A 107,236-nucleotide genomic window follows, 5' to 3' on the forward strand; every position below is an offset into this window, starting at 1 on the left:
TCTTTTAAGTCACGGATTATGTCCATATACGATAGAGCCGGTTTGACCATAAGAAAATCCGCGCCCTCAGCAAGATCTGATTCTGCCTCACGAAGCGCTTCCATGCGGTTTGCAGGGTCCATCTGATATGTTTTGCGGTCGCCGAACTGCGGTGTGCTGTTCGCAGCGTCACGGAACGGTCCGTAGTAAGAAGAAGCATATTTAACCGCATAAGACATAATCGGAACGTCGACGTACCCTGATTCGTCGAGCCCCTGGCGGATCGCCGCAACAAATCCGTCCATCATGTTGGAAGGCGCAATAATATCTGCACCCGCTTTTGCCTGAGAGACGGCTGTCCGGGCAAGAAGCTCCAGCGTCTCATCGTTTTGCACTTCACCGTTTTTGATTACGCCGCAATGGCCGTGATCGGTAAATTGGCAAAGACATGTGTCGGCGATGAGTGTCAGGTGAGGGTGCCATTCTTTCATCTGCTGTAACGCGCGCTGTACGATTCCATTATCATCATAAGCTGATGAACCGCATTCGTCCTTCTCATCCGGCACGCCGAACACGATGACCGACTGCAATCCTAATGAGACGACTTCCTCCATCTCAAGCTTCAGCATGTCCATGGAAAGATGGTACACGCCTGGCATGGAAGGAATCTCGTGTTTAACCCCGTTGCCTTCCACAACAAACACAGGATAAATGAAATCATCTTTCGATAGTTTCGTTTCTCTGACAAGGGCTCTCATGGAATCTGATTTTCTAAGTCTTCTGTTTCTTTGAAACGTCATGTTTGATGTTCCTCCTTGTAATAACCGCAAAGCGTTTCAAAAATGCCTTGCTGTGTATGTTCATCGGCTGTGAATATCGATTGAAACCCGTCTTCTTTTGCCCGAAGTGCAGTTGAAGGGCCGATGCAAAACACCGGCTTGCCATGTAAGTAATGCGCGTGTTTTCTGAACGCGGATACGGCAGACGGACTCATGAATATGTAGGAATCCATCTGATCAGCGCCGTTGAGGTCAGGGTTCTCTTTTTCAATGGTGTGATAGACAATCACTTCATCCACTTCAGCAATACCCTTCAGCGCTCTTTTTATGGTTTGCGGTGCAAGATTGCCTTTTGGAAACAATATCTTTTTGTTTCTCGCTTTTTTTTTCAGCAGTTCCGCGACATCTTTTCCAGTATACGATTCAGGCATTGTGTCGGCTGTTATTCCATAGGCTGTCATCGCATCGGCGGTTTTTGGACCGACGGCAACAGTTTTGACCGATAATGGCAGGACGAGTGCACTATTTTCCAAACAGCGAAAAAAGTGCTCTACGCTGTTCGCGCTCGTAAACACAATCCAGTCATAATAAGCTATATTGCTGATCATCTGGCGTGTACTTTCATTGCCAGCAGGTTTGATCGAGAGCAGCGGGTAAAAAAAAGCCGTTCCCCCGCTATTCGTAATAAGAGAGGAAAGCAGTGTGCATTTCTCTGCCTCCCTCATGATGCCTACCTTCTTGTGTACCAGCACGTCTGATGCTGCCATCTAGCTGTTCAAGTCACGCTTCACGGCTGCTAAAATACCTGCCGCACCGCGCTGCTTCAGCTTTTCAGCGAGTGCGAGCCCTAATTCAGACGCGTCATTGCCTTGCATCGTTTCTTTAATGACTGTCTTTCCATCAGGCTCAGCCACAAGCGCCGTAAGTTCAATCTTTCCATCTGTCTTGGTGCCATATGCCGCAATAGGCACTTGGCAGCCTCCTTCAAGCGAGTGAAGCAGCGTTCGCTCAGCAAAAGTAGTCTCCCTGGTTTCCTTGTCATTCAATTTATCCAAAAGCGCTTTCACATCTGTATCATCGCTTCTGCATTCAATCGCAAGTGAACCTTGTCCTACTGCAGGCAAACATTCTTCAACGCTTAAAAATTCGGTCACCGTCTCACGGCTCCAGCCCATCCGTTCCAGACCGGCTGCCGCAAGAATGATCGCATCGAACTCACCCTCTTCAAGCTTGCCTAAACGGGTATCGATGTTTCCGCGGATCGATTTGATCTCAACGTCCGGCCGCACCGCCAAGATTTGAGCGGCGCGTCTCAGTGAACTTGTTCCGACGACAGCGCCTTCTGGCAGATGGCGCAGGCTGTTGTATTTTTTGGAGATGAAGGCATCTCTCGGATCTACCCGTTTAGGTGTGCAGCCGATTTCGAGTCCTTCTGGCAATTCAGACGGCATGTCTTTCATGGAATGCACTGCAATATCGATTTCTTTATCCAGCATAGCTTGTTCAATTTCTTTGACAAACAACCCTTTACCGCCGACTTTTGACAACGTGACATCAAGGATAACATCGCCTTTCGTGACGATTTCCTTCACCTCAAAGTCATATGGAAGCCCGAGTTCCCTCAGCTGATTGATAAACCAGTTTGTCTGTGTGAGAGCGAGCTTGCTGCGTCTAGAACCGACGATGATTTTCCTCATATCGTAAAACCTCCGATTAATTTATCTGTACCATAAATGAAATTCCGTAAAAGCAGAAGATAAAAAATAGTTGATCAAAACAACAAGAAATGCCGCAGCATTCCACTGGGCGAGTGCTTTACCCTGCAGGCCGCGTGCCGTTTTCTGATAAAGGAATGTGCTATAGATCGCGATTACGATAAACGAGGAAACGACCTTTGCATCTAGCAGAGAAAAATCAGGAACTTTAAGGTGTGCCCAAATGACGCCTAGTATAAGGCTGAGCAACAGCAGCGGCACTCCGACCATATTAAGCAAATATGGAAGCCGATCCAGCTGCGACAGACTGCCGAATCGCTGCAGCCGCTTATTCCATTTCTTCCGTTTCAGCATGCTGTGCTGGATCAAATACATTAACGAGAAGATAAAGGACAGCGAGAAGGCGCCATACGAGACAAACGCCATCGTAACGTGAATGATCAGCAATTCAGACACAAGCTGCTGAGAAAGCACCTCGCTAACCTGTTCACTCGGTGCGAACAAATGGATGGAAAGCAGCATAAACCCAAGCAGGTTCGTGAAAAAGACAAAAAAATCGACCCTGAAAAACCGGTTCATGATCAGTGAAAAAGTAATCAATATCCAGGCATAAAAAAACAGGCCTTCTGAAGGTGTTAAAATTGGGAATCGATTATACTCCACAATTCTCATCACAAAAAAGACCGATTGAAGCAGCCAGACTATAGAAAGCAACCAGAAGGCAAACTGGTTCGCCTTCCGGTTGTTTTGCAGAAAATCAATAAAATATCCAATGATGCTTAGTGCGTAAAGCACGACGGTAAAATCATAAATCCAATTCATCTCTCTATCAGCCCACCTATTGGGCATATCCGGCTGTCTATTTATGAACGGAGTGTTATCCCTTTTGCAGCAGAAACCGGACTGCCTAATGTTTCTTGAGAATCTTCCCGCTGCTCTTGCTTGATGTTTTCCGCCTGCCTATGCTTTGGAGCAAGCTCCTCAAGCGCGAATAATTTAACGAATAATTTCAAATTCTCTTCTGCTCCGGGCTCATCTGCGAGCTCTTTCACACGTGTGACCGGATCTCGTAAAAGCTGGTTAATGATACTTTTTGTATGTTTGTTCAACACTTTACGTTCTCTGTCCGTCAGATGAGGCAGCTTGCGTTCAATGCTCTCCATCGTTTCAGATTGAATCGTCAGCGCTTTTTCTCGAAGCGCAGAGATAAGGGGAACGACGCCAAGCATGTTCACCCATCTCTGAAACACAACGATCTCTTCTTCAATCATGAGACCAATTTTTTCTGCTTCTTTTTTGCGTTCTTCAAGGTTGGCGTCAACAATTCCTTGCAAGTCGTCAATATCATATAAGAAAAGACCGTCCAGGTCGTTGATTGCCGGATCAAGATCCCGCGGCACCGCGATATCAACCATGAATAGCGGCTTTCCTTTGCGCTTCTTTACCACAGGCTGCATCATCGCTTTTGTTACAACATAATCTGTTGCACCGGTTGATGTGATCACAATATCAGATTGTGCCAACAGTAGAGGAAGATCTTCCATCCTATGTGCAAACCCTTGAAACTTAGCGGCCAGCTCTTGTGCTTTTTCAAACGTCCTGTTCGCCACATGCACTTCATTCGTCCCGCTAGCATGCAAGTGTTTCGCTGCTAGCTCACCCATCTTGCCGGCACCAATTATCAGGATGCACTTATCATGCAACCCGCCAAATATTTTCTTTGCGAGTTCGACGGCGGCATAGCTGACTGAAACCGCATTTTCACCTATTTCAGTATCAGAATGGCATTTCTTCGCAAAGGTGACCGCCTGCTTCATCAAGCGGTTAAAGATCGTTCCCGTCGTCCCTTCCGCTTGCGCAGAAAGAAAGCTGTCTTTCAGCTGACCGAGAATCTGCGTTTCACCAAGGACCATTGAATCAAGGCCGGCTGCGACTCTGAACAAGTGCTCGATGGCAGCATCGCTCTCTTTGATTATCAAATAGGAAGACAGTTCTTCTTGAGGTATCCCAAACCATTCCGCAAGAAACGTTTTGATATAATAGCGGCCAGTGTGGACTTGATCCACCACTGCGTAAACTTCTGTCCTGTTGCATGTAGAGACAATCACACACTCGAGCATGCTTTTCTTTTGACGGAGCTGTTTCATCGCTTCGGGCAGATCCGAAGGCTGAAAAGACACCTTTTCACGGATTTCTACCGGAGCATTTTTATAATTTAAACCGATCATGATGATATGCATGCGTTCACCTCCTTTATGTATGAATTTTTCTTCTTATAGTATATCATGTGCCGAGTTAAGCACTCCTTTAGATTTGTGAACAGTCTATAAACGTTTATGTTATGATACGTTTGTCGGCCTACATAATAAGTTTCCCTAAATAAGAAAACCAACACTTAATAAAATACCAAATTTCGACCAGATTAGCAAAGTTTGAAGTTTGAGGATGGAGGAACTCATGAAACAGCAGTCCATTTTTTCAGGCATCGTATTACTCGGAACAGGATTATTCTTCCTTGGCACACAAATGCAGGTAGCCGAGCTTATGCCCTACTTATCTTGGCCGATGCTGCTCGCAATTATCGGAATTGCTTTTCTTGTACAGAGTACTTCAGGAAAAGACGGCTCCAGCGCCTTCAGCGGCATTCTACTAACCGGGTTAGGTATTCATTTCTTTGCTTCAGGAAAAGTGGAAGGATGGCCACAAGGAATCGGTGTGATACTGCTGATCATGGCCGCTGCCTTTTTCTATCAGTATAAAAAAACAAAAGACGGCCTGATCGCCGGCATCGTAATGGCCGCCATATCAGTGTGGCTTTTGTTCATTAAAACAAAAAACGCACCGGCGCAGGATTTATTCTCCGGCATCGAAGGATTCTGGCCGATCGCCGTCGCTGCAATCGGAGCATTCTTCCTTTTTAAAAGAAAAAAATAACCTGAACGGAAATTCCGTTCAGGTTATTTTTTTTCGAAAATCCCCTCAAAGATGTTACTTTTAAGGTGAGAAGTATAAAAGTTAACTGTTTTATAAAACACCCTGAATACATCCTTGATTTAGTTGATTGGAGTTAAGGCGCCGACTCCTCGAAAATAAAAATCACATTTTCTTCGTGCGATGTCTCGCTGCGTCGCCTTCCTTATCCTGCGGGACGAGTGGGAAGGTGAGACCTCTCAATGGCGCTTGCGACGAGAGGGCTCACCTCCCGCCCCGCGGAAAGCGTGCGCCTGTAACGGAGATCAACACTTCTATGAATCCTGAGTTTTTATGAAGACTGATTATTTTTTCTTAATGTAAGACATAATCGTGCCCCACGCTTCATCTTTACCGATTCCAAGCTCAGACGAGAACTTGATCAATGGATCATCAGGATGCTTTTTCAGCGTTTCTCTGACAACCTTCAGATGCTTCTCCCATTTCCCCTTTGGAATCTTGTCGCATTTCGTGGCAACAACAATAACAGGTATCTCATAATGCTTCAGCCATTCATACATCATAACATCATCTGCAGATGGAGCATGACGGATGTCTACTAAAAGGACAACGGCCTTCAGCTGCTCACGCTGCATAATGTAGCGTTCGATCATTTTCCCCCAAGCTTCACGCTCAGTCTTTGACACCTTCGCAAAACCGTAACCTGGCACATCAACGAAATACAATTCTTCGTTAATGATATAAAAGTTAAGCGTCTGCGTCTTACCTGGGCGCGAAGAGGTCCGCGCAAGGTTCTTTCGTGCGATCATCTTATTGATGAATGAAGATTTCCCGACATTCGACCGGCCTGCTAAGCCGATCTCCGGGAGGCCGCCTTCCGGGTATTGTTCCGGCTTGACGGCCGATATAACGATTTCTGCTTTTGTTACTTTCATAATTTATCTCCTGACAATGCATGCTTTAAGACTTCATCGAGATGTGACACAAGGATAAAGTTTAGGCCTTCTTTTACTGTATCCGGAATCTCATCAATGTCACGCTCGTTTTCTTGCGGAAGGATAACAGTGTGAATGCCTGCTCTGTGTGCACTTAATGACTTTTCCTTCAATCCTCCGATCGGAAGAACTCTCCCGCGAAGTGTAATCTCTCCGGTCATGCCCACGTCTCTGCGTACAGGACGTTTTGTGAGCGCCGATACGAGCGCTGTTGCAATCGTGATCCCTGCTGACGGTCCGTCTTTCGGTGTTGCGCCTTCCGGAACGTGTATATGAATATCGGTCTTCTCATAAAAATCAGGCTCAATGCCGAACGCATCCACTCTCGTCCTGACATAGCTCAGAGCTGCTTGAGCCGATTCTTTCATCACATCGCCAAGCTTTCCTGTCAAAATCAGCTTACCTTTTCCTGGGGACAGCGCCACTTCAATAGACAGTGTATCACCGCCGGCTGACGTATAAGCTAAGCCTGTCGCTGCGCCCACTTGATCCTCGAGCTCAGCCTGACCGTAACGGAACTTCGGCTTTCCGAGCATCGACTCGAGGGTTTTTACGGAAACCGTCACTTTTTTCTTTTGCTCGCCGACAATCTGCTTGGCTGCTTTACGGCAGATGCCCGCGATCTGCCGCTCAAGTCCACGAACTCCCGCTTCTCGCGTATAATTGCGAACGAGCTTCAAGACCGCCTCATCCTTCATCTGCAGCTGGCTCTTTTTAAGTCCATGCTCCTTCAACTGCTTGGGAAGAAGATGGTTTTTGGAGATGTGAAGCTTCTCCACTTCCGTATACCCCGCGATCGTGATGACTTCCATACGGTCAAGTAACGGACCAGGAATGGTAGAGAGCGAGTTAGCCGTCGTGATGAACATAACCTTAGAAAGGTCATACGGCTCTTCAATATAATGGTCACTGAACGTGTTGTTCTGCTCGGGATCAAGCACCTCCAGCAGGGCGGAGGATGGGTCTCCGCGGAAATCGCTGCTCATCTTGTCAATCTCATCGAGCAAGAAAACAGGGTTAACGGTGCCCGCTTTTTTCATGCCTTGAATAAGACGGCCAGGCATTGCGCCGACGTACGTTCTTCTATGGCCGCGGATTTCTGCTTCATCACGCACGCCGCCAAGCGAAATACGAACAAAACTGCGCCCGAGCGCACGTGCGATCGACCGCGCCAGCGATGTTTTCCCTACTCCTGGAGGTCCGGCAAGACAGAGGATCGGTCCTTTAAGAGAATCGGTCAGTTGCTGGACAGCGAGGTATTCCAAAACTCTCTCTTTCACCTTTTCCAATCCGTAATGATCTTCATCCAAAACGGTTTGGGCATTATGGATGTCGAGGTTGTCTTTCGTTTCGCTGCTCCACGGAATGTTCAGAAGCCAGTCGATGTAATTGCGAATCACTGAACTTTCAGCAGAAGATCCAGGCATCTTTTCGTACCGGTCCACTTCCTTCAAGGCGATAGCACGAATGTTTTCCGGCATGTCTGACGCTTCAATTTTCTCTTTCAGCGTCAGTGCTTCGCCAGTCTTGCCCTCTTTATCTCCAAGCTCTTTTTGGATGGCTTTCATTTGTTCACGCAAATAATATTCTTTCTGCGTCTTTTCCATTGCTTTTTTCACGCGCTGGCCGATTTTTTTCTCTAGGCCAAGCACTTCTTTTTCGTTGTTTAAAATGGAAATCAAGTGATTCAGCCGTTCTTTTACATCCGTCATTTCGAGAATCTTCTGTTTTTCTTTAATTTTTAAAGACAGATGAGAAGCGATGACATCAGCCAGCCTGCCTGGCTCTGAAATGTCCTGCACGGAAGCAAGCGTTTCAGGCGTCACTTTTTTCGAAAGATTTATGTATTGTTCAAACTGCGCAAGAACAGAACGCATCAGCGCTTCTGATTCAGCACCTGCTTCTTCCATTTCTTCAATAATTTCTACTTCTGCCTCAATATGACTGTCCTTATCCATGAACTGCCTGATTCTCCCGCGGCTGATTCCTTCCACAAGCACACGGATCGTTCCGTTTGGCAGCTTCAGCATCTGATTCACTCTTGAGAGCGTACCTGTTTCGTATATTTCATCTTGAGCCGGATCTTCAACCGAAACTTCCTTCTGTGTAGCCAGGAAGATTGTCTGGTCATCAAGCATCACTTTTTCTAAAGCCTGCACCGATTTTTCCCGACCCACATCAAGGTGAAGAACCATTGTCGGATAGACGAGCAATCCTCTTAAAGGAAGGAGCGGCAGGGTGCGAATTTCCCCCATTAATAACACCTCCGAACATACTAGTTGCAAAGTTTTTATAAGTGTGAGCCTTTGTACAATTCTACCGATAAAGCGCGATTTTGTCTAATGCCATTACTCTTTCCAAAGAAAATGCTTCCCACACCGCCGATAAAGCCCAATTCATAGTAAAACCCTCCTATTAAAGGGAAGCAGGAGGGTTCTTCAATATAGCCGAGGCTGGTATGGATAGATCGGTTTCTTCTTCCTCGAATGCGTAATGGAAGACCTGGCTTAATTTCGTGACAGGAAGTATTTCGATATCCTCAACAGATTCAAGGATCTTCTGATAATTTTCCTCAGGGATGATCACACGCTTCGCCCCCGCTTCTTTTGCTGCCTGCACTTTCGCGAGCACTCCTCCGACTGGCTTCACCTTCCCATGTATGCTCAGCTCTCCAGTCATCGCGACTTCATGGCAGATCTTAATGTTATGGATGGCTGAATATACAGACACAGCCATCGCGATACCAGCGGATGGACCGTCAACCGGACCGCCGCCCGGAAAGTTTACATGAATGTCAAAGCTCTCCGTATCAACCCCCATATGCTTGAGGACGGTAAGCACATTTTCCGTAGAACTTTTCGCCATGCTTTTGCGGCGGATTGATTTGGACTGGCTGCCTATACTCTCTTCTTCCGCGATGCCAGTAATGGTGATGGTACCTTTTTCTTTGGCAGGTAAAACGGTTGTCTCGATCTCAAGAAGAGCCCCGCTTGCCGGGCCATAGACGGCAAGACCGTTAACATGTCCCACTTTAGGTTTACTGCCGATTTTGCGCTCAGGGCGAGGTGACATGCGGCTCGAATGAACGACCCATTCTACGTCAGACTTCTCAATCTGTTCCCTGCTCTCCGTAATGGCATGACCCGCAGCGATTTGTACCATATTCACCGCTTCCCGCCCGTTTTTTGCATATTGAGAAATGAACTCTATGCTGTTATCTTCCATCTCCAGTTTAATTTTCTCTGAAGCACGCCTTGCAATCTGCTTCACTTCACCGGGCTTTAGCTCGCTGAAAAACACTTCCAGGCATCGTGAACGGATGGCAGGCGGTATTTCTTCCGGCATTCTTGTTGTTGCGCCGATCAGCCTGAAGTCGGCAGGCAGTCCGTTCTGAAAAATATCATGAATATGAGGAGGAATATTGACGTTCTCTTCATGATAATAAGCGCTCTCTAAAAATACCTTTCTGTCCTCTAATACCTTTAACAGCTTGTTCATTTGTATCGGATGCAGCTCTCCAATTTCATCGATAAAGAGGACACCGCCGTGCGCGTTCGTCACCGCACCTTGTTTAGGCTGAGGTATGCCCGCCTGCCCCATCGCTCCGGCTCCCTGATAAATTGGATCGTGTACAGAGCCAATGAGCGGGTCTGCGATTCCGCGTTCGTCAAAGCGTGCCGTGGTAGCATCCAGCTCCACAAATACAGCGGTTGAGCGAAATGGCGAATTTTTGTTTCGCTTCGCTTCTTCAAGCACTAACCGTGCCGCAGCTGTTTTACCGACTCCAGGCGGTCCGTAAACGATCACATGCTGAGGATTCGGTCCACAAATAGCCGCCTTGAGCGCTTTGATGCCGTCTTCTTGTCCAACAATATCGGAGAAATCTCCTGGCCTGACCTTTTCAGCCAAAGGTTCGGAAAGCGCGATAGAACGCAGCCTTCGTAATTGGTCCATCTCTTTTTTTGATTCTTTGTCTATACTGACTTTTTGTGTTCGCTGGCTTTTTAATAGATTCCAGAAATAAAGCCCAATAATCACCCCGAAAAAAAGCTGGATAATGAGCGCAATCGTCGTCCAGTTCATAAACATCCTCCCGTTATGCATCATCTTATGGGTCTAGTATCTCCCCCTCAGGTGTTTGCTAAACGGTCAAATCTTAATTGCTATGCCATGCATCGAAAAACAAACTGGTTTGTTGCCCTTTCATCATGGTATTTGAAAGCTATGGAGTGTATTGAATATGAATGCCTCTAGTCACAGATCGGACACCAACTTTTGGTAAGCTGGCCACTTCTTTAACAAGCTGAAGGTAAATCGCTGACGCCGTGGCTTTCGCAGAAGAAAAAAACCGGCCCTGTTATAGGACCGGTTTTAAATCACAGGTTATGCGCTTTCTTTAGGTGTTTCTTTTTTCTGTTCAACGACTGTGCCATCTTCGAGTTCGAGGATAGGCGGCACTTTGCTGGCGATGGTTTCTTTCGTGATGATGCATTTGACTACATCTTCACGTGATGGAAGCTCAAACATCACATCGAGCATGACGCCTTCAATAATGGAACGAAGTCCGCGTGCTCCCGTTTTGCGTTCGATAGCTTGCTTTGAAATTTCAAGCAGTGCTTCTTCGTTGAACTCCAGCTCAACACCGTCAATGTCAAGAAGCTTTTGGTATTGTTTAACAAGCGCATTTTTCGGCTTTGTTAAAATTTCAACAAGCGCTTCTTCATCAAGCGGCAGCAGGTTTGAGATGACCGGAAGACGTCCGATGAACTCTGGAATCAGACCGAAACGGAGCAAATCCTCAGGTAATACTTTTGACAAGTACTCTCCTGCTTTTAAGTCTGTCTGGCGCGACTCAGAACTGAATCCGATCACCTTTTTGCCTAGGCGGCGTTTGATGATCTGCTCAATGCCGTCGAATGCACCGCCGCAGATGAACAGGATGTTTGTTGTATCGATCTGAATGAACTCCTGGTGCGGGTGCTTACGGCCGCCTTGTGGCGGAACGCTCGCAACAGTGCCTTCAAGGATTTTTAGTAGAGCCTGCTGAACACCTTCACCAGATACATCTCGCGTAATCGATGGATTTTCAGACTTACGCGCGATCTTATCAATTTCATCAATATAGATAATACCTTTTTCAGCTTTTTCCACATCATAATCAGCAGCCTGGATCAGCTTGAGAAGAATGTTCTCCACGTCTTCTCCCACGTATCCTGCTTCTGTCAGCGATGTAGCATCAGCGATAGCGAATGGTACGTTCAAGATGCGTGCAAGTGTTTGTGCAAGCAACGTTTTACCGCTTCCTGTCGGTCCAATCATCGCGATGTTACTCTTAGAGAGTTCAACATCTTCGGATTTCTGAGAAGAGTTGATTCGCTTATAATGGTTGTAGACGGCAACAGAAAGCGATTTCTTTGCTTGCTCCTGTCCGATAACATATTCGTCAAGAATCTTGCGGATTTCCATCGGCTTTGGAACCTCTTTCAGTTCCACATCCTCTTCTGTGCCAAGCTCTTCTTCTACGATTTCCGTGCAAAGCTCGATACATTCGTCACAGATATATACACCTGGGCCTGCTACCAGTTTCCTTACTTGATCTTGTGTTTTTCCACAAAATGAACATTTAAGCTGTCCTTTTTCGTCATTGAACTTAAACAATGAGATCACCCCTAAAACATTAGTATGGATGAAACGCGCGCCTTTGCATGGGCCCTTAATATAACCATGCTCTTTTCGGGCAATCGTTAAAGTAACGAAACGTTTTCTCGTCCATTAAGACCGTTTTTGTATGTATGGATTTTAACACATTTTACCCTGTTAACGGAAATGAAAACCCTTAAGAGATGCTGTGTATTATATAAGTATGAACAAACACCGGTGTTTTAAAACCTGTTATTCGCAATATGTATATAGGTAGAAAACAAGGCACGATTACATCGCGCCTTGTTCTCTATAGAATTTATGCAGCTGTTTTGCTGTTCTCAACAAGAAAATCGATCGCTTTACGGACTTTAAGATCTGCCGCAACAGCTTCTTCTCCGCCTTGCATAGCAAGCATTTCTTTAATCTTGTCGATTTCAAGATTGTACATCTCAGCCATTTTTTGGAACTCAGCATTGATTTCTTCTTCTGTTGCTTCCAATTTTTCAGCTTCAGCGATTGCTTCAAGAACAAGATTCGTACGGACGCGTTTTTGTGCATCAGTCTTCATTTGGTCACGAAGTGCAGCTTCGTCAGTGCCTGAGAACTGGTAGTAGAGGTCAAGGTTCATGCCCTGCATTTGAAGACGCTGAGCAAACTCTTGCATCATGCGGTCAAGCTCTGTGTTAACCATCGCTTCAGGAATATCGATTTCAGCATTTTCTGCTGCTTTTTCGACTACTGTGTCACGAGTTGTATGTTCTGCTTCATGCTTTTTGCTTTCTTCAAGCTTTGTACGAAGCTTTGTTTTAAGAGCGTCAAGAGAATCGACTTCTTGATCAGCTTCTTTTGCGAAATCGTCGTTAAGCTCAGGAAGCTGCTTTGTTTTGATGTCATGGATCTTCACTTTGAATACTGCTGCTTTGCCTGCAAGCTCAGACGCATGGTACTCTTCTGGGAATGTTACGTTAACATCCTTTTCAGCTCCAGCTTTTTCGCCTACAAGCTGCTCTTCAAATCCTGGAATGAATGATCCAGATCCGATTTCAAGAGAATAGTTGTCGCCTTTTCCACCTTCGAAAGCTACGTCATCAACGAAACCTTCGAAATCGATAACCGCTGTATCGCCGTTTTCAACTGTGCCTTCTTCTTTTACAACAAGTTCAGCCTGCTGCTCTTGAAGACGCTTCAATTCGTTCTCCACATCTTCGTCTGTTACATTCGTGTCTACTGCAGGAACTTCAAGTCCTTTGTACTCGCCAAGCTTCACTTCTGGCTTCACTGTAACTTTAGCCGTGAATACAAGCGTGCTGCCTTTTTCCATTTTTTCAACGTCAACTTCTGGACGGTCAACCGGCTCGATGCCTGTTTCTTCAATCGCCTGTCCGTAAGCTTTCGGTAGGATGATATCCAATGCATCCTGATAAAGTGATTCTACACCAAAGCGCTGTTCGAAAAGCTTGCGCGGCATTTTCCCTTTACGGAAACCTGGTACGTTAACCTTTTGAACGACCTTCTTGAATGCCTGGTCTAGTGCTGTATCTACTTCAGCAGCCTCAACTTCGATCGTTAAGACTCCTTGGTTGCCTTCTAACTTCTCCCATTTTGCGCTCATTAATTTATTCCCTCCAACATCGGTATTTCTTGATATACCATATAAATTACAACCATTTCATTATAGCATACGAAACATGTATTTCAACAACTTACACTGACTTAACCGTTTTCTAAAAAAATGCGCTCCATTTCAAGCAAGGTATGTATACATATATCGAGTGAACTTGCATCCTTTTCATCCGGCAGTTCTTTCAGTCCAGATAATATTTCAGCAGCACCGACAGCCGCCTGAGCCCATAGCTCTTCCGTACCTTCCTCAGGTATCGCAGGATACGAGGAGAGCATATAGTCCCGCCACACTGCTTCAGCGAAATCGAGCAAGGAAGGATTCTCATTTTCAAGTATATTTTTTATTTCATTCTTTACTTTTAAATGAAAGGGATGGGCGTCCCATTGAAATAACTCTTGTATATCCACCTTAAACGCCTTGCCGTTCTTATGTACCTCGATCGTTTCACTGAGCCCCAGCTCTTTAAAATATTGCAGAATTAAGCTTTTAACTGCGGGGTGCTTTTTTTCATCGGATAAATAACGGGTGAAAACCCCGTATGTCTCATCAGGCGGCAGCTGTTTAAGCTGCTGGACTGCCATCCATTGATAAGAAGGTTTATCGCTGAACAGCATGTTCTCATATGTATGCCAATCGTTCACTTGTTCCGTTTTTCCTGGCTGTTCTGGGGCGTGCGACCAATTTTCCTGTTCCATCACCCTGCGGCTGAAATGAAGCAGCTGATAAATGGTCTCAGCCTTGTCGGCAGGCAGCTGATTTTCTTCTAATACTGCTTCGATCGTGCTCACAACCGTCTTATACTCAGACAGTTGAATCAGGATGCTCAAGTAAATCTGAAGAACATCAAAATAATCGCCGATATCCTGCTTTAGCATGCTTTCCGCCCGGCTTTTTGCCACAGTCAGCTCTCCAAGTTCTACTAGGCTAAGCACCGTACCTAAATGGCCTTGAGGATGGACAGGATCACTCTCAAGCAGCTGCTCAAAACAGCTCAGCGCTTCTCTGAATTTTTTATCCTTGAGCGATGACATCCCTTTTTCCACAAGCCTGGCATTCAAGTTAGGAAAACGGACAATTTTCTTCTTATTTTCGTTTTCTTTTGTCATGCATTTTTCTCCATGGGCAGTGTCGTTTGAATCAGTGTAACAGGTTGCCCTTTTGAACTCAAGAAATGCCTGTGCAACTAGAAAGAGGAAAACCGCCCGCACGAGTCACCGTTATAGGGTGCCTGGTTATGGACGGATACTGAGAAAATTTGATATGATGTTACACGTTTCTTCTATATCGCAGCTTTAAACAATCTTCTTGCTCCTTTTAAATGCTGCATTGAGCCTTCTGCATGCGAGCATAGTGTCGATATCTAAGTTACCTCCGCTGATGACTGCGCCGATTTTTTTGTGTTTTTGCAGGTGCGGTTTGTGCAGGACGGCGGCAAGACTGACTGCTCCTGCCCCCTCCGTGAGCATCTTTTCCCTTTCTGCCATAAACACGATCGCCGCCGCAATCTCTTCTTCTGTGACAGTCACCATATCATCCACAAATTTCTCGATGTGCGGATATGTCAGGCTTCCTGGTTCTTTGACCGCAATGCCATCCGCGATGGATGCTGCATTGACAAGAGAATATGGAAATTTATGTTTAAAGCGGTTGTATGATGCTGCAGCACCCGCAGCCTGAACACCGATGACTCTAATGCTTGGCTTCAATGCTTTGATGCATGCCGACATACCAGCGATCAAGCCTCCTCCACCTACTGGAATAACGACCACATCGAGTTCTGGCTGCTGCTGAATCATTTCTAATGCGACCGTCCCTTGTCCCGCTATCACGTCCACGTCGTCGAACGCGTGAATAAAGTATCTGCCGCTCTCTTTTTGATGTTCACAGGCAGCGAGAAAGGCCTCTTGATAAGTCTGGCCCGTGAGGACTACTTGAGCGCCATATGCTGCCACAGCCTCCACCTTTGCCTGCGGCGCTGTTTGCGGCATAAATATAACAGCCGAGATTCCTCTTTTGCTAGCCGAGTATGCCACGCCCTGCGCATGGTTTCCGGCTGATGCAGCAATCACTCCGCGCTCACCTTCAGCTCCGGTCAGACGATGCACCTTATTGGCAGCACCTCTAATCTTAAACGAGCCTGTCTTTTGCAGGTTTTCAAGCTTCAAATACACGTTCGCGCCACATAATGCGTTAAGTGTGGACGATTGTTTCAAGGGTGTCCGTTTAGCGCTTTTCATAACAATTCCTGCTGATTCTAGCACCATACTGCCCGTTACAATTGAATTCCCAACTTCTCCACTTCCTTTTCTTTTTCATAATTTGCAATCAAGTCTTCAGATTGAAGCGTATACGATATTTCGTCCCAGCCGTTCACAATCATCGATTTCCAGAAAGGATCGAACGCAAATTCATGGCTCTCTCCGCTGTCTTCGCTTACGGTCTGGCTGCTAAGGTCGACACGTAATGATAACCGTTCTTTTTCAGATCGTTTCATCCAGCCTGCAATCGTTTCTTCATTCAAACTAATCACGACAATGCCATTTTTCAAACAGTTACTATAGAAGATATCTGCGAAGCTTGGTGCAATAATCGCTCGGAATCCAAAGTCTTTAAGAGCCCACGGGGCATGCTCCCTTGATGAACCGCAGCCAAAGTTGGCCCCTGCAATCAATATTCCCGCTCCCTTTGCCTGCTCACTGTTCAAAGGAAAATCAGGATTCAAAGATCCGTCAGCCTTATAGCGCCAGTCATAAAACAAGAACTTTCCAAAGCCTGTCTTCTCAATCCGTTTTAAAAATTGTTTCGGAATGATCTGATCAGTATCCACATTCTCTTTCTTTAAAACAGCGCAGGTTTCTTGAATAACCTCAATTGATTGCATGAAGAGCCTCCTCCTCACTCGCCATGGTTCTGGCGTCAGTCAGTTTTCCCATGATGGCAGCAGCCGCCGCCATAACTGGGCTCATAAGATGGGTGCGCGCCCCTTTACCTTGACGGCCTTCAAAATTTCGGTTGGAGGTTGAAGCACAGCGCTCTCCTTCTGGAACAATGTCAGGATTCATGCCGAGGCACATGGAACATCCAGATTCTCTCCACTCAAATCCCGCATCGATGAATATTTGGTGCAGCCCTTCTTTTTCAGCCTGTTTTTTAACGTCCTGTGAACCTGGCACAACGAGGGCTCTAACACCTGAGAAGACTTTGCGGTCCTTGACAATTGCCGCTGCTTCTTGCAAGTCACTCAGCCGTGCGTTCGTGCAGGATCCGATAAATACATGCTGCACATTAACGCCCTCCAATCGTTCTCCAGGTGAGAGGCCCATATAAGTTGCAGCAGCCATGATTTCTGATTTTTGATTTGCAGAGATAGAATTTTCAATTGTCGGCACACACCCTGTGATCGGTACAGCCATACCTGGATTCGTGCCCCATGTTACCATCGGGGCAACCTCATCAGCAGAGATTTCAAGAGTTTTATCATAGGTGGCATTTTGATCTGACGCGAGCGCTCGCCACTTTTGAACAAAGCCATCAAATTCTTTGTCAGCAGGAGCATATTTTCTGCCTTTAATATAGTTAATGGTTTTATCATCTGGACTGATCAAGCCCGCTTTGGCACCTGCTTCAATTGACATGTTGCAAATGGTCATACGCTCTTCCATCGACATTTCTCTAATGGCTTCTCCTGTAAACTCCATTACATAACCTGTTCCTGCATCCGTTCCATATCGCGCTATAAAGTGCAGAATGATGTCTTTTGCTGTTACGCCGAATGACTTTTTACCCCTTATATGGACATTCATCACTTTAGGCCGAGTCTGGTAAAGCGTTTGGCTTGCCAGCACGTGCTCGACCTCGCTTGTTCCGATGCCAAATGCTAGGGCACCGAATGCTCCATGAGTGGAAGTATGACTATCTCCGCATACGATTGTTTTCCCAGGCCACGTAAGTCCCAGCTCAGGTCCTGTCACATGAACAATCCCTTGGTCCTCTGAATCGAGGCCAGCGAGCCTGATGCCGAACTGAAGGCAGTTTTTTTCAAGCGCCTCGAGCTGTTTTTTTGCTATATGGTCATGGATGACGCGACGGTTTTCGGTCGGAACGTTATGATCCATTACAGCAAAACACAGTTCAGGCCTCCTTACATACCGGTTTTTTCCCCTCAAACCGTCAAATGCCTGGGGAGAGGTCACTTCATGTAAAAGGTGCAAATCAATATACAGCAGATCCGGTCCGTTATCTCCTCGAGAGACAAGGTGATGCTCCCATATCTTCTCGACAATCGTTTTCCCCATACTCTAACCGCCTCCTCTCACACATAAAGTTCCAGCAGAGATGCAGAAACGGCATCTTCCTCAATGCGGTACACAACTTGATCGATCAGTTGGCTAGTCGAAACAGACTGGAACCTGCTCGTACGCATGTCGGCTGTTCTGTAACCCGCATTCAGCACTTCCCTGACAGCTCTCTCTACCGCCTCATACTCTTCATGCATGTGAAACGAAAGCTTCAGCATCATTGCTGCGGACATAATCATCCCTATTGGATTTGCACTGTCTGTACCGGAAATATCAGGTGCCGAACCGTGTACCGGCTCATACAATCCAAAATCATCGTCCCGGAGTGACGCACTCGGGAGAACCCCGATCGTCCCAAGCAAAACAGACGCTTCATCACTTAAAATATCGCCGAACATATTTTCAGTGACTATCACATCAAAGTGAGCAGGCTTTAATATAAGCTTCATCGCCGCATGGTCAACGAGCAGGTGTTCCGTTACTACATCTCTGTATTCGGTTGCAAGTTCACTGACTGTACTTCGCCATAGCTTGCTTGATTCAAGCACATTTGCTTTATCGACACTCGTCAATTTTCCCTTTCTTTTCCTCGCTTGCTCATACGCCCTTCGAACCGTCCTTTCTATTTCGAATTTATGATAGACAAGAGCGTCCTCCGCCCGATCGACATCTCTCTTTTTTTCACCAAAATAAATGCCGCCCGTCAGCTCTCTTACAATTAAGAGATCCGTGTCTTTGACGATCTCACTCTTTAATGGAGATCGTTCTAAGAGCGCTGACATGGATTGGACCGGACGAAGATTCACATAAACGCCAAGTTCTTTTCTTAGTTGAAGCAGCCCGTCTTCTGGTCTCATTTTTGAATGATCCCACCTTGGCCCGCCTACTGCCCCCAGCAGGACGGCATCGCTGTTTTGGCATGCCCTCAATGTGTCATTCGGGAGGGGCGACCCTGTTAAATCGATTGCTGTTCCGCCAATCGGAAATTCTTTTAGATCAAAGTCGTGACCGAACCTTTTTTCAATCGATCGCAGTACATGAACTGCTCCCCTCATCACTTCCTGTCCTACACCGTCGCCAGGCAATAACGCTATCGTTTTTTTCATGTCCACCCTCCTCGTTTTTTAAACACTTGCTCTTTTCTTCTCTTCTTCCGCTTCACTCATCCACACTTTATTAAAGGCATACACATATGCTTTTGCCGAAGCTTCCAGCACATCTTGAGCCGTGCCGCTGCCATTGTATTCTCGTGTGTCTTTTTCAAGCAAAACATGTACTTGAGCGAGAGCATCACGCCCTGCTCCAACAGACTGCAAGCGGTAATCTTTCAGACTGAAGGCAAGCGGCATCATCTTATCGAGAGTATGATAGATAGCATCCACACTGCCAGAGCCTGTTCCCGCTTCCTGTATAATGCGTCCATCAGGTGTTTCCAGCTTGACCGTCGCAGTAGGAATGTTGTTCGTTCCATACGACACTTGAACCTCGAGCAGCTCGTAAACGGGAACAGCCGGCCTCATATGATGATCGAGCAAGAGCGCGTATACATCTTCTTCTGTCAGTTCCTTTTTCTTGTCCGCAAGGCTTTTAAACTGCAAGAACAGTTCATTGATCTTGTCTTCTGCAGGGATAAAGCCAAGCCGTTTAATATGCTCCCTGAACGCGTGCCTTCCTGAATGCTTTCCGAGGACGAGCGAATTGGAAGATAGGCCGACCAGTTCGGGCGTGATGATTTCATATGTTGACCGTTCTTTTAAGACGCCGTCTTGATGTATGCCTGATTCATGCGCGAACGCGTTTTTTCCAACGACTGCTTTATTGGGCGGAACAGCCATCCCCGTCAATTGGCTGACGAGCTGGCTCGTTCGGCTGATTTCCTGAAGCGCCAGGTTCGTTTGTGCCTGGTAAAAATCGCTTCTTATTCTAAGGGCGACCGCCACCTCCTCAAGAGAAGCATTACCAGCCCGCTCCCCGATCCCGTTGATCGTACATTCGATCTGATCGGCACCATTTTCGACAGCAGCCAGTGAGTTGGCAACTGCCAGCCCAAGATCATCGTGGCAATGTGCAGACAGCTTGACTTGATGAATATTGCGTACGTTTTCTCGCAAATAGGTGAACAGCCGGCCATATTCTTCCGGGCTGATGTAGCCGACCGTATCCGGTATGTTAATGACTGATGCTCCTGCGTTTATCACGTTCTCCATTATTCTTGCTAAGAAAGCACGATCTGAACGGCATGCATCCTCTGCTGACCACTGCACGACCGGAAAGCGTTCCTTTGCATATCGCACCGAGCTTACCGCATCCTCGAGCACCTGCTCTGGTGTCTTCTTCAGCTTATAGGTCATATGAATGGGAGAGGTTGCGATAAAGAGGTGAATCCGTGGTTCGGCAGAGTATTTCAGTGCTTCCCATGCCGCATCAATGTCGCGCTTGGATGCTCGTGCCAGTCCTGTAACAGATGACGATTGTATGCTTTGCGCGATTCGCATCACTGCTTCCTGATCTCCTTTTGAAGCGGCGGGAAATCCCGCTTCAATCACATCCACTCCGAGCCGTTCAAGCTGTTTGGCGATTTCAAGCTTTTCCTGCGATGTAAGCATCACTCCAGCAGACTGTTCGCCGTCTCTTAATGTAGTGTCAAATATATCGATTTTACGCACCGCTTACCGCCTCCTTTTCTTTCCGGGCAGGCTTCACGAATGGCATCATCGCTCTGAGCTCCTTTCCTACCGCCTCGATCGGATGGCGTTTTTCGATCTCATTTACGGTATTGAAGACCGGCCTGTTAGCCTGGTTTTCCAAAATCCAGCTTTTCGCAAACTCACCTGACTGAATATCTCTCAAAATGCCTTGCATCGCCTTCTTTGTCTCTTCTGTCACGACGCGTTTTCCAGACTGAAAATCTCCCCATTGTGCTGTATCAGAAATCGAATGGCGCATTCCTTCAAGTCCTGATTCATACATCAAGTCGACAATCAGCTTCAGCTCGTGCAAGCATTCAAAATAGGCGACTTCCGGCTGATATCCGGCTTCCGTAAGCGTTTCGAAGCCGGCTTTAACGAGAGACGTCAGCCCTCCGCACAAAACGGCTTGTTCGCCGAACAAATCGGTTTCAGTTTCTTCCTTAAATGTCGTTTCTAAGACACCAGCCCGCGCAGACCCGATTCCTTTCGCGTAAGCGAGTGCCAAATCATCGGCTGTACCGGTTACATCCTGATAAACTGCAAACAGTGCGGGAACGCCGGCACCTGACTCATACGTTCTTCTTACTAGATGCCCCGGTCCTTTTGGCGCGACAAGAAACACATCGACATTTTCAGGAGGCACAATTTGATGAAAATGAACATTGAAACCGTGTGCAAAGACGAGGGCACTGCCAGGCGCAAGATTGGGCTCGATCTCATTTTTATAAACAACAGGCTGGCTTTCATCTGGCAGCAGAATCATGACAACATCCGATTGTTTAACAGCTTCCGTAACAGTGAAGACAGCAAGTCCGTCTCCCTCTGCCTGTGCCCATGACTTTCCAGGCCTTACTCCAACTACTACATCAAAGCCGCTGTCCTTTAAGTTTTGTGCATGAGCATGGCCTTGTGAGCCATACCCGACCACAGCCACTCTTTTGCCTTGCAAAACACCTTCATTTACTTCATTTTCATAAAATACCTTCGCCATCATGACACGCTCCTTTTTTATCCAATGTAATAGTTGTTCATCTCTAATACCGACTTCTGGCTTCCTCTTGTCATCGCTGTAATGCCTGTGCGAGATACTCCCTTTATTCCGTATGGCCTCAGCAGTTCAATCAATGCTTCAATCTTAGGCGCATCCCCCGTAACCTCGATCGTGATGCTCTCATGACTGACATCAATGACGACGGCGCGAAACGGTTCGATTAACATCTTTATCTCGCTTCTTGTTTCCGGAACGGTCATGACCTTAATGAGTGCCAGCTCCCTCATGACGACAGCGAACTCTGTAAGATCGTTTACCTTGAGCACATCGATTTGCTTGTGCAGCTGTTTTACAAGCTGCTCTGCTTTGCTGTCATCCGCCACATGAACAACCATCGTAATTTTCGAGATTTCCTTTTGATCGGTCTGTCCGACCGTGATGCTTTCAATATTAAATTGCCTTTTTGTCAAAAGACCTGTCAGCCGGTTGAGCACTCCGCTTCTGTTAAGAACCGTAGCAGAAATAATCCTTCTCATGGCTTCACTCCTATCATTTCGTGAATCCCTTTTCCTGGTGCAATCATCGGGTACACATTTTCTTCTGGAGTGACGGTGCAATCAAGGAGGATTGGTTTTTTTTCCTGAAGTGCCTTCCTAAGCTGAACAGCCGCTTCCTCTTCCGTGGATACACGGACACCTTCAATACCATAAGCTTCAGCTAATTTCACGAAGTCGGGCTGATGGCTGCCGGTTGATTCAGAATATCGGCCATCGTAAAAAATTTGCTGCCATTGCCTGACCATTCCGAGCGAGCCATTATTGACGATAACGATGATGACGGGCAGCTGCCATTCTTTAATAACAGACAACTCTTGCAGCGTCATCTGAAACCCTCCGTCTCCGACAACCGCGACGACTGGTGTTCCTGGTTCGGCCAACTGCGCCCCGATGGCTGCCGGAAAGCCAAAGCCCATTGTCCCTAGCCCTCCAGAGGTGACCCACCGGTTCGGCTTTGCGAAAGCATAATATTGGGCGGCCCACATTTGATGCTGTCCGACGTCAGTCGTCACAATGGCTTCTCCTGCGCTAGCTTCATAGATCAACTGGACGAGCTTCTGCGGCTTCAAGCTGTGCTCATCCGCAAGGTACCATAAAGGAAAGTCTTCTTTCAGCCGATCTAGCTCCAGCCTCCACTCTGCGGTTTGCCCTGATTCGTGAACTTCATGCAGCAGAGCTTTCAGGGTTCGTTTTGCACAGCCGACAATCGGAATATGAGTGTACACATTTTTTCCGATTTCAGCCGGATCAATATCAATATGCGAGACTGTTGCCCTTTTGGCGAAAGAGCGGAGATTGCCGGTCAGCCGGTCATCGAACCTGGCACCGATTGAAATAAGTAAATCGCATTCATACAGCGCCATGTTCGCCGCGTATGTTCCGTGCATCCCTGCCATGCCGAGGAAGAGCGGATGGTCACCAGGAAAGCTGCCTAGACCAAGCAGTGTGTTCGTAACAGGGATTGAATGGCGTTCAGCGAACAAAAGCAGCTCCTCACTGGCTTTGGCGTTTATCACACCAGCCCCGGCAAGGATGACAGGCATTTTTGCTTCCATTACGGCCTCTGTCAGCCTTTTGACTTGAAGGAGGTTAGGCTGTGTGTTTGGCTGGTAACCAGGCAGATGCACATCGCTTGGCAGCTGAACCGCACCATTTGACACAGCTATGTCTTTTGGGATATCGATGACAACGGGCCCTGGCCTGCCCGTTGTCGCGATATGGAAGGCTTCCTTCACGATACGCGGAAGATCTCGGACATCTCTCACTTGATAATTATGTTTGGTGATAGGCATCGTGATTCCAACAATATCTGCTTCTTGAAAGGCATCTGTGCCGATAACGGTAGTGGCTACCTGACCCGTGAATATTACGAGAGGAATGGAATCAATCATCGCATCGGCGATTCCAGTTACTAAATTGGTCGCCCCAGGTCCTGATGTTGCAATCACAACACCTGGTTTTCCGCTGACTCTCGCATAGCCCTGAGCTGCATGGATCGCGCCTTGCTCGTGTCTCGTCAAAACATGTCGGAAAGCATGCCTGTAGATCGCGTCGTAGATAGGGAGGACTGCACCTCCGGGATAACCGAAAATGATGTCCGTTTCCTGTTCGTGTAAAAGCTGTATCAGCAAATCTGATCCCGACACGATCTCCAATCCGCTCTGTTCCAATGCCTTTCCAGCCGCGCTGCTGGCTTTCATCTTTATTCCTCCTTTTTCTTGAAACTTTGTTTCACACACTTTTTCATTTAGCTTCCTATTCCGTTTCGTTTTCTCTATTGGTTGTAAAATAGTTCAATAAAAATAGCTCTCCACTCCTCACGACAGATTTCTCTCGTCACAAGGGGTGAAAAGCTAGTTTTCACGGTACCACCCTTTTTCGCGGCTCATACGCCGCCTCATGAGCATGTTCGCCCTTTTGGTAACAGGTGTCAGCTGTGCTGCACCCGGACTCTCCTACTTGTGTGGTCCACGTTCAAAGAGTCACTCTGGAGTGATGTCCTGAAAGGCGATGCCGCCGGTTCCCAGCAATCCCGGTTCTCTGTAGGCTATCGTCTCTTCCATTATTCTCCATCATCGATTTATTTCTTATATTTTCAAAACTCCGCCTGTATTGGCAGAAGTAACAAGCTTTGAATATCTCGCTAGATAGCCAGTTTTAATTTTAGGAGGCGGTTGGGTCCAGCCTTCCGCTCTGTTTGAAAATTCTTGTTCAGAGAGTACAGCTGAAATAGTCCGGCTTTCCAGGTCAATCACGATTTGGTCACCGTTCTTCAAAAAGGCGATCGGTCCTCCTTCAGCCGCTTCAGGAGAAATATGGCCGATGGAGATGCCTCGGGACGCGCCTGAAAACCTTCCATCCGTAATCAGTGCGACCTTCGTGCTCAAGCCTCTTCCTGCGATAGCAGAAGTAGGAGACAGCATTTCAGGCATACCCGGTCCGCCTTTAGGGCCTTCATAACGGATAACTACTACATGCCCTTCTTTTACTTCACCGCTGTTGATCCCTTCCAGCGCTTCGTCTTGCGATTCGTAGCAGATCGCTTCTCCTGCAAAGTACCGGATGGACGGATCGACCGCCCCAACCTTAATCACGCTGCCATCTGGGGCTAGGTTTCCATATAAAATACTCAAGCCTCCAGTAGACGAATACGCCGTTTCTCTCGATCGGATAACGTCATGATCTGTTACATCCGCAAACGCGACCGACTCTCCGATTGTTTTTCCTGAAACCGTTAGTCGCTCTGGATGAATTCCCCCATCAATCTTGCAAAGCTCATGGATGATGGCACTGACGCCTCCTGCTGCATGAACATCCTGCATCGTATAATCTGAAGCGGGGCTGATCTTCGATAAATAGGGGATTCTCTCGGATATTTCGTTCACACCGCGCAAATCGTATGGAATTTCTGCTTCATGTGCGATCGCAAGCATATGGAGGACCGTGTTTGTTGACCCGCCCATCGCCATGTCGAGGGCGAAAGCGTCATCGATCGCCTCTTTTGTGATGATGTCTCTTGGACGAATATCCTTTTCCACCATTTTCATCAAATGCCTAGCCGCGTCTTTAATTAAATTCTCTCGTTCTCTAGAGGTGGCCACGATCGTCCCGTTTCCTGGCAGGGCAATTCCTAGCATCTCCATGATGGAATTCATGCTGTTCGCGGTGAACATGCCGCTGCATGATCCGCATGTCGGACACGCGCTCGTCTCGAGCTCGAGCAGCTCTTCACGGCTCATCCTTCCTGACAGATGGGAACCAACGCCTTCAAACACGGATGCAAGAGAAAGTGATTTACCCGCTGAGGATTTGCCCGCTTCCATCGGACCTCCTGATACAAAAACCGCTGGCACGTTCGTCCTGACTGCTGCCATTAGCATACCTGGGGTGATTTTATCGCAGTTCGGAATATAAAAGACGCCGTCAAACCAATGGGCATTAATAACCGTTTCCGCGGAATCAGCGATCAGCTCTCGGCTCGGCAGTGAATATCTCATTCCGATGTGGCCCATCGCGATCCCGTCATCCACGCCTATCGTGTTGAATTCGAACGGAATCCCTCCGGCTTCTCTGATCGCTTCTTTAACCAATTCACCCACTTTGTTCAAATGCATGTGCCCAGGTATGATATCCACATATGAGTTGCATACACCGATAAACGGTTTGTTCATGTCTTCAGCACGTACGCCCGCGGCATGAAGGAGGCTGCGGTGCGGCGCTCTGTCGATTCCTTTTTTGATCATATTGCTGCGCATCAGCTACAACTCCTATTCTTTATTACACCGCATGAACGGCTGATTCAGTATAGACTTTCACTCCTTCTTTCACGACACTCTCGCGAAACGATTGTAAAATCTTCGCCGTGTGGATACCTGGGGTTCCTTGGCCAATCACCCTTCCGTCCACTTTGATTACGGCAATCACCTCTGCGGCTGTTCCTGTCAGGAAAACCTCATCCGCTACATACACGTCATGTCTCGTAAACGGCTCTTCACGTACATCGTACCCTTGCTCCCTCGCAATCTCGATAATGGCGTTTCTCGTAATTCCTTCGAGGGCACCGATATAGCCTGGAGGTGTTTTGATGACGTTGTTTTTTACGATAAACACGTTATCAGCGGATCCTTCTGCCACATATCCTTGATCATTGAGCATTAACGCTTCGCTCACACCTGCAAGACTCGCTTCAATTCTGACGAGAATATTGTTTAAGTAATTCAATGATTTTACTTTAGGGCTTAAAACGTCAGGCCGGTTCCTGCGGCTCGCGACGGTGATGATTTCGAGTCCTTTTTCGTAAAGTTCTTTCGGAAAGATCGCAAGCTTCTCGGCGATCACAATCACTCCAGGCGTCTTGCATTTAAAAGGATCAAGCCCCAAATCTCCTTTTCCTCTAGAGATGACGAGGCGGATATAGGCATCTTCCAGCTGATTTCGCTTTAAGGTTTGAATAATGATGTCCGTAAGTTCTTCTTTTTCATGTGGTATTTTCAGCATGATTGACTGCGCTGATTCATAAAGGCGCTGAAGGTGTTCATCAAGCCGATATACGTTCCCGCCATAGACTCGAATGCCTTCAAACACCCCGTCTCCATATAAGAATCCGTGATCGTACACGGAGACTTTTGCATTCTCCTTCTCAACAAATTCACCGTTCACATAAATCCATTGTTCGGACATCATAATCCTCCTTGCCTTGTTTTTTGAATATTTAAACAATAATGTGATAATTGTTGACTATATTACGCCCCTTTTTTTCACTGGTCAACCCGTCTTTTTTGTCTTAATTTGAAATTTCAGAATAATCTTTATTCTTGTAATCGCTTTCATCACTATAATGGCAGGCTTATTGGTGAACTGCAGTTTCTTATGTAAAGGTTTTTAAAGCGTTTACATTAAGTAGAATAGAATGACTCTATAAAGGCTTATCCCTTTCGGTACCGAAAGCTTTCGATCGTGAAAACAAAAAAAGACCTCAGCTCAATGCCGAGGTCTTGTAAATGAATTATGTAAGTTGAAATGGCGTCCCAGGAGAGATTCGAACTCCCGACCGCACGCTTAGAAGGCGTGTGCTCTATCCAGCTGAGCTACTGGGACAAATATGTATTGGAGCCCTTTCCGCAAGTTAATGCGCTTTCCGCTATTAATTTGCGCTGCGGGCACACAGGTTCGTTTCCATCGTCGACTCGGAAACAGTTTTTATATACTGCTACAATTTAATTTTAGTTAAAGAGTTAGGTCAAACCTATTCGTGCCATTTGCGTGCGTGAGATAAATACAAATGGAGCGGGTGATGAGAATCGAACTCACGACCAGAGCTTGGAAGGCTCTTGTTTTACCATTAAACTACACCCGCAATAAGAAAATAAGAAGTGTAACAGCGACATAACTAAATATACATCAAACCTATTAAAGTGTCAACAACCTTTCTCAAAAAAAATTCAGCCCAACTATACTAGGCTGAATTTTTTCTTCATATCGGGAAGGCATACTCCTTCAACTGTATAATACTCGACAGAAATCTCCTTTTCACCGAGCTCGCAGATCGCATAGGTTTTCTGCGCGATTCCTCGGGGCATGCGGATGCTTCCTGGATTAATGAACACGATCCCGTTCCGCTCATACGCTTCTGCCACATGAGTGTGTCCGAAGCACACGATTTTGGCACCTGTCTCTTCTGCCCGAAACGCGATGGCAAGACGTTCCATCTTCACATTGTACAAATGCCCGTGAGTGATATACATGGCTGCATCTCCCAGCGGTTCAATCGCTTCAGAGGGAAATTCTTTGCTATAATCACAATTGCCTTTAACGGTAATAAACCCTTCCAATTCCTCCGAATGAGGATGCAGCTCGGAATCTCCGCAATGAATCATCAGGTTAACCTCGCTTTTGTGCCTGTTCTTGATCCTTTTCAGTTCTTCTGTCAACCCATGGCTGTCACTTACAATTAAAGCTTTTGCAGTCAAAAGAACTCTCCCCTTTTATCTGAGATATTTAAAGATCACGCAAGCTTAACGTTTCTTGAAGATGGCGCAGAGCAGCAGCACGGTGACTGATGAGATTCTTCTCCTCTTTCTCAAGCTCGGCCATCGTCTTTTTCTTCTCTGGCAAATAGAATACCGGATCATAGCCGAATCCATTCGTCCCACGTCGCTCATGGGCAATCTCGCCTTCGCATGTGCCTCTGAAAACTGCAGAGGGCTTATCCGGTATTGCCACTGCAAGAGCGCATACGAAACGCGCTTCCCTGTTTCCTACACCTTCAAGCTCTTGAAGAAGCTTGTCTATGTTCTTATTGTCATCCTTCTCTTCTCCCGCATAACGTGCTGAATACACGCCAGGCTCTCCGCCCAGTGCATCCACTTCTAATCCTGAATCATCGGCGATTACTGGTGTCTGAAGGACCTCACAGATCGTCTCCGCTTTCAGCTTTGCGTTTTCTTCAAAGGTTGTGCCCGTTTCTTCCACGTCTTCGATTTCCTCATAATCAAGCAGTGAGAGAACAGAAAAGCCCTTTGGGTGGAGCATATTCTGAAACTCTTTCACTTTTCCGGCATTTTTGGTTGCGACCACAATTGTGTTCTCCATATTTACTCCTCCAGCTTCCATTGTTTCACGCTACATTTTCATACACTATTTATTCCCTAAAGCGCCTCTCATTGAACACGAAAATAAGAGAGAGGGCTCATTTCCCTCTCTCATATCGTACCACAATTCGTGGTTGATGATATTAAAACTCGCCTGTATTGACAGATTCTGGCCTAGATACAGGGGCCGTCAGCTGCTTGCCTTTCTCGTTCATGACTTTTGATTTTCCGTCGACTTGAATCGCGACCTGCTTGACTCCTTTAATGTCCGTTAGAGACAAAACGATAGAGTTCAATACAGCATCCGTGATCATATGCTCTTCTTTGTTGCCAAGCACCGCTTTATTAAAGTTGAGCGTGACAACACCGTCTTTGACGACAGGAGTGTTGAGCAGGCCGACATCTCCTTGGAAGTCTGACAGCAATCCGCTTCTTTCAGACGGACCCTGAATTAACTGTTCAATCGTTGCTGTCACTCGATCCGATCCAGTGTCAGCAATCCTGCGCGTCACAGGAACATAATAGGTCTGGTCGTTCGTCTGTGCTAAGAAATATAATGTAACGAGTTCGCTGTTTGTTACATCTGCTGTACTGCCCATTTCTAGGTTAATTCCATCTGCACGGCTTACACCTCCGCCAATCGGAGTATTGTTCACCGGCATCGCATGTTGGTTTTTCCCTTCGATCTGAAGCTTGACGTTTTTCACGTCTTCAAATTGAGTGAGCGTGAACGTGATAGCCTGAAGAATTTTGGCCTCATCTTCAGCACGATAGTCTTTGAACTCTTTTGAGAAGTTCACGACCGCTGTGCCGTCTTTTATATTAACTCCCATCACTTCTGTATCGGCTGGAAGCACAGCTTGAAAGCCATTAGGCAGCAGATTGCTCACGGGTCCATCCTTTACTAAATATTGCAATACTTGTTTGGCAGAAGCATCATTCTTCGGCAGTGCCATCACTTGAGGGACGACCATATTATTGCTGTCGAACAAATACAGCTGGCGCTTTACACCGTCTTTCGCTGCCGCTTTTTGTCCATTCTTGTCCAATGACTTTCCTTCTTTCACATAGTTCACTTTAGGGGGATCGAGTTCATTCCCTGTTTCCTTCCCCCCAATGCCGCAACCTGTAATTAATAATGAAAGCGACAACGCAGCTAGCGGCATACCAGCTTTCCATGATTTCCGCATACTTTTCCCTCCTTCAGTGGTTTGTACTACTATGTATACGAGCCCTGACAATGAATATGCTATTTTATCAAAAATAAAAAGACAGGCCGTCTTTTCGTTAAACGAATGGCCTGTCTTTTATTATTCCTATAGGGTGATGGTGCTGACATGCTTGATTTTTTGATCAAGCCAGTGATTCGCAATCGAGAGAAAATGGTCTTCGCTTCCCGTCGTGAAAAATTCATGTTCCGGCCCGCTGCCCTCTGTGCGGATGATCCCGCTGTATTCAAGAATCGCAGAAACCTCTCGGGCTGTTTCTGCTCCCGAACAAATCACATCCACGTGATCTCCCATTACCTTGGAAATGACGTTTCGCAGTATAGGATAATGCGTACAGCCTAGAATAAGTGTATCGATTGATACACTTTTCAATGGCTGAAGCGTTTCTCTCACAATCTCTTCCGTCTCTGGGCCCTCTATCTTACCGCTTTCAACTAAAGGGACAAAAGGGGGGCATGCGAGGCTTTCAACCGTGATTCGATCGTGAATGTCTTTTAACGCCTTCTCATACGAGCCGCTGTTGATCGTTCCTGTTGTACCGATAACGCCGATATGCTTATTTTTCGTCCGCTTTACTGCTGAACGGGCACCTGGGGATATGACACCGATCACAGGAATCTCCAGCTTTTCTTTCGCTTCTTCCAAAATGGCTGCTGTGGCTGTATTGCATGCGATAACCAGCATTTTAATTTCTTCATTCAGCAGGAAATCAATCATCTGCCACGTGTATTTTCTTACTTCTTCAAACGGTCTCGGACCGTATGGACAGCGAGCTGAATCTCCTAAATAAATGATATTCTCTTTAGGCAGCTGCCTCATAATTTCACGTGCGACAGTCAGTCCGCCCACTCCTGAATCGATTACACCGATTGCTCTGTTCAATAGTATCGCCTCTTTTAAAAATGCTGTTTCTAATTTTGCACATCAGAGAGGAAAAATGCAAGAAAATATATTTTATATTTAGAATTCATGTAAGATTTTAGAATTCTAAGGAAGTGGTTGATCTCCGTTAAGTTCTCACCTGCCTCACTCCCACTCGCTGAAGTCGGCACCTTTCACTACGATTAACTGAATCAATGATGAATACAGGTTGATAATATAATGATTGCTATCCAAGATATTTACCATTTAAAAAAGGACAAGCAGAAGGTTGTGCTTCTGTTTGTCCTTTTTATTGGTTAGAAGCTTTCTTTAACGAAGGCTTCTACTTCTGCTGTTGTGCTCATGTTGAGGATCTTGTCTAGACTGTCTGCGATTTTTTCCTTTGACAGTCTGGAGATCTGGCTCCTAGCTGGCAGGATGGACGTTGCGCTCATGGAGAACTCGTCCAAACCGAGGCCGAGGAGGATTGGAATCGCAACGGAATCCCCAGCCATCTCTCCGCACATGCCGGCCCATTTGCCTTCTTTGTGTGCCGCGTCAATAACCATCTTCACAAGACGCAGGATCGCAGGGCTGTATGGCTGATACAAGTAGGAAACTTGTTCGTTCATACGGTCTGCAGCCATCGTGTATTGAATCAGGTCATTGGTTCCGATGCTGAAAAAGTCGACTTCCTTGGCAAAGATGTCAGCCATTACAGCAGTTGACGGGATTTCGACCATGATGCCGATCTCGATGCTGTCAGATACCGAAGTGCCTTCTGATGAAAGCTTTTCTTTTTCTTCGAGCAAGATCGCTTTGGCTGATCGGAACTCATCGAGCGTCGCAATCATCGGGAACATGATTTTCAGATTGCCATACACACTCGCACGAAGAAGCGCACGAAGCTGTGTGCGGAACATGTCTTGCTCTTCTAAGCAAAGACGGATGGCACGGAATCCAAGGAAAGGATTCATTTCTTTTGGCAGGTCAAGATAAGGAAGCTCTTTATCGCCGCCAATATCAAGCGTGCGGATGACAACAGGTTTCTCTCCCATTTTTTCTAACACTTCTTTATAAGCGCTGAACTGCTCTTCTTCAGAAGGAAGCTGGTCGCGTCCCATGTAAAGAAACTCTGTACGGTAAAGGCCAACACCTTCTCCGCCGTTATCCAGCACTCCTTGCACATCTGCAGGCGTCCCGATGTTTGCGGCAAGCTCTACATGATGTCCATCTTCAGTATGAGTCGCTTCGTTCACAAGCTTTGCCCATTCCGCTTTTTGGCGGGCATATGTTTCTTTCTTGTCTTCATATTGCTTGATTGTATCCTCGGAAGGATCAACGATCACTTGTCCATCAAGGCCGTCAATGATAACCATCACGCCGTTCTTGATCTTAGTTGTGACCGATTTCGTGCCTACAACCGCCGGAATCTCCATAGAACGGGACATGATTGCAGAATGCGACGTACGTCCGCCGATATCTGTAGCGAAGCCCTTTACGAACTTGCGGTTTAGCTGTGCCGTGTCAGAAGGTGTGAGATCTTCCGCGATAATGATGACTTCTTCAGTTATGCTTGCTGGAGTGGCGAACGTCACTTGTAAAAGATGAGACAGCACTCGTTTTGATACATCGCGGATGTCTGCTGCTCGTTCTTTCATATATTCGTTGTCCATCTGCTCGAACATGTTGATGAACATCGAAGAAATTTCGTCCATTGCACTTTCAGCGTTAACATTTTCGCTTTGTATTTTTTGTTTTACTGCATCAATCAGTTCCGGGTCACTCAATACAAGAAGATGGGCAGCGAAAATAGCTGCCTTATCTTCTCCAAGCTCAGAGAACGCTCGGTCCTTAATAGCCGCGAGTTCAACTTTCGCCTTGTCTAATGCGTCTTGAAAACGAGCGATCTCTGCTTCGCTGTTTTCAATTGGCTTCTTGACAATGTTCAGTTCGGGATTCTCAAGAATGAACGCCTTAGCAATAGCTATGCCTGCTGATGCAGCAATACCTGAAATCAATTCAGACATTACTCTCCAAGCCCTTCTGTTTTCATAACGTTTTCGATTCCTGCTACCGCTTCATCCGCGTCGTTTCCTTCAGCCGTAACCGTGATTTCTGCTCCTGCAGGGATTCCAAGGCTCATAACACCCATGATGGATTTTAAGTTTACCGTTTTTCCATTGTATTCAAGGTTGATATCTGAAGAGAACTGACCCGCCTGGTTAACAAGAGCTGTCGCCGGACGTGCGTGTATTCCTGAATCTGCCGTAACTTTAAATGTTTTTTGTGCCATTGTAAAAAACCCCTTTTGAATTATTTTTTGAATGAAATAATATTTTCTTCGTTACGTGATACATTCCCTGATTTCTCGAGAACAATCGTTTCCCCTGAAAGGTTCGTAAACACAATCGGCGTGATCAAAGACGGAGCGTTCTTGCCTACAAAGTCAAGGTCCACTTCAAGCAGTTTCTGTCCTGCAGTGACCGTATCTCCTTCTTTAACAAAGGATTCGAAGCCTTCACCCTTTAGTTTAACCGTATCAATACCAAAATGGATCAAAATTTCTTTTCCACTTTCAGATTCGATGCCAATCGCATGCTTCGTCGGGAAAATGTTAACAATTTTACCATTTACCGGTGATACAACAGTACCGTTTGCCGGCTCGATCGCAAATCCATCTCCCATCATCTTGCCGGAGAAAACCTGGTCAGGCACTTCCGTAATCGGAAGAATTTTTCCTTCGATTGGTGCGATAATCTTATCTTCTGCAGCTTGTGCAGGAACTTCTTTTGTTTCCTGTACAACACCTTGTTCCGCAACCGGCTCAGCATTCTTTGGCTTTGCCACAACTTTGCCTTTCATGATGTCCTGGATTTCACTCTTAATTGTATCAGAACGTGTTCCGAAAATCGCTTGAATGTTATTGCCCATTTCCAGTACGCCTGACGCGCCAAGCTTCTTCAGGCGGTTCTTGTCCACTTCCTTCGCATCGTTAACCGATACACGAAGGCGCGTGATGCAAGCATCAAGGTTAGAGATGTTCGGCTGTCCGCCAAGCGCTTCAAGAATGTTCGCTGCAAGAGAGTCTTTGTTCGATGGTCCAACATTCGTTTCCACTTCATCGTCCACGATCTCACGGCCTGGAGTCTTCAGGTTCCATTTGCGGATGGCGAAACGGAATCCGAAATAGTAGATAACTGATAAAGCAAGACCGACCGGAATAACGAGCCACCAGTCTGTTCGGTTAGGCAGTACGCCAAACAGCAAGTAATCGATAATACCGCCAGAGAACGTCATACCGATTTTTACGTTTAAGATTTGCATGATCATGAAAGATAGACCAGCAAAAATAGCATGAATACCGAAAAGTACTGGTGCAACGAACAAGAACGTAAATTCGATTGGTTCTGTAATACCTGTCAAGAAAGATGTCAGAGCAGCAGATCCAAGGATACCGGCTACAATCTTCTTCTGTTCAGGACGTGCTTCGTGGTACATCGCAAGTGCTGCTGCAGGAAGTCCGAACATCATGAACGGGAACTTACCTGTCATGAACGTACCAGCTGTCAGTTCAACATTGTCTTTCAGCTGAGCGAAGAAAATCTTCTGATCCCCGCGGATCACTTCACCCGCTTGGTTCGTGTAGCTGCCGAACTCAAACCAGAACGGTGAATAGAAAATGTGGTGAAGTCCGAACGGTATCAACGAACGTTCAATCACACCGAAAATAAACGCCGCAAGTGTCGGGTTCGCATCAATCATACTTGTAGAGAAAGCGTTCAGACCTGCCTGAGCAAAAGGCCAGACGAAAGTCATCACAATACCAAGTCCGAGTGCCGAAACAGCCGTGATGATCGGAACGAAACGTTTACCTGCAAAGAATCCTAAATAAGATGGCAATTCAATGTTGTAATATTTTTTATAAAGATAGGAAGCTAATATACCGACGATAATACCGCCAAACACTCCCGTTTGAAGTGTCGGGATGCCGAGAACGTTCGCGAAGGAAGGATCTGCACCGATTTCTTCCGGTTTCACTCCTTCAATGACGCTCATCGTAACGTTCATGATCAAGTAGCCGATGATGGCGGCGAGTCCCGCAACCCCTTCACCACCTGCAAGTCCTACCGCTACACCTACCGCAAACAATAATGATAGGTTGGCAAAAACGATGTCGCCCGATTTTTCCATAACGGTCGCGACGAGCTGAAACCACTCTGCGTTAAGCGCAGGCAGTTTCTCTAGCAAGGCAGGGTTTTTAAAAGCGTTACCAAACGCGAGCAAAAGACCTGCTGCAGGCAAGATGGCAACTGGCAGCATGAGGGCTTTACCTACGCGCTGCAGAACGCCAAAAAAACTTTTCCACATAATATTTCCTCCTTTTAAAGATGTAAGTGTAACCCTTTCCATTTGTCTCAGGAATAAAAAAGAAAAAGACATAAGCAAAGAAAGCAGTCGGGCAGATTAACTACGGTTTAGAATAACCGAATTCTTGCCTTCCTACACTTTTCATTTGCTTATGCCTGATCGAATCAGTAACACGCTATATGTTAAGTGACATTTTTTATTTTTTTGAGAGCCTTTGCAGATGCATCGTCAAGTAGACGGCTTCTGCGTTTGGAACGGGTTTTTGTAAGTCATTTTGCATGACTTTAATCAACTTCCAAGCAAGATTGTAGCACAAAGGATATTCTTCTTTCAACACTTTTGCCAGCTTGTCCTGGTTTTCCACCATCTCGCCTTGCTCGATACGCTCGATGGCATGCCGAAGATGCCTGACAAGCCTTAAATAATTGATGCTCTTCGAATCAATCTCAATATCGAGCGAGCTGCTTACGAGTGCGATTAGCTTGGCAACTAGCGCAGAGTTGCGATTAATTAGGTGAATAGTCCTTTTGGTCATCGCACTATGAATATGAAGCGCAACAAATCCAATTTCGCCTTCAGGAAGATGGACAGACAAATGCTTATTGATCATCTCCACGACTTCCTCAGCGATCGTATATTCCATCGGATACATCGTCTGCGTTTCGACCAAAAAAGGATTCTTAATGTCGAGCCCTTGTTCGAGCCGTTTGATGGCAAACCCAATATGATCAGTAAGGGCAATATGAATATGCTCGTCCAAGTCAGATCCGCTTCTTTTCTGGATGTGCATGATCACATCATTCATCACGTCTATAATTTTCTCATCCACCGTATGAAGAAGCTGCTTATAATGTTCTTGCTCTTTTTCATCTTTTAGGACGAACCACTTATCTGCACTGTCCGTAGTAATTTGATCGCCATGCTTTTTTCCAAAGCCGATTCCTTTGCCGATAATAACCGATTCCTCTTGCTCGCTTTCATCTGCGACAATCAGTGCGTTATTGTTCAATATTTTTTTGATATATAACGATTTGCTCATAAACTTGTCCTTCCGTAATGCACCATACCTTATAGTGCTTTTATCATAGCGAAAAGCTATTCGCTATGCAATCCTCCCGCCTTTTTAAATATCCCACAGCAAAAACGGCTTTCACGTTGAAAGCCGTTTTTTGACTAGATCTCTAGTTCTCCAAGCCGCAGCAATTCGACTACTGCCTGAGACCGCCCTTTAACACCAAGCTTCTGCATCGTATTCGAAATATGATTTCGAACAGTTTTTTCACTGATGAACAGCTGCTCTGCGATTTCCTTCGTCGTCTTATCCTGGACCAAGAGTTCGAATACTTCTCTCTCTCTCTTTGTAAGTAAAGGCTTCGGCCGGTAGTGTTTCTCCTTCAATGAATTCACCCCTCCTTGCTAAGGGTTTAATAACTGCCAACGTAAATTGGAAGTATTTAGTCAACATATAGTATGTGACTGTTTCTTCTTGAGTGACTTGGTCTTGAAAAAATATGAAAAGAAATGTTAGAAGCGGAATAAAACGAGCGGCATGGTGAAAATGGATTTGTATGATGCGAGGTGAAATACATAAAAACTTGCAGACATCATACCTTGTCTGCAAGCTGAAACGATGAATTATGCTTTGGTTTTTTGCATACGCTGAAGAAATTTTTCTTTTAATTCTGTGTCCCATGCAGCAGGTCTTCCTGTTACGCGGCTGATTTGAACGATGCGTCCTCTTCCTGTGAATACCGTTTTGCCTTCACCATTGAGTCCATGATAGTGCAAGTCAAAGGAACTGGAGCCAATTTCATTCATTTTCACCTTAACTGTCACCGTTTCTCCATATAAGATCTGTCGAACATAATCACATTGAAGGTCCGCGACAACAGGAATAAATTCACTGCCCTGCTGGCCCCAGTCATCCATTAATCCAAGAGAACGGAAATAGGCGATCCTCGCTTCTTCCATATAAGTAAAAACACGCGTATTGTTCACATGCCCAAATCCATCAATCTCTCCAAACCGCACTCTAAACGAATAGTCGAACTCAAACTCGCTCGCCCATTGCTCTTTATCTAAAATATAAGCAGATTTTCCAGACACGTAAATTCCTCCTCTTATGTAATTACTTACAAATAATGATTAGTACTTTTTCTGAATACTAAGAAGTGTTGATTTCCGTTACAGGTGCACGCTTATCCAGAGGGGCGTGGCGAAAAGCAGAAATGGCTAGTTCAGCCCCGACCAGCATAAGGTGAAGGGGCAAGGAAGGCGCTCTTTGCCCTCCTGGACCATTCATCCTTCTGACTCGATGGGCTAGCCACCGCAGCTGGACAAGTGAGCCCCAACGCTCTCCAAGTGCCATTGAAGGTCTCACCTTCTCACTCCCACCCGCTGGATAAGGAAGGCTACGCAGAAAGACATCAAACGCAAGAAAATGTGTCCTTCATTATCGAGGAGTCGGCACCTTTCACTCCAATCAACTTAATCAGCGAAGAATTCAAAGTTGATAATGAATGCAAAGATCAACCAGCATATGATTTATCTAAAGAATACACGACCTATCATGGAACAGGTTATATAAGCGTGACTAAATTTACAGTGAAAATTTTAATTTTTAATAGATAAAGAAAAGCCTTCCGCTTTCAGGAAGGCTTTTCGGTTAGGAAATGCTTTATTTACTTAGCAGGTATTAACGGTCGCTTCCGAAGAAGTTTTTGAATGATTGGAACGTTGTATCACGGTTGAGTGCTGCGATTGAAGTTGTAAGCGGAATGCCTTTCGGGCAAGACTGCACGCAGTTCTGCGAGTTTCCGCAGTTTGCGAGTCCGCCGTCATCCATGATGGCGTTCAAACGTTCCGCTTTGTTCATTTCGCCTGTTGGATGCGCGTTAAATAAGCGCACTTGGGAAAGTGGTGCAGGACCAATGAACTCTGACTTGGAATTCACGTTCGGACACGCCTCAAGACAGACGCCGCACGTCATACATTTTGAAAGCTCGTATGCCCACTGGCGCTTTGTTTCAGGCATGCGTGGTCCAGGTCCTAGATCGTACGTTCCGTCAATCGGAATCCATGCTTTCACTTTTTTCAGCGCATCAAACATACGGCTTCTGTCGATGGAAAGGTCACGCACGACAGGGAACGTCTTCATCGGCTCAAGGGTGATCGGCTGCTCCAGCTTATCGACGAGTGCTGTACATGACTGGCGCGGCTTGCCGTTAATAATCATCGAGCAGGCGCCGCACACTTCTTCCAAACAGTTCATTTCCCAAGAAACAGGTGAAGTCGCTTCGCCTTTAGAGTTAACCGGGTTACGGCGGATCTCCATAAGCGCTGAGATCACGTTCATGTTCGGGCGGTGCGGAATCTCAAACTCTTCTACATAAGAAGGTGTTTCCGGGTTGTCTTGGCGTGTGATTCTAAATTTAACGGTCTTTGTTGTGCTCATGTTAGTTCACCCCGCTTTTCTTTTTAGAATAGTCGCGTTTTCTTGGCTGGATAAGAGAACAATCCACTTCTTCATATTCGAATACAGGCCCGTTTGTTTCTGGGTTGAATTTCGCCTTAGTCGTCTTGAGCCAGTCTTCATCGTTACGCTCAGGAAACTCTGGCTTATAGTGTGCTCCGCGGCTCTCGTCACGGTTCAGTGCGCCGAGTGTAATCACGCGGCCAAGCTGAAGCATGTGCCACAGCTGGCGAGTGAAGGAAGCACCTTGATTGCTCCATTTAGATGTATCGTTAATGTTGATTTGATTATAACGCTGCATAAGCTCCTGAATTTTATCATCCGTTGCTTTCAGCTTGTCATTGTAGCGTACTACTGTAACGTTGTCTGTCATCCATTCGCCAAGTTCTTTGTGGATAACATAGGCATTTTCCGTGCCGTCCATGCTCAGGATGTTATCGAACACTTCTTGATCTTTGCGCACTTGCTGGTCAAATACGCTGGAAGAAACGTCCGCTGTCGCTTTCTCTAAGCCTTTGACATAGGAAACGGCAGCTGGCCCTGCAACCATTCCACCGAAAATGGCAGAAAGAAGGGAGTTGGCTCCTAGACGGTTCGCACCGTGGTATTGGTACTCACACTCACCTGCAGCAAACAAGCCAGGAATGTTCGTCATCTGGTCATAATCGACCCACATGCCGCCCATCGAATAGTGAACAGCAGGGAAGATTTTCATTGGCATTTTACGAGGGTCATCACCCATAAACTTTTCATAGATTTCAATGATTCCGCCAAGCTTGATATCAAGCTCTTTCGGATCTTTATGAGAGAGATCCAGGTAAACCATGTTCTCGCCGTTGATGCCAAGTTTCTGATCAACACATACATGGAAGATCTCACGTGTTGCGATGTCACGCGGCACAAGGTTTCCATAAGCAGGATATTTCTCTTCAAGGAAATACCATGGCTTGCCGTCTTTATACGTCCAAACACGTCCGCCCTCACCGCGCGCTGATTCACTCATCAAACGAAGCTTGTCGTCGCCCGGGATGGCTGTAGGGTGAATCTGGATGAACTCACCGTTCGCATAATATACGCCCTGCTGATAAAGTGAAGATGCCGCAGCACCTGTGTTGATAACGGAGTTCGTCGATTTTCCAAAAATGATGCCAGGACCGCCTGTCGCCATGATAACCGCGTCTGCGGCAAAGCTGACGATTTCCATCGATTTGAGGTTCTGCGCAGTGATACCGCGGCAAGCTCCTTCATCGTCAACGATCGCGGATAGGAACTCCCAGCCCTCGTATTTCGTTACAAGACCAGATACCTCATGTCGTCTTACTTGCTCGTCCAGAGCATATAGCAGCTGCTGTCCAGTTGTCGCGCCAGCAAACGCCGTACGGTGATGCTGGGTCCCTCCGAAACGTCGGAAATCGAGCAATCCTTCTGCTGTACGGTTGAACATAACTCCCATTCGGTCCATTAAATGGATGATGCCAGGTGCTGCATCACACATTGCTTTTACTGGAGGCTGGTTCGCGAGGAAATCTCCTCCATATACGGAGTCATCAAAGTGCTCCCAAGGAGAATCGCCTTCTCCTTTTGTGTTTACCGCTCCGTTGATGCCGCCCTGTGCGCATACGGAGTGTGACCGTTTTACCGGTACAAGAGAGAACAGGTCAACGTTCATGCCTGCTTCAGCTGCTTTTATAGTTGCCATCAATCCGGCGAGTCCTCCGCCGACGATAATGATTTTCTGATTGCTCATGAATGTTTCACCCCTCTATAGAATAAATGCGAAGATAGTGCGGACGCTGACAATGGACAGTGCAATGAACACGCCAAGCGTCACGAATGTTGAAATTCTCTGTGATCGAGGCGAAACGGTAAGACCCCAGCTGACAAAGAAAGACCAAAGACCGTTTGCGAAATGGAAAACAGTCGATAATACACCAAGTAAGTAAAATGCGATCATGAAAGGATTACTCAGAATATCTTCCATCATGGAAAAGTTTACATCTGCTCCAAGTGCAGCCTGTACCCGCGTTTCCCAAACATGCCAAGCGACAAATATCAGCGTAATCACGCCTGATACACGCTGCATCGTGAACATCCAGTTGCGGAAATAACCATAGCGTGCTGTATTGTTTTTTGCCTGGAATGCAATATAAAGCCCGTATACTGCGTGAAACAGCAGAGGCAAGTAGATTACGAATGTTTCCAGCACGATGCGGAACGGCAGGCTCTCCATAAAGTGAGCTGCTTTGTTGAACGATTCCGCTCCTCCTGTCGCAAAATGGTTGACTACTAAATGCTGAACTAAGAATAGTCCGACCGGGATGACACCCAGCAATGAATGAAGCCTTCTGATTGCAAAATCTCTACCGACAGCCATAAATGATGCCCCTTTCAATTTTCTTTCTCCGGCTGTAAAAAAACCGTTCCTCTCCATCTCTCTGTAAGCGTTTCCTTCTTACATAAAAAAATAAACCGTTTTACTATACTGCTCTATGAAACTATGCAACATGTTCATTTTACTCCCATCGTTTGACAAGGTCAAGAAAACGCTGTCACCTTAATATCCAAATTTTCTATACATACCAACACTTTTAAGGCGATGGATGTTATCGACATTTCTTGCAAATCCAAGTATAGAGTTATCGTTTTGAACACGCTATAATAAGACAAGAAAGTAGGGATGAGCGATGACTAACCAAAATATAGAACTGCAACTTGAACAAACAGAATCATCCAGGACCGGTGTGACTGAGTTTGCCTATGAATTGCTGCGCAGCGAAATTCTCCCCGATCTTCTTGGAAAAGAAGAAAGAAACATCCTTTACTGGACAGGCCGCCAGCTTGCACGCAAGTTTCCGCTTTCTTCTATTGAAGAAGTGCAATCTTTTTTCCATGATGCAGCCTGGGGGACGCTTGAAATGGAGGAAGCTTCAAAAAGCGAGATGATTTTTATGTTAACGTCGGATCTTATTAAACAGCGTTTTGAAAACGTGGGTACACCTGTATTCGGACTAGAAGCAGGATTTCTCGCAGAACAAATGCAATCACAAAAAAAATGTATAACGGAAGCCTACGAAACATTGAAAAAGAAAGGCCGTGTCAGCATTACCGTCCAATGGGATAAAAAAGATATTATTGAATAAGCAAAATTTTGGCCGCCAGATTGGCGGTTTTTTTGTTAAGGTTTTTATTTTGAAAGTTTAGAATTCCGTGAACCGGTTAAACTCCGTTCAAGGTGCACGCTTTCCGCGAGGGGGCTAGCCCTTTCTGCTGGACAAATCGAAGCTTACTTATTTTTTAGACATTTCAATAATTTAAATAAAATCATCCATCTAATACGTAAACCGAATCAAAAATCAAGTTGACACTTTTGGCGTGATTACATTATGGTTTAAATGTCAGTTTATTCAATACGCTTACATAAGGAGTGATTGACTTGGATTGGAACACTTTAGCACTTCATGTTATAGACGGATATCCTTTAAACAAATCGGAAGCATTAGCAATCTTACAATGCGATGACGATGATCTGCTGCGGCTGCTGCATGGTGCTTTTGTTATCAGAAAGCATTATTACGGAAAACAAGTTAAGCTGAACCAAATCATCAATACAAAGTCAGGCTATTGCCCGGAAGATTGCGGGTATTGTTCTCAATCGTCCATCTCGACGGCACCGATTGAAAAATATACGATGCTGTCAAAAGAAGCCATCGTGAAAGGTGCAAAGCAAGCGCACGAGCTTCAGGTCGGCACTTATTGCATTGTGGCGAGCGGACGCGGTCCATTGCCGCGAGACTTTGAAACCGTCGTAGAAGCCGTAAAAGAAATCAAAGAAAAATACCCGATGAAAATCTGTGCCTGCCTCGGCATCCTCAACTCCACTCAAGCACTGCGATTAAAAGAAGCGGGTGTGGAACGATACAACCACAACATCAATACATCCGAAGAGCACCACTCGTCCATTACAACAACACATTCCTATCAAGATCGTGTTACGACTCTTGAAAAAGTAAAGAAAGCGGGATCTCGCCATGCTCAGGTGTAATTGTCGGCATGGGAGAATCGTACAATGATTTGGTCAAGATGGCATTCGCGCTTAAAGAGCTCGATGCGGACTCGATTCCTGTTAATTTTCTTCATACGATCCCTGGAACACCTCTCGAGCAATTAGATGAGCTGAATCCCCGCTTCTGTTTAAAAGTGCTGTCACTGTTCCGTTTTGTGAACCCATCCAAAGAAATCAGAATTTCAGGCGGACGTGAAGTGAACCTGCGCAGCCTTCAGCCGCTCGGCCTCTATGCTGCCAATTCCATCTTTGTTGGAAACTATTTGACGACAGAAGGACAAGCATCAACAGCTGATCATAAAATGCTTGAAGACCTTGGCTTCGAGATCGAGTATACGCCACTGCCTACTTCTTGCTAAGATAGAAAACAAACCGGCTCCTGAAGCATGCTTCAGGAGCCAGTTTGTTTAAAGCTGATGGGCAGGCTGTCTAACATCCAACTCGAACACATCGTGCAGTGTCTCTACCGCTTTAACCATGTCTGCTTGGCTAACCACAGTCGACACCTTGATCTCAGACGTACTGACCATTTTAATCATTATTCCTTTTTGTGAGAGGCCTTTAAACATTTTCGCTGCAACACCTGGATTTGAAATCATGCCAGAACCAACGATGGATACCTTCGCCAAACCGCCTTCTGTTATAATCGACTCAAATCCGAGTTCCTGCTGGCATGCGGCCAGAACATCCTGTGTTTCTCCGAGTACAGAAGAATCAATAGAAAATGAGATGTTTGTCGTGCTCTCATTCACTACGTTTTGAATGATGATGTCAACGTTAATGCCGTTATCTGCAAGAGTCGAAAAAAGGCTTGATAAAGTTTCAATTCCATTAGGCAGGTTCGCTACCGTAATCTTTGTGATGTTTCCTTCAAATGCTAGTCCACGCACCATTAAGTTTTGCTCCATTGTTGCTTCCTCCTCTACTAATGTTCCTCTCTCTTCTGCCAAACTTGATCTCACTTCCAGCTTTACTTGAAAGTTTTTGGCGAATTCAACCGCACGCGGATGCAGGACACCTGCACCAAGGTTCGCCATCTCCAGCATCTCGTCATATGAAATTGAAGGGATTTTACGGGCGGACGCTACCACGCGAGGATCTGTGGTGAACACACCCGTTACATCTGTGTATATATCGCAGCGGTCTGCCCCAAGTGCCGCAGCAAGCGCTACAGCCGTCGTGTCTGAACCTCCGCGCCCAAGTGTAGTAATCTCTCTTGTTTTCTCGACCATGCCTTGAAAACCGGCAACAATGACAATATTTTCTTTATCTAACAAGCCAACTATTCGGCTAGTATCAATGTTTAAGATTCTTGCATTCGAAGGACGGTCTTCTGTTTCAATTCCCGCTTGCCAGCCTGTTAATGAAACGGCATTTTTCCCCTCTGCTTGCAGAGCCATGGACAATAAGGCAATCGTGACTTGTTCGCCTGTTGAAAGAAGCATGTCCATTTCTCTTTTTGAAGGCTGGGCGGAAAGCTGGCTAGCGAGGGAGACAAGGTCATCCGTTGTTTTTCCCATGGCTGAAACGACGACAACGACTTGGTTGCCTTGGTCCGCTTCTTTTATAACCCGTCTTGCTGCGTTTTGAATGCGTTCAATACTGCCTACACTTGTTCCTCCAAATTTTTGTACAATGATTCCCATGAACTAACATCCTCTCTGACTGTTGTGCTCGCAAAAAGAAAAACAAATAAAAAAGCAGCAAATAAGGAAAAAACCTTATTGCTGCTTGTTCAGCTAAGCCAAGTTTGTTTCCCCTTCCGTGAGATAGTTCTCCACACCTTTCCCGGGAAGAAAAAGCGTGACAGCCCTGCATTTGTTCAATACAAGTCCAGCTTGAAGATTCAGGAGTCTCTTCGCACTTCGGCAAAAATCCCCTTTCCGCCACCGTCTTAAAAGCTCCTGCTTTTCAGGTGGGTTACTCTTGGTTTTTGCTCCTCTACCATCACTTCTATAAGAAGAATGGCATTGTTTATAAAATTTGAGTTAAGTGTATCAGATGATAAAGGCTCTTGCAACCCTTTATTCAGCGCTATTGAGTGCGGCGGCAATGAGTTCAGCGGTGGATTTGGGAACGCCGGCTGCTATAATCTCGTCTACGGTAGCCTCTTTCATCTTTTTTAACGAACCAAAATGGCGCATGAGGGCTTTCTTTCTTTTTTCACCGACACCAGCCACTTCATCGAGGATCGATTCAAACATCCCTTTTGACCGGACTTGCCTGTGAAACGATATCGCAAAACGATGGACCTCATCTTGTATCCGCTGAAGCAGATAAAAGGGCTGGCTGTTACGCGCGAGCGAAACATATTCAGGAGGATCACCCATCCACAGCTGGGATGTTCTATGCTTGTCATCTTTAGCAAGACCTGCCACAGGAATAAACAAGTTCAGCTCATTTTCAAGCACATCCTGGGCTGCTTTTATCTGACCTTTACCGCCGTCAATGATAATAAGGCCCGGCGGCTCTAACCCTTCTTTCAGCATCCTCGAGTAACGGCGCCGTACAACCTCTTTCATTGACGCATAATCATCAGGACCTTTGACCGTTTTAATCTTATACTTTCGATATTCCTTTTTATACGGTTTGCCGTCTTGAAACACAACCATCGCCGATACGGGATTCGTTCCTTGAATGTTGGAATTGTCAAACGCTTCGATCCGGTATGGTGCAGGAATACCAATCTGTTCTCCGAGCTGCTCTACTGCTTTGATCGTGCGGGCTTCATCCTGTTCGATCAATGAAAATTTTTCTTTCAGTGCAAGCGATGCATTTCGTTTCGCCAGTGCGACTAGGTCTTTTTTCTGCCCTTTTTTAGGCTGAGCCACTTTCACGTTCAGCAACTCTTTCACCATGTTCGCATCGATGCCCTCCGGAAGCAGGATTTCTTTCGGCAAAAGATGATTTTTCTGCAAATAGAACTGGCCGATAAAGGTCAGCATATCTTCTTCTGCTTCCCCATAAAAAGGGAATACCGACACGTCGCGGGCGATCACTTTTCCTTGGCGGACAAAAAACACTTGCACACACATCCAGCCTTTATCATAGTCGTATGCAAACACATCACGGTCCACTAAATCCGCACTCATCATTTTCTGCTTTTCCATGACGGCTTCAATATGCTGAATCTGGTCACGAAGCTCTTTGGCACGTTCAAAGTTTAAACTCTCTGAAGCCTGCATCATTTTTTCAGTCAATTCATCTTTCACTTCCTGAAAACCGCCATTTAAGAAACGGAGAATTGACTGAACCATCCGGTCGTTCTCTTCATCAGGCACATCATACACGCAAGGACCGAGGCATTGGCCGATATGATAATAAAGGCATACTTTTTTAGGCATCGTGTCACACTTGCGAAGCGGATAAAGCCGATCAAGCAATTTCTTCGTTTCCTGCGCAGCATAGGCATTAACGAATGGCCCAAAGTACTTCCCTTTATCTTTTAAGACTTTTCTTGTATAAAGAAGGCGCGGATGCTTCTCTGCTGTAATTTTTAAGTATGGGTAAGATTTGTCATCTTTTAACATGACATTATAGCGAGGGTCATGTTTTTTTATTAGGTTCATCTCTAAAACGAGTGCTTCCATTTCAGTTGAAGTCACAATGTATTCAAAGTCGGTGATTTCACTCACCAGCCGCTGGGTTTTTCCATCATGGGAACCAGTAAAGTAGGATCGCACCCTGTTCTTGAGCACTTTTGCTTTTCCAACGTAAATAATCTTACCATGTTCATTTTTCATTAAGTAACATCCTGGCTGGTCAGGCAGGATCGCAAGCTTTTGTTTCAACGTTCCCATGATTTTCACCTCACTTTTGCTCTATATAGAATACCATTTTTTGCAGTTAATCCGAAACGTTTCGCTTTTATCTGCACGTCCATTCATATAACGTAATGGAATGATAGACAGGATCAACGAGATGGGAGCTTGAAAAGTTCTTAATGTTTCGAGCACAGTTTTCAGCAGAAGCATTTTGAGATTTAAAGCCAGCGAGCGCTTTACCCGTCACGTACACTTTAGCTTTTTCATCCTGCTTTATCTCTTCTTGAAAAAAAGCATACGTTTCGATCCGTTTATGACGAAACGGTGCTTTACTGTATTGCAGCACTCTCGTCTCTTCCCACGTATACAGGACCGCCCTTTCTCTTTTAGAAGCGATATACTCTTCCATCTGATATACAGCAGGATTTTCAGAACGTGCCTGCTGCAGCAAGTAAAATCCGTTAACCGTCTGAAGGATTAAAAACAAGAAAAGCACCATTTTCCCTTTTTTCTTGATACCTCCCAAACAACTGAAGACCGCAAACAAAATCATGGAAGAAACAGGGAGGACATGCCTTGCTTTTTCTGTATTTTGAGCTGTATATGCATATACAAGATAAGAAAGAAGCATCACGGCATACATCCATTCTTCCTTTGACAGCCGTCTCAGCTGGCTTTTCCTCAAAGAATAGACGCATAGACCGAGAAAAAACAGCAAAAGAAGCCAGTTCTCTCCGGCCGCCGCCGAATACCCGATGTTTCTTATAAAACGAAAAAACCTTCCCGCAGCCGAAGCTTGATCGGCAGTAATCGCTCCGCCCCATTCAGTAAAGTGACCTTCAGTGAATGATAACGCCAGATGAAGGAATGTGAAAATACCGCCCTCTGACATGACAAGTGCACTGATCCAGATCCATTGAAAAATACAAGCTGAAATGAAAAGTATACTAGTGTGATAGACATCACGGTGTTTCCAAATCATAAACAAAAGCAAACCGATTCCAAGAGGCAAATACGAAAGTCTAATGCCCATCAATAAACTGAACAAGAAAAAAGGAAGTGCCTGTTTCAACAAACTGGTCTTCTTTAGTGCCCAATAAAGCGACCAAATATACCACCACATCACACCGAGGGCTGCACCTTCGGAAACTGGCTGCGATGAAATTATACAAACATACGAAGAGAGCTGAACAGAGCCGACAGCCAGTAGCCTTCCAGAGAGAGAGGATACCCAAATTTTCGAGAGCCAGTATAATGGGAATACCGCCGAAAAGAGAATCAAATGATTCCATAGAATTAATGCGAACGTATCACTGTGGGTGATGAAAGAGAGAAGCATCCCGCCTAGAATAAAGTAAGGGTACCCAGGAAAATGAGGCTGCATGTCTGCAAGGCTGAACTGATCCACAGCAAGGACAAAGTCCACTTCATCCCAAGTAGCAGGCATATCAGCAGCCCAACGAAGCCTGATGACTGACAACATAGCAAAGCCGACTAGAGCACTCCATAAAGAAAACAGCTCGACATTATTTCCTAGAAAATAACGGCGGCCTCTTTTCACTCTCTCTTTTTCATGGTTTTTCGGCATATCTTTCCCTGCTTTCTAACGAGATGTTGTAACCGTGTCCGTTTAATGGTTGGGTGATCGATGATGAGGAATTGAAAAAAGACCCGCTGCCGAAGCGGGTCTTGCTATTATGCGTTTACTGATTTAGCAGAAGCAGCCACGCGCTTCTCTGCCTGCTTTGCTTCTTTATTCTTTGATGCTGCAAATTTTCGTCCATAGCCTTTCACGTAAAAGCCAATCCAGCCAAAAACAGCAATAAAGTATAGCCAGTAGCCCGCAACCTGTTCAAATGAAGGGTTATGGCTGTAGCCGAACATGGCTGACATGAACAGCCCAATCTGGCCGCTGATCATGACGGTATCGCTTGTATCCCGCTCATAGTGCTGTTCATCCACAAAATGCTCTGGCATGAATTCAACGATATTATAAAGTTCCTTCGGCTTGCCGTCCGCAGTCTCCATGACACTGCCAACCATGCCAAGATCTTGAACAATTCCGATTGCCTGCACAAAAAGTCCAGCAGCAATAAACATAATCAGCATACCCGTTGTTTGAAAGAACGCTTTTAGTGAAATTTTCATCGTTCCGCTGAAGAATAAATATCCGAGAATTAAAGCGGTCAGGAGTCCGCTTAATGCGCCGTAGCTCGTTAACACTTTCTGTACTTCTCCGCCACTGATAGCAGCGAAGAAAAAGACGGTTTCCACTCCTTCGCGCAGCACGATCAAATAGGAGTGAATGACCATTGCAGACACGCTGCCTACTGTTACAGCAGCACTAATCTTTTTCTCCATTTCGCCTTTTACATCTTTCGTCTGCTTTGTCATCCAGCCGACCATATGTGTCAGCAGCAGAACAGAGGCGAACATGATGCCGACCTTTAAGTAAATTTCAGAACCGAAGCTCGCAAATCCGGTAAAGATAACCTGAAACATTAATGCGACTAAAAAGCTTGAAACAAGTGCCAGACCGACACCAGCATATACCCATTTATTGAACCTTTCCGCTTTTAAGCGGGACAGGTACGACAGGATTAGCCCAACGATCAGGATTGCTTCTAGCGCTTCCCTCAGTGTGATTAGAAAAGCTTGAAAGTTCATTTTGCTTCATCTCCCCTATTGCAGCCTCGGCCATTTTATTATTGACGGCGTTTTTTCACTTTACCTAAGATGATTAAGATGACAAGAATCAGGACGAGGCTGACAGAGATCAGCAGCCACACTTTGTCGCCAGAATTGGAATCCGTGAAATGGAAAAATCCATGTTCTTCTTGAAACTGTTTGTTTTTATCTTCACCTGGAACAGGAAACAACGGTTTTAATTCTCCGGTTATGTAGGCTACTTCTTTATCAAACGCCTCTTTATCGCTGTTGCTCTCCCCGATTCCAAACAATCCCGGGTTGCCTAGCGCCTTTAAAGAGTTTTGCAAGGAGCGTTCAATCTTTTTTGCTGTCTTCTTGTCCTTATCGGATTCTAAAGTGCTTGAAAGGACCTTAAACGTCCCGTTCGCTTTGGCCAGTAAGAGCTTTGCGCGGCCATAGTTGTCGAATTCTTTGTCAGCGAACTGAAGACGCCTTTCCACATTCAGCCTTAGTGCTGCTTGATAGGATTCAAGAACGAGCTCCCTATCTTTTTCTTTAAAGCCTTGTTCAATGGAAGGCTTCACTTCTTTAAAATATAGATCAAACTCTTTTTCAAAGCCTTCATAAACCGTCTTAGCTTCCGCCCAGCGATTATTTTTTGTATACGAATCGATCTCTTTGTACGCTTCTGCCAGCGCCTCTTCTCCAGGATCTCCATAAGAATAGGCTGATGCTGTCTGATGAAATAGCATAAAAACCATTAAAAATGCCGTAATAGCGGCTGATAGACGTTTCATGTGTTTACACCTCGCAACATCAATGATAATGATTATCATCGTCGATGTCAATAAAAGATGAGCCAAAAGCAGCGGCTCATCTTTCTGTTCACCATTTTGTCAATTTTCCAACAGGCCTTCTCATTTCCTTCCATACGGCAGGAAGGACGTTTCCGATGTATTTTTTAAAAGAAATGAAAGAGGTTCCTGTTGTCCTTACTTTATAGGTGATTGGAATCTCTTTCAATTTAAAGCCTTTTCGCACTAGGTTCAGTGTAATAACCTGTGCGTAATTGTAATCATGGATAATCTCCGCCTCCTTCAATGCCGAGCTTGAAAATGCCCTCATCCCGGACTGTCCGTCATAGATGACTTTTTGCAGCAAGATACATTGCAAAAGCGTGAAAACATAGTTGCCAAGTCTGCGATGAAGCTTCATGCCGTCAATCGTTCCAAGAAACCTCGACCCCATCACATAATCGGCTTCCCCATCGAGTATTGGCTGAATCAGTTCAGGAATTTCATCGGCCGGGTACTCGTTGTCTGCGTCAATCATCACACCGATATGCGCTCCCCGCGAACTGCATTCTTGCAAGCCTGTTCTCACTGCAGCACCAAGTCCTTTGTTAGCCTGATGAGAAATAACATAATCAGCCCCGGCTTCAACTGCAGCTGCAACTGTACGATCCTTTGATCCGTCATCCACGACGAGCACTTCTACCATCACGTTAGGATGAAAATTCCGGGGAATTCGACTAATAACATCGGCCACAGACTTTTCTTCGTTATATGCGGGAAGAAATACGATGACTTTTACTGTTTGGGTGTTCATTCTCTGTCCTTGCTCCTTCACTGCTTTTCTGGCTGTCTTTAAGCGCTCCCGTCAGCACAGGCCCTCTTGAGTGTGACGGATAGGGAGCAGCCATCAAATACGAAATGGTCGGCGCAAGAGAAACGAGCGATTGCTTTTCATCGATGCGAAGACCTTGCTTAATATGTGGTCCGTGCATAATAAACGGAACAAACCGCTCTCCTTCATCAAGATGCCCGTGTCCTCCTATGCCGTCAGCTTGTCCATGATCCGCACAGATAACGAGTGTTGTGTTTTCCATCATGTTATTTTCTTCCAAAAACGATACGAAATCCTCCACAAGTGCATCTGCCTCTGCGATTTTTTGCAAATATTCGTCATACAGCACGCCGCGGCTGTGTCCCGTCTGATCGGTTGCGATCAGCTGAACGGCAAAGAAATCAGGATCCTGCTCAAGCATAATCTTCTTCGCACGCTTCATGATGTTCGGATCGGCCTCATCATTATGCATAACCGCCGTTACAGTCTCCACATCATCTCCCATGGCATCAACAAGGTGAGCGATCCCAAGCAGTCTCCCTTTTTTATTCACTTTTCTCAAAGAATCAAAGATGCTCTCCGTCCTGATGCCCAGCCTATACACCATGTTGGAAGTAATACCATGGTCTTCCGGATACGTGCCGGTAAACATAGAAGAAAAACAGACAACGGTTCTCGCTGGATAAACAGTCTCCATCTGAGTATATTCTGTTCCTTCTTTTCTCAATTTATCTAAAAATGGAGTATCAGCCGCTTCAAATCTATCCTTTCTCATGCCATCAATCACGATGACAATAACACGGTCACTGACCGCTTTGGCCGGTATGGCTGTGTTGGACGTTTTATTTGTATACATGACCGGTTTCCAGTCGAAAAGATACCGATGAAGGACAAGCGTGTATAATAAAAGGCCCGTAAAAAACAGCCCTAGTTCCATCACAAAGTTTTGCTCTATCGTTGTACCCGATAGCGGCTGATGCCAGATAGTGAGAAGAAGCAATACTTTTGGAAGCTGTTCCTGCGCGTTTCCGCTTGTTGAGTCGCTGTTCTTTAAAACAAGCTTCCAAAAACGTGTAAAGTTCAGCAGTGTGGTTCCAATTCTTAAATAATAGTAAATTGTCCCCCAAAAAAAGACCGTGAAAAAGAAGTATACCCCTGCAGCAAGAAGCCAGAGAAGCATATTTGCCTCATAGCCTAAGAGAAGCAGGCCAATAATGGGAAAGTAAAGATAGTTTCTTAAAAATAGCGGAAAGTCATAAATAAAATAAAGAACGAGAAACGGGAGCGTAAGCAAAAATCCCGTACCGAACGCTGGCCAAAAACCGGGGTCGTCCCACTTTGTTATCGTAAACAGCAGCATGACACCTGTCGTGAAAATCGGTGTGAACGGCTTACCTTCGTTCAGCAGGTTCCAGCATCTGGCCGCAAATTTTTCAAACTTTGATGCTTTTTTCATCTTATGCACGTTCCTTTTCAAGCCATTTTTTTAACATTACAATCGAAACAGGAGCAGCCAATGCTAGATAGAGGCCTGCGCCAAATGAGTAGACAAACTTAAATGCATGACTTGCGACCGCCGTTTCAAAAGCTGTCTGCATCGGTACCTGCAGCGTTCTTAATGCTCCAGTCATAACAGCTTCATACGTTCCGACCCCTCCTGGCGAGAAGTGGAATACCTGGCCTGCAATCGTGACACTCGTCGTCCACCAAGCTGCCAGAAACGAAAGCTCCTGACGAAGAATAACCGCTGTAAAATAGAGCACAAACGATTCTAGCATCCAGCTCATCATCGTGAATAGAAAGATTAGACTTCCCCTTTTGCTAGTAAACAGTGAGCGTACAGGATAGAAGAAGTTTTGAAGCGTCTCTCGCTTATTGCTAACTATAAGCAGCCCGCATACTAGCAAGAGTATTACTCCAGCAAACAGCTGCCATAAGCCGGTGTAAAGCTTTGCTCCGATATACAGAGACCCTATGGATGCAACGGCTCCTAAAAATAGCATATCCAATATACGAAGTACAGCAACGGATTGCAGTGATCTTAACCAGCTTGCAGCACCATTTGATTTGTATGCTAAATATCCTGCTCTCACGGCATCTCCAGCTTTAATCGGCAGCACATGATTTAAAAACAAGCTGTATAACAACCCGTTCACATAGATACGTAATGACAGCCCTTTTACCGGGATAAACCATTTCCATGCGGCAGCACGAAGAACAAATGCGGCTGTATACGCGATGATTGCGGCAGCTGTAAGGACTGGTGCTTCAATAAAGCGAGAGGCTAGCTTATTTAGTGTGCCTGGTGGAAGAAGCCAGACTATTACATATAGGACGAACAGCAAAAACAGACTGCTGGCCGCGATTCTGGCTGCGCTTATCTTAAATACGTTCTTCCCCAATGGACGGTCCTTTCCAGCCCTTCTTCAAGAGAAAATCTGGGCTGATAGCCTAATTCAGATGTTGCTTTTTCTATATCCGCCCACGTCGCATCAACATCACCCATTCGTTTAGGAGCGTATTCCTTTTCAAGTTGCGGAAAATGCTTTCGCAGAACAGTGGTCAGCGTTTCGAGCGTTACGGGATTTCCGCTTCCAAGGTTATAGGTTTTCTCGCCTGCTGGGTTTTTCAGCGAAAGATAGATGCCTTCTATGATGTCATCGATATACGTATAGTCACGCGCGCTGTTTTGGTTATACAAATGCAGCTTTTCTTTTCGCAAAAGCTTGTTCATAAAGATGGGAATTGCCATGTCTGGCCGTGCCCAAGGTCCATATACGGTAAAGAAGCGGAGTATTGTCAGGTCAAAACCGTACAGGTTTCGATACGCACGGCAAAATGATTCCGCTCCAAATTTCGCAGCCGCATAGGGCGATGCCACATTGCCATCTGCGTCTCCTTCTTTTGATGCCCTCCTCTTTCCCCCGCTATCTCCGTATACTGAGGAAGAAGAAGCAAAGACAACATGAGAGATTCCAGCTTCACCTGATGCGCGCAGCAAGTTAACGGTCGCTTTAATATCATAGTCGATGTATTGAAGCGGGTCTGCGATAGATGCCGGTACACCAGGGATGGCTGCAAGGTGAATCACCTTCTGAAATGAACGGCCGGTCAGCCATTCCTTCAGCTGAATTTCATCTAGCAGATCTATCTCATAAAATTCAAATTCCCCCGCCTTTTTGGCTTCTGCCAGCTGGTCGAGCTTTTGCTGTTTGCTGTAATAGCTATGAAAGGAATCGATCAGCGTCAGATCATATCCTTCTTTCACAAGCCTTTTAGCCAAATGGCTTCCGATAAATCCGGCACCGCCGGTGATTAAAATACGCAAGTTCTCACCTCTATCAAGCATTTTACCACATAAAGAAAACTTGGCTGACGCGCCATGTCAGCCTTAGTTGCCCTTATACTTTATCCCTGAACTTTTTGACTGCGTCGTGTATACCTTCACAGTTAAAAAGTTATTTTTCTTAAAGTATAAAGAAAACTTGGCTGACGCCATGTCAGCCTTAGTTGCCCTTATACTTTATCCCTGAACTTTTTGACTACGTCGTATTCCTTCACAGTTAAAAAGTTATCTTTCTTAAAGTGATAAGAAATGAAACCTTCTTAAAGTATAAGAAAAAGCCGCACATGCCGCGGCTTTTTTTGTCTTATTTTGACAGCTTCGATACTTCAGCTGTCAGCTTTTCTCCAAGCTTCGCTGCCTCTTCCTTATTTTCAGAAGAGATCGCTTCAAACCATTTTTGGCTGTCATCAAGAAGCAATTTCGCTTGTTCTTCACCAAGCTTTTTCTGAAGCTCCATTTCAATCGCTTTTAAGAATACGATTCCTTCAAGAGCTCCAACTCTTGCTTCTGTCGCTTCGCCTTCTTCAAGTGCTTTTGGCGCTTTTCCTAAGTAGCTGTTGATCTTGCCAGCGAATGCTTTCGTGAAGAGATCGTTTACTTTTTCTGGATCAATCGCTTCAGGCTTCGTTTCATTTAATGTGAATGTCTTGTTGATCTCAGCTGCTGCCGCTTCATCACCGCCGCTGAGGGAACCTTTAATAGCCTGGAAGAAGCCCCAAGCTTCTGCCTGCTTCTGTAGAATCTCATCTTTCGCTTCGCCTGCTTTCACGGCTTCTGCAATTTTTGCTGCATAAGAACTCGAAGCCAGATAATAGCTGCGGTAGATCGATTTGTCAGTCAGCTGGACATACACTTTAAAATCGTCCACATTTTTATCGTTAAGCGCTTTTTCTTGCGCTTCTAAACCGTTGTTGATTCCTTCGACAATGCTCGCTTCACCCTGAAGCTTGTAGTACTCATCACGCTTCACAGCTGTCGGGATGAAAACCTTTTCAGCAAGAAGCTTCAGCTCGCCAAACGCAAGTTTCGCTTCTTCTTCTTTCTTTCCTTCTAATGCTGTTGCTGCATCTTTGTGAAGACGTTTTTGTTTTTGATAGAAGTAAGACTGCGTTACTTTGTCAACAAGCTGGCGTGCCACATTGTTATCGAGTTCTTTATTTTTCGCTCCATCAATTGCTGCTGTGATCGCTTGATCCATTTCGCCGCTTTCATCTACTTCAGTAACTTGCTCTTGCAGCTTGCTGCTGTAAAGACCAGATACTTTTTCCCAGTCTACTTCTTTTCCTTCCTTTGCTTTCTCCATCTCCGCTTTCATTTCTTCGTATGCTGTAATCTGGGCAGCGGTTTCAGACTTTTCTACTGAGACAACTTCACTCTTTGTTTCCTCAGCTGATTGCTCTGTTTTCTTCTCTTCTTGCTTCTCCGCTTTTTCTTCTTTTCCACATCCAGAAATGATGCCTGCTGCTAATAAAAACGCGGATAACACTGCTGCTTTCTTGTTCATGCTCTTTCTTCCCCCTAAAATGTATGTAATGCCTTGCACTTAGTATTGATAATGATTTTCATTTCCATTTCGTATTATAGCGAGAATGATTATCAGCGTCAATCCCTTTTTTAACATGGAAAAAAGAAGCAGTAAAATGAAGGGGTCCGGTACATTTAACCCTTCATCCGCAGCTAACCGCGGATACAGGGTGATGGTACCGGACCCCAAAAGGAAAGAAAAAAATAAGCCCGGACAAGCTGTCCGGGCGTCTACCTTATTTATGCTTTTCTAAAAGCTGAGCTAATGCTTCTTTCGGCTGGAATCCAACCACTTGTTCAACTAGTTCTCCATCCTTGAACACCATCAGTGTCGGGATGCTCATTACTCCGTATTTGCCTGCTGTTTCTTGGTTCTCGTCCACATCAAGCTTTACGATCTTAACCGCTTCGTTCTCTTGGTCAAGCTCTTCAAGAACCGGTGCAATCATTTTACAAGGTCCGCACCATGGCGCCCAGAAGTCAGCCAGGACTAAGCCCTCAGAAGTTTCCGTATTAAATGTTTGGTCTGTTGCGTTTACAATCGCCATTCAAAAATTCCTCCTTTAATAAATCTACAGAGAGTATACCACCTGTTTTTTTCGAACACCTAACACTTTGCTCACAGTATATCGTACCCAACACGTCTTTATACAAAACATGAGGGTAAGAAAGAATGACTCTAAACATAAAAACAGGAAGGAAACAGAAGCCTCCTTCCTGAATATCGATGATGGTTTATGACTTGACGAGCACTTTTTTAAATTCTTCAGTCAAAAGCGGAACGACTTCAAACAAGTCGCCTACGATGCCATAGTCTGCAATCGAGAAGATGCTCGCTTCTGGGTCCTTGTTGATCGCCACGATCACTTTGGAGTTGCTCATCCCTGCTAAGTGCTGGATAGCCCCTGAGATTCCGCATGCGATATAAAGGTCTGGTGTAACTACTTTTCCTGTCTGGCCGATCTGAAGGGAATAATCGCAATAGTCCGCATCGCATGCTCCACGTGAAGCACCTACTGCTGCACCTAGAACATCCGCAAGCTCCTGCAGCGGCTTGAAGCCATCCGTTGATTTTACGCCGCGTCCTCCCGCTACGATTACTTTCGCTTCTGAAAGATCGACACCTGTAGAAGCTTTGCGCACAACGTCTTTCACGATCGTGCGCAAATCTTTGATGTCAGCAGAAACGACCGTTGTTTCGCCAGTTTTGCTGTCGTCTTTCTCAAGCGGCTCAATGTTGTTCGGACGAATCGTGACAAAAATTGTGCCATCTTGGATCAATTTCTTTTCAAACGCTTTTCCTGAGAAGATCGGACGTGTGAAAATAACATTGTCACCAGCTTGCTCGAGGCCTGTCACATCGGAAATAAGACCAGACTCAAGTCGTGCTGCAAGACGCGGCGCCAGGTCTTTGCCGAGTGCTGTGTGGCCGAAAACAATCGCCTCAGGTGATTCTGAATCGAACACTTGCTTAACGGCCTGGAAGAAACCGTCTGGCGTATACAATTCAAGCTTCTCATCTTCTACTGCGATTACTCGGTCAGCACCGTACTGATACAGCGACGCACCAAGGTCTTTCACATTTTTGCCGCAAAGCAGCCCGAGCACTTCTCCACCGTCCGCGATTTGTTTCGCGGCTGCAATCGCCTCGTATGATACGTTTCTTAATTCCCCGTCACGTACTTCTGCAAGAACCAATACCTTTTTTGCCATGATGATTCCCTCCTTATATGACTTTCGCTTCCGAGCGGAGCAAGGAAACTAGTTCTTTTACTTGATCTTGTGTTTCACCTGACAAAATTTTGCCTGCTTCCTTTTTCGGCGGCAAGTAGATTTCCACTGTTTTTGTTTTCGCTTCAAGCTCATCCTCATCGATATCGATGTCATCGAGTTCTAGCGTTTCTAGCGGCTTTTTCTTCGCTTTCATGATCCCTGGAAGAGAAGGATAGCGAGGCTCGTTCAATCCTTGCTGTGCAGTCACGAGAAGCGGCAGTGTTGTCTGAATCGTTTCCACGTCGCCTTCTACATCGCGCTCAATCGTTACATCCTTTCCAGCCACTTCGATCTTTGTGATCGTCGTTACGTACGGGATATTCAGCAGTTCAGCCAGACGTGGTCCGACTTGTCCTGTTCCATTGTCGATCGCAACGTTTCCGCCAAGAATGATGTCATATTCTTTGTCATTAAAGTAAGCGGCAAGAATAGTTGACGTCGTAAATTGATCCCGGCTCTCCAGATCCTCGTCAGAAATTAGAACGGCTTTATCCGCACCCATAGCAAGCGCCGTGCGGAGTTCCTTCTCAGCCTCTTCGCTTCCTACCGTTACAACCGTTACTTCACCACCGTGAGCGTCTTTTAATGTGATCGCTTCTTCAATCGCATACTCGTCATATGGATTGATGATAAACTCAGCACTATCTTCCGAAATCTTTCCGCCGTTAATAACGATCTTTTCTTCGGTATCAAACGTACGCTTTAGAATGACAAAAATGTTCATCTTTTTCCCCTCCGTTTATCGGTCTTTAAATTCTGGCTTTCGTTTTTCAATAAATGCTGTGATGCCTTCTTGCCCATCTGCTGACATGAATGCTTTGCCAAACAGCTCACGTTCTTTTACCGCACCTTCACTCCATCGCCCTTGCCGTGCATATTGCAAAAGTTCAAGGGTGAATGATACGGAAACAGCGCTTTTTGCTGCCGTCTTGAGCGCAAGGTTGTAAGCCTTTTCATAAACTTGGTCAGCAGGATATGCAGCACTTGCAAGCCCGAACGCAACAGCATCCTTACCTGAGATCGGGTCGCTTGTCAGCAGCATTTCTGCTGCTTTTGCCGTGCCAACATAATACGGGAGTCGCTGTGATCCAGCAAAGCCAGGAACAAGACCTAGCGTCAATTCTGGCAACCCAAGCTTTGCATCTTCTGCCACATATCGTATATGGCAAGCCATGGCGAGCTCTAATCCGCCGCCCAGAGCTGCACCATGAATGGCTGCAATGACTGGCTTGCGGAAGTTTTCAATGCGGTCAAAGAGATCTTGTCCGTACTTTCCAAGCTCTGCAAATCCTTCTTCATCTTTAACAGTCGTAAACTCTTTAATGTCTGCCCCAGCTGAGAAAAACCTTCCTTCACCGTGAATCAGCACCGCTTTTACTTCTGCATCCGATTCAATCGAATCAAATGCTTCTCCGAGCTCTTTGATCAAGCCGGAGGATAAAGCGTTTGCCGGTGCGCGGTTTAAGGTAATCACTGCGATTCTTTCTTTCTTTTCTAAAAGCAAGTAATCCATCTCTCTCCTCCTTATTTAACAGGCAGATGGCCGCACAAGCCATTAACGAGCATTTTGTGGATCGGATCTGCAAGTATGCGGAGACCGTATCGATGATCGTTCATGACCCAGTTCGTGGCCGTTTCATCGATCGTACCGAATATCATCTGGCGGGCGAGCCTGTAATCCATGTCAGAGTTAAACGTTTTGGACTCCATTCCCTCTTTTAGGATGTTATCAATCAGCGTTAAGTACCGCTTCAGCACCTCACCAATTTTCAGCCGCAGTTCGCGGTTCGTCTGGCGCAGCTCAAGCTGCGTCACGATGGAGAGCTCATGGTCGGCTTCAAGCTGTTTGAAATGCATCTCAACGAGTGTATGAAGCTTTTCAACGGCCGATTGCTGCCCTTTTAGTTCATTCTCTGTTTTTTCAATGAAAGATCCCATTTTCTCATTGAAAACGGACACAAGAAGATCCTCTTTATTCTTGAAATAAAGGTAGATCGTGCCGTCTGCAACTCCCGCTTCTTTGGCAATCTTTGAAACTTGTGATTGATGATAGCCATGCATAGCGATAACCGTGACAGCCGCGTCAATGATCTTTTCGTATTTAGGCCCTTTCCTTTTCATGACATCTCCCCATTTGCTTGCAATCCAACGTGCTTATTTGTAAAAATGAATGATTGTTCATTCATAATTGTAAAATAAGTCGCTGTTTTCTGTCAATTTATTTTCTCATAACAAGGCTACTTCTCACAAGCATTCTTTATTCATAGCGTGCTCGCCTCATCGTATCACTGAACCGAAGTCCGGTACACCATTAATAGAAACGCTGGTCACTATAAAAAATAGAGAGGGCTAAACCAAGTACTATGGTGCCGTACAAAAGTAAAATCCTCTCTTTTCACTGCACCATGACTAGAGTCAAGCCCTTTCGATAACTAATGATTTATAGCTTCGTTGTATGATAGCTCCCTAAGACGCTCACTTCATGTCCGAATGCCTGAAGGATCGAGACGGCTTTTTTCATTCTGTCATCATGCATGCCCTTTTGAGCTTCAATAAAAAAGTGGTAGGTACCTAATTGTTTCTTTGTCGGGCGCGACTCAATCCATGTCAAGTTGATTGACAGTGCTGTGAACACGTTTAAGATCGATGACAACACGCCAGAATAATCTTCAGTAGGTGAGATCAAGAGCATCGTTTTTGTTCTTTCTTGGTGCTGCACGTTATTCTCCTTGCTCACGACGATGAACCTTGTATGATTGTTTTCATTATCCTGAATGCCGCTTTTGGCGATATGAAGACCAAACAGTTTGGCCGCTGCATGAGAGGCAATCGCCGCTACATCATGCCGTTCTTGATTCATGACCGCCTGCGCTGCTGAAGAAGTACTGTCAAACTGTCTCGTTTTCAATTTGTTCGTTCTGATCAGCTCCCTGCATTGTGCGAGAGCGGGTACGATAGACCACACTTCACGAATATCCTGTAAAGACGCATGTTCTTTTGTAAGAAGATGCAGAGAAACCGGGAATATGAGTTCCGCTTCAACAAACAGGTTGTATGTCAGCAAACCATCAGCGGTCATATTGATGGTGCCTTCAATCGAATTTTCAATCGGTACGATGCCTTTATCTGCTGCACCTTCTCCAACTGCTTCGAGAACATCAACGATCGAATCGCATGGAAGCCACTCATGATTGACTTCCGAAAAGTATCGGTGAGCGGCTTCCTCTGAGAAGCTTCCTTGTGGTCCTAAATATGCTGCTTTCATTGTGAGTAACGCCTGCCTTTTTTGCTTTTCATATGAGTATAACGCTACTATTCCAACACTCCAATAAATATTAAAAAAAAGATAAAGAAAACTTGGCTGACGCCATGCCTTTCAGTCAGCCTTAGTTGGCCTTATACTTTGTTCCTAAACTTTTTGACTGCGTCGACGGCCTTCACTGTTAAGAAGTTATGCTTCCTTAAAGTGTAAAGAAAACTTGGCTGACGCCTTGCCTTTCAGTCAGCCTTAGTTGCCCTTATACTTTGTTCCTAAACTTTTTAACTGCGTCGACGGCCTTCACTGTTAAAAAGTTATGCTTCCTTAAAGTGTAAAGAAAACTTGGCTGACGCCTTGCCTTTCAGTCAGCCTTAGTTGCCCTTATACTTTGTTCCTAAACTTTTTGACTGCGTCGACGGCCTTCACTGTTAAAAAGTTATGCTTCCTTAAAGTGTAAAGAAAACTTGGCTGACGCCTTGGTTTTAAGTCAGCTTTAGTTGCCCTTACACCCTTAAAATAAAAAAAAGAGCCTAAAGGATGGCTCTTTACTACGCTTGTTTCACATCTGCTTCCTGCTTTTCTTTTTCTTCTTCAATTAAAACGCGGCGCAAAATTTTACCGACCATTGTTTTGGGAAGTTCATCGCGAAATTCATACAATCTTGGCGCTTTGAAGGCAGCTAAACGCTCGCGGCAAAATGCATTCAGTTCTTCTTCCTTGCATACCGCACCTTCTTTTAAAACTAAAAAAGCTTTAACCGTCTCTCCCCGATAAGGATCCGGAACACCGATCACAACCGCTTCTTTAACGGCAGGATGCTCATAAAGCACCTCTTCCACTTCACGAGGATAGATATTAAATCCTCCAGCGATAATCAGATCCTTTTTCCTGTCAACAATAAAGAAATAGCCTTTCTCATCCATATAACCCATATCTCCCGTTAGGAGCCATCCGTCCCTCAACACAGCAGACGTTTCTTCCGGCTGATTCCAATAGCCCTTCATGACCTGAGGACCCCTGACAGCCATTTCGCCAATTTCACCTGGCTCCGCCAGCTCATCGGAATCGGACTTGAAAATAGCACATTCCGTATCTGGCCATGGCAGGCCGATGCTGCCTTTTACCTGACTGCCGTAAATTAGATTAGCATGTGTAACAGGAGATGCTTCAGTCAGCCCATATCCTTCTACAAGCGTGCCGGATATGACTTGCTGAAACTTTTCCTGCACTTCCACTGGCAGTGGCGCCGACCCAGAAATGCATGCTTGAATGGAAGAAAGATCGTATTTCTTTAGATCAGGATGATTCAAAAGAGCGATATACATTGTTGGTGCACCTGGAAAAAGGGTTGGCTTTTGCTTATGAATCGTCTTGAGCACTTGTTCAGGCTCAAAACGCGGCAATATGACAAGCTTTGCTTTTGTCATGATTCCAAAGTTCATAACGACTGTCATACCATAAACATGGAAAAACGGCAAAGCAGCCAGAACGACTTCCTTTTCATCAGATGTTCTGTAAAGCCAAGCACCGCATTGCTTCGCGTTAACGACAAGGTTCCGATGAGTGAGCATTACCCCTTTAGCAGGTCCTGTCGTCCCTCCCGTGTATTGCAGCAGAGCAAGGTCTTCTGCAATATCAATCGCTACTGAAGGCTCCGTGCTGTTCCCTTTTTTCACTAGCTGCTTAAAAGGATGCACTCCGCCTCCATACGTGATATCTACCGAGATAGTTGGGTTCTGTCTTTTTTGGACGAAAGGGTACAGCACGTTCTTTGGAAAAGGCAGGTAATCCTTAACCGATGTAACGATTACATTTTTAATCGACGATACTTTTCGTGCAGCAGATACACGGCCGAATAAAAGGTCAAGACAAATAATTGTTTCTGCTCCGCTGTCGATCAGCTGATGCTTCAGTTCACGCTCTGTGTAAAGCGGATTCGTCTGAACAACAATCCCGCCTAAATACAAGGTGGCATAATAGGCGATGACCGCCTGCGGACAGTTTGGAAGCATCACTGCCACTCTGCTTCCTTTTGCGACACCTAGAGAGGATAGGGAGTTCGCAAATTTGACCGACTGATCGTAAAGCTGTTTGTAGGTCATTTCAAAGCCTAAAAAGTGAAGCGCTGTTTTATCTGGTTTTTCTGCAGCTGCTTCGGTTAAATACGCGAATAAAGGTTTAGTGCCGTACTCAAGATGACTGGAAACTTCATTTGGATAGCTGTTAAGCCAGCGTCTTTCCATCTTCATCTCTCCCTTCAATTCACGACTGCCTAAAAAAACTTTCTCTTCTCTATCTTCATTATATTGAAACCGCATACAATTTAATATATTTTTTTAAAAATTTAAAAAATTAATTTGATTTTGCCGATTATTGTCGTGACCTGTCCCTATAAATGGACGAGTGGAAAAACGAATACGTGAGCGAGTGAGTGGGATGTTAAGGATGAAAGGAGGAGATAAAATGACACACTCAAAAAGCCGAAGAGAAGGCGAGAACCGCTTACGAAAAGAAACACAGCATCCCCACGGAAAAGTGAAATCGTTTCAAGAGCTTTCGGACGGCAGTGTGACAAACAGCCAGCCACCAGCGGCTCATCCTGCTGATTATGATGAGATTGATTATTGATCTTGATGTAAGATAGAAAAAGACCGGCCTATCAGTGCACATGTAAGTGATACTGATAGAACGGTCTCTTTGTCTTACGTTTTACACAAAAAATAACAGGTACACAAATCCGGCTGTGATAAACACTCCGCTGCATACGAAAAGGACTTTCATTAATGTTTCCATAACAGTCTCCTATTCAATCCCCGCTCCGATTACGAAAGACAACCCGATCGAGATCACCATCGAAATAAAGCCGACAGCCCGGTTATCGTTCTCGATTTCAGCGTCAATCTGAAAACGAGGAGTTAAAAACTCGAATATAAAATAACTCGCCAATAAAAGGACAAAGCCGAAGATTCCCCAAGCGACCATCATCATTAATGAGTCGTTCTGCTGAATAGAGAACCTGAAAATGTTGGCGATTCCGAAAATTTTACCGCCTGTCGCCATGGCTACAGCCATGTTGCCGTCCTTGATTTCCTGCCAGTTTTTATACCGTGTCACGAGTTCGAAAACGGCAAGAAATAAAATCAGGCATAACACGACCACGCTGTAATTGGCTGCCGTTTTTACAAACGGGTTCGACATAAACTCCATGAGTTAAATTCTCCTAATGTCTTTAAGGTTATAGTAAGCAGCCTTATTTCAAAACGGCAACCGTAACGCCGCCTCCTCCTTCGCCTGCTTCCCCCATGCGGGTGGATTTAACACTGCGGTGATTCTTCAGTAGATCTTGTACACCGCTCCTCAGCGCCCCAGTACCTTTGCCATGAATAATTGAGACTTGATGGAAGCCAGCCATCACGGCTTCATCCAAATACCGGTCCACTTCAATCATGGCGTCCTCGAAGCGCTTGCCGCGCAAGTCAAGCTCCGGCCGTGTATTGCCTCCGCCCCCTGAAAGTTTTACGAATGACCGAGGCTCAGGTTTCACTTTTTCCTGTTTCACTTTTTCAAGAGCTGAAGCAGCAACATTCATTTTCATGATGCCGATCTGAACTTGGTATTCTTTGCTGCTTACCTTCTCCACAATAAATCCTTTTTGTCCGAAAGTCAGCACCTTTACTTCTTCGCCAGGGGCAAAATCAGTGTTCGCTTTTTTTGTGCTCTTAGGCTGGGCTTTGCTCTTCTTTTCAGGAACCGCATTCTCCAGCTTCTTTTTCGCTTCAATCAATCTATGTTCTTTAATAGTGCCGCCGCTCTTTTGCAGCTCTCTAAGCTCGCGGATGACTTCTTCTGCTGTTTCCTGCGCTTCTGCAACAGCAAATTCCGCTTCCTCACGTGCTTTTTCAAATATACGGACTTTTTGCGACTCCAGCTTTTCCAGCTCATTTTCCAGATCTGCTTTTAGCTTCTCTGCCTCTTTGCGGATTTCTCTCGCTTCTGCCATCTCTTGTTCCGCACGTTTCTGATTGTCTTCTAATGAGCGGATCATGTTATCGATCTGGTTATCTTCGTCTGAGATCTGAGCTCTTGCCGAATCGATGATTTTGGGCTCCAGTCCAAGCCGCTTCGAGATTTCAAACGCGTTGCTTCGTCCGGGAACGCCAACAAGCAGCCGGTAAGTCGGCCTCAGTGTCTGCACATCAAACTCCACACTGGCGTTCATGACGCCATCTCGGTTATACGCATAGGCCTTTAATTCGCTGTAATGGGTTGTCGCCACAATTCTTGCTCCCCTCGCAAAGGCGTAATCTAGTATCGAGATAGCAAGGGCGGCCCCTTCCTGCGGATCTGTGCCGGCACCAAGCTCATCAAACAGTACGAGGCTGTCACGGTTTACGTGCTTCAAGATTTCTACAATATTGACCATATGTGAAGAGAAGGTACTTAACGACTGTTCAATCGATTGCTCATCCCCAATATCGGCATAAATGGACTCGAAAACAGCCATTTCTGATTCTTCCTCAGCCGGAATGTGCAGGCCGCACTGAGCCATGAGAGAAAGCAGGCCGATCGTTTTAAGCGTAACGGTTTTCCCTCCTGTATTCGGTCCCGTAATGACAAGCGATTGAAAATCCCCTCCAAGCTCCACACTGATCGGCACGACCGTCTCTTGATCTAAAAGAGGATGTCTGCCGCTGCGGAGCTTTATATAGCCTTTATCGTTCACAATCGGGCTAGTTGCTTTCAGTTGAGCGGCAAAACGGGCTTTAGCAAAGATAAAATCAACTTCCGCAAGCTGTTCAACGTTTAACAGCAGCTCTTGTGCATGCTCGCCTGTTTTTGCAGAAAGTTCCCGTAAAATGCGCTCGATTTCTCGCGTTTCTTTTGCTTTTTCTTCACGCACCTGATTGTTCATCGCTACAATCGCTTCAGGCTCAATAAAAAGAGTCGCACCGCTCGATGACTGATCGTGCACCATACCGCCGAAGCTCCCGCGGTATTCCTGTTTAACAGGCAGCACGAAACGGTCATTGCGGATGGTCACGATAGCATCCGAAAGCATCTTTTGATAGCTTGACGAACGGATGTAGGACTCCAGCTTCTCGCGCACTCTCGATTCGAGTGTGCGAAGATGCTGCCTTATCGTCTTTAGTGCAGGGCTCGCATCATCTGAGACCTTTCCGTTATCATCAATTGCATACGTGATGTCTTGCTCGAGATCTTGAAGTGGATCGATCTCAGCCACAATCATGCCTAAGACAGGCACTTCTATTCCATCCTCTATCATGCCTTCAACAAACCGTTTGAACCTTCTGCCGCCGTATATAGTCGTAGCGATGTCAAGCAGTTCTTCCGGGTTAAGCATGCCTCCGATTTCAGAACGCTTGACAGCAGGCCGGATATCCCGTATCCCGCCTAGAGGCGCTTGCCCTTTCAGCCTGAGCACTTTCACTCCTTCATTCGTGCGTTCTTGTCTGCTTACCACTTCTTCGAGCGAGACAGCCGGCTCAAGTTTTGCAATTTTGCCAGCTCCAAGTGAACAGCTGGCATGTTTCTTTAACATATCCAATATTTTTGACAGTTCAAGCACGCGTATCGCTTTTCCATGCATGCCAATGTCCCCCTTTTGTGAGGAAAAAGTTTACTTGTTTCTCTGCAAGTACTTTTCCAATTGCGATAAGCTCATCGTGTTCAGCACGTTCTCTTTGGCGATCCATCCTCTTCGTGCTGCCGATATGCCGATGTTCATATGCTTCATTGTTTCTTTATAATGAGCGTCCGTATTAATCGATAGCATCACACCGTTTTCCTGTGCGAGCTTCAGCCAGTTGGAGGCGAGATCCAGGCGGTTTGGATTGGCGTTCAGTTCTAGCGCCGTACCTGTTTGGGCGGCTAATCGGATTAATTCTTCCACATCCACGTCATAGCCGTCTCTCCGCCCGATCAGCCTTCCTGTCGGATGAGCAATCAAATCGACGTGTTTATTTTCAAGCGCCGTTTTTAAGCGATCCATGATTTTTTGTCTGCTTTGTGAAAAAGAACTGTGTATGCTTGCGATGACAAAATCCATTTCTTCAAGCAGATCATCATCGTAATCAAGCGAACCATCCGGCAGGATATCCATTTCTATTCCAGCGAGTATTTTAAAGCCATTGAATTTTTTATTTAGCCGATCAATTTCTTTTCTCTGCATACGCACACGTTCTGGCGTCAGCCCGTTTGCCACCCTCAAATATTGAGAATGATCCGTGATCGCCATGTATTCATAACCTTTTTCCATCGCCTCCTGTGCCATCTCCTCGAGGGAATGCGCACCGTCACTCCATGTTGAGTGCATATGCAGGTCACCTTTAATATCCTCAAGCTCTATTAATCTATGAGCCTTTTGAAACATTTCAATTTCATCCGTCCCTTCGCGCACTTCCGGCGGAATCCAATTCAATCCGAAATGCTGATAGAACGCTTCTTCTGTCTCAAAATGTAAAACCTTGCCCGAATCCAGCACTTCCACCCCGTACTCACTGATTTTTTCACCTCGCTCTTTAGCGAGCTGGCGCATCTTAACGTTATGGGCCATAGATCCAGTGAAATGATGCAAAGTTGTCGCAAATTCTTCAGGTTTGACGAGTCTAAAATCGATTGAAATGGAAAAATCACGCTCAACCACGATCGATACTTTCGTTGGCCCCTGGGCAATGATTTCAGTTATATTAGGCAAAGCAACAAGCTGATTCTTCACTTCTTCTGGGCGATTGGTAGAAATAATAAAATCCAAATCCTTGATCGTCTCGCTTCCTCTTCGCAGACTTCCTGCCCGAGAGAACTTTTCGATTGCTTCCATGAGAGACAACTCGTACTCAATTCCTTCTGCTACAGGCAGCATATACGCAATCGGAAGCCTGTCGGGACGCTTTCCGATGCTTTCTAGCGATTTGAGAATCTTTTCCTCTGTCTTCGCGCCGAATCCCGCAAGCGTTCTGACCTGTCCGTTCTCACAAGCCTCTTTTAAGCTGTCAATATCCGTTACGCCAAGCTCACTGTACAGCTTCGCGATCTTCTTCCCTCCAAGATTCGGCACGTCAAGCAGTGTAAAGAGCCCTTCTGGCAAGGAGGATTGAAGCTCTTCCAGCAGTGAGGATTTTCCTGTTTCCATCATTTCCATTATCACTTGTGCCGTTCCTTTGCCGATGCCGTTGATCTGTGCTGGATCCGTTATTTCATTCATTGGGCGGTCATCCGCTTCAAGCGCATTGGCAGCCTTACGGTAAGCGGATATTTTAAAACTGTTTTCACCCTTGATTTCTAAATATAAAGCAATCCATTCCAGTGTTTTTACGACTTGCTTTTTATTGACCAATGTAATTTAAGCCTCCTTATTAATGAAGAAAAAACCTCTCCGAAAAGGAGAAGTTTAGGCGTTCTTCATCCATAGATCTTTTACAGCGTCTGAGAAGACAGGGGTGTTCTCTACCATTCCCTGCGCAAGCCATGATCCCTGATAGTATGCTTGAATGTTTTCAGCAGGTACGAGTGACGCAATATAAAGAAGGATAAATGCAATTAAATACACTTCGATAAATCCGAAAAAACCACCAAGAAGACGATTTGCCGAATGGAGGATCGGAAGCTTCGCCAAAAAGTCGAGCATTGACCCCAAAATTTGCAAAAGAATTTTTGTTCCGAAAAACAAAATAGCAAACGCGATTGCCCGGTAATAAGCGTCTTCAAGGGGGATCGCATTCAGCAGCATGCCTACTGGACTGTCTCCGGATGGAGCCGGATATGGAACCCAGAGCTTCACATGCGGCGTCAGGTCATCAAAATAAAGGTAAGCTACTATGTATGCAGCGACAAAGCCTGCAAGATGGACAATTTGCATGATCAGTCCGCGTTTAAGTCCAATCAGGAACCCCGCTGCCAATAACAAAAGCAATATGATATCCAGCATCATTCTTCCTCATTTCTTAAGTGCTGTTGCATTTTTTTTAGCTCTTCTTTAATCTTTAAGTATTCGTTCATCGTATTGACCGCAGCCAGTACGGCAATTTGTTTTGTGTCGAGAAATCGGTTATGCATTTGTATTTCCCGCATTTTCTCATCAACCTTTTCAGCCACCAGGCGAATGTGAGTGGAAGTTTCGGTCCCTGAAATGGTATAAGGGTGCCCGTAAATCTCGACCGTGGTACGGGTTTTCTTTTTATCTTCCGCCACGTTTAAAACCTCCAATCTTTTTCCTGCCCGCTTTTTCGGCAGGTAAACCTATAGTCTATCTTATCAAAAATTGTCCTATCTTGAAAATATTTGTTCAGAGACTTGAAGAAATTATGAAAAATATGGAATGCAACCAGGAGGTTCATTAAACATGTCACACGTCGTCAAAATGATGTCTGTCGAAAACATAAATAAAATGAAAACAGCACTCACTGCCTCACTTACCCCGACGCCGCCGCCCGGCAGCTTTTTTTCCGCCAAGCTCCCAGGCTGCGCAATCACAGCCTACAAATCAGGCAAAGTCCTTTTCCAGGGGAAATCAGCTGAAGCCGAAGCGGCGAAATGGGATGGCAATCCGACTTCACCAGCTGCCAAAAAAACGTCTGCACCGAAACAAGCGCATCGGTTCTCACCGCCCCCTAACATCGCAAAACTTGCTGTTATCGGAAGTGATGAAGTCGGTACAGGAGATTATTTCGGCCCGATTACCGTCGCGGCTGCTTTTGTTCATCCTGGACAGTTTGAACTGCTAAAAGAACTTGGTGTAAAAGACTCTAAAAACCTGAACGATAAGCAGATCATAGAAATCGCCAAAAATTTAATCGTTACGATTCCGTACAGCCTTCTTGTCCTGCCTAATCCTAAATACAATGAGCTGCAGAAAACTGGGATGACACAAGGAAAGATGAAGGCTATCCTCCATAACAGAGCGCTGCAGAACGTGATACAGAAGCTAGAAGGAACGCCTTATGACGGAATTCTAGTGGATCAATTCTGTGAACCAGATATCTATTTTTCTCATATACGAAAGGAGAAGGAACAGCTTCGTGACAGGATGTACTTCTCAACAAAGGGAGAATCTGTTCACCTGTCGGTAGCAGCCGCATCCATCATCGCGCGCTACAGTTTCTTAAAAGAGATGGATACGTTAAGCGCAAAAGCAGGTGCGGTTCTTCCTAAGGGAGCCAGTTCGCTCGTTGATGCAAAGGCGGCAGAACTGCTTGAGAAACACGGTGAGGCTATATTACACAATGTAGCCAAAACACACTTTGCCAATACAAAAAAAGCATACAACCTTTTATTAAAGAAAAAACAGTGACCGTTTATTGAACTATTGCTATGAAGAAATCTAAGAAGTCGTTGATCTGCGTTACAGGTGCACACTTATCCAAAGGGGTGAAACGAAAGCAGTAAGGGCTCGTCTAGCCCCAACAAGCAAATGAGAAAGGGACCGAGAAGATCGGTTTGTGACTTATTGGGCACTGGCTCATTTGACCTCGAGGGGCTCGCCCTTTCTGCTGAAGTCGGCACCTGAGACGAAGATCAACTTCTGCAATGAAGGATTCAAAGATGCCCAGAAACAGATTTAGCTAGTAAAGTCTTCATGCATCAGGCTCTAAAGTAAATTTGGCCCCGTTTTTATGCGAGCTTTAAAGTGATCATTTTTTCCATATATCCATAGTAAAAGGCAGTACCATTTCGCTGTTAGCGTTGGTACTGCCTTTTTGGTGTTTATTTTCTTAAGGTTGCGCCAAATCTTTCTTCGAGGCTGTGCAAGACTCTTTCGTAGCTTTTTGTTACTTCTTCGTCTGTGAGTGTGCGTTCTGGGTCATAGAATTTAAGGGAGAAGGCTAGAGATTTCTTTCCTTCTTCCAGTCTATCACCTTGGTAGAGGTCGAACAGCGTCACTTCTTTCAGAAGGGAGCCTGCTGCTTCTTGGATGACGGTGTAGAGATCTCCTGCCGGCAGCTTTTCATCGACCAGAAGCGCGATATCTCTTGTCATAGACGGATAGCGCGGCAATGTTTGATAGACGAGCTGGTCGGTTTCAGCTGTGAGTAGTTTTGATGCATCCAGTTCAAAGACGAATGTTTCACCCAGATCTAGCTCTTTTTGACGTGCCGGGTGAATTTGACCGACGAATCCGATGTAAATGCTGTCCAGCTTCACTGCTGCAGTGCGTCCAGGGTGCATGCCATCGATGACCTCCTGTTCGTACGTTACTCGGTTCTCTAACCCCATCTCTTCAAACAATCCTTCAAGAATTCCTTTTACTAAGTAAAAGTCTGTTTTCTTCTTCTCGCCTTGCCATAAGTGTTCCTGATAAAGCCCTGTCATCGCTCCGGAAAGGTATAGCTTTTCTTCTGGAAGATCGTTTAACGTTTCCTGCTTGTTCACATAAACAGAGCCTGTTTCGTAAACTGCGATATTTTCACTGCTTCGGTTTTGGTTATATTGAATCACTTCCAAAAGCTGCGGAATCAGCGTCATTCTGAGTGTGCTTCGCTCTTCACTCATTGGATGAGAAACAGAAACCGGATAGACCGCTTCTTTTCTGTTGGAGAAACCAAGCGCTTTTTCCGGAGTGGTCAGCGAGTATGTGATCGCCTGATACAGCCCCGCACCTTCCATATACGCACGAATCTTACGACGGCCGGACTGAAGCGGAGTTAAGCCGCCCGGGCGCGCTTCTGACAGTAGGAACGTCGTCGGGATGCGGTCATATCCGTAAATACGGCCCACTTCCTCAACAAGATCTGCGTCAATCGCAATGTCAGGGCGTCTTGATGGAACCGTCACGGTGAAAGAATCGCCGTTGTTCTCGTGTTCGAATCCGAGCCTGTCGAAAATTCTGCTCGTCTCTTCAGCCGAGATGCTTGTTCCGAGCAGCTTGTTGATACGGTCTAGCGTGACGCTTACTTTATAAAGCGGCACGGTCTGTTCTCCCGCCTCTGCCTTGCCTGCAGCAGGTGTTCCTCCCGCGTACTGAGACAGCAGCATAACCGCGCGTTCCGCTGCCTGGACAACACGGTTGCGGTCGATTCCTTTTTCATAACGGCTGCTTGCTTCATTTCTTAGACCGAGATCCTTGGATGCCGCTCTTACTCGTTTCCCGTCAAAATAAGCGGCCTCAAGCAATATATTTTTCGTGTCAGACTGCACTTCAGACTCAGCGCCGCCCATCACACCTGCAACCGCAACCGGCACGGTGCCGTTGGTGATCACTAGATGCGTATTTTTTAATGTGCGTGTCTGACCGTCTAGTGTCTCGATCGTCTCGTCGCTGTTTGCACGGCGCACAAGAACTTCCTTTGAACCAAAACGGTCATAATCAAATGCGTGCAGAGGCTGGCCGTATTCAAGCAGTACATAGTTGGTGATATCGACAACGTTGTTGATCGGACGGATGCCTGCTGCCATCAGTCTGTTCTGCATCCATAATGGAGAAGGAGCCACCGTGACGTTCTCAATGACATAAGCAGCGTAGTACGGATTGTCTTCTTTGTTCTCTATTTTTACTGATACAAAGTCATTTGCCGCATTTTCGCTTTCTGTATATGACACTTCAGGTATCTTCACCTCTTGCTGAAGGATCGCAGCCACTTCATGAGCGATACCGAGCATGTTCAGGCAGTCCGCACGATTCGGTGTGAGGCCTAGCTCAAGAACATGATCATGAAGGTTCAAATACTCCAGTGCATCTGTTCCAGGCTCTGCTTCTTCAGGCATCACGAAAATGCCTGTCTGGTACTCTTTTGGCACTAGCTTTGTTTCCACTCCAAGCTCTTGAAGCGAGCAGATCATGCCGTTTGATTCCTCGCCGCGAAGCTTGGCTTTTTTAATCTTGAAGTTGCCCGGCAGTACAGCTCCTGGTGCCGCAACAGCCACTTTTTGACCGGCTGCAACGTTCGGTGCTCCACAAACGATTTGGGACAGCTCGCCTGCTCCAACGTCCACTTGGCATACTCTGAGCTTGTCAGCGTTAGGGTGCTGAACACATTCCTTTACGTGCCCGACGATGACTCCTGTTACCCCTTTGTTCAGGTTTTCGACGATTTCTACTTCAATCCCGCTTTTCGTGATCTTATCACCGAGTTCTGCTGGAGACACGGTCACATTTACATAATCTTTCAGCCAATTATATGATAACAGCATGCTTATGCCCTCCTTTAAACGTTTCTGAATTGCTTTAAGAACCGGATATCGTTCGCGTAAAAATGACGGATATCATCAATGCCGTACTTCAGCATCGCGATTCGCTCAGGACCCATCCCGAAAGCAAAGCCTGTATATTCTTTTGAATCAAAACCAGCCATCTCGAGCACGTTCGGGTGAACCATGCCTGCTCCCAGAATTTCGATCCAGCCTGTATGTTTACAGATCGAGCACCCTTTTCCTCCGCACTTAAAGCAGGAGATGTCCATCTCGACAGACGGCTCCGTGAACGGGAAAAAGCTTGGGCGGAGACGGATTTTGCGGTCCTCCCCGAACATTTTCTTCGCGAACGTTTCTAATACGCCCTTCAGATCGCTCAATCGCACGTTTTTGTCGACAACGAGCCCTTCGATCTGCATGAACTGGTGTGAATGTGTCGCATCGTCATTATCGCGGCGGTACACTTTTCCTGGTGAAATGATCTTAACCGGCCCTTGCCCCTCATGCTTCAGCATCGTTCTAGCCTGAACAGGGGAAGTCTGCGTACGCAGCAGGAATTCTTCTGTCACGAAGAATGAATCCTGCATGTCCCGTGCTGGGTGGTCTTTGGGCAAGTTAAGCGCCTCAAAATTATAATAATCCGTCTCAACTTCAGGACCTTCTGCAATCGTGAAGCCCATGCTTAAAAACAAATCCTCAATTTCTTCTACAACGCTAGTGAGCGGGTGTGAGCTCCCTTTTTTGGCAGGACGCCCTGGCAGCGACACATCAATTGTTTCTTCTGCAAGACGTTTAGCAATTTCAGCTTCTTCAAGTTCAGCACTTTTAGCATCCAGCCCCTGCTGAATCCCATCTCTTACTTCGTTGGCATATGCTCCTACAACTGGTCGTTCTTCAGCAGATAGCTTGCCCATCCCTTTCAGCACTTCAGTAATCGGGCCTTTTTTCCCTAAATACTCGACTTTAATCGCTTGAAGTTCTTTTAAGTCAGAGGAAGCATGAATTTTCTCAAGTGCTTCCGCTTTAAGCGCCTCTAATCTGTCTTTCATTTTTCATTGTCCTCCTTTAATTTTCTCTTGTTAAGGGCGGAAAACACAAAAAATCCCCGTCCGGCTAAGGGACGAGGATATCGCGGTACCACCCAAATTAACAGTATTGTGTTCACTGTTCACTTCTAAGCGTTAACGGCGTTCAGCCGGTCTGCCCTACTCATGTTTCAGGCAGCAGCTCCGGAGGGAATTCGACAGTGCCGCCAAAGAAATGCTTCCAGTCATGGCATTTCATCCCTGTTATTGGCGTGTGCAGTCTGTGTACTGCTCTCCATCATAGCTTGTTTTATATACATTTGCGTTTTTATTATATATGAATGCTTTTGAAAAATGCAATCATCCGCAGACAATTTTTCTTTTCTTTTATTTACGCGTACGCTGCAGTTCGTATAAAAGAATGCCTGTCGCAACTGCCACATTAAGAGATTCTGCTTTTCCGAAAATGGGGATGATCAGTTTTTCATCTGCTTCCTTTAGCCAGGCCTCTTGTACGCCGCTTCCTTCATTTCCAACCAGCAAGGCAAACCCTTCGGCTGGCTGGATGTCTCTCATATCTGAAGAATCCTTTAAAGAAGTGGCATATACTGTGATTCCGCTCTTTTTGCAGGATTCAACCGCCTCCTTCAAATTCATTTTCACGACCGGGATATGAAAAACAGAACCCTGTGCTGAACGCATCACTTTGCCGTTATACACATCGACTGTTCCTTCGCCCAATATGACCGCATCCACACCCGCACTGTCCGCTGTCCGGATGATCGTCCCAAGATTGCCGGGATCCTGGACACCATCTATCAATACCAATTTGCTCTTTGAAGAAAGATCAAGGTTCTCACTGTCCGTCATTCCGCATACAGCTACAACACCTTGCGGCTTTTCGGTTTCACTGAGTGTCTTAATAATTTTTTCTGTAACTTGCCATACAGGGATGCGTCCTGTATCCCAGCTTTCCGGCAGTGGGAAATTCTCTTCTACAATAAGATGCTTAATGTCCGCATTATAGGAAAGGGCTTCTTCTACAAGATGCGGCCCCTCAATAATAAATGTTCCTGTTTTTTCTCTTTCCTTTCTCGTGAGAAGCTTCTTCCACTGCTTCACGGAAGGATTCGAATCTGATTCAATTCGCTTCATAATACCTAACTCCTTTAACATGCTTTTCTTATTATATCTGCAAATGCATGCATAAACAAAGGCTGCGTAATAAAAAATAAAGCATAGCACATCTTAATGGTGTAAAGATAACTGAGGAGTGAAAATAATGGACCTTAATTTAAGAAAAGCCGTCTTAAATAACGTATCAGGAAATAACAAGCAGCAGCTTCAAGATACGATCGTTGATGCCATCCAGAGCGGAGAAGAAAAAATGCTTCCTGGTCTAGGGGTCTTATTCGAAGTTCTATGGAATAACGCTGACGAGCAGAAAAAAGACGAAATGCTCGGAATTATGTCAGAAGGATTGAAGTAATGTTTAGGGGGTCCGGTACATCCTCGTCGACACAGCGGATTGACCCGTGTTGTCGAGGATAAGTACCGGACCCCCTCCATTTTTTAATACCCGCTGTCCTGTCGGGCATGGTTAACTTCGTTTTTCTTTAAATAGCTCTCCTCGATTTGCTCATAGGTGAATCCTAATGCCTCTCCAAGAATGATGTACTTTTCAAAAAGCAGCAAACCCGATTCGATCAGCCGGTGCTCTGCCAGCTTACTTGTATGTTCATATAAACCTAAGAAATGGTCTGTAATGATGTCATTGTCTTCTTTTTCTGTTCGTTCTGTTGGCAGTGTCAGCGCCTCTATACCGAGGTCTAAGCATATGGACAGGACAAAATGGAGACCATCCACGTACTCCTCCAATATCTCGTTTTCCTCAGAGGCGGGCTTCATGCTCCAGTATTTGAAGCTTCTCGTCTCATTGGCAAGCTCCCCGAGTTCAACCAAAAACGCAAGCAGCCGCTTTTTATATAATTCTTCATTCTTCAGGTTATGCTCACGTAAAATGCGCTCATTTAAATTTCTCTGCATGTTCATCAGCATTTTTATATTCATACCATCCACATCCTCTCAATCGTATTATAACAAAACGGTCTTCTAAAAAATCTTCTTCCATTCACAACTAGCTAAAACTTAAGTTGTATTGGTATACAACCAAATCATTTAGCGGTACTACTATTTAAATACATGAAATTCGTTCTTATGTTTAATTTTCAAAAAATCATTTATCTCTTACACTTATAAAAAAGTCTGAAAATTCAATAAGGGAGAGAATATGATGAAAAAAATATGGTCCACAGCGTTAGCTTTCAGTCTCGCAGCTGCCGTATTCGGAGGCACATCCGAAGACCCCGTTTCTGCCGCTTCTACCGTTGAAGTAGATCCTGCATTAAAATCCGTGCTAACAAAGCTAGGTGACAGCCAGACAATTGAAGCGGTTGTCACTTATCCCTCTATTCCATCGTTGGCAAACGTCGCCCAGCTAAAATCGTTAGGCTTAGAAGCACATACCTTTGACGAACTGCCGATGGCTGCTGTTAGAGGAACAAAGCTGGAGGTGCTCAGTCTGCTAGGAGCTTCAATTGGAGCTGATTCTATCTATTTGAACAAAACTCTTGAATACAAAATGAGAGACACTCGTGCTCTGATAGGTGCTGAACGCGTGTGGAACGAGCTTGGCGTGACAGGAAAAGGCACAACCGTCGCGGTCATTGACTCTGGGATCGATGCGACGCACGAAGACTTGCCGATGGGAGAGAAGGTTGTTCAAAACGTGAAATTCCTGGTTGGCTCTTCCCTTTTCTCAGATTCTTCTGATGCTCTGTATTTGGAAAATGTTCCGAACACCGATACTTCATCAGGACATGGAACTCACGTTGCGGGAACAATTGCCGGTCTTGGCACGGCAAGTGACGGATTGTATAAGGGCATCGCTCCAGATGCGAAGCTTGTGGGCCTGAGCACAGGGGAAGCCATCAACATCTTTTGGGCTCTTGAAGCCTTCGATTATGCCATTGAAAACAAAGACAAATACAGCATTGATGTGATCAGCAATTCCTGGGGAACAACAGGGGAATATTCCGCGAAGGACCCGATCAACGTCGCCTCTAAAGCAGCACACGATGCTGGCATGGTCGTGACATTTGCTGCCGGAAATGAAGGACCGGATGATAATACACTGAACCCGTATTCTGCTGCTCCGTGGGTCATTTCAGTCGCGGCTGGAACGAAAGACAAGCAGCTCGCTGACTTCTCTTCACGCGGAGTCAAAGGGGACAGCCTGTTGCATCCAGACATTACGGCACCTGGTCAGGATATCGTGTCCACCAAGTCCAAGACGGGACTTGTCATGAATGGCTTAGGCACGGTAAAAGATGTGAATTATATCGCCCCAGAACACATCCCTTATTACACAACAGCAAGCGGAACAAGTATGGCCACACCGCATATTTCAGGAGTCGCGGCTCTTATGCTTCAAGCAAACAGTACCCTGACTCCTGACCAAATTCTGCAGACGCTTCAAAGCACAGCCGATCCGATGCCTGGCTATGAATACCATGAAGTCGGCTCCGGCTATGTGAACGCATACAAGGCAGTGCTCTCCGTAAAATAACGCAAACAAAATCGGGGTCCGGTACCTATCCTGCGACCAAACCTTAATTCGCGGTTTGGTCACAGGCGGTACCGGACCCCGTTCTTTACCGTTCTTTATGCCGCTTCCTTCTCAAAAAAATCTTCCCACTTGATGACCCACTGGCGCTTGCGAAGCAGATAAAATAACACACTGAGACACACTAGCGCCGCTGCACCGCTGAGGATAGAGAGCGAGGCTATTACCGTTCCCATTGACGAATACAGGACTGCAAGCGGAATGTTCGATAGCACACTTACTTTCGCATATTCTTTCATGTTACCTGTCATCTCAAGCAAACAGAGCGATAAGAGATGAAAATGAACGAACGGAATGAGTTTCAATATCGCAATCTGGCTCACTGAAAAGGGCACTTGTTTGCCCACCCATTTTCTCCGCACATCCCGCACTTTTTTCATCCACGCAGGCAAGCAAGTAATCGTCATATAAAACAGCAGGCTCGACAGGCTGATGCCGATAATCGAATACAGCGTCCCTTCTGCTGCTCCGAAAATCACTCCTCCTGACAGACAAAGAATCCCGACCGGAATAAAGAAAAACTGCCGGAACGCCTGAATCAAGATAAAAACGGCCGGAGCGAACACCCCGCTCCACTGAACTGCTTGCATGACGCTCTCTATCGCTTCATGCACCACTTTACTCACCCCTTTAGGCGAGTTTATGACAGCAGACGAGCAGTATATGCAAAAAAAACGAATAATAAATCCCTTCTTTTGACAAGTTATACATAGGTTAACAATACGTCATATTTGTTTCAATGGAGGGTTTTTATGGATACGGTCATTTTAGCAAGATCTTTTTTTGGCACCTCGCTTGGTTTTCATATTATTTTCGCTACACTCGGAGTCGGTCTGCCTCTCATGATCGTGATCGCTGAAATCCTTCACCTGACAAGAAACGATAAGCACTATTCCATCATGGCAAAAAGATGGACAAAAGCCTTTGCCGTCTTGCTTGGTGTGGCGATTCCGTCTGGTACGATCGTAGGCGTCCAGCTGTCACTGCTTTGGCCAGGTTTTATGGAGATCGTTGGAAAAGTCATTTCACTTCCCTTTCAAATCGAGATTTTCGCCTTTTTTATCGAGGCGCTGTTCATGTCCATCTACGTATACGCGGCGGACCGACTGCCGCGGTATTTCAGGATCATTTCCGTAATCATCGTCGCCCTCGGTTCCGTTGCATCTGCCATATTAATCACAGCGGTCAACACGTGGATGAACACACCTGATGGCTTCAAAATCAAATCAGACGGCACCATTTACGACGTACAGCCTTGGGACGCGTTTTTTAATCCGAGCTTCGTCTCCTCGGCAGCGCATGTTGCCATTACAGCCTATATGACAGGGGCGTTCGCGGTCGCATCCGTCGCCGCGTTCAAGCTCATGAAAAAACAAAGCCAGGACGAAGCCGCCTATCACCGGAAAGGATTGCTGCTTTCTCTTGCCGTCGCGTTTACAATGAGCTTCTTATCGAGCATATCCGGTCATCATTCGGCTCAGATCCTGCACCAGCACTCCCCGGAAAAACTAGCAGCGGCAGAAGGGCTGTTTGAGACTACCAGATATGCGCCTTTGGCGATCGGTGGCTATACGGATCCTGAAACAGAATCAGTGAAATATGGCATTGAGATTCCATGGCTCCTCAGCTGGCTTGCCGGCGGAACGTTTGATACAGAAGTAAAAGGGCTTTATGAGTTCCCTCGGGAAACATGGCCTCCTGCATATGTGCACACCTTATTTAACTTGATGGTAGGAATAGGCAGTATGCTGCTCGCACTAGCAGCAGCGGCACTTGCTTATTGGTGGTTTTTTGTCCGAAAAAAAGAACAAGAAAATCGCTTTCCGAAATGGCTGCTGTGGACACTTGTTTTCTCCGGTCCTCTCTCTATGCTTTGCATTGAATTCGGCTGGGTTTTCAGCTGCAGCGGCAGGCAGCCGTGGACGATCTACCGCGTGCAGACAACAGCAGAGGCTGCGACCAAGGCAGCCGATCTTGGCCCTTTATTCGCCCTTTTCCTTCTTCTTTACGTCACACTCGGCGTACTGACAATCTTAATTTTACGCGCTTATTTCAAGCGCAATCCGGTTTCTAAAGATCTCGCTAAAGCAAGTCCTTATTAGAAAGGAGGAACCACAATTGAGCGAACAAGTAATGGCGATTCTTATCATGTGGACGTTCATTTTCGTATACAGCATTTTTGGATCGATCGATTTCGGATCCGGCTTCTGGGCGATGGTCTATAACAAACACTCCAGCATGGCAGGCAAGATCGCCAACCGTTTTCTCTCACCCACGTGGGAAGTGACGAACGTCTTTCTCGTGCTGCTTGTCGTAGCGTTTGTCGGTTTCTTTCCAAAAGGAGCCTACACACTCGGCACAGTCATGCTCGTCCCCGTCAGCTTGATCTTATTCCTGCTTGCGATCAGGAGTGCATTTATGGTGTTTTCCTATTCGGTTCAAGGGTACAGACGGACGATGTTCATCATTTCTGGCATTTCCGGTCTTTTGATCCCTTCCCTTCTGATCGCAGTACTTCCAATCAGTCAGGGCGGATTTATCGAACAAGCGGGCGGCACTGAATCTCTGTTGCTCGGCAAACTGCTTACCAGCCCTTCCCTTTATATGTACGTCCTATTCGGACTAGCTTCCGAGCTTTTTCTGTCTTCCTTGTTTTTGGCTGATTATTCCCGTGTCTCCAATAACGAGAAGGCTTACCGTCTGTTTAGGGAGAACGCGATCCTGCTCGGACCGCTCACATTAATCGCAGCTGTCATCACGCTATGGTTCATCAACCCAGAAGCAAAATGGCTCGTGAACAATCTGTACGAACAGAAAATCTGGTTCATCCTGTCCTTTATCGCTTTTCTTTTCTCTTACGCCTGCCTTTGGTGGCCAAAAGGAAAAAGGCCGGGCATAGGCCGGCCTCGATTCGCTCTTTTAGGTGTAGTCACACAATATGGGCTCGCTAGCTACGGTTACGGAATGGCGCACCTTCCGTACATCGTCTATCCCGACTTGACCATTTATGAAGCCTTCACTGCAAAAGAGACGTTTTATTCCCTTATGATTATGTATGGTGTGGGTATGGCGATTCTCACACCCGGTTTTTATATATTCTGGCGCCTGTTCTTAAAAGATAAGCGTTATTTGCAGCAGGAATAGATTATAAAAACAAGCCGGCAACAAACATCGTCACTACACTAAGTAAAGGAATGCCTGTTGCAAACGAGGTATGCTTCGTTTTATGGCGTTTCTTTTTCATGCACAGCCACATTCCTGGTGCTCCGCCAATCAAAGCAAACATCCAAAGCGTCGCCTCTGGCGTTCTCCATTCGCCTTTTTGCGCCGCTTCTTTATCTTTTTTCATAATCTGATATGCCGCGGCGTTCATGATGATCAAATAAAGGAACAGCACAATCTCATTTCCCTTCTAAAAAAAAGAGATCATTCTTAAGAATGATCTCTCTTCTGATACTACTTAAGCTTTAAGGCTTTCTTTTGCTTTAGAAGCAAGTTCAGCAAATGCTTGGCTGTCAGAAATCGCGATTTCAGAAAGCATCTTACGGTTGATGTCAATGCCAGCAACCTTAAGACCGTGCATTAGACGGCTGTAAGAAAGACCGTTTGTACGTGCAGCTGCGTTGATACGCGTGATCCAAAGCTTACGGAAGTCGCGCTTCTTCTGGCGGCGGTCACGGTAAGCATACATTAATGATTTGAAAACTTGCTGTTGAGCAACTTTAAATAATTTATGTTTGGAACCGAAATAACCTTTAGCTAATTTCAATACTTTTTTACGACGACGGCGTGTTACGTAGCCACCTTTTACTCTTGGCATAGTGAAAACCTCCTATAATTTAAGTTCGATTAACGTTTCTTGTAAGTAAGCAAAGTGCGGATGCGCTTGTAATCACCGCTGTGCACGAGCTTCGCTTTGCGGAGCTTACGCTTTGCTTTAGTCGACTTGTTCGCAAACAAGTGGGAAGTGTACGCACGCGCACGCTTCAATTTACCTGATCCTGTCTTTTTAAAGCGCTTAGCAGCACCTTTATGAGTTTTCATTTTAGGCATGATTGGATTCCTCCCTGGTAAAATTATTTTTCAGCTTTAGGTGCTAGAATTAAGAACATGCTGCGGCCTTCCATCTTAGGGTGCTGTTCCACCGTAGAGACATCCTCGCATTCCTTAGCTAGTTTCTCTAAAACCGTTTTCCCGATTTGCGAGTGCGTGATCGCACGTCCGCGGAATCGGATGCTTGCCTTTACTTTGTCACCTTTTTCAAGGAACTTTCGGGCATTTCTAAGCTTCGTATTAAAATCGTTTTCCTCGATTGTCGGGCTTAGACGAATTTCTTTTGTCGTAATGATCTTTTGGTTTTTACGCGCTTCACGATCCTTACGCTGCTGCTCGTACTTGAACTTTCCATAGTCCATGATTCGGCATACAGGCGGCTTTGCAGCAGCTGCTACAAGTACAAGGTCAAGATTTGCGTTTGCCGCAATATCAAGAGCTTCCTGGCGGGATTTAATACCGAGCTGGCTTCCATCCGCACCGATCAGTCTGACTTCGCGTGCACGAATTCCATCATTGACAGACATGTCCTTACTAATAGTAAGTCACCTCCAAATTAGTACTGGATACTATGTACCCAATGTATACAAATAAAAAAAGCGTCGGCGCATAATCCACCCACACGAATAATCGGCACAATTGCCTTTTAACGTTTTCTTACCCGGCAGCTGCCATTTGGCGCCAATCAGGTGAGAAGCGGGTGCTTCTGCTTGAAACAATGCTTTATTTTATTATAACAGTACATACTATACCACTTGAAGTGTGTCTCTGTCAACGAAACATATAAATAACTTTCACAACGAGATTAATTGTACGAAACTTCCGAGAAGAATGCAATACTTTTTTTAACGAAAAATTATGTATGTATTGTTAAGGATTCAAGAAGAGGTTGATTTCCGTTACAGGTGCACGCTTTCCGCGGGGTGAGCGGTGAGCCCCTTCGTCGCAAGCGCCATTGAAGGGTCTCACCTGCATCACTCATCCCGCAGGAGTCGGCACCTTTCACTCCAATCAACCCTACTCAAGAAGAAATCAAGCTGCTCCAACAAGATGCCTCAAACTTTTCAGCGTTCCACAATAAAGTTTATTATCCCGAAGGGCATAACATCACGGTACCATCCCGCAAGAAGAAAGCTTCGAAGAACATGTTCGCCACACTCCGCCAAAGAACCAAACCAACCCAAAAAATTTATTAGTCCAAACCATTCTATACAACCAAAACCAGCTTTTGCTTCCCCGCGGCCCACAGTTTCCCACAGCGGGGTCCGGTACCGATAAAGGTCTCCATTATACCGAAGGTCATAATCTCGGTACCGGACCTCAGGTTAGCTTCGAAGAACATGTTCGCACTTATTATGTCTAAGAACTAAATTACATCTCGGTACCACACCCAGATGGTTCAAAACATCATTGAACATGTTCGCCACACTTCGCCCAAGAACCAAAACTAAAACCAACCACAAAGAAACCGCCATTCGAAAATGGCGGTTTCTTTGTGGTATTTACTTCTTCTCTGTAATAACTTCCATAACCATACTCTTGAATTGCTCGAAAGACATGGTTTCTGATTTTTGCTCTCCGTATTTACGTACGTTCACGGCGTTATCTGCGATTTCCTGATCGCCGAGCACGAGCATGTACGGGATTTTCTTCATTTGAGCTTCACGGATTTTATAGCCCATTTTTTCGTTGCGGTTGTCGATATCTACGCGGATTCCAGATTCTTTGAGTTCTGCCTGAAGCTTCTCCGCGTAGTCTTTGTGTACATCGGATACCGGGATCAGCTTCACTTGCACTGGAGCAAGCCATGCAGGGAACGCGCCGGCGAAGTGTTCGACCAGGATTCCGAGGAAACGGTCAATCGAACCGTAGATAGCACGGTGAATAACGACCGGACGCACTTTCTGGTTGTTTTCGTCTACATAAGACAGGTCGAATTTTTCTGGCATCTGGAAGTCGAGCTGGATTGTCGCACACTGGTGGCTGCGTTTGAGCGCATCTTTAATGTGAAAGTCGATCTTCGGCCCGTAAAACGCTCCGTCGCCTTCATTCAGGTGATACTTCATGCCAAGGTCTTCCAGCACATTTTTCAATGCGCCTTCTGCCTCATCCCACAGCCTGTCGTCTCCCATAGAATCTTCAGGGCGTGTGGAAAGCTCGACAGAATATTCAAAGCCGAACGTGCTATAAATTTTATCGACTAGACGGAACACGCTCTTGATCTCACTTTCGATTTGAGAAGGCGTCACAAAAATGTGCGCATCATCCTGACAGAACGTGCGGACACGGATCATTCCGTTAAGCGCGCCCGAATATTCGTGACGGTGCACTTGGCCGAACTCTGCCATTCTAACCGGAAGATCGCGGTATGAATGCAGCTTGTTTTTGAAGATTAGCATGTGGCCAGGGCAGTTCATAGGCTTCATCGCGAACTTCGTGTCATCTACTTCAGAGAAATACATGTTTTCATGATAGTGGTCCCAGTGTCCTGACTGCTCCCAAAGGCGCTGGTTCATCATGAACGGTGTGCGCACCTCGTCATAATCGGCTTTCATCTGCAGCTGTCGGGAGAAGCTTTCAAGCTCTGTACGGATGATCTGTCCGTTCGGAAGATAAAACGGCATACCTGGTGCTTCTTCAGAGAACATGAACAGTTCAAGTTCCTTTCCAAGCTTGCGGTGGTCGCGTTTTTGCGCTTCTTCAATAAAGTGGAGGTGTTCATCCAGCTCTTTCTGGTTCAAGAACGAGATGCCATAAATGCGCTGAAGCATCTGGTTGTCGCTGTTCCCTCTCCAATAAGCTCCGGATGTGCTCATCAGTTTGAAGGATTTCACCTTCCCTGTTGAAGGAACATGCGGACCGCGGCAAAGGTCAAAGAACTCACCCTGCTCGTAGATTGTGATGACCGCATCCTCAGGAAGGTCGCGAATCAGCTCAAGCTTCAAATGGTCGTTGATGCCTTCAAAGATGGCCATCGCCTCAGAACGGCTCACTTCTTTACGAACAAGGGGCAGGTTTTCGTTAACGATTTTCTTCATTTCTTTTTCGATAACCGGAAGATCCTCAGGTGTTAATGTGTGCTCCATGTCTACGTCGTAATAGAAGCCGTTCTCGATCACAGGACCGATTCCAAGCTTAACATCCGGATACAGCCTTTTTAACGCCTGTGCTAAAACGTGCGCGTTCGTATGGCGAGTCATTTCCAAACCTTCACTTGAATCATGCATGACGATTTCAATCGCTGCGTTGTTTTCAATAGGACGTGTGAAGTCATAAAGCTCACCGTCGATTTTGCCGGCTACGGCTTTCTTTTTTAAGCTTGGGCTGATGCTTTCTGCTACTTGTTCCGGCGTAACGCCGCTTTCGAATTCGCGGACTGAACCATCCGGAAATGTCAGTTGAATAGACATGATTTTCTCTCTCCTTTTTTTAAGTACAAAATAAAAAACACCCGTCCCTAAATAGAAGGGACGAGTGTTAAATCTCGCGGTTCCACCCTTGTTCCGCAAATAAAACCATCTGCGGCACTCGGACAGGGTAACGGCCTGCATCCGTCAGCGATTACTCCATACATGTTCACCGCTGAAGTTCAAAGGGGGTAAAGCCATTTTTCGTGTTAGGAAGCTTACAGCCAAGGCTTCCCTCTCTAAAAACCGTAAAAATGCTTCTTGTCCTTATCAAAACTGATAAAAAGATTTGATTGATATAAACATTATATGCACGATAATTAAGAAAATCAAGTGTATGGATGACAGTTTATGACTTTTTTCTGAGGTTTATACGTTTTTTCTTTTTTGGAAGGCATGACAGGTGCTGAAGAGACATTTTCTCTTCAAATATATTCTGTATCGTATGGAGGAGGGCATGATCAAAGTGCTCTGTGTAGACGGTAATCCTCTCAGGAGCTAGGGCAACAAGGGGACCGAGCACGCGTTCATCCAGGTCGATCTCTTTCGTGATTAACAGTGATTTCTCATACAGCTCGCTGATCTGCCCCTTCGAAAAAGGCTGCATCATACTGTCTAGCAGCAGAAAATCTCCATTATAAACGACCGTAACGTGTTTCTCATATGTCCGCTGCCTCTCCACACAGCGCCGAATATGGTCGATGAACATCTGATATTCCAGCTCCATCTTGTATTCATCGATCGCACATTCCGCATAGCTTCTCAGAATCGTGTCGTATTGTTTCAGCCTGAACATAATCACCGCTTCAAAATAAAACTCTTGCGGCGGGTTACTTAAGAATTTTCTCCAAGCATCGTATACATGAACCCCCAGTTCAGGCAACTGATGAACTTCAGGTATCCCCTCTATTTCACCGGAAATAAGGCTTTGTGCAACGGATGCAATCACGTTAGCTTCTTCTTCATTAAAAAGAAATTGATGCTGGATGATATGCAGCAGCTTTCGGCGCTCCAAAAGAGTTCGTGTGGTCTCCGCCATCATTTTTGCCAGTTTATCACCTACAGCTTCAGCTTCCATGCACCAGGGAGGCTCATCTTTCAACGCTTGTATGCCTGTCTTACTGTTCAATCTATTAAAAGCAGTTGCTGCTGCTTCTTGTTCTTGAAAATAAATCATGACCGTCAATAATAGTCCCTCCCCATACTGCTTCTGCTTTCAATATATGGGACCTGGTCATGAAACATGATTGATTCTTGTCCTGCACATAAAAAAAACACCCTTTGACAAAAAACATCAAGGGTGTGAGAACGAATCTTATTCGGCAACAAGCTTTTTTTCTACTTTTCCCAGTACGTAAGCAAGGCCGAGTGTCAGCATTAAATAGATGAAAGCTACTGTTAAAAATGGCTCCCATGGTTTATAATACTCTGCCATCATGGCGTTTCCCCAATACATAAGTTCTGGGAGCGCAAGAATGGAGGCTAAGGACGATTCTTTGATCAATACAATAAATTCATTGCCAAGCGGCGGAATCATCCGCTTGGAGGCTTGCGGCAGGATGATATGCCTCATCGCCTGACGGTGAGACATGCCGAGCGTCCTGGCCGCTTCCATCTGTCCTTTATCAATTGACTGGATGCCTGCGCGGAATATTTCCGCGATATAGGCCGCTGCGTTTAACGAAAGCGCAACAACGACAGACAGAAAGACCTTTGGCGGACTCATGAAAATCGGCATGAGAGCAGCGTGTATCAGAAGAAGCTGCACGAGCAGCGGTGTTCCCCTGAAAAACGTGATGTATGCCCGAAACGGAGCGCTGATCAGCTTGTTCGGCGACATTTTGCCAAGGCCGATAAAGAGGCCGAGTACGGTGCCGAAAACAATGCTGAGCAAGGAAATTAAAACGGTATAGCCGGCTCCCTTCAGGAAAAAGGGAGCATACTCGGCGATAAGTTGAATTGAATCACCCATGAAGCTTCACCTCTCGCCTATTTTTTCAAGACTTCAACATCTGGCTCCTCACCAAACCATTTTTTATAAATCTCCGCATACTTCCCACTTTCGATCACCTTTTTCAAGCCTTTGTTCACATCATCGACATGCTCCGATTTTTTCGGGAAGATAATGCCGTAAAATTCGCTTTCAAAGTTTGTCTTATCCTCAACCGACTTTACCTTTTTGTCAGGATTGTTTTTTACGTATTCTTGAACAACGCCATTATCAGCCACAACCGCTTCCACTTCACCGTTCATAAGCGATTGGATGGCCAGCACGTTGCTTTTGTATTTTTTAATGTTGCTGTTGTTTTTTCCGAACAGCTTCTCAAGTGCTTCCTGTCCTGTTGTTCCGTTCTGCACCCCAACATTCTTTCCTTCTAGATCTTTTGCTGACGTAATCTCAGAATCTTCTTTCGTCAAGATCATATTCACCGACTCAAAGTATGGATCTGAAAAGTCATACGTTTTCAATCGCTTATCATTAATGGTGATAGCCGAGATGCCAGCTTGTACTTCTTTGTTGTTCAATGACGTGAACAACGGTTCCCATCCGGTGTTTTTCACTTCGTATTCAACACCAGCCTCTTTCATGACCGCCTCAAGCAGTTCAATGTCAAAGCCTGTCATCTTTCCATCCTTCAAAAACTCAAATGGGGCATAAGCCGCGTCAGTCGCTACAATTACCTTCCCGTCTCCACTGTCTGAACATGCCGCTAGAAGAAGCATGGCCACCATCACAACTACTGAAAATACCGTCTGTTTTCTCATATTTATCCCCCTTTTTTAAAATCTACTTCTATTATACATAATTTTTCAGTTAAATAAGAAAATTCTAAATATTTTTTGTCACAAAAAGACGAGTGCATGATTCACACTCGTCTTTATTCTATATTCGGCAAATTACTTTCGGGCAATCCTCACAGTGGCAGGCTTCCTTTAAAAACGCTAAATCCGTGATGGTGATCGTACCATCGCTCTTTGTTTGGATAACCTTTTCTTTTTTCAGCTGGCTGAGCATCCGGTTCACTGTCTCTCTTGATGTCCCAACAAGCTCTGCTAGCTCGGTGTTCGTGAATTTATTTGACAGAACAATACCGTTTGGCGTCATTTTGCCATAGGAGTTGGAAAGGCGGATAAGCGTGGAGCATAGCGCTCCATTCTTCCCATACAGCATAAGATCTCTGAACTTGGAGCGAGTGATCTTGTGCATGATTCCCATCCAGCGCATGAACTCGACGGCTACATCGCCGTGCTGCCAAATCAATGTTTCCAGATCCTTCTGCTGGATGACACCAACTTCTGTGTCCCTCGAAGCCTTCGCACTGAAGCTATAACGTGCTTCACCGCTGTTGGCGATCTCACCAATCAAGTCACCATCCTGGAAGATGTACAAAACAAGCTCTTTTCCATCTTCATTCATCTTTGTTATTTTAATCTGCCCTTGCTTGACATAATAAAGCTTGTTGGCCGTATCGTCATCGAGAAACAAGTATTGATCTTTTTCAATCCTTTGGCTGTACATCACGTCTTTTAACAATTGAAACGTTTTATCTGAAAATATATCTGTATTTTGATATGCACAATAATTTTGGTCTTTACAGGCACCCACCGAAGCATCCCTCCCGGCTTTCATGTTTCCATTATAATCCACAAATTTTCTCTGTGGTGTGATTTTTGTCACACCTAATGTGTCAAATGTGTGAGAAATGATACAGCGCGTTCTTTCTCGTTTCAGTAGGATATGGATAAGGAGGTGATTTTTCATGACTTCTGCTGTCATTTTAACAGACGTAGACAAGGGTGTGATTTATCAAAATAGGAAGCCTGTGATTGTTGAGCAGATCCGCCATTTGAAACAGATGGTTCCGGAGGTGATGGTCATCACGGACTCACCGATGGACTATTTGCCGGCCGTACAGTCTGCCGCCCGAATACTAAGCTATTACAATCATAGAGGCAGCGTGCTTGCTGGTCTTCACACCGCGCTGACACTCTGTAAAGAAACCGACATCTGGCTGCTGCACGAAAGCATGGAGTGCCTGCCGAGGAAGAGTTTGCTCTATTATTTACAACAGGAAAAACAACAAGTTAAAGAGCCGGCTATTATTCTTCCGAACAAAAAGAGCGGCCCGTATTATGGGTTATATGATAAAAAGCTTCTTCCCATGCTTAATGATGCCCTTCAAAATGTCAACTCACTGGAGAATATCCTTGATTTCGCTTGCTATGCAAGACAGGCAAGAGGCGAGCTAGAATTCATGCAGATGAATAAGTAAAATAAAAAACAGCCGTTCGAATGGTGTTCTCATAACACCGCTCGACGGCTTTTATTTAATTAGCCCCCTTAAAAACAAGCATGAAACAGCCGGGGTCCGGTACGGTACCGGACCCCGGCTTGGACTTGCCGGCTTATTCATTACCAGAATTTATACCCTTGAGAGCCAGCAGGAGCGTGTTCGATCATGTGCCAAAACGGAACGGTATAAGCAATCAGGATAAGCGCTGCACTGATGCCGACCCACAGCTTCCAGTTTTCCAAAATGACCGGTGTTTTCACCGCAGCATCTTCCACCTCTCCGATCGGGAACTCTGTTTCTCCTTTTGGTGCTTGAAACGCTAGATAATAAGCGATATAGAGTACGAGCAGGATGGCAAGGAATAGAATCGTACCGCCAATCGCCATAACTGCTTGATACGGGATCCAGTCGACCGCCTGCGGGTGGTCGTTGTATGTCGTATACGCCGTACGCCTTGGTGCGCCGAACAGTCCGACCAAGTGCATAGCACCAGACATAAAGAACATGCCGACAGCCCACATCACTGTTTGGATGATACCGAGCTTATGCATTCTTTTTGTCAGTGTACGTCCTGATAAATAAGGAATGAGCCAATAGCTGATTCCAAAGAACGTTAGTGTTACAGAAGAAGCGACCGTCAAGTGAAAATGGCCGGTTACCCATAATGTATTATGAACGACCTGGTTCATCTGATGACTTGCGTTAATGATTCCGCCAGCGCCAGCCGGGATGAAGATCAGCATCCCCATCATCGGGGCAAAGAAACGCACATCGCTCCAAGGCAGCACTTTCAGCCAGCCGAAAATGCCTTTTGCTCCTTTTTTGCGTCCCGCTGTCTCAAATACAGCAAACATGGAGAAAGCAGTCATAAGAGACGGTATGATCACCATGAATGTGAGCACGACCTGAAAGAACTTCCATGTGTGCGAGATTCCCGGTTCAAGGAGCTGATGGTGGAAACCTACCGGGATACTGAACAGCAAGAACAATACGAATGACAATCTAGCGAGCGCGTCGCTGAAGATCTTGCCGCCAATGATTTTAGGGATGACCACATACCAGCACATATAAGCGGGAAGCAGCCAGAAATAAACGAGCGGGTGTCCGAAATACCAGAACAACGTGCGGCTGATCAGGATATCAATCTTCTCTACCCAGCCGAACGACCACGGAATGAACTGAAAAATGACTGCTGCCGCTACACCTAGTGTGGCAATAAACCACATGGCCATCGTCATTGATGCCATAAAGCTAAACAGCGGAGATAGTTTTTCCTTCGTTACTTGTTTCCAGATGTAATATTGTCTCCACATCGAAAAAGCACAAAGCCAGCTGCCTACGACTACGTGGACAAGCGCCACATAAAACCAAGGAGACGCCTGTAATGGGGCATAAAACGTGTAGAGGACCGTCGCCTTGTTTAACAAGATAAATACAGTAGCAAGACCTGTACCGAACGTCATCATCCAGAACCCGAGCCAGCCTGTTTTGTAGGGCACGACATACAATTCACCGAGCGTTTTGCTGATGCCCGCGTACAAAAAACCCATAATAAAGTATGTTGTAAAAATAAGAGCAAGAAGCACACCATGTGCGGTCAGCAGCTGATAATAGCCGATCCCGGCAGGAAGCTCGATGACACCGCCGCGAACAAGCGTCTGAAGCAGGCCAGCAGTGGCACCTAGAAATAAAGCGATAAAACTGACAAGAATAAACGATTGGCTCAACCGTGCGTCGCGTTTGGCAATCATGGTGTTACCTCCAGTGTGACAGCCATGACCTGATGGCCGGCACCGCAATATTCGTTGCAAAGAATTAAATACTTTCCGGGTTTCGTGAACGTCTGCTTGATCGTGCTCACATAACCGGGTGTGATCATCATGTTCACGTTTGTTGCAGGAATTTGAAATCCGTGTACCACATCCGTGCTCGTCACTTTAAATGTGACGGTTGAACCAGCAGGCACTTGAAGTTTTTGCGGTGTAAAGGTGAACGCCTGTGCCAGCATCACGGCTTCGTATTCTTTATTTCCTTTTTTGAAGAGCCCCGGTTTATCAAATGGCGCTGTCGCCGTTGCTGTTTTCGGGTCGAGTGTTTCCATGTGGCTCGGCGGGTGGCTGCCCATCGCGTAGGCGGACACACCGACGATGGATAAAAAAGCGACCAAGCAAACAGCTCCGAACCAGAGCCATAACTTTTCATACTTATGAATGTGCATGTTTCTTCCTCCTTACCGTGATAAATATAATGCGTATACCGCACTCCAGGATAAAATAATAAACAGTCCAAGCAGCATGACCGAAAACAGCGTACCTTTTAATTCTTGTTCTTTTGTTTCTTTCTTTGTCTTCTTGTGCTTGTTCGTTTCGATCTGAGGCATCCACGTTCCCTCCTTCGTTATCTACACTCATATCATACGTCCGCTGAGGAGCGGTTCGCTGTGATAAAAATCATACAGAAGTGAATTTGATGAAGAGGCTGATCTCCGTTACAGGTGTACGCTTTTCAATGGCTGTCAGTAAAGTGCGGCTAAGTTCGTTCCATCCCAACTATCTAAAAAACACAACACAAAAACAGCGGACTGCCGTGTTGGCAATCCGCTGTTTTTGTGATTAGTTTTGCATGATAAAATCTTTTTCAGCGCTTTCTTCGTTTTCGAAAACGTGGAGGATTTCATATTTTGTGTTTCGCTGTGCTGGAATCTTCCCTGCTTCGCGTATGAGTCGCAATGTGAGATTCGTGTTGACCTTGTGCGTTGTTCCTGCTGCTGAAACCACATTTTCTTCCATCATCGTGCTGCCAAAATCGTTGCAGCCATAATGAAGGGATTTCTTTCCGACTTCCGGTCCCATCGTGACCCATGACGATTGGAAATTCGGAATGTTATCAAGGAAGAGGCGTGAGATCGCGACGTTCTTCAAATATTCTCTCGGTGTTACCTTTTCCGCCTTCATGTTTGTGTTATCCGGCTGGAACGTCCATGAGATGAACGCTAAGAAACAATTCGCTTCATCTTGTGCTTCACGCACGCGCAGAAGATGCATCGCACGTTCTTCAAACGTTTCCCCGAACCCGATCACCATCGTGGCCGTCGAATGAAGACCCGCCTTCTTGGCTTCCTTCATGCATTCGATCCATTCTGTCCATGAGCCTTTCAAGCGGCTGATGCGCTTTCTTGTCCGGTCATCAAGAATTTCTGCTCCGCCGCCGGGAAGAGAATCCAGGCCGGCTTCTTTCAGCTCGCGAAGTACTTCCTGCAGCGATAAGCCTGACACTTCAACCATCTTCCAGATCTCAGCCGGGGAGAACGAATGCATCGTAATATCAAACCGTTTCTTGATGCTGCGCAATAGGTCTGTATAATACGAGAATGGCAGGTTCGGGTTCGTGCCGCCTTGCATTAAGATCTCCGTACCGCCGACATCGACCGTTTCCTGTATCTTTTGAAAAATCACTTCGTCATCAAGCACATATCCTTCATTACTGCCTGGCGCTCTGTAAAAGGCGCAGAACCGGCAGTATGTATCACACACATTCGTATAATTGACGTTTCTTCCGATCACAAAAGTTGTTATAGGTTCAGGGTGCCACTTCTTCATAATACTATCAGCGGCTTCACCCATCTTTTCCACTTCATCGCTTTCGTAAAGAGCTACTGCATCTTCAACCGTCAGCCGCTCTCCATCCACCGCTTTTTTCAGAATAGAATCTATGCTCATCGTCATAATCCTCCAGTCATACAGCCTCTTTGCTAATGATCATATCGTACCATATTTCTCATTTCTACGACACATTCGGCACTTGCTCCCTATATTACAGCCGGTAATTGATCTCTCCGCCCATAAAGACAGGGATGCTGAGATGGCGGATTCTTTCCATGATGCGCAGCGCCTTCATTTTCTCCATGCCGCCTTTCTGATCAAACGCAAGGTGTTCGGTCAGCAGGTCGAGCGTATAATTGGAGCTGTATAAAGTCGGCAGCTTCTCCATCATCCTGTGCTGAAGAATAACCCCTATAATCTCATCTCTTACCCAGTGTGTCAGATGTTCGGCACCAATATCATCAAGCATGAGAACAGGCACTTTCTTGAGCATGTCCATTTTTTCAGAGAACGTACCATTATTGATCGAGCTTTTCATTTCATGAAGAAACTCTGGTGTATGCACAATCATGGATTCAATATGCTTTTCAGCAAGCGCATTGGCGATAGCGCCAAGCAAATACGTTTTCCCTGTGCCGAACTTTCCATGTAAGTACAGCCCTTTCGCTGGCTGACCTAAGGAAACGGATTTGACAAAATCTACCGCATGGCGGATCGCTTCATTTCGTCCGCTGTCAACGGTATACAGGCGGTCAAAGCTCGCCTGCAAAATTTCTTTAGGAATAAAATAACTCTTCATCAACGTTGAGAGCGCTTTTTGTTTATCTTCCTGCATCTTGAGCGGGCATTTTCCGTAAGAGACCTCGATTACTTCTCTCACAAGCTTCAGATGAGGCTGATAGCCTGGCATCAAATTCGGACAAGCTTCAAGACCCGGACAGGCATCGCACGTTTTTCGCTCATTAGAGAACGAATAAAGTGAAGACAATGACTTTAATGCAGCAGCCTCCGAAACGTCCGGATGCATGGACAGGAATTCAGACACATATCGATCGGTTAGCACCTGATTTTTAAGTGATTCAAATTGTTCCTGAAAATTTCTCGTGTTCTTCAGCTGCTTCATTGCATCCTGAATGGATTCCATTGTGTATCACCTCTCTATAACCCTTTTAAAAGCTCATTCAGCCATTTCTTGTTTTCCTGTTCTTCCGGCTGTCCTGATTTCTCACTAGAGCTTTTTTGTTCCTCGTTCAGCCAGTCTGGCAGGCGATTGCTGTCACTAGGTGCCGCTCCTCGTCTTCCTTTATATGAAGACGCCGACTTCTTTTCCTGCCATTCTGCGTATTTCTTTTTCTCTGATTTAGCGAGATTAATGGCTTCAGGCACTGTTTGTATCCTTTTTCGCGCCCAATGGGAAGCAATCTTTTCCACAAGCCCTTTTGCCAGATTCATATCGTTAATGCGCATCACATAATCAAGCAATACGTTTACGACACCCGCCGGAAGCTTTTGGTCAACCATCAAGTGTGTAATAATGCCCAGATCGGCTTCAATTGGTTTGGTACCGCTGTACAGCTCAAGCATTTGGTAAGGAGATACTTCTTCAAAGAATTTAATCGTCTTTTCCTCTTCTGTTGCCGGTTCTTTACCATGCAGTGCTTTTAACGGAACAGGCTGCTTCCTCACAGCAAGTGAAGGCAAACCGTCATTGTTTTCGAAACGGTACCACTTCTGAACTTCTTTTCGTATGTTCTCAACCGTCAGCTGTCCATGAAGGTGGTAGGCGTTCTGCAGCTGAGCACTCATCTCAAGAGGATCCATTCGATAAATATAGGCGATTTTCATAATCGCTTCTTTCATCTCGTCTGTGATTTCTTCTTTCGGCACGATAAAGGAAGAAATATCCGCCATCATTAAATCCATATCAAACGAAAAGGAACGAAGACTGATTTCTTGGTTATCAGTGCGTTCGTCAAAAAGGTGCTCCTCTGTGCTATCTGATATTTCCATGTAACCTTTTGCGACCATTTCAGATGGATGCAGCGAGGTAAATACATCACTGAAAGAAGAGGTAATTTCCTTGTACTCTTCTTTCGCCAGCTTTTCCGTCAAAAATGATTGCTTTACTTCTATAAACTTTTTTTGTCCGAGACGATTGAACAAATAGATATTTAAAAAACCGTCTGTGAAAAAACCATATGGACTGAGAGGCTTTTGCAATTCATACAAAAATTCCCGTGATTGCTCATCCTCTTTTTTATACACCTTCAGCAAGCCGATCGCTTCGAGCTTTTTCCTTGCTTCAAAAATATCTTTAAGAGAGAACTGAGTGATGTTCATCAAGTGCTGATGGCTGCTTCGCTTATAGGCGTCCGCCTCCTGCCACCACGTCATAAAAAGACTGTACGCGAAAGCACCGACAAGCGGCTGATATAAAAGTGTCATCACTTTCTTATCCTGTTCATGCAGCACGCCGCAAAGCTGAACTGTATACATATCTACAGGAATAACCTCTTTAAAATGGCCGTTCATGCTCATCACCAATTTTCTCCGTACTTGTAATAGCGTTAAAGGGAAACTCGGCTGAAGCCAAGCCCTTTTTAGTTTTATCTGAATTTTTCAACCCATATAAAAAAGGAAAGAGCGTGTAAGCTCACGTTAGATTCGCTTAACGCTCTTCTTTTTTAATTAGCTCTTTCAATTCTTGAATAAAGACATTGATGTCCTTAAACTGCCTGTAAACAGACGCAAAACGCACGTAAGCGACTTCATCCGTCATAGAGAGATATTCCATTACCTTTTCTCCGACTTCGGTGCTCGGCACTTCTGGCACTCCTGAATTGCGGAGATCTTTTTCGATGCTGTCCACAATATGCTCCAGCTTTTCGAGCGAGACCGGCCGCTTTTCACAGGCGCGTATCAGTCCTCTAAGAATTTTCTCTCGTGAAAATTCCTCGCGTGTCCCGTCTTTTTTTATAATGATGAGCGGAGTCTGTTCCACCGTCTCAAACGTTGTAAAACGGTAGTTGCAGGATTCACATTCTCTTCGTCGCCTGATGGAGCGCCCTGTATGGACAGGACGTGAATCAAGCACCTTTGTTCCGTTATTCTGGCAGGAAGGACAGCGCAAATCAATCAACCCCGTACGTCATTTTTACATTCTACTAATATCTTAAAGAAAAGGCGGAGATGTGACAAGCAGTTTATGAATAATTTTCAGCTAAACCCGTGCCAATCAGTGGAAACTTTCGTTTCAAAACATCATAAAGCGTCATAATCATTCTCTCACAATAAGCGTTTTGAAAAGGCATTCCTGATTCTGACGTAATATTGATATCTACAGCTGTATGACGCCCCTGAAACGTAATTGCTGTCAGGACGGCAAAGGCCTTTTTTGGATGTAGTATATCAAACGTAATTTCACCGCGTTCAGCCGACTCACCAAGTGCCATATAATTTTTGTCTTCCTCTATAACTCCCGCCATGTAGGCAATGATCTCTTCTTTGGTGGCTTTAAAATAATGGGTGCGAAGATCCACATTTGCATGGTTCTCGTCCGTCTCCGCCTGGCTGTTCATCAAACTTTGAAGTTTGCGAAACAATGATCTCAACCTCCAACCGGTAATAATATAAACGATAAACATTAAGAAAACTTGGCTGACACCAGCCGTTAAGTCTGCCTTAGTTGCCCTTATACTTCATACCTATCTTAAAATACAATAAAAGGAGGTGCAGATACACCTCCTTCTTAATAACATGATTATTGAGCTGAGACTTTTGTTTTCGTTGCTTTAACTGGTCCCATTCCGCGCGGCACTTCTAGGTTCTCGCGAGTTTTCGCGCCAAGTGCTTCGGAAATGTAATCAGCAGCAACATTTGGATCAATACGATCGCCGCAAGTATAAACATCGATGCTGGCATAACCATGCTCAGGAAAGCTGTGAATCGTTAAGTGTGATTCAGAAATGATAACCACACCGCTTACTCCATGCGGTGCAAACTTATGAAAAGCTACTTCTCGGATTTCAGCACCGGCTTTAAGCGCTGCATCCACAAACGTTTCTTCAATAAACTTCATGTCGTTTAACTTTTCAGAGTCACAACCCCATAATTCAGCAATAACGTGTCTTCCCATTGTATCCATTAGCATAGTCCCCCTTATAAAAATTATCATGCCTTCAAGCATGCGGTATTGAACATCCACCACGGGGGAAAGTTAGTCCAAAGAGGTCCTAACCCTTTAAGTAGTATCCAACGCCTTGGTTTGCTTTATTGAAGTTCACGAATCATAGTATACTTCTTTTGATTTTTTTTTGCAATAAATACTTTGAAAAAAAATGAGGTATATTTTCAGTGATTATGAGTAGTTTATATTTACGCAGCATCATAGATGCTGTTGATTTCCGGTACAGGTGTACGCTTCCGCAGGGCGTGGCGAAAAGCAGGAATGGCTCGTTTAGCCCCGACAAACAAATGAGGATCCTCATTTCACTCAAAGAAGTTTTCCAAAAAGAAGTTTTGCATAAAACTTTTTTTGCACTAGGCTTTCTTCAAATAGATCAGCTAAAGGTAAAAACAAGCAACAGCACAAAAAGGAACCCGGTTATGGGTTCCTTTTTATTTTTAATCAAAATTATGCTGACATGTTCGCTGCTTTTACATTGAGCTGGGTGGCGACGAGTTTGGCGAGGTCGACGACGCGGCAAGAGTAGCCCCATTCGTTGTCGTACCATGCGAGAACTTTTACTTTTCTGTCTTCCATGACCATGGTGGATAATCCATCTACGATAGATGAATTTTCATTATGGTTGTAGTCAATGGATACGAGCGGCAAGTCGCTGTACGCGAGTACACCGTTCATGGATCCTTCTGCAGCTGACATGAACGCATGGTTCACTTGTTCTGCTGTAACGTCAGTCTTTAATTCTACCACTAGATCAACAAGGGATACGTTAGGTGTTGGTACGCGCAGCGCCATTCCGTTCAGCTTGCCTTCTAGATGCGGCAGTACTTTTGCGATAGCTTTAGCCGCTCCAGTAGATGTCGGAATAATCGACTGCCCGCATGCGCGCGCTCTTCTTAAATCCTTGTGCGGATTATCGATGTTTTTCTGGTCGTTCGTATACGCATGAATGGTCGTCATCATGCCAGAAACTACTCCGAACTGGTCATCGAGCACTTTGACTACAGGTGCGAGACAGTTTGTTGTGCAGGAAGCGTTAGAAAGAATATGATGTTCCTCTGTTTTGTATTCGCTTTCATTTACACCCATTACCACTGTTAAATCTTCATCCTTGCCCGGTGCAGTGATGATGACTTTTTTCGCTCCCGCTTCTAAGTGATAGCCTGCTGTTTCTTTTGTTTTAAATTTACCTGTCGCTTCAATAACAATGTCAATTCCAAGCTCGCCCCAAGGCAGTTCACGCGGATCTCTTGAATTAACAATAAGAACCTTTTTCCCGTTAACTAGCAGCGAATCTTCTTGTGGAATAACTTCCCCCATAAATAAACCATGGATGCTGTCGTATTTAACCATATGCGCGAGAGTCTCTGGAGTATAGCTGGCGTTAATCGCCACTACGTCCATTTCACCGCTCTCCATTATTTTACGGAATACCATTCTTCCGATACGTCCTAACCCGTTAATCGCTACTTTAGCCTTCATGAAGCTGCCCCTTCCAATTATGTTATACTTAATAACCACTTTATCTGCAATTAGTATATCATAATTAAAGCGAAAAAGAACATATTTTTGAGAAAAAAGGCGCAAAAAAAGGCACTTGCCATATAAGGCGTGCCTTAAAGTATGTTCCATTCTGTTAAAACGCGGTCTAATTGCTGATACAAATCTTCCTTTGACCCATCATTTTTCACAACAGCATCAGAAAGGTTTATTTTCTCCTCTAATGGCATCTGTGAAGAAATCCTCGCCTTAGCCTGTTCTTCTTTTAATGAATCTCTCGCTAGCAGCCTTTGCAGCTGTATGTCTTGAGGCACATAAATAAGAATTGTACGGTCCACCATATGCGTCAGCCTGCTTTCAAACAATAGCGGGATATCCATGACAACTGACATATTCCCCGCAAGAAAATGCTCCTCAGCCTGCCTTTTCATTTCCGTTCGGACAGCAGGATGGACGATGCTGTTGAGCAGCTCTCTTTTAGAAGCATCTTGAAAAATGATATCACCTAGACGCGAACGGTTGAGTGATAAATCACGGTCCAATACTTCTTCTCCGAAAGCCGCGACTATGCTTTCGTATGCCGGCATACCTTTTTCAACCACAAGCCTGGCGATCTTATCTGCGTCTACTACTGGGATTCCTTTATTAATCAAGTATTGAGAGGCCGTGCTTTTCCCGCTCGCAATACCTCCTGTAAGACCAATAATCAATTCTATCTACCCCTAACCTTACAATTTCATTAATCCTAAAATAATCAATAGCAGCCCTGGAAGCAAAGAAAGCTTCTGCACCCAGCTATATTTAGACATCAGCATGCCGCCGATCATGCCGGACCACAAGAATAGGCAGCTCATCACCGCGCAAACGGATGCTGTCATAAGGGGCGGCATGTCAATAAGCGCCGCTCCGATCCCTGCTCCGAATGCATCTAGAGACAACGCGATGCCAAGCAGCACCGCTTCAAGACCCGTAATGCTTCCAGACCGGTCCAAATCCGCCATTACCGGCTTCTTGAATATTTTTATGACAAGACCGATAGATTTAATTTCAAGATGCAGGACATCCTTCGTTTCGTTCACAAGTGTTTTCTCTTCTTTTTTAAACAGCACCTGCCATAAAAAAAAGATACCGATCACGATTAAAAGGATGCCCCCTAAAAGTTCGCCAGCATGAGGTGAAAAAAATCGTTCTATGCCGTGGCCAACAGCCATTGACGCGAACAAAGTAGCTGCCGAACAGCAGGAAATGATGAAGATGGAGCGAAACGGTATTTTGATTTCCTTCATTCCATAGGTTAATCCCGCGCCGAAACTATCCAAGCTTACCGCCAGTCCGAGCAGCCATAATGATAAAGATGGCATGGCGTATATCCCCTTTCCACATACAGAGTACGGTAGTATATGAAAAGAAGGTGACAAAGGTTATTTTTGGCAGGACGTGCAAATATGCGTGCCTCTGCCGGCCACGACTAAACGAACGATTTCCTTACCGCATGTACGGCAGCTTTCTCCTGTTCGTCCATATACATGCAGAGTCAGCTGAAACGTTCCTTGTTCACCTACTGAGTTCACATATGAACGGATGGTGCTGCCCCCTTTTTCGACGGACTCTCCCAATATGGTTACAATGTAAAAATGAAGCTTTTTCAGCCGGGGCAACGATAGCCGGCATGCTGGCGTTTCCGGATGGATGCCGGCACAGTGGAGGGCTTCGTCCACATATATGTTGCCAAGACCGGCAATGAACTGCTGATCCAAAAGTACCGCCTTGATAGAGCGGCTTGTCTTATGAAACATTTCTTTCATTAGCACTGGGGTAAACTCATCGGAAAGCGGTTCGGCTCCGAGCTTCGACAAAGGCAGCTGGGCATCCTCGGTTCCTTTAGTGAACAGATGCATCGTGCCGAATTTTCTTACGTCACGATACCGCAATTCTGTGCCATCGGTGAACGAAAAAATGACGTGTGTATGCTTGTCAGCCGGTTCATCCTTTGAAAAAAGGCCATACCGGCCCTCCATTCGAAGATGAGACACAATGGTATCTTCATTACAAATTAATTTTAGGAATTTTCCGCGGCGTTCAATTTTTTCAATGGTCTGCCCTTTTAGGCGAGCTTTGAACTCGTCAAGTTCAGGCAGCTTGATGATGTTTTCCCATTTCACAACAACATGATCGATCGTTTTGCCGATCACGAGCTGAGAGAGGGTATTTTTCACGTTTTCAACCTCAGGAAGCTCAGGCATACAAACGCCTCCTTTCATGCTTATCTTTAAACAAAGGCAGCCCTACAGGCTGCCTTTGTTTATTATTTCGCTTCGTACCATGTTTTTCCGTAATTCACATCAACCTTTAACGGAACATCTAACATCACAGCGCTTTCCATCACTTCGGCAACGAGCGAACACAACGTTTCTACTTCCTCTTCAGGGACTTCGAAGATCAATTCATCATGAACTTGCAGCAGCATTTTCGCCTGCAAGTTCTCTTGCTCGAGTCTCTCGTCCATATCGACCATCGCTTTTTTTATAATGTCCGCCGCTGTACCTTGTATCGGTGTGTTCATGGCTGTACGCTCAGCAAAGCCTCTCAGATTGAAGTTGCGGCTCGTGATCTCAGGCAAGTACCTTCTGCGATGGAGAAGCGTAGACACATATCCTTGCTGCTTCGCTTCCTGAATGATGGAGTCCATGTAGTTCTTTACGCCAGGAAAACTCTTTAAATAAGCATCAATAAATTCTGCCGCTTCTTTTCTCGTAATATTGAGGCTTTGTGAAAGACCATAATCAGAGATGCCGTAAACGATCCCAAAGTTAACCGCCTTGGCTCTCCGCCTCATTTCAGAGGTGACGTCTTTAGGGTCGACCTTGAATACATCGCTGGCTGTTTTCGTATGAACGTCCATTTCATTGCGGAACGCCTCCATCAAGTTTTCATCACGCGAAATATGGGCAAGAACGCGCAATTCAATTTGTGAGTAGTCAGCCGCTAGAATAAGCCAACCTGGCTTAGATGGAACGAACGCCTCGCGAATCTTCCTGCCTGCCTCAAGCCTGATCGGTATGTTCTGCAGGTTCGGTTCCGTCGAACTCAACCGTCCGGTCTGGGCAACGGCTTGGTTAAACCGTGTATGAACTCGTTCCGATTCATTGTCGATCACTTTTAAAAGACCTTCGATGTATGTGGAATTCAGCTTGCCCAGCTGGCGGTAAATTAAAATCTTGCTAATGATTTCATGCTTGCTCTCAAGCTTTTCTAGCACATCGACACTCGTCGAATAGCCTGTCTTCGTTTTCTTTACTGCAGGCAGTCCTAGCTTTTCAAATAAAATTTCTCCAAGCTGTTTGGGAGAATTGATGTTGAATGCCTCTCCAGCCAACTCGTGAATGTCACTCTCTAATACCTTAAGCTGGCCCTGAAGCTCAGACCCCATTTTCCGGAGTCTTTCTGGATCAACTTTTATCCCTTCTGTTTCCATCTTTCCTAATACGATAGACAAAGGCAGTTCCAGTTTATAGAACAAATCACTCTGCTCATTTTCCTCAAGCTTGCGGCTCAAAATCTGTTCGAGCTTCCTGACGGCATTTGCTTTCTGCGCTAAATGTTCTCCCAGTTCGTCATCAGAAGGCATCTTCCTTTTCGCCCCCTTGCCGTAAACCGCTTCATCACTGTCAAGCGGAGGAAGACCATATATGGATGCTACACCTGCCAGTTCCTCTGAGGAATCTGATGGATTGATGAGGTAGGAAGCGATCATCGCATCAAAAATGACCCCTTCAAGCACGATGCCTGCTCCCGCAAGTGCGGTAAACGCCCGTTTCGCATCAAATAAAATCTTGTGCTTAGAAGCAGAAGACATAAACTGTTTAAACGCTTCCGATTGAAGGGCCGTCTCACCCTTCACATAATAAATGCCGTTTTCACCTGCAATGCCAATACCTAAAATTTCTGGAGCACGGTATGAATCATGCGATGTTTCCACAATCAATGCTGCTGGAGAAGAAATCATGTCTTCAGTAAAGCTGTCAGCGTGGATATAAGGCACATCTTCTTTTTCCTCTGCAGCGACCTCACCTGCATCTCCTCCAAGGCGTTCAATGAGGGTGGAGAAGCCAAGCTCTTTGAACAGAGGAAGGACATCGGCCGGTTCAAACCCTTTATAACCTGTATCATCAAGTTCGATCTCAATCGGCGCTTCTTGCGTGATCGTAGCAAGCTCCTTGCTCATTATCGCCTGCTCTTTATGATCAGACAGCTTTTCTTTCAGCTTCGCTCCTGACACCTGTTCAATCTGGCTTAGCACTTTTTCAAGAGAACCGAACTGCTTAATCAGCTTTATTGCTGTTTTCTCCCCAACACCTGGAACACCGGGAATGTTATCTGACGGATCTCCCATAAGGCCCTTCATGTCTATAAACTGCTCAGGTGTAAGGCCATAGCGCTCGTCCACTTTAGAAAGATCATAGGCTTCGACTTCGGTAATGCCTTTCCTCGTCAGAACGACCTCTACATCAGGTGAAACTAGCTGCAGCAAGTCTTTATCTCCCGTAAAAACTTTAACTGACCACTCTCCGCCCGCTGCTTTGTTGGCGAGTGTCCCGATAATATCATCCGCCTCATAGTTTTCTAGCTCGTAGCGCTTTATGCCAAAAGAATCAAGAAGCTGGCGAATAAACGGAAACTGCTCGGACAGTTCGGGCGGTGTTTTTTGACGGCCGCCTTTGTATTCAGTGAACGTCTTATGACGGAACGTCGTTTTCCCTGCATCGAACGCAACGAGCATATGACTCGGCTGCTCATCTTCTAATATTTTCATCAGCATCATCGTGAAGCCGTAAACCGCATTCGTATAAACACCCTTATCATTGTTTAACAGCGGCAGCGCAAAGAAAGCACGGTAGGCAATGCTATTGCCGTCGATCAAAACCAATTTATTTGCCACAATAAGACCTCCTGAATGCAACACAATCTATTTATATTGTATCACGCTCCCACATGAAAAGAAAAACGACGAAGGACACAACACAAAGCCTCCCTCGCCTCTCTCACCTTATGCTGGCCGAAACTGATAGCTGCCCTTGCATTTTTGAGTTGTTGACTTCACACGCAGCAACCCCCGCTGGCAGCGTCCGCCTGCAGCGGAGGTCCATCACTTCTCAAGAACACTTAAACGACTGCAGAATCTATCGAAGGCAAAAAAAAGCACGAGAGCGGCTGCTCTCGTGTAAGGGGGTACTGAAAAAGGATACTTTTATATTATCCAAAGACTATTAAGCTAATTCGCTGTCTGTGTAAAGGATTTGTAAAATTCAATACTCTTCCTGTTTTTTATGAAACCGGATCGTAAACGTGGATCCCTTTCCTACAGCGCTCTTTACATCGATGGTGCCATGATGGGCTTCCACTAAGTGCTTAACAATAGCAAGGCCAAGACCTGTCCCACCTGAATTTCTGCTGCGCGCTTTATCTACTCTATAGAAGCGTTCGAATATCCTCGAGATCTCGTCTTCTGATATGCCGATGCCTGTATCGCTCACACTGAGCAAAACACTGCTGCCTTCATCCTTTACATCGATGGCAACTCGTCCACCCGCAGGCGTATAAGTCAAACTGTTGCTTATCAGATTAATGATGATCTGTTTGATACGAGGGGCATCGCCATCCATCATCGTGTCGCCTTTTGAACTAAAATCTAGTGCGATTCCCTTTTCGCCTGCTTTTTTCTCAAGCATCTCCATCGTCTCTTTGACTAATAGAGAAAGAGTGACCGGCTGCCAATCTAGTTTGAATCCTTGTTCGGTTTTGGAAAGATCGAGCAGATCCTGTATCAGACTTTGCAATCGCTCACTTTCATTGAGAATAATGGTAAGAAATTTCTTGCGGTATTCTGGATTTTCACCCGCTCCATCCAGCAGCGTTTCCGCAAATCCTTTAAGGGATGTAATAGGTGTCTTGAGTTCATGCGAAACGTTCGCTACAAAGTCCTTCCTCATCTGCTCAAGTTTCTTCATTTCGGAAATATCGTGAAAGACAAGCACGATTCCTCGAAGCTTTCCGTTGCTGTCTAAGATTGGTACACTGTCTACACTGAAATGCTTGCGCTCAATGTGAACAGGCAGGAGCACGTCGCGGCGTACATTCTTTTCAGTCAGATACGTTTCTTTTACCACTTCTTTAATTTCAGCATGCGGAAAGACCTCATAAAACAAGTGGCCGGTCCAGGAATCAGCATGCTCCTTGAAATATTCTTTAAACGCCCGGTTCACGAGGTTAATATATCCGTTTGAATCAATCAAAATGAGGCCGCTTCCCATGTTTTCAATAAGCGTCTTCAGCCTGTCATGCTGCGATTCATGAGATTTCGTCATTTTCTCCAAATTCCGTGCGAGCACATTCAAGGAATAGTTTAGTTCGCCAATATCCTCACCACGGTATTCATACGTCCTTACTTTGAAGTTTCCGCGTGCCAGCTCTTTTGCTGTAAACGTCGCTTCATCAACCGGACGTACAATCCTTTGAATAATTTTCACGGATACAATCAATATGATAATAAAGCAGACAAAGAATCCGGCTGCCATCATAAGCCATAATGAACGTTCCGCCTCTTCGTCAGCTCCTGATTTAACAGCAAGCTGAACATAGCCCGCTTCTCTCGTTTCCCTGACACGGATCGTAAAGTAATCATAGCCGCTGATCGTGGTTTTATAAATGGATGTGCCGTCCACCTTTGTTTTCAATGCTTGGACAGGAAAATCTTTCGTTTCCTCAAAATTCCCTGATGTTTCTGTCGCCTCACCGTTCGGGTTTAATATAGAGGCTGTCACATTTAAATCTTCTGCTGTCTGCTCGAGCAGCCCTTTTACGGCTACACTTCCGCTGTCTACTCTCAGCACATAGGCAATCAGCTTTAGGTTTTTTTCATACGTGTTGACACGGTTATCTTTTACATTATGGTGAATGATGTTTCCAACGATTAAAGCAAGCAGGGTAAATACGACCATGATTCCAAAAAGGAACAGCGTCAGTACCCTGTTTTTAATATCAGCCATTTACCACTGGCTCCTCCATTTTGTAGCCAAGACCTCTAATTGTTTTGATGTAGATCGGCTTTCTTGTATTCTCCTCAATCTTTTCTCTAAGGTGACTGATGTGAACGTCCACAATGCGAGTATCGCCCACAAAATCATAATTCCAAACCGCTGAAAGCAGCTGTTCTCTTGTCATGACTCTATTTTTGTGGCGCACTAGGTAAACAAGAAGCTCAAATTCTTTCGGTGTCAGTTCTAGTGCACTTCCTTGAAAATACGCTTCATAGTTTTCAGGGAACACTTCAACTTCTCCAACTGCCAGCTTTTCACTCGTCTGATTGTTAACGGAAGAATCAGGTGCCGCCGCTTGCTGGCTTCTTCGTAAAATAGCCTTTACTCTAGCCACCACTTCACGCGGACTGAACGGTTTTGTCATGTAATCGTCAGCGCCAAGCTCTAGCCCGAGAACTTTATCGAATTCGTCGTCTTTTGCAGTCAGCATCAAAATAGGAATGAAGAGCTGTTTTTGCCGAAGTGATTTACATACTTCCAAACCGTCAAGCTCAGGCAGCATTAAATCGAGAATAATAAGGTCTGGCTGTTCCGCTTCTGCTTTTTCGAGCCCTTCCCTGCCATCCATCGCCGTAACGACCTGAAATCCTGCTTGTTCGAGATTAAATTGGAGCAATGTCAGAATAGATAGTTCATCTTCTACTACTAATATTTTCTGGCTCATACGATCCCTGCTTTCATTCGGCTGTATTAAACAAATCATACTATTTTTTGCAGTCTCACACAAAAGCTGCTTACTCTATTTTCATATATTTTACACTTATTTTACGATGTTTTAACATTAAATTAATAAGTTGAACGTTTTTTCCTTTTATCCCCTTATTTTGAAAAGCTGATTTCGCAAAGCTCGTTTTTAGGATTCATAAGATATAAGTTCTTTTTTAAAGGCTCTTTTCGCAGAGATTGTTGCTAATGATTGAACGGCTATGAGAAGTATTGAACTGCTGAAGTTCTTCTGTGTAGTACATCATCCTTCAATATGCTATCTATAGGGATTGCTTGCATATCATTAAATGACTTCTTCTAAATCTTTAGTTTAATCAACATTAAATACTTCATTGATAAGTTGATCGGAGTGAAAGGTGCCCACGCCTCGAAAAAGAAGTTCACTTTTTCTTGCGTTTGATGTCTTGCTACACAGCTTTCCTGACCCTTCAATGGCGCTTGGAGAGCGTTGGGGCTCATTGTGTCCAGCTACGGCGGCTAGCCCCTCGTGGTCAAATGAGCCAGTGCCCAATAAGTCAAAAACCGATTCTTTAGGCCCCTTTCTCATTTGCTTGCCCTAGGCTAAACGAGCCCACCCGTGCTTTTCGCCTCACACCTCTGGATAAGCGTGCACCTGTAACGGAGATCAACCTCTTCTCGAATTCTAAAAGCAACAATGTTTACGAAAACAGTTTTTTTTAAAAGATAAGTGAATCAATTTCATAATTGCTTTGTTTAAAAATGCCGAAAGAATCCTCACAAGGGAAATTTCGGCTTTTTTTAATTAGGCTGCTTGGTTTTGAAGGTTTTT

At 45.5% G+C, this 107,236-nt stretch carries 96 protein-coding genes, 2 tRNA genes, 1 pseudogene, 1 riboswitch and 4 other annotated features (1 of these 104 running past the window's edge); of the genes and pseudogenes, 10 read left to right on the plus strand and 89 right to left on the minus strand.

The window, feature by feature from the left end:
- The 5 genes in view from hemB to hemA are tightly spaced (at most 42 nt apart) and all read right to left on the minus strand, a layout consistent with a single transcriptional unit that may run on beyond the window.
- Positions 1 to 779 carry the 5' portion of a porphobilinogen synthase gene (gene hemB / locus ACFQPF_RS06215; RefSeq protein WP_379747667.1) on the minus strand. It extends 193 nt beyond the left edge of the window, so the window shows 779 of its 972 coding nt (coding positions 1-779); its start codon is at positions 777 to 779; the stop codon falls past the left edge of the window.
- Positions 776 to 1,483: a uroporphyrinogen-III synthase gene (locus tag ACFQPF_RS06220; RefSeq protein WP_379747669.1), complete on the minus strand. Its 708-nt coding sequence runs from the start codon at positions 1,481 to 1,483 to the stop codon at positions 776 to 778. The genes hemB and ACFQPF_RS06220 overlap by 4 nt, the downstream gene beginning before the upstream one ends.
- A gap of 42 nt (positions 1,484 to 1,525) precedes the next feature.
- Positions 1,526 to 2,455, minus strand: a complete 930-nt coding sequence (hemC, locus tag ACFQPF_RS06225; RefSeq protein WP_379747671.1) for a hydroxymethylbilane synthase — start codon at positions 2,453 to 2,455, stop codon at positions 1,526 to 1,528.
- Positions 2,456 to 2,476: 21 nt separating this feature from the next.
- Positions 2,477 to 3,295: a cytochrome c biogenesis protein gene (locus tag ACFQPF_RS06230; RefSeq protein ID WP_379747673.1), complete on the minus strand. Its 819-nt coding sequence runs from the start codon at positions 3,293 to 3,295 to the stop codon at positions 2,477 to 2,479.
- 41 nt (positions 3,296 to 3,336) lie between these two features.
- Positions 3,337 to 4,713, minus strand: coding sequence for a glutamyl-tRNA reductase (gene hemA / locus ACFQPF_RS06235; protein ID WP_379747675.1), 1,377 nt, complete (start codon positions 4,711 to 4,713; stop codon positions 3,337 to 3,339).
- Positions 4,714 to 4,930: 217 nt separating this feature from the next.
- Between hemA and ACFQPF_RS06240 the strand changes: the two genes are divergently transcribed.
- The gene (locus ACFQPF_RS06240) at positions 4,931 to 5,407 is read left to right on the plus strand and encodes a LiaI-LiaF-like domain-containing protein (protein ID WP_379747677.1); all 477 of its coding nucleotides are present in this window, start codon (positions 4,931 to 4,933) and stop codon (positions 5,405 to 5,407) included.
- 341 nt (positions 5,408 to 5,748) lie between these two features.
- Here the strand turns inward: ACFQPF_RS06240 and yihA are convergent, their stop codons facing one another.
- The 32 genes from yihA to ACFQPF_RS06400 all read right to left on the minus strand — a co-directional run bounded on the left by yihA (position 5,749) and on the right by ACFQPF_RS06400 (position 41,099).
- Entirely contained in the window at positions 5,749 to 6,339 is a 591-nt protein-coding gene (gene yihA / locus ACFQPF_RS06245; protein ID WP_379747679.1) for a ribosome biogenesis GTP-binding protein YihA/YsxC, read from the minus strand.
- Positions 6,336 to 8,654, minus strand: coding sequence for an endopeptidase La (gene lon, locus ACFQPF_RS06250; protein WP_379747681.1), 2,319 nt, complete (start codon positions 8,652 to 8,654; stop codon positions 6,336 to 6,338). Before lon ends, yihA begins: the two co-directional genes overlap by 4 nt.
- 160 nt (positions 8,655 to 8,814) lie before the next feature.
- Positions 8,815 to 10,482 carry an ATP-dependent protease LonB gene (gene lonB, locus ACFQPF_RS06255; protein WP_379747683.1) on the minus strand — a complete coding sequence of 556 codons (1,668 nt, stop codon included), beginning with the start codon at positions 10,480 to 10,482 and terminating at the stop codon, positions 8,815 to 8,817.
- Positions 10,483 to 10,782: 300 nt separating this feature from the next.
- Positions 10,783 to 12,057, minus strand: coding sequence for an ATP-dependent protease ATP-binding subunit ClpX (clpX, locus tag ACFQPF_RS06260; protein WP_379747685.1), 1,275 nt, complete (start codon positions 12,055 to 12,057; stop codon positions 10,783 to 10,785).
- Between the two features lie 301 nt (positions 12,058 to 12,358).
- The gene (gene tig, locus ACFQPF_RS06265; RefSeq protein ID WP_379747687.1) at positions 12,359 to 13,654 is read right to left on the minus strand and encodes a trigger factor; all 1,296 of its coding nucleotides are present in this window, start codon (positions 13,652 to 13,654) and stop codon (positions 12,359 to 12,361) included.
- Between the two features lie 101 nt (positions 13,655 to 13,755).
- A complete protein-coding gene (locus ACFQPF_RS06270; RefSeq protein WP_379747689.1) occupies positions 13,756 to 14,772 on the minus strand; it encodes a hypothetical protein in 1,017 nt (338 codons plus the stop codon).
- Between the two features lie 186 nt (positions 14,773 to 14,958).
- Positions 14,959 to 15,903, minus strand: a complete 945-nt coding sequence (gene ilvA / locus ACFQPF_RS06275; protein WP_379747691.1) for a threonine ammonia-lyase — start codon at positions 15,901 to 15,903, stop codon at positions 14,959 to 14,961.
- A 35-nt stretch (positions 15,904 to 15,938) separates the two neighbouring features.
- Positions 15,939 to 16,547 (minus strand): 3-isopropylmalate dehydratase small subunit, encoded by a 609-nt coding sequence (leuD, locus tag ACFQPF_RS06280; RefSeq protein ID WP_379747693.1) that lies wholly within the window; start codon positions 16,545 to 16,547, stop codon positions 15,939 to 15,941.
- Positions 16,534 to 17,961: a 3-isopropylmalate dehydratase large subunit gene (gene leuC / locus ACFQPF_RS06285; RefSeq protein ID WP_379747695.1), complete on the minus strand. Its 1,428-nt coding sequence runs from the start codon at positions 17,959 to 17,961 to the stop codon at positions 16,534 to 16,536. Before leuC ends, leuD begins: the two co-directional genes overlap by 14 nt.
- A gap of 17 nt (positions 17,962 to 17,978) precedes the next feature.
- Positions 17,979 to 19,070 (minus strand): 3-isopropylmalate dehydrogenase, encoded by a 1,092-nt coding sequence (gene leuB / locus ACFQPF_RS06290; RefSeq protein WP_379747697.1) that lies wholly within the window; start codon positions 19,068 to 19,070, stop codon positions 17,979 to 17,981.
- A gap of 18 nt (positions 19,071 to 19,088) precedes the next feature.
- Complete coding sequence (locus tag ACFQPF_RS06295) at positions 19,089 to 20,630, minus strand: 2-isopropylmalate synthase (protein ID WP_379747699.1); 1,542 nt, start codon at positions 20,628 to 20,630, stop codon at positions 19,089 to 19,091.
- Positions 20,623 to 21,645: a ketol-acid reductoisomerase gene (gene ilvC / locus ACFQPF_RS06300; protein ID WP_379747847.1), complete on the minus strand. Its 1,023-nt coding sequence runs from the start codon at positions 21,643 to 21,645 to the stop codon at positions 20,623 to 20,625. The genes ACFQPF_RS06295 and ilvC overlap by 8 nt, the downstream gene beginning before the upstream one ends.
- A 17-nt stretch (positions 21,646 to 21,662) precedes the next feature.
- On the minus strand, positions 21,663 to 22,181 hold the full coding sequence (gene ilvN, locus ACFQPF_RS06305) for an acetolactate synthase small subunit (protein ID WP_379747701.1): 519 nt from the start codon (positions 22,179 to 22,181) through the stop codon (positions 21,663 to 21,665).
- The gene (gene ilvB / locus ACFQPF_RS06310; protein WP_379747703.1) at positions 22,178 to 23,902 is read right to left on the minus strand and encodes an acetolactate synthase large subunit; all 1,725 of its coding nucleotides are present in this window, start codon (positions 23,900 to 23,902) and stop codon (positions 22,178 to 22,180) included. The genes ilvN and ilvB overlap by 4 nt, the downstream gene beginning before the upstream one ends.
- A 138-nt stretch (positions 23,903 to 24,040) precedes the next feature.
- Positions 24,041 to 24,287, minus strand: a binding site (T-box leader).
- A gap of 2 nt (positions 24,288 to 24,289) precedes the next feature.
- Positions 24,290 to 25,957, minus strand: coding sequence for a dihydroxy-acid dehydratase (gene ilvD, locus ACFQPF_RS06315; RefSeq protein ID WP_379747705.1), 1,668 nt, complete (start codon positions 25,955 to 25,957; stop codon positions 24,290 to 24,292).
- 22 nt (positions 25,958 to 25,979) lie between these two features.
- On the minus strand, positions 25,980 to 26,882 hold the full coding sequence (ilvE, locus tag ACFQPF_RS06320) for a branched-chain-amino-acid transaminase (protein WP_379747849.1): 903 nt from the start codon (positions 26,880 to 26,882) through the stop codon (positions 25,980 to 25,982).
- A gap of 340 nt (positions 26,883 to 27,222) precedes the next feature.
- Positions 27,223 to 27,299: transfer RNA gene (locus tag ACFQPF_RS06325), tRNA-Arg, on the minus strand.
- 185 nt (positions 27,300 to 27,484) lie between these two features.
- Positions 27,485 to 27,558 (minus strand) — tRNA-Gly (locus ACFQPF_RS06330).
- Positions 27,559 to 27,652: 94 nt separating this feature from the next.
- Positions 27,653 to 28,171, minus strand: a complete 519-nt coding sequence (locus ACFQPF_RS06335; protein ID WP_379747707.1) for a metallophosphoesterase family protein — start codon at positions 28,169 to 28,171, stop codon at positions 27,653 to 27,655.
- A gap of 28 nt (positions 28,172 to 28,199) precedes the next feature.
- Positions 28,200 to 28,793 carry an XTP/dITP diphosphatase gene (locus ACFQPF_RS06340; protein ID WP_379747709.1) on the minus strand — a complete coding sequence of 198 codons (594 nt, stop codon included), beginning with the start codon at positions 28,791 to 28,793 and terminating at the stop codon, positions 28,200 to 28,202.
- Between the two features lie 142 nt (positions 28,794 to 28,935).
- The gene (locus tag ACFQPF_RS06345; protein ID WP_379747711.1) at positions 28,936 to 29,982 is read right to left on the minus strand and encodes a GerMN domain-containing protein; all 1,047 of its coding nucleotides are present in this window, start codon (positions 29,980 to 29,982) and stop codon (positions 28,936 to 28,938) included.
- 126 nt (positions 29,983 to 30,108) lie between these two features.
- Positions 30,109 to 30,903 carry a glutamate racemase gene (gene racE / locus ACFQPF_RS06350; protein WP_379747713.1) on the minus strand — a complete coding sequence of 265 codons (795 nt, stop codon included), beginning with the start codon at positions 30,901 to 30,903 and terminating at the stop codon, positions 30,109 to 30,111.
- 296 nt (positions 30,904 to 31,199) lie between these two features.
- On the minus strand, positions 31,200 to 32,912 hold the full coding sequence (ptsP, locus tag ACFQPF_RS06355; RefSeq protein WP_379747715.1) for a phosphoenolpyruvate--protein phosphotransferase: 1,713 nt from the start codon (positions 32,910 to 32,912) through the stop codon (positions 31,200 to 31,202).
- Positions 32,912 to 33,178, minus strand: a complete 267-nt coding sequence (locus tag ACFQPF_RS06360; RefSeq protein WP_379747717.1) for a phosphocarrier protein HPr — start codon at positions 33,176 to 33,178, stop codon at positions 32,912 to 32,914. The genes ptsP and ACFQPF_RS06360 overlap by 1 nt, the downstream gene beginning before the upstream one ends.
- Before the next feature lie 20 nt (positions 33,179 to 33,198).
- A complete protein-coding gene (gene ptsG, locus ACFQPF_RS06365) occupies positions 33,199 to 35,253 on the minus strand; it encodes a glucose-specific PTS transporter subunit IIBC (RefSeq protein WP_379747719.1) in 2,055 nt (684 codons plus the stop codon).
- A gap of 196 nt (positions 35,254 to 35,449) precedes the next feature.
- Positions 35,450 to 36,292 (minus strand): glucose PTS transporter transcription antiterminator GlcT, encoded by an 843-nt coding sequence (gene glcT, locus ACFQPF_RS06370; protein WP_379747721.1) that lies wholly within the window; start codon positions 36,290 to 36,292, stop codon positions 35,450 to 35,452.
- A 134-nt stretch (positions 36,293 to 36,426) separates the two neighbouring features.
- On the minus strand, positions 36,427 to 36,651 hold the full coding sequence (locus tag ACFQPF_RS06375; protein ID WP_007202417.1) for a helix-turn-helix domain-containing protein: 225 nt from the start codon (positions 36,649 to 36,651) through the stop codon (positions 36,427 to 36,429).
- Between the two features lie 237 nt (positions 36,652 to 36,888).
- Positions 36,889 to 37,359: an acyl-CoA thioesterase gene (locus tag ACFQPF_RS06380; protein ID WP_379747723.1), complete on the minus strand. Its 471-nt coding sequence runs from the start codon at positions 37,357 to 37,359 to the stop codon at positions 36,889 to 36,891.
- 58 nt (positions 37,360 to 37,417) lie between these two features.
- Positions 37,418 to 37,621 carry a hypothetical protein gene (locus ACFQPF_RS06385; RefSeq protein WP_379747725.1) on the minus strand — a complete coding sequence of 68 codons (204 nt, stop codon included), beginning with the start codon at positions 37,619 to 37,621 and terminating at the stop codon, positions 37,418 to 37,420.
- Positions 37,622 to 37,948: 327 nt separating this feature from the next.
- Positions 37,949 to 38,707 carry a succinate dehydrogenase iron-sulfur subunit gene (gene sdhB, locus ACFQPF_RS06390; RefSeq protein ID WP_379747727.1) on the minus strand — a complete coding sequence of 253 codons (759 nt, stop codon included), beginning with the start codon at positions 38,705 to 38,707 and terminating at the stop codon, positions 37,949 to 37,951.
- A gap of 1 nt (position 38,708) precedes the next feature.
- Complete coding sequence (gene sdhA / locus ACFQPF_RS06395; protein ID WP_379747729.1) at positions 38,709 to 40,472, minus strand: succinate dehydrogenase flavoprotein subunit; 1,764 nt, start codon at positions 40,470 to 40,472, stop codon at positions 38,709 to 38,711.
- Between the two features lie 15 nt (positions 40,473 to 40,487).
- Positions 40,488 to 41,099, minus strand: a complete 612-nt coding sequence (locus ACFQPF_RS06400) for a succinate dehydrogenase cytochrome b558 subunit (protein ID WP_379747731.1) — start codon at positions 41,097 to 41,099, stop codon at positions 40,488 to 40,490.
- 310 nt (positions 41,100 to 41,409) lie between these two features.
- On the opposite strand from ACFQPF_RS06400, the gene ACFQPF_RS06405 reads away from it, so the two are divergent.
- Complete coding sequence (locus ACFQPF_RS06405) at positions 41,410 to 41,865, plus strand: YslB family protein (protein ID WP_379747733.1); 456 nt, start codon at positions 41,410 to 41,412, stop codon at positions 41,863 to 41,865.
- 293 nt (positions 41,866 to 42,158) lie between these two features.
- A pseudogene (gene bioB / locus ACFQPF_RS06410) lies at positions 42,159 to 43,147 on the plus strand (biotin synthase BioB).
- A gap of 48 nt (positions 43,148 to 43,195) precedes the next feature.
- On the opposite strand, the gene ACFQPF_RS06415 reads toward bioB, so the two are convergent.
- From ACFQPF_RS06415 to ACFQPF_RS06495, 17 genes are all read right to left on the minus strand, one after another.
- Complete coding sequence (locus ACFQPF_RS06415) at positions 43,196 to 44,434, minus strand: aspartate kinase (protein WP_379747736.1); 1,239 nt, start codon at positions 44,432 to 44,434, stop codon at positions 43,196 to 43,198.
- Positions 44,435 to 44,550: 116 nt separating this feature from the next.
- A riboswitch (Lysine riboswitch) is annotated at positions 44,551 to 44,740 on the minus strand.
- A 72-nt stretch (positions 44,741 to 44,812) separates the two neighbouring features.
- A complete protein-coding gene (gene uvrC, locus ACFQPF_RS06420) occupies positions 44,813 to 46,588 on the minus strand; it encodes an excinuclease ABC subunit UvrC (protein WP_379747738.1) in 1,776 nt (591 codons plus the stop codon).
- A gap of 67 nt (positions 46,589 to 46,655) precedes the next feature.
- On the minus strand, positions 46,656 to 48,140 hold the full coding sequence (locus tag ACFQPF_RS06425; protein ID WP_379747740.1) for a nucleoporin-interacting protein: 1,485 nt from the start codon (positions 48,138 to 48,140) through the stop codon (positions 46,656 to 46,658).
- 107 nt (positions 48,141 to 48,247) lie between these two features.
- Positions 48,248 to 49,219 (minus strand): FTR1 family iron permease, encoded by a 972-nt coding sequence (locus ACFQPF_RS06430; protein WP_379747742.1) that lies wholly within the window; start codon positions 49,217 to 49,219, stop codon positions 48,248 to 48,250.
- Between the two features lie 38 nt (positions 49,220 to 49,257).
- A complete protein-coding gene (locus ACFQPF_RS06435; protein ID WP_379747744.1) occupies positions 49,258 to 49,998 on the minus strand; it encodes a hypothetical protein in 741 nt (246 codons plus the stop codon).
- Between the two features lie 88 nt (positions 49,999 to 50,086).
- Positions 50,087 to 50,809, minus strand: a complete 723-nt coding sequence (locus ACFQPF_RS06440) for a glycosyltransferase family 2 protein (protein WP_379747746.1) — start codon at positions 50,807 to 50,809, stop codon at positions 50,087 to 50,089.
- On the minus strand, positions 50,763 to 52,283 hold the full coding sequence (locus ACFQPF_RS06445) for an alkaline phosphatase family protein (RefSeq protein WP_379747748.1): 1,521 nt from the start codon (positions 52,281 to 52,283) through the stop codon (positions 50,763 to 50,765). The genes ACFQPF_RS06440 and ACFQPF_RS06445 overlap by 47 nt, the downstream gene beginning before the upstream one ends.
- Before the next feature lies 1 nt (position 52,284).
- Positions 52,285 to 53,229, minus strand: coding sequence for a lysylphosphatidylglycerol synthase transmembrane domain-containing protein (locus ACFQPF_RS06450; RefSeq protein WP_379747750.1), 945 nt, complete (start codon positions 53,227 to 53,229; stop codon positions 52,285 to 52,287).
- Positions 53,205 to 54,155 carry a GDP-mannose 4,6-dehydratase gene (locus tag ACFQPF_RS06455; RefSeq protein ID WP_379747752.1) on the minus strand — a complete coding sequence of 317 codons (951 nt, stop codon included), beginning with the start codon at positions 54,153 to 54,155 and terminating at the stop codon, positions 53,205 to 53,207. The genes ACFQPF_RS06450 and ACFQPF_RS06455 overlap by 25 nt, the downstream gene beginning before the upstream one ends.
- 322 nt (positions 54,156 to 54,477) lie before the next feature.
- Complete coding sequence (locus ACFQPF_RS06460; RefSeq protein ID WP_379747754.1) at positions 54,478 to 55,677, minus strand: hypothetical protein; 1,200 nt, start codon at positions 55,675 to 55,677, stop codon at positions 54,478 to 54,480.
- Positions 55,678 to 55,933: 256 nt separating this feature from the next.
- Positions 55,934 to 56,245 carry a thioredoxin gene (gene trxA / locus ACFQPF_RS06465; RefSeq protein WP_094252218.1) on the minus strand — a complete coding sequence of 104 codons (312 nt, stop codon included), beginning with the start codon at positions 56,243 to 56,245 and terminating at the stop codon, positions 55,934 to 55,936.
- A gap of 187 nt (positions 56,246 to 56,432) precedes the next feature.
- Positions 56,433 to 57,410, minus strand: a complete 978-nt coding sequence (locus tag ACFQPF_RS06470) for an electron transfer flavoprotein subunit alpha/FixB family protein (protein WP_379747756.1) — start codon at positions 57,408 to 57,410, stop codon at positions 56,433 to 56,435.
- A 13-nt stretch (positions 57,411 to 57,423) separates the two neighbouring features.
- Positions 57,424 to 58,194, minus strand: a complete 771-nt coding sequence (locus tag ACFQPF_RS06475; protein ID WP_379747758.1) for an electron transfer flavoprotein subunit beta/FixA family protein — start codon at positions 58,192 to 58,194, stop codon at positions 57,424 to 57,426.
- A 15-nt stretch (positions 58,195 to 58,209) separates the two neighbouring features.
- Positions 58,210 to 58,983 (minus strand): enoyl-CoA hydratase, encoded by a 774-nt coding sequence (locus tag ACFQPF_RS06480; protein WP_379747760.1) that lies wholly within the window; start codon positions 58,981 to 58,983, stop codon positions 58,210 to 58,212.
- A gap of 11 nt (positions 58,984 to 58,994) precedes the next feature.
- On the minus strand, positions 58,995 to 59,591 hold the full coding sequence (gene fadR, locus ACFQPF_RS06485) for a fatty acid metabolism transcriptional regulator FadR (protein ID WP_379747762.1): 597 nt from the start codon (positions 59,589 to 59,591) through the stop codon (positions 58,995 to 58,997).
- 319 nt (positions 59,592 to 59,910) lie between these two features.
- Positions 59,911 to 60,735 carry a prephenate dehydratase gene (gene pheA, locus ACFQPF_RS06490; protein ID WP_379747764.1) on the minus strand — a complete coding sequence of 275 codons (825 nt, stop codon included), beginning with the start codon at positions 60,733 to 60,735 and terminating at the stop codon, positions 59,911 to 59,913.
- Positions 60,736 to 61,277: 542 nt separating this feature from the next.
- Positions 61,278 to 62,978 (minus strand): AMP-binding protein, encoded by a 1,701-nt coding sequence (locus ACFQPF_RS06495; protein WP_379747766.1) that lies wholly within the window; start codon positions 62,976 to 62,978, stop codon positions 61,278 to 61,280.
- A 214-nt stretch (positions 62,979 to 63,192) separates the two neighbouring features.
- Between ACFQPF_RS06495 and ACFQPF_RS06500 the strand changes: the two genes are divergently transcribed.
- Positions 63,193 to 63,357, plus strand: a complete 165-nt coding sequence (locus ACFQPF_RS06500; protein WP_379747768.1) for a DUF6254 family protein — start codon at positions 63,193 to 63,195, stop codon at positions 63,355 to 63,357.
- Between the two features lie 174 nt (positions 63,358 to 63,531).
- Here ACFQPF_RS06500 and ACFQPF_RS06505 read toward each other — a convergent pair whose 3' ends face one another.
- The 5 genes from ACFQPF_RS06505 to zapA are packed head-to-tail and all read right to left on the minus strand — an operon-like array spanning position 63,532 to position 68,937.
- On the minus strand, positions 63,532 to 63,936 hold the full coding sequence (locus tag ACFQPF_RS06505) for a DUF350 domain-containing protein (protein WP_379747770.1): 405 nt from the start codon (positions 63,934 to 63,936) through the stop codon (positions 63,532 to 63,534).
- Positions 63,937 to 63,979: 43 nt separating this feature from the next.
- Entirely contained in the window at positions 63,980 to 66,337 is a 2,358-nt protein-coding gene (locus tag ACFQPF_RS06510; RefSeq protein WP_379747772.1) for an endonuclease MutS2, read from the minus strand.
- A 30-nt stretch (positions 66,338 to 66,367) separates the two neighbouring features.
- The gene (polX, locus tag ACFQPF_RS06515) at positions 66,368 to 68,083 is read right to left on the minus strand and encodes a DNA polymerase/3'-5' exonuclease PolX (protein WP_379747774.1); all 1,716 of its coding nucleotides are present in this window, start codon (positions 68,081 to 68,083) and stop codon (positions 66,368 to 66,370) included.
- A 54-nt stretch (positions 68,084 to 68,137) separates the two neighbouring features.
- Positions 68,138 to 68,677 carry a CvpA family protein gene (locus ACFQPF_RS06520; protein ID WP_379747776.1) on the minus strand — a complete coding sequence of 180 codons (540 nt, stop codon included), beginning with the start codon at positions 68,675 to 68,677 and terminating at the stop codon, positions 68,138 to 68,140.
- Positions 68,674 to 68,937 (minus strand): cell division protein ZapA, encoded by a 264-nt coding sequence (zapA, locus tag ACFQPF_RS06525; protein ID WP_379747778.1) that lies wholly within the window; start codon positions 68,935 to 68,937, stop codon positions 68,674 to 68,676. Before zapA ends, ACFQPF_RS06520 begins: the two co-directional genes overlap by 4 nt.
- A 151-nt stretch (positions 68,938 to 69,088) precedes the next feature.
- On the opposite strand from zapA, the gene rnhC reads away from it, so the two are divergent.
- Complete coding sequence (gene rnhC, locus ACFQPF_RS06530; protein WP_379747780.1) at positions 69,089 to 70,036, plus strand: ribonuclease HIII; 948 nt, start codon at positions 69,089 to 69,091, stop codon at positions 70,034 to 70,036.
- A 413-nt stretch (positions 70,037 to 70,449) separates the two neighbouring features.
- Here rnhC and pheT read toward each other — a convergent pair whose 3' ends face one another.
- The 3 genes from pheT to ACFQPF_RS06545 form a co-directional block, all read right to left on the minus strand.
- Complete coding sequence (pheT, locus tag ACFQPF_RS06535) at positions 70,450 to 72,873, minus strand: phenylalanine--tRNA ligase subunit beta (RefSeq protein WP_379747782.1); 2,424 nt, start codon at positions 72,871 to 72,873, stop codon at positions 70,450 to 70,452.
- Between the two features lie 14 nt (positions 72,874 to 72,887).
- Entirely contained in the window at positions 72,888 to 73,922 is a 1,035-nt protein-coding gene (gene pheS / locus ACFQPF_RS06540) for a phenylalanine--tRNA ligase subunit alpha (protein WP_379747784.1), read from the minus strand.
- Positions 73,923 to 73,986: 64 nt separating this feature from the next.
- Positions 73,987 to 74,209: a binding site (T-box leader), on the minus strand.
- Positions 74,210 to 74,285: 76 nt separating this feature from the next.
- Entirely contained in the window at positions 74,286 to 75,053 is a 768-nt protein-coding gene (locus tag ACFQPF_RS06545) for a TrmH family RNA methyltransferase (protein WP_379747786.1), read from the minus strand.
- A 127-nt stretch (positions 75,054 to 75,180) separates the two neighbouring features.
- Here ACFQPF_RS06545 and sspI point away from each other — a divergent pair, with 127 nt between their 5' ends.
- Positions 75,181 to 75,387, plus strand: coding sequence for a small acid-soluble spore protein SspI (sspI, locus tag ACFQPF_RS06550; protein WP_379747788.1), 207 nt, complete (start codon positions 75,181 to 75,183; stop codon positions 75,385 to 75,387).
- Between the two features lie 83 nt (positions 75,388 to 75,470).
- Here sspI and ACFQPF_RS06555 read toward each other — a convergent pair whose 3' ends face one another.
- On the minus strand, positions 75,471 to 75,968 hold the full coding sequence (locus ACFQPF_RS06555) for a dUTP diphosphatase (protein WP_379747790.1): 498 nt from the start codon (positions 75,966 to 75,968) through the stop codon (positions 75,471 to 75,473).
- Between the two features lie 220 nt (positions 75,969 to 76,188).
- Here ACFQPF_RS06555 and ACFQPF_RS06560 point away from each other — a divergent pair, with 220 nt between their 5' ends.
- Positions 76,189 to 77,526, plus strand: coding sequence for a S8 family serine peptidase (locus ACFQPF_RS06560; protein WP_379747792.1), 1,338 nt, complete (start codon positions 76,189 to 76,191; stop codon positions 77,524 to 77,526).
- A gap of 95 nt (positions 77,527 to 77,621) precedes the next feature.
- On the opposite strand, the gene ACFQPF_RS06565 is transcribed toward ACFQPF_RS06560, so the two are convergent.
- A complete protein-coding gene (locus ACFQPF_RS06565; protein WP_379747794.1) occupies positions 77,622 to 78,200 on the minus strand; it encodes a TVP38/TMEM64 family protein in 579 nt (192 codons plus the stop codon).
- 135 nt (positions 78,201 to 78,335) lie between these two features.
- On the opposite strand from ACFQPF_RS06565, the gene ACFQPF_RS06570 reads away from it, so the two are divergent.
- Positions 78,336 to 79,685, plus strand: a complete 1,350-nt coding sequence (locus tag ACFQPF_RS06570; RefSeq protein WP_379747796.1) for a cytochrome ubiquinol oxidase subunit I — start codon at positions 78,336 to 78,338, stop codon at positions 79,683 to 79,685.
- Between the two features lie 16 nt (positions 79,686 to 79,701).
- Complete coding sequence (locus ACFQPF_RS06575) at positions 79,702 to 80,727, plus strand: cytochrome d ubiquinol oxidase subunit II (RefSeq protein WP_379747798.1); 1,026 nt, start codon at positions 79,702 to 79,704, stop codon at positions 80,725 to 80,727.
- Position 80,728: 1 nt separating this feature from the next.
- Here ACFQPF_RS06575 and ACFQPF_RS06580 read toward each other — a convergent pair whose 3' ends face one another.
- The 9 genes from ACFQPF_RS06580 to ACFQPF_RS06620 form a co-directional block, all read right to left on the minus strand.
- Positions 80,729 to 80,980, minus strand: coding sequence for a DUF1294 domain-containing protein (locus tag ACFQPF_RS06580; RefSeq protein ID WP_379747800.1), 252 nt, complete (start codon positions 80,978 to 80,980; stop codon positions 80,729 to 80,731).
- 63 nt (positions 80,981 to 81,043) lie between these two features.
- Positions 81,044 to 81,403, minus strand: coding sequence for a 50S ribosomal protein L20 (gene rplT / locus ACFQPF_RS06585; protein ID WP_379747802.1), 360 nt, complete (start codon positions 81,401 to 81,403; stop codon positions 81,044 to 81,046).
- A gap of 29 nt (positions 81,404 to 81,432) precedes the next feature.
- Positions 81,433 to 81,636, minus strand: a complete 204-nt coding sequence (gene rpmI / locus ACFQPF_RS06590; protein WP_094252255.1) for a 50S ribosomal protein L35 — start codon at positions 81,634 to 81,636, stop codon at positions 81,433 to 81,435.
- A gap of 23 nt (positions 81,637 to 81,659) precedes the next feature.
- A complete protein-coding gene (gene infC / locus ACFQPF_RS06595; RefSeq protein ID WP_379747805.1) occupies positions 81,660 to 82,163 on the minus strand; it encodes a translation initiation factor IF-3 in 504 nt (167 codons plus the stop codon).
- Between the two features lie 60 nt (positions 82,164 to 82,223).
- Positions 82,224 to 82,354 (minus strand) — a sequence feature (ribosomal protein L20 leader region).
- A gap of 784 nt (positions 82,355 to 83,138) precedes the next feature.
- On the minus strand, positions 83,139 to 85,046 hold the full coding sequence (gene thrS, locus ACFQPF_RS06600) for a threonine--tRNA ligase (protein ID WP_379747808.1): 1,908 nt from the start codon (positions 85,044 to 85,046) through the stop codon (positions 83,139 to 83,141).
- A 53-nt stretch (positions 85,047 to 85,099) separates the two neighbouring features.
- Positions 85,100 to 85,326, minus strand: a binding site (T-box leader).
- Between the two features lie 66 nt (positions 85,327 to 85,392).
- Complete coding sequence (gene ytxC, locus ACFQPF_RS06605) at positions 85,393 to 86,220, minus strand: sporulation protein YtxC (RefSeq protein WP_379747851.1); 828 nt, start codon at positions 86,218 to 86,220, stop codon at positions 85,393 to 85,395.
- 138 nt (positions 86,221 to 86,358) lie between these two features.
- Positions 86,359 to 87,015 carry an amino acid ABC transporter permease gene (locus tag ACFQPF_RS06610; RefSeq protein WP_379747810.1) on the minus strand — a complete coding sequence of 219 codons (657 nt, stop codon included), beginning with the start codon at positions 87,013 to 87,015 and terminating at the stop codon, positions 86,359 to 86,361.
- A 17-nt stretch (positions 87,016 to 87,032) separates the two neighbouring features.
- The gene (locus ACFQPF_RS06615; RefSeq protein ID WP_379747812.1) at positions 87,033 to 87,809 is read right to left on the minus strand and encodes a basic amino acid ABC transporter substrate-binding protein; all 777 of its coding nucleotides are present in this window, start codon (positions 87,807 to 87,809) and stop codon (positions 87,033 to 87,035) included.
- A gap of 118 nt (positions 87,810 to 87,927) precedes the next feature.
- Positions 87,928 to 88,650, minus strand: a complete 723-nt coding sequence (locus ACFQPF_RS06620) for a Crp/Fnr family transcriptional regulator (RefSeq protein ID WP_379747814.1) — start codon at positions 88,648 to 88,650, stop codon at positions 87,928 to 87,930.
- Between the two features lie 154 nt (positions 88,651 to 88,804).
- Here ACFQPF_RS06620 and ACFQPF_RS06625 point away from each other — a divergent pair, with 154 nt between their 5' ends.
- Complete coding sequence (locus ACFQPF_RS06625; protein WP_379747816.1) at positions 88,805 to 89,317, plus strand: hypothetical protein; 513 nt, start codon at positions 88,805 to 88,807, stop codon at positions 89,315 to 89,317.
- Positions 89,318 to 89,457: 140 nt separating this feature from the next.
- On the opposite strand, the gene ACFQPF_RS06630 is transcribed toward ACFQPF_RS06625, so the two are convergent.
- The 16 genes from ACFQPF_RS06630 to ACFQPF_RS06705 form a co-directional block, all read right to left on the minus strand.
- Positions 89,458 to 91,089 carry a b(o/a)3-type cytochrome-c oxidase subunit 1 gene (locus ACFQPF_RS06630; RefSeq protein ID WP_379747818.1) on the minus strand — a complete coding sequence of 544 codons (1,632 nt, stop codon included), beginning with the start codon at positions 91,087 to 91,089 and terminating at the stop codon, positions 89,458 to 89,460.
- The gene (locus ACFQPF_RS06635) at positions 91,086 to 91,556 is read right to left on the minus strand and encodes a cytochrome c oxidase subunit II (protein ID WP_379747820.1); all 471 of its coding nucleotides are present in this window, start codon (positions 91,554 to 91,556) and stop codon (positions 91,086 to 91,088) included. The genes ACFQPF_RS06630 and ACFQPF_RS06635 overlap by 4 nt, the downstream gene beginning before the upstream one ends.
- 12 nt (positions 91,557 to 91,568) lie before the next feature.
- Entirely contained in the window at positions 91,569 to 91,718 is a 150-nt protein-coding gene (locus ACFQPF_RS06640; RefSeq protein WP_379747822.1) for a cytochrome c oxidase subunit 2A, read from the minus strand.
- A 232-nt stretch (positions 91,719 to 91,950) separates the two neighbouring features.
- Positions 91,951 to 93,057 (minus strand): cyclic dehypoxanthinyl futalosine synthase, encoded by a 1,107-nt coding sequence (gene mqnC / locus ACFQPF_RS06645; protein WP_379747824.1) that lies wholly within the window; start codon positions 93,055 to 93,057, stop codon positions 91,951 to 91,953.
- A gap of 94 nt (positions 93,058 to 93,151) precedes the next feature.
- Positions 93,152 to 94,084, minus strand: a complete 933-nt coding sequence (gene dnaI, locus ACFQPF_RS06650; RefSeq protein ID WP_379747826.1) for a primosomal protein DnaI — start codon at positions 94,082 to 94,084, stop codon at positions 93,152 to 93,154.
- Positions 94,085 to 94,098: 14 nt separating this feature from the next.
- A complete protein-coding gene (locus ACFQPF_RS06655; RefSeq protein ID WP_379747828.1) occupies positions 94,099 to 95,478 on the minus strand; it encodes a replication initiation and membrane attachment family protein in 1,380 nt (459 codons plus the stop codon).
- Positions 95,479 to 95,608: 130 nt separating this feature from the next.
- Positions 95,609 to 96,070, minus strand: a complete 462-nt coding sequence (gene nrdR, locus ACFQPF_RS06660) for a transcriptional regulator NrdR (RefSeq protein ID WP_379747853.1) — start codon at positions 96,068 to 96,070, stop codon at positions 95,609 to 95,611.
- 73 nt (positions 96,071 to 96,143) lie between these two features.
- Positions 96,144 to 96,542: a hypothetical protein gene (locus tag ACFQPF_RS06665; protein ID WP_379747830.1), complete on the minus strand. Its 399-nt coding sequence runs from the start codon at positions 96,540 to 96,542 to the stop codon at positions 96,144 to 96,146.
- A gap of 158 nt (positions 96,543 to 96,700) precedes the next feature.
- The gene (speD, locus tag ACFQPF_RS06670; protein ID WP_379747832.1) at positions 96,701 to 97,084 is read right to left on the minus strand and encodes an adenosylmethionine decarboxylase; all 384 of its coding nucleotides are present in this window, start codon (positions 97,082 to 97,084) and stop codon (positions 96,701 to 96,703) included.
- 489 nt (positions 97,085 to 97,573) lie between these two features.
- On the minus strand, positions 97,574 to 98,605 hold the full coding sequence (locus tag ACFQPF_RS06675; protein WP_379747834.1) for a glyceraldehyde-3-phosphate dehydrogenase: 1,032 nt from the start codon (positions 98,603 to 98,605) through the stop codon (positions 97,574 to 97,576).
- 134 nt (positions 98,606 to 98,739) lie between these two features.
- Complete coding sequence (gene coaE / locus ACFQPF_RS06680; RefSeq protein WP_379747855.1) at positions 98,740 to 99,339, minus strand: dephospho-CoA kinase; 600 nt, start codon at positions 99,337 to 99,339, stop codon at positions 98,740 to 98,742.
- A 12-nt stretch (positions 99,340 to 99,351) separates the two neighbouring features.
- The gene (gene ytaF / locus ACFQPF_RS06685) at positions 99,352 to 99,984 is read right to left on the minus strand and encodes a sporulation membrane protein YtaF (RefSeq protein WP_379747836.1); all 633 of its coding nucleotides are present in this window, start codon (positions 99,982 to 99,984) and stop codon (positions 99,352 to 99,354) included.
- A gap of 60 nt (positions 99,985 to 100,044) precedes the next feature.
- Positions 100,045 to 100,866 (minus strand): DNA-formamidopyrimidine glycosylase, encoded by an 822-nt coding sequence (gene mutM / locus ACFQPF_RS06690; protein WP_379747838.1) that lies wholly within the window; start codon positions 100,864 to 100,866, stop codon positions 100,045 to 100,047.
- A 62-nt stretch (positions 100,867 to 100,928) separates the two neighbouring features.
- Positions 100,929 to 103,562, minus strand: a complete 2,634-nt coding sequence (gene polA / locus ACFQPF_RS06695) for a DNA polymerase I (RefSeq protein ID WP_379747840.1) — start codon at positions 103,560 to 103,562, stop codon at positions 100,929 to 100,931.
- Between the two features lie 367 nt (positions 103,563 to 103,929).
- Positions 103,930 to 105,669: a two-component system histidine kinase PnpS gene (pnpS, locus tag ACFQPF_RS06700; protein WP_379747842.1), complete on the minus strand. Its 1,740-nt coding sequence runs from the start codon at positions 105,667 to 105,669 to the stop codon at positions 103,930 to 103,932.
- Positions 105,662 to 106,384 carry a winged helix-turn-helix domain-containing protein gene (locus ACFQPF_RS06705; protein WP_379747845.1) on the minus strand — a complete coding sequence of 241 codons (723 nt, stop codon included), beginning with the start codon at positions 106,382 to 106,384 and terminating at the stop codon, positions 105,662 to 105,664. Before ACFQPF_RS06705 ends, pnpS begins: the two co-directional genes overlap by 8 nt.
- Between the last annotated feature and the right edge of the window lie 852 nt (positions 106,385 to 107,236).

Origin of the sequence: Fictibacillus iocasae, assembly GCF_042665465.1 — a bacterium.
GTDB lineage: Bacteria > Bacillota > Bacilli > Bacillales > Fictibacillaceae > Fictibacillus > Fictibacillus iocasae.

What these genes read in the sequence shown, in the direction of transcription:
- leuB (WP_379747697.1), bottom strand. Translation starts at nt 19,070, where the DNA reads ATGAAAAAAACGATAGCGTTATTGCCTGGCGACGGTGTAGGACAGGAA.
- lonB (WP_379747683.1), bottom strand. Translation starts at nt 10,482, where the DNA reads ATGAACTGGACGACGATTGCGCTCATTATCCAGCTTTTTTTCGGGGTG.
- ACFQPF_RS06510 (WP_379747772.1), bottom strand. Translation starts at nt 66,337, where the DNA reads ATGCATGGAAAAGCGATACGCGTGCTTGAACTGTCAAAAATATTGGAT.
- ACFQPF_RS06400 (WP_379747731.1), bottom strand. Translation starts at nt 41,099, where the DNA reads ATGGCTGTCGGTAGAGATTTTGCAATCAGAAGGCTTCATTCATTGCTG.
- ACFQPF_RS06385 (WP_379747725.1), bottom strand. Translation starts at nt 37,621, where the DNA reads ATGGCACTTGGAGAGCGTTGGGGCTCACTTGTCCAGCTGCGGTGGCTA.
- ACFQPF_RS06560 (WP_379747792.1), top strand. Translation starts at nt 76,189, where the DNA reads ATGATGAAAAAAATATGGTCCACAGCGTTAGCTTTCAGTCTCGCAGCT.
- yihA (WP_379747679.1), bottom strand. Translation starts at nt 6,339, where the DNA reads ATGAAAGTAACAAAAGCAGAAATCGTTATATCGGCCGTCAAGCCGGAA.
- rpmI (WP_094252255.1), bottom strand. Translation starts at nt 81,636, where the DNA reads ATGCCTAAAATGAAAACTCATAAAGGTGCTGCTAAGCGCTTTAAAAAG.
- ACFQPF_RS06240 (WP_379747677.1), top strand. Translation starts at nt 4,931, where the DNA reads ATGAAACAGCAGTCCATTTTTTCAGGCATCGTATTACTCGGAACAGGA.
- ACFQPF_RS06610 (WP_379747810.1), bottom strand. Translation starts at nt 87,015, where the DNA reads ATGGGTGATTCAATTCAACTTATCGCCGAGTATGCTCCCTTTTTCCTG.
- ACFQPF_RS06415 (WP_379747736.1), bottom strand. Translation starts at nt 44,434, where the DNA reads ATGGGAATCATTGTACAAAAATTTGGAGGAACAAGTGTAGGCAGTATT.
- ilvC (WP_379747847.1), bottom strand. Translation starts at nt 21,645, where the DNA reads ATGGCGAAGGTATTTTATGAAAATGAAGTAAATGAAGGTGTTTTGCAA.
- leuD (WP_379747693.1), bottom strand. Translation starts at nt 16,547, where the DNA reads ATGCAATCAATTGAGGTTATTCAAGAAACCTGCGCTGTTTTAAAGAAA.
- ACFQPF_RS06505 (WP_379747770.1), bottom strand. Translation starts at nt 63,936, where the DNA reads ATGGAGTTTATGTCGAACCCGTTTGTAAAAACGGCAGCCAATTACAGC.
- fadR (WP_379747762.1), bottom strand. Translation starts at nt 59,591, where the DNA reads ATGAAAAGGAAAGGGCCTAAATACGAAAAGATCATTGACGCGGCTGTC.
- thrS (WP_379747808.1), bottom strand. Translation starts at nt 85,046, where the DNA reads ATGTCTATTCAACTGACATTTCCGGATGGTTCAGTCCGCGAATTCGAA.
- ACFQPF_RS06570 (WP_379747796.1), top strand. Translation starts at nt 78,336, where the DNA reads ATGGATACGGTCATTTTAGCAAGATCTTTTTTTGGCACCTCGCTTGGT.
- trxA (WP_094252218.1), bottom strand. Translation starts at nt 56,245, where the DNA reads ATGGCGATTGTAAACGCAACAGACCAAACATTTAATACGGAAACTTCT.
- ilvB (WP_379747703.1), bottom strand. Translation starts at nt 23,902, where the DNA reads ATGAAAGCCAGCAGCGCGGCTGGAAAGGCATTGGAACAGAGCGGATTG.
- ACFQPF_RS06520 (WP_379747776.1), bottom strand. Translation starts at nt 68,677, where the DNA reads ATGATGCTGGATATCATATTGCTTTTGTTATTGGCAGCGGGGTTCCTG.
- dnaI (WP_379747826.1), bottom strand. Translation starts at nt 94,084, where the DNA reads ATGGAATCCATTCAGGATGCAATGAAGCAGCTGAAGAACACGAGAAAT.
- ACFQPF_RS06360 (WP_379747717.1), bottom strand. Translation starts at nt 33,178, where the DNA reads ATGGCACAAAAAACATTTAAAGTTACGGCAGATTCAGGAATACACGCA.
- ACFQPF_RS06630 (WP_379747818.1), bottom strand. Translation starts at nt 91,089, where the DNA reads ATGATTGCCAAACGCGACGCACGGTTGAGCCAATCGTTTATTCTTGTC.
- speD (WP_379747832.1), bottom strand. Translation starts at nt 97,084, where the DNA reads ATGGATACAATGGGAAGACACGTTATTGCTGAATTATGGGGTTGTGAC.
- ptsP (WP_379747715.1), bottom strand. Translation starts at nt 32,912, where the DNA reads ATGTCTGAATTGATTTCAGGTATTGCTGCATCAGCAGGCATAGCTATT.
- ptsG (WP_379747719.1), bottom strand. Translation starts at nt 35,253, where the DNA reads ATGTGGAAAAGTTTTTTTGGCGTTCTGCAGCGCGTAGGTAAAGCCCTC.
- ACFQPF_RS06470 (WP_379747756.1), bottom strand. Translation starts at nt 57,410, where the DNA reads ATGGCAAAAAAGGTATTGGTTCTTGCAGAAGTACGTGACGGGGAATTA.
- pheA (WP_379747764.1), bottom strand. Translation starts at nt 60,735, where the DNA reads ATGAAAGCAGCATATTTAGGACCACAAGGAAGCTTCTCAGAGGAAGCC.
- tig (WP_379747687.1), bottom strand. Translation starts at nt 13,654, where the DNA reads ATGAGCGCAAAATGGGAGAAGTTAGAAGGCAACCAAGGAGTCTTAACG.
- lon (WP_379747681.1), bottom strand. Translation starts at nt 8,654, where the DNA reads ATGGGGGAAATTCGCACCCTGCCGCTCCTTCCTTTAAGAGGATTGCTC.
- ACFQPF_RS06340 (WP_379747709.1), bottom strand. Translation starts at nt 28,793, where the DNA reads ATGGAGAACACAATTGTGGTCGCAACCAAAAATGCCGGAAAAGTGAAA.
- ilvA (WP_379747691.1), bottom strand. Translation starts at nt 15,903, where the DNA reads ATGAAAAGCGCTAAACGGACACCCTTGAAACAATCGTCCACACTTAAC.
- ACFQPF_RS06555 (WP_379747790.1), bottom strand. Translation starts at nt 75,968, where the DNA reads ATGAATATAAAAATGCTGATGAACATGCAGAGAAATTTAAATGAGCGC.
- ilvE (WP_379747849.1), bottom strand. Translation starts at nt 26,882, where the DNA reads ATGTCCGAACAATGGATTTATGTGAACGGTGAATTTGTTGAGAAGGAG.
- pheS (WP_379747784.1), bottom strand. Translation starts at nt 73,922, where the DNA reads ATGAAAGACAGATTAGAGGCGCTTAAAGCGGAAGCACTTGAGAAAATT.
- ACFQPF_RS06545 (WP_379747786.1), bottom strand. Translation starts at nt 75,053, where the DNA reads ATGAAGCGAATTGAATCAGATTCGAATCCTTCCGTGAAGCAGTGGAAG.
- ACFQPF_RS06425 (WP_379747740.1), bottom strand. Translation starts at nt 48,140, where the DNA reads ATGCCGAAAAACCATGAAAAAGAGAGAGTGAAAAGAGGCCGCCGTTAT.
- infC (WP_379747805.1), bottom strand. Translation starts at nt 82,163, where the DNA reads ATGTCTGTCAATGATGGAATTCGTGCACGCGAAGTCAGACTGATCGGT.
- ACFQPF_RS06640 (WP_379747822.1), bottom strand. Translation starts at nt 91,718, where the DNA reads ATGCCTCAGATCGAAACGAACAAGCACAAGAAGACAAAGAAAGAAACA.
- sspI (WP_379747788.1), top strand. Translation starts at nt 75,181, where the DNA reads ATGGACCTTAATTTAAGAAAAGCCGTCTTAAATAACGTATCAGGAAAT.
- ACFQPF_RS06615 (WP_379747812.1), bottom strand. Translation starts at nt 87,809, where the DNA reads ATGAGAAAACAGACGGTATTTTCAGTAGTTGTGATGGTGGCCATGCTT.
- ACFQPF_RS06675 (WP_379747834.1), bottom strand. Translation starts at nt 98,605, where the DNA reads ATGAAGGCTAAAGTAGCGATTAACGGGTTAGGACGTATCGGAAGAATG.
- hemC (WP_379747671.1), bottom strand. Translation starts at nt 2,455, where the DNA reads ATGAGGAAAATCATCGTCGGTTCTAGACGCAGCAAGCTCGCTCTCACA.
- ACFQPF_RS06495 (WP_379747766.1), bottom strand. Translation starts at nt 62,978, where the DNA reads ATGAAGATGGAAAGACGCTGGCTTAACAGCTATCCAAATGAAGTTTCC.
- ytxC (WP_379747851.1), bottom strand. Translation starts at nt 86,220, where the DNA reads ATGATTTATTTTCAAGAACAAGAAGCAGCAGCAACTGCTTTTAATAGA.
- mqnC (WP_379747824.1), bottom strand. Translation starts at nt 93,057, where the DNA reads ATGAGCATAGATTCTATTCTGAAAAAAGCGGTGGATGGAGAGCGGCTG.
- pnpS (WP_379747842.1), bottom strand. Translation starts at nt 105,669, where the DNA reads ATGGCTGATATTAAAAACAGGGTACTGACGCTGTTCCTTTTTGGAATC.
- ilvD (WP_379747705.1), bottom strand. Translation starts at nt 25,957, where the DNA reads ATGCGCAGCAATATGATCAAAAAAGGAATCGACAGAGCGCCGCACCGC.
- ACFQPF_RS06635 (WP_379747820.1), bottom strand. Translation starts at nt 91,556, where the DNA reads ATGCACATTCATAAGTATGAAAAGTTATGGCTCTGGTTCGGAGCTGTT.
- sdhB (WP_379747727.1), bottom strand. Translation starts at nt 38,707, where the DNA reads ATGAGCACAACAAAGACCGTTAAATTTAGAATCACACGCCAAGACAAC.
- ACFQPF_RS06430 (WP_379747742.1), bottom strand. Translation starts at nt 49,219, where the DNA reads ATGAACTTTCAAGCTTTTCTAATCACACTGAGGGAAGCGCTAGAAGCA.
- uvrC (WP_379747738.1), bottom strand. Translation starts at nt 46,588, where the DNA reads ATGGGAACGTTGAAACAAAAGCTTGCGATCCTGCCTGACCAGCCAGGA.
- ACFQPF_RS06500 (WP_379747768.1), top strand. Translation starts at nt 63,193, where the DNA reads ATGACACACTCAAAAAGCCGAAGAGAAGGCGAGAACCGCTTACGAAAA.
- ACFQPF_RS06480 (WP_379747760.1), bottom strand. Translation starts at nt 58,983, where the DNA reads ATGGATTACTTGCTTTTAGAAAAGAAAGAAAGAATCGCAGTGATTACC.
- rplT (WP_379747802.1), bottom strand. Translation starts at nt 81,403, where the DNA reads ATGCCAAGAGTAAAAGGTGGCTACGTAACACGCCGTCGTCGTAAAAAA.
- ytaF (WP_379747836.1), bottom strand. Translation starts at nt 99,984, where the DNA reads ATGCCATCTTTATCATTATGGCTGCTCGGACTGGCGGTAAGCTTGGAT.
- ACFQPF_RS06445 (WP_379747748.1), bottom strand. Translation starts at nt 52,283, where the DNA reads ATGAAAAAAGCATCAAAGTTTGAAAAATTTGCGGCCAGATGCTGGAAC.
- ilvN (WP_379747701.1), bottom strand. Translation starts at nt 22,181, where the DNA reads ATGAGAAGGATTATTTCTGCTACGGTTCTTAACAGAAGCGGAGTGCTC.
- ACFQPF_RS06655 (WP_379747828.1), bottom strand. Translation starts at nt 95,478, where the DNA reads ATGAGCATGAACGGCCATTTTAAAGAGGTTATTCCTGTAGATATGTAT.
- ACFQPF_RS06625 (WP_379747816.1), top strand. Translation starts at nt 88,805, where the DNA reads ATGACTTCTGCTGTCATTTTAACAGACGTAGACAAGGGTGTGATTTAT.
- ACFQPF_RS06405 (WP_379747733.1), top strand. Translation starts at nt 41,410, where the DNA reads ATGACTAACCAAAATATAGAACTGCAACTTGAACAAACAGAATCATCC.
- glcT (WP_379747721.1), bottom strand. Translation starts at nt 36,292, where the DNA reads ATGAGCAAATCGTTATATATCAAAAAAATATTGAACAATAACGCACTG.
- ACFQPF_RS06435 (WP_379747744.1), bottom strand. Translation starts at nt 49,998, where the DNA reads ATGAAACGTCTATCAGCCGCTATTACGGCATTTTTAATGGTTTTTATG.
- hemA (WP_379747675.1), bottom strand. Translation starts at nt 4,713, where the DNA reads ATGCATATCATCATGATCGGTTTAAATTATAAAAATGCTCCGGTAGAA.
- ACFQPF_RS06270 (WP_379747689.1), bottom strand. Translation starts at nt 14,772, where the DNA reads ATGACAAAAGAAAACGAAAATAAGAAGAAAATTGTCCGTTTTCCTAAC.
- mutM (WP_379747838.1), bottom strand. Translation starts at nt 100,866, where the DNA reads ATGCCTGAGCTTCCTGAGGTTGAAAACGTGAAAAATACCCTCTCTCAG.
- pheT (WP_379747782.1), bottom strand. Translation starts at nt 72,873, where the DNA reads ATGCTGTTATCATATAATTGGCTGAAAGATTATGTAAATGTGACCGTG.
- ACFQPF_RS06705 (WP_379747845.1), bottom strand. Translation starts at nt 106,384, where the DNA reads ATGAGCCAGAAAATATTAGTAGTAGAAGATGAACTATCTATTCTGACA.
- sdhA (WP_379747729.1), bottom strand. Translation starts at nt 40,472, where the DNA reads ATGAGCAATCAGAAAATCATTATCGTCGGCGGAGGACTCGCCGGATTG.
- rnhC (WP_379747780.1), top strand. Translation starts at nt 69,089, where the DNA reads ATGTCACACGTCGTCAAAATGATGTCTGTCGAAAACATAAATAAAATG.
- ACFQPF_RS06440 (WP_379747746.1), bottom strand. Translation starts at nt 50,809, where the DNA reads ATGAACACCCAAACAGTAAAAGTCATCGTATTTCTTCCCGCATATAAC.
- ACFQPF_RS06345 (WP_379747711.1), bottom strand. Translation starts at nt 29,982, where the DNA reads ATGCGGAAATCATGGAAAGCTGGTATGCCGCTAGCTGCGTTGTCGCTT.
- ACFQPF_RS06460 (WP_379747754.1), bottom strand. Translation starts at nt 55,677, where the DNA reads ATGAACAAGAAAGCAGCAGTGTTATCCGCGTTTTTATTAGCAGCAGGC.
- ACFQPF_RS06220 (WP_379747669.1), bottom strand. Translation starts at nt 1,483, where the DNA reads ATGAGGGAGGCAGAGAAATGCACACTGCTTTCCTCTCTTATTACGAAT.
- leuC (WP_379747695.1), bottom strand. Translation starts at nt 17,961, where the DNA reads ATGGGGAAAACGATTGTCGAGAAGATATGGGAGCATCACCTTGTCTCT.
- ACFQPF_RS06475 (WP_379747758.1), bottom strand. Translation starts at nt 58,194, where the DNA reads ATGAACATTTTTGTCATTCTAAAGCGTACGTTTGATACCGAAGAAAAG.
- ACFQPF_RS06230 (WP_379747673.1), bottom strand. Translation starts at nt 3,295, where the DNA reads ATGAATTGGATTTATGATTTTACCGTCGTGCTTTACGCACTAAGCATC.